Consider the following 115343-nt stretch of genomic DNA (forward strand, 5'->3'; position numbering starts at 1 on the left):
TCCGCCATGTGATTGCCGGGGTGCTGATCCTGGCGATCATTGAGAATGCGATGAACCTGAAGAACATCGATACCTTTTACCAGTACGTGATTCGCGGCTCGATCCTGCTGCTGGCGGTCATCATCGACCGCATGAAGCAACGCTGATGTTCGCCCTGTGAAGATCAAACTGTGGGAGCTGGCTTGCCTGCGATAGCGGTGTGTCAGCCAGCCCATCTTTAATTGGCCCACCGCCATCGCAGGCAAGCCAGCTCCCACCTTGGAACTCCTGTGTTCAGGAGGGCGGTATTTGCCATAATGCCCCCGCTTTCATACTTATAGGCCCGATATGCAGGAAAACGCCCACACCCCCGTCAAAGACGCCGCCCCCACCGGCACCCAGACCCTGTTGCGCGGCCTGGGGGTTGTGCAAGCGGTGGCGGCTGGTGCGCGGGATCTCAAGGAGATCGCCCGGCGCATCGGCACCACGCGCAGCACGACGCACCGCCTGGCCAGTTGCCTGGTAGACGAGCGTTACCTGCGTGTGGTGCCCCAGGTCGGTTATCTGCTGGGGCCCAAGCTGATCGAGTTGGGGTTCCAGGCCCGTGAAGAGTTGCCCTTGGTGAACCTGGCGGTGCCTTACCTGGATGAATTGTCGGCGCTCACCGGCGACACCATTCACCTGGCGATCCGTGAATACGACGACGTGCTTTACCTGCACAAGAACCCAGGCCGCAATGGCCCGGAAATGCGCTCGCGGGTCGGCCACCGTATGCCGCTGGCGCGCACCGGTATCGGCAAGGCGTTGTTGTTGGATGATTCACCGCAGGAGTGGCAGCGTCTGTACCACGCCAGCTTGCCGGCGACGGGCAAGAGCCTGCAATGGCCGCAACACCCGGAGCAATCCTGGGCGCAGTTCGAACAGCGCATGGGCGAATATGTAGCGGGCGGGTATGCGTTCGACCTGGAAGACAATGAACCGTCGATCCGCTGTGTGGCCGCACCGGTGCGTGATGCCGGCGGGCGAATTGTCGCCGGCATCAGCATCGCCAGCACCGTGCCCTACATGCCGCTGGAGAAAATGGCCGAGCTGATCCCTGTGATCAAACAGGTTGCAGCCCGGCTGTCAGCGGAGTTGGGCGCCAAAGCCTGATCAGGCTTTGAGGCTTGCCATGTCGATGACAAAGCGGTACTTCACGTCACCGGCGATCATGCGCGTGTAAGCCTCGTTGATCTGGCGGATGTCGAGCATTTCGATGTCGCAGGTGATGTTGTGCTCGGCGCAGAAATCCAGGACTTCCTGGGTTTCGGCAATGCCGCCGATCAGCGAGCCGGCCAGCACTTTACGGCCCAATACCAGCTTGGCGGCATTGACGGGCGGGTCCACCGGTTCGATCAGGCCGACCAGGATATGCACGCCGTCAAAGCGCAGTACATCGAGGTAGGGGTTCAGGTCGTGCTGCACCGGGATGGTGTCGAGCAGGAAATCGAAGTGCCCGGCAGCGGCTTTCATCTGCTCGGCATCGGTGGACACGATCACGTGGTCGGCGCCCTGGCGGCGGCCTTCCTCAGCCTTGCTCGCCGAGCGGGTGAACAGCGTCACTTCGGCACCCATGGCCTTGGCGAACTTGATGCCCATGTGGCCCAGACCGCCCATGCCGAGAATCCCGACTTTGTCGCCGGCCTTCACGCCGTAGTGCTTGAGCGGCGAGTAAGTGGTGATACCTGCACACAGGATCGGCGCGGCGCTGGCCAGGTCTAGCTTGGCCGGGATCTTCACCACGAAATGCTCGCTGACCACGATGCTGTCGGAGTAACCGCCCATGGTGTTGCTGCCATCCACGCGGTCCGCAGTGGCATAGGTCATGGTCGGGCCTTCGAGGCAGTATTGCTCAAGGTCCGATTGGCAGGCTTCGCAGTGGCGGCACGAGTCGACCATGCAGCCCACGCCAACCAGATCACCGACTTTGTGCGCGGTGACGTTGGCGCCGACGGCGGTGACCTTGCCGACAATTTCATGGCCCGGCATCAGCGGGTACACGGCAATGCCCCACTCGTTGCGAGCCTGGTGGATATCGGAGTGGCACACGCCACAGTAAAGGATCTCGATGGCGACGTCATCGACACGCGGGCTGCGGCGTTCAAACGACATAGGGGCGAGGGGAGTGGTGGCCGATTGGGCGGCATAACCGATGGCGGTGTACATGAAGAACCTCGCAAAAAAGCAATGACAAGTGAGGCGGGCCATTCTGCGTAACGAGCGTACAGGCGGCCATGGCGATTGCTCCGAGTCTCATGCCTATTCGTCCGGCACTGCCTCAAGTTTGGATGTATTGGCCGCCAGACCTGCGATCATGCTCTCATCCCTAATTCGCGAAGTTTTTTGCCATGCTGCTGACCCGCCATCTCGATGCCAACGCCACCCTGGTCGCCTTGATTGAGGGGCTTGCATCCCGCGACGGTTTTTCCCCGACTCACCTGCCCGGTGTAAAGGTATTGCGCGCCAGTTGCGACGTGGCGCGCGGGCCGCAGATCTACGAGCCGAGCCTGATGTTCGTGGCCCAAGGCAGCAAAGTCGCGTACCTGGGCCCGCGTACCCTGGAATATGGCGCCGGGCATTATCTGATCCAGGCCATGCCGGTGCCGTTCGAGTGCGAAACATTTGCCATGGCCCCGGGGGCGCCGTTGCTCGGCGTGACGGTCGGCATTGATCGAGTGGTGTTGGGCGAGTTGGTGATCGCCATGGGCATGCAGGCCGGACCGCCGCCGACGGCGCAGACATTGGAGTCAATGAGCTCGGTGGTGCTCGATGACGCCATGCGCGGGTGCGTTGAACGGCTTTTGCAGTGCCTGCACGATCCGCTGGAAAGCCGGATCATGGGCCCGGCGCGGGTGCGCGAATTGTTGTTCACCGCCTTACGCGGGCCACAGGCCGATGTGCTGCGTGCACTGGTGGAACAACAGGGGCAGTTTTCGCGCATCGCCACCTCATTGAATCACCTGCATGCCCATTACGCCGAACCGCTGAATATCGAGACGCTGGCGGGGTATGCGCACATGAGCGCGTCGACGTTTCATGAGCATTTCAAGCGCTGCACCTTGCTGTCGCCGGTGCAGTACCTAAAGCGCCTGCGGTTATTGAAGGCCCAGCAGTTGCTGCTGGTGGAAGGCATGAGTGTGGCGCAGGCGGCGCACAAGGTGGGGTACCAGAGTACGTCGCAGTTCAGCCGGGAGTACAAACGCTATTTCCTGCGCAACCCGGGCGAAGAGCGTGCCGCCTGACACCACAAGGTCATTGTGTGGCTTGCCTGCGATAACGGTGGGTCAGCCATACATTTGGCACCTGAAGACCGCCATCGCAGGCAAGCCAGCTCCCACATCGCCCACAAAAAAGGCTCCCATCTCGGGAGCCTTTTCTGGTTAAGCGAACGACTTACATATTCGGGTAAGTCGGCCCACCCGCACCTTCTGGCGTTACCCAGGTGATGTTCTGCGAAGGGTCCTTGATGTCACAGGTCTTGCAGTGCACGCAGTTCTGGGCGTTGATCTGGAAGCGCTTCTCGCCGTCCTCCTTGGTCACCACTTCATACACGCCGGCCGGGCAGTAGCGCTGCGCCGGTTCATCGTAGAGCGGCAAGTTGGTGCCGATCGGGATGCTTGGGTCTTTGAGCTTCAAGTGGCACGGCTGCTCTTCTTCATGGTTGGTGCCAGAGATGAACACCGAGCTCAGCTTGTCGAAGCTCAACTTGCCGTCCGGTTTGGGGTAGTCGATCTTCTGGCTGTCTTTGGCCAGCTTCAGGCAGGCGTAGTCCGGCTTGGTGTCGTGCAGGGTGAAGGGGATCTTGCCGCCGAAAATGTTCTGGTCGAGCCAGTTGAAACCGCCGCCGATGATCGCGCCAAACTTGTGCACGGCCGGGCCGAAATTACGGCTGGCGAACAGTTCTTCGTACAGCCAGCTGGCTTTGAAGCTGTCGACATAGGTGGTCAGCTCATCACCGCCTTCAGATTCGGCAAACAGGCGGTCGGCCACCGCGTCGGCGGCGAGCATGCCGGACTTCATCGCGGTGTGACTGCCCTTGATCTTGGCGAAGTTCAGGGTGCCCAGATCGCAACCGATCAGCGCGCCGCCCTTGAAGACCATCTTCGGCAGCGAATTCAGGCCACCTTTGCAGATCGCACGGGCGCCATAGCTGACCCGCTTGCCGCCTTCCAGGTACTGGGCCAGCACCGGGTGATGCTTGAGGCGCTGGAATTCATCGAACGGCGAGAGGAAGGTGTTGCTGTAAGACAGGTCGACGATCAGACCGACCACGACTTGATTGTTTTCCAGGTGATAGAGGAACGAGCCACCGGTGTTCTCGTTACCCATGATGTCCAGCGGCCAACCGGCGGTATGTACCACCAGGCCTGGCTGATGCTTGGCTGGATCGATTTCCCAGATTTCCTTCAAGCCGATGCCGTAGTGCTGGGCGTCGGCATCGCTGTCCAGGTTGAAGCGCTGGATCAGTTGCTTGCCGATATGCCCGCGGCAACCTTCGGCGAACAGCGTGTATTTGCCACGCAACTCCATGCCTGGGGTGTACAGGCCGTCCTTGGGCTTGCCTTCGCGGTCGACGCCGAGGTCGCCAGTGATGATCCCGCGCACCACGCCGTTTTCATCGAACAGCGCCTCCTGGGCGGCGAAGCCCGGGTAGATTTCCACGCCCAGGTTCTCGGCCTGCTGGGCCAGCCAGCGGCACAGGTTGCCCAGGGAAATGATGTAGTTGCCTTCGTTGTGCATGGTCTTGGGCACAAAGAAGTCGGGAACCTTGGTGGAGGTGTCGCTGCTGCGCAGTACATAGATGTCATCACGCACCACCGGGGTGTGGAGCGGGGCGCCGAGGGCTTTCCAGTCCGGGAACAATTCGTTCAGGGCGCGGGGTTCAAACACAGCACCGGAGAGGATGTGGGCGCCGACTTCGGAGCCTTTCTCGACCACGCAGACGCTGATTTCCTTACCGGCTTCGGCGGCCTTCTGCTTCAGTCGGCAGGCGGCAGACAGGCCCGCCGGGCCGGCGCCGACGATGACCACGTCGAATTCCATGTATTCGCGTTCCACAGGCTATCTCCTACTCAAGGCTCAACAGGCTTTTTTTTCTAATGGGTGGAGGTTCGGTATCGTCCTGCACAACGGCAAGACCCACCTGTCTCTCTAGGTGGCGCATTATATATAGACCACTGGCAGCGTCCAATACAAACGTTTGTTTGAATTGCCCGCAGCCTAGGTAAATCAAAGCGACGGGGCTTATGACTGACCATTTTGCCGTATTGACCAGAATAGGCGTTCCGGTCAAGATACGGTCGGTTTCGCGCTTCCCGTAGGCAGACTGCAGGTTTCAAGAGCACGTCCAAAGGTAAGCTGGTGTGCAGTTTACACGCCGCGATAAAGAATGACCTCTCAGTCACCGCTGACGAACGGTCATCATTTTCCCGTGTGCAAGGCCACTGCCGAGGTCTTTGGAGGTGCCCTTGTGTGCCGATGAGCATCAACCGCCAGGTTCGCCTAGGCGACTTTCTTTTCACCGGAGAGTAACGAGGAATCCATGAAGGTTCTTGTAGCTGTCAAACGCGTTGTCGATTACAACGTGAAAGTTCGCGTCAAGGCGGACAATTCCGGCGTCGACCTTGCTAACGTCAAGATGTCGATGAACCCTTTCTGCGAAATCGCTGTGGAAGAAGCCGTACGCCTGAAAGAGAAAGGCGTTGCGACTGAAATCGTCGTGGTGTCCATCGGTCCGACCACTGCCCAAGAGCAGCTGCGTACCGCTTTGGCCCTGGGCGCCGACCGCGCCATTCTGGTGGAGTCTGCTGAAGATCTGACCTCCCTGGCCGTTGCCAAACTGCTCAAGGCCGTTGTCGACAAGGAACAGCCTCAGCTGGTGATCCTGGGCAAACAAGCCATCGACAGCGACAACAACCAGACTGGCCAGATGCTGGCTGCACTGACCGGTTACGGCCAGGGCACCTTCGCTTCGAAAGTCGAAGTGAGCGGCGACAGCGTTGCGGTCACCCGTGAAATCGACGGCGGCGCCCAGACGGTTTCCCTGAAACTGCCGGCTATCGTCACCACCGACCTGCGTTTGAACGAGCCGCGTTATGCGTCCCTGCCAAACATCATGAAAGCCAAGAAGAAGCCGCTTGAGTCGGTGACTCCGGACGCTTTGGGCGTTTCCACCGCCTCCACCAACAAGACCATCAAAGTTGAAGCGCCGGCTGCACGCAGCGCGGGCATCAAGGTCAAGTCGGTGGCTGAACTGGTCGAGAAACTGAAAAACGAAGCGAAGGTAATCTAATCATGACTATCTTGGTAATCGCTGAACACGACAACAAGGTACTGGCCCCGGCCACCCTGAACACCGTGGCCGCTGCCGCTAAAATCGGTGGGGACATCCACGTGCTGGTTGCTGGTCAGGGCGCTGGCGCCGTGGCTGAAGCGGCTGCAAAAATCGCAGGCGTGAGCAAAGTCCTGAACGCTGACAATGCCGCTTATGCGCATCAGCTGCCGGAAAACGTTGCACCGCTGGTCGCCGAGCTTGGCGCTGGCTACAGCCACATCCTGGCCGCCGCTACCTCCAACGGCAAAAACATCCTGCCACGCGTTGCCGCGCAGCTGGACGTTGACCAGATCTCCGAGATCATCTCGGTAGAAAGCGCCGACACCTTCAAGCGCCCGATCTACGCCGGTAACGCCATCGCTACCGTGCAGTCCAACGCCTCGGTCAAGGTCATCACCGTACGCGCCACCGGTTTCGACCCGGTTGCTGCCGAAGGTGGCTCGGCTGCCGTTGAAGCCGTCTCCGCTGCCCACGACGCTGGCACTTCCAGCTTCGTCGGCGAAGAGCTGGCCAAGTCGGACCGTCCTGAACTGACCGCTGCCAAGATCGTCGTTTCCGGCGGGCGTGGCATGCAGAACGGTGACAACTTCAAACACCTGTACGCCCTGGCCGACAAGCTGGGTGCTGCGGTCGGCGCTTCCCGCGCAGCCGTCGACGCAGGCTTCGTACCCAACGACATGCAGGTCGGCCAGACCGGCAAGATCGTTGCGCCACAGCTGTACATTGCCGTCGGTATCTCCGGCGCTATCCAGCACTTGGCCGGTATGAAAGATTCCAAGGTGATCGTTGCGATCAACAAGGACGAAGAAGCGCCGATCTTCCAGGTCGCCGATTATGGCCTGGTGGCGGACTTGTTCGAAGCCGTACCTGAGTTGGAGAAGCTGGTCTAATCCAGCCACTTCACTTATAAAGAGCCCGGTCTTGTGACCGGGCTTTTTTATTCCCTGTAGGAGCGAGCTTGCTCGCGAAAAATTCCCAGGCGCCGCATTTATTCAGAAAGCACGCGTTATCGTTGACGTTTTCGCGAGCAAGAACTTTTACGGAGAAACATGCCATGGAACTGCGCCCCTGGACTGTACTGCTGGGCCTTGCGCTGCTGCCGAGCCTGACGCTCGCCGCCGGCAAGTGCGAGCGCCTGGTGATCACCGGCAGCCCGGACGCACCGCCCTTGCTGTGGCGCGACCCTCAAGACCCCACGCACCTGATTGGCGCCACCGCCGACGTGCTGCAACAAGTGGGCAAAGAGCTTGGGCTTAAAATCGACCTGCTCTATGGTGGCAAACGCTCCCTGGCCCTGGATGAAGCGCGCAGCGGGCGTATGGACATCCTCGCTGACGCGCCGTTGAATCTGGGTGAACTGGACAATTTCGACTACATCCATCCCGCGTTGGTGCAGACCGATTATTTGGTGTGGACGCGCAAGGATTCGCCGCTGGTCTACACCACGACCGCTGACCTGCACGGCCACAAGGGCGCGGTATCGGAGCGCGCCCGTTTAAGCGCTGAATTCGAAACTTTCGCCGGCCAGCAGCTCAGCCTGCAACGCTTGCCGAATCTCACGCCAGCGTTCCAGAAACTGCTGTTGGGTGAAGTGGACTACGTGCTGGCGGGGCGCTATTCCGGCATGGCCATGGCCCAGACCTTGGGCATGAGTAACGACTTGGTCGCCCACTCGGTGCCTGTCGACCAGCCCGGCCTGTACCTGGCGATTTCGCACAACTCCGCCTGCAATGATCCGTGGCTGCGCGGACAGTTGACTAAAAAGATGACAGAATTGCCCGCCTCCGGTGTCGCGCAAGCCGCGCTGCAGCGCAACCTGGAGCGCTGGAAGGCGCAATTGCAACAACCCGTCGGTACCCCAATAAAGTAGGGATTTACAGTGATTTTTCGACCTCTTCTCGCGGCCCTTGCCGTTGTCGCTCTGGCGGGATGTGCAACCGATCCTGCGCCGAATGAACAAATGCGCCTGACCCAGCAAGCCCTGGAGCAAGCCAACGCGGTCGGGGTCAACGCCGATGAATCGCCCGAGCTGAAACTGGCCGAAGAAAAATTCGCCAGGGCCAAGTCCAACATGGCCGACCAATCCTTCAAACGCGCGCGTATGCGGGCCGAGCAGGCCGAGCTGGATGCGCGCCTGGCCGAGGCAAAAGTGCTGACCGCCAAGAGCCAGGAACAATTGAACGTGCTTAATACCCGTATCACTCGCCTGCGCAAGCAACTGCAACTGGGAGACGCGCAATGAGCCCGATGATCCGTGGTTTGAGCTGTGCGTTGCTCTTGGGCAGCGCGGCCCTGGGCGGGTGCGCCAGCCAGCCCAGCAGCGAGCAGGCATTGCAACAGGCGGGCGATGACTTCCAGAAGGTCAAGGAAGACGCCAACGTGCTGCGCTTTGCGCCCAAGGATGTGATCCGCGCCGGCGAGTCCCTGGCCCGTGCCGATCGCCTGTCCAGCTACTGGGGCAGCGGCTCCGACGTGGTGCATTACGCCTACCTGAGCCAGCGCTACAGTGCCATCGCCCGTGAACACACCGAGCAGGGCCTCAATGCCGAGCGCGGCGCCCAGCTTGAGTTGGAGCGTCAGCGCCTGCAACTGGCCCTGCGCGAAAACAAGCTGGCCAGTGTGCAGCAGCAGGGCAAGTGGGTTGAAGCGCAGATCGCCAGCCTCACCACCCAGACCGACCGAGGCCTGGTGATGACCCTGGGGGATGTGCTGTTCGACACCGGCGAAGCCGAACTGCAAAACTCGGCCAGCCGCACCGTGCTCAAGATCGTGCAGTTTCTGCAACTGAACCCCAAGCGTCGGGTGCGTATCGAGGGCTACACCGACAACACCGGGGGCGAGCAGGAGAACCTCAAACTGTCTCGCGACCGTGCCCAATCGGTGGCAGACCTGTTGATGGACCTGGGGGTCGACGACAAGCGTATCGAAGTCCAGGGTTACGGTGACCAGTACCCGGTAGAAGCCAACGCCTCCGAGCGTGGCCGCGCGCAGAACCGCCGGGTGGAAATCGTGTTCTCTGACGAGAAGGGCCAACTGGGCGCCGCTCGCTAACAGCCATCGCCTTCTGTAGGAGCGAGCTTGCGCGCGAAAAACGTCAACGATAACGCGTACTTCCTGAAGAAACGCGGCGTCCATGAGTTTTTCGCGAGCAAGCTCGCTCCTAAAGTTTGTCGGGCGTACTCCCTTTACAGTTTTTGCTGTCACTCCCGCCCGCGCTCGACTATTGTGACAACTGTCCCCGTACACTTCTAAACTGTGCTGGTATGTTTCACACAAAAATAAAATAGCCGTGAAATCGAGTGCTGCGTCATGACCAATCTGTTGCTTTACCAACGCATTGCCCAGCAACTGGCTGAGGACATCCGGCGCGGTGTCTACCAACCGGGAGAGCGCGTGCCCTCTGTGCGCAAGATGAGCTCCCAGCTGAATGTGAGCCATGCCACGGTATTGCAGGCCTACGCTAACCTGGAAGACCAGGGGCTGATTCGGGCGCGGCCGCAATCGGGTTATTACGTGCACCAGACCCCGGCACTTACGGCGCCGACGCCAGACATCGCCCGGGTCGAGCGCCCGGGGTTGGTGACCCGCAGCAGCATCATCCAGCAGGTGTTGGTCGAGTCACGCCGTGAAGGGGTATTCCCCTTGGGCGCAGCTGTGCCGAGTGTGGACTACCTGCCGGTACGGGCGCTGCACCAGCAGTTGGCCAAGGTCACGCGGTTCCAGAGCCCACGGGCGTTCAGCTACATGTTCAGCCCCGGCTTTGAACCGTTGCGCCGCCAGGTGGCGATCCGTATGCGCGATGCCGGTGTGGTCGTCGACCCCAGCGAAGTAGTGATCACCCATGGCTGTGTTGATGCGTTGCAGATGTCTTTGCGCGTACTGACCCGGCCCGGCGACTTGATCGCCGCCGAATCCCCGACTTACTACGGCTTGCTGCAACTGGCCGATTTGCTCGGCCTCAAAGTCATCGAGATCCCCAGCGACCCCGCCACGGGCATGAGCCTGGAAGCCCTGCAATTGGCGGCCAACCAGTGGTCGATCAAAGCGTTGGTGCTGACCACGCGCCTGAGCAACCCCCTGGGCGGCACCATGCCCGAGGAGCGGCAGAAGCAATTGCTGCGCCTGGCTTCGGATTTCGATATCCAGATCGTCGAGGACGATATCTATGGCGAGCTGATGTTCGAACTGGGCCGCACCAAGGCCCTTAAAGCCTATGACCGCCTGGACCGGGTCATCTATTGTTCGAGCTTTTCCAAGACCTTATCCCCCGGCGTGCGCATTGGCTGGATGATCGCCGGTAAGTACCAGCAGGAGATTCAGCGCCTGCAAATGTTCAGCACTCATTCCGCGTGCAGCGTCACGCAGATGGGCGTGGCGGCCTACCTGGAAAACGGCGGCTACGACCGTCACCTGCGTTACATTCGCCAGGAGTACCGCAAGAACCTCAGCGCCTTCCAGCTGGCGGTGCAGCAATATTTCCCGGAAGGCACCCAGATGACCCGTCCGACCGGGGGCTTTATTTTGTGGGTCAGTTTGCCGGGGCGGGTCAATACCCAGGAGCTGCACGTGCGTGCCCTGCAACAGGGCATCAGCATTGCGCCGGGGTTGATCTTCAGTAATACCGAGCAATTCAACCACTGTATCCGTCTTAATTGCGGCACCCCGTGGAACCGCGAGGCAGAGCGGGCGTTGATGACCTTGGGTATGCTTGCCAGCCAGTTGTGCCAGGAGACGGCGGCGGGCTTTTGAGGGGTGCAAAGGGGACAGCGTTGATCTGTGCCCTTGTCATGCCGCGCACAACAAGCGAGCATATGGCCTTCTGCCGTTAATGCTGTTGGCGATATGACGTCTATTTTTCGCGTGACCTTGGTGATTGGCCTGTTAAGCCTGTGCAACGTTGCCCCTGTGCTGGCCGCAACGTCGGTGGCTGACGAAAAGCCCGCCGCGAGTGCCGAGCAAAAGTCGTCGGCCAAGCAGCCAACACCCGCCAAAAAAGCCCCGGCCACCGCAAAAAAAGCGGTGAAGACCAAAAAGCGCGCCCCTGTGGCGAGCAAGTCCAAGTCGGCCCGTGAAGTGGCCCAGACCAAACTGCCACCGGCACAGTTGGATCTGTCCCTGCCCTCCGACATGGTCAGGCTCTTGCAGCCGATCGGCACCATGCCCAAGCCCAAAAGCGTGCCCTTGCTACCGCCGATGTTCGGTGAAAAGCCCACCGACAACAGTGCATTTCAGATTAACGGCCGCTTGCTCAGCAATGAGATGAAGCTGCAACTGCGCAACGATGAGCGTCACGATGTAGAAGGCGCCGCGCTGGATTTCGAATTCAAGCAATAAAAAATCCTCAGTCACAGGTGACCCGGGTTGCCGACCATCTGTCGCAGACTGGTTGGTCACCTTTGTTTTGTGCGAAAAACCCCTGTTGGACCATTTTAAAACGGCTGTTTAAGGGCGTACTCTAGCCCGGCCATCCCTATTGAGTCGTCGAGGACCTGCTGGTCATGAAATGCCGTGAAGGCTGTGGCGCTTGCTGCATTGCCCCCTCTATCAGTTCACCGCTGCCGGGAATGCCCCAGGGTAAACCCGCAGGCGTGCGTTGCCTGCACCTGTCAGCGGAACAACTGTGCCAGTTGTTCGGTCAACCGGAACGTCCGGCTGTGTGCAGTGATTTCAAGGCCGATTTTGAGGTTTGTGGTAACGACCAGGCGGATGCGATTCGCTTGATCGGCTGGTGGGAGCAAATGACGGCGGCTTGATGGGCTTTACTATCGGAACTTCAACAACAAGGAATACAACGATGGGTTCGCTGAAACGAATGGCTGTGGTGTGCGGTTTTACGATGATGTTTGCGGCCACTGCCCAGGCTGAGGATTGGCAGGTTGCCAAGGACGAAGACGGCATCAAGATCTCGCTGAGCGAAATTGCCGGCTCCAAGTACAAAGCCTATCGCGGTGTGACAGTCATCAAGGCGCCGGTCGCCAAAATCCAGGCTTTGCAGGAAGACGTCGCAGGTGCCTGTGCGTGGATCCATGAATGCAAATCCCAGAAGCTCGTCGACAAGAAAGGCGATGAGGCATGGACCTACACCCAGTTCAAGGCGCCGTTCCCTGTGACGGATCGTGATTCGTATATCCACGTCACCACCACCAAAGCCGCTGACGGCAGCGTTACGCGCAAACTGGAGGGCGTGCCGACCTACAAGCCTGAAGAAAAAGGCTACGTGCGAGTGGCCCAGGTTGATGGCTTCTGGAAACTGGTACCCAAAGGCGCCAACGAAACTGAAGTGACCTATCAGGTACACACCGAGCCAGGCGGTAGTGTGCCGTCGTGGCTGGCCAACAAGTTCGTGGTGGACGCGCCGTTCAACACCTTGAAAGCCTTGAAGGAACACGCTGAAAAATAAGCGCTGTTGATCAGGTGCCTCCGGCCTTGAGTGGAACGTTTGGCGAGCCCTCAAGGTCAAGATACAAGTGAGCCCACCTATGGGTTTTATCGAGGAGGCACCGATGCCGAAGTGGAATGTTTCTTTCATCAATGACCGCGGCGAGCCGGTAGTCCAGCAATTCGACTGCGAGCATGAGCCGACCCTGGAAGAAGCCGCACAGATGGTGCGCGTGCGTGTGTCGCCGGTGTTAGAAAAGCTGGACCTTAACGACCTTGCCGATCGTGTTCCCGATCCCACGGTCAAGAGCCTGCATGATCAAAATGCTATCAAAGACCTCAGGGTCGAACCCGCAGCCTGAATATTTCCGTTAGCCCCCTCCAAGCACCTATGGTGGAGGTGCGAGCTTCGCGCTACTCTGCAATCGAGATCAGCGAATGAATCGCTAAGGTCTGGTCTTGTCAGCTACATGCTTGTTTTCCAGCGGTGTTGTTCCTGCCGTAGTACTCGCGCCAGTAGGGCGCGAGCTTCGGGAAGCACGGAAAGTCTATCCATCATTTGAGGAGCACTTTTCATGAGCACAGCCTATCAAGAAGACATCAGCACCAACGTGTTGCGCCGCATGAAAGAAGGCGGTTTTGATTTTTCGCGTTTTCACCCTATCGAGTTCTACGCCATTTTCCCGGATGAGGAACGGGCGCGCAGGGCTGCGGGTCGATTTCGTGGAGAGTCACTCAATGCCCAGGTCAGTGCGCGCGACGACGGCGCCTGGTACCTGGAGTTGAGCAAGGTCATGTTCGCCACCTACGATGGTATAGGAGACTTTGAGCAAGACTTTGAAGCGGTGGTCGAGCCGCTCGGCGGCATCATCGAAGGATGGGGCGTCAAGCAGGAGGTGCGTGGGTTACCCATGTAGCAAGTGTTATGAGCAGCGCAGCGTATCGGCTGACCTTTGGGTCGGCCGTTTTTGTTTTCAGAGCTGCACATCACAGTCTTGCGCGCAAAAAAAACCACCCGGATAGGGTGGCGGAAAGGGAACCTTGAGGAGTAAATCAGTACAACAGGTAACACATTACCGATTGCGCAAAAGCGTTAGCTGTAGGACATCTCCTGATCAGCTGATGGAAGGGATTATGTGGGGTGTCTGCCGAGCAGTGAAATCAACTCTGACTATGCGGGTGATAGTCAAAACGCGCGTTGCAATGAAGCGCCTCACCTCACAGCGGGCATTCTGCGCACCAGGACGGTGCGGCGGAACCGTTTTATTTATTCAACCCATTGATAAATAAGTGTTTATGTCGATGGCACGGGCCTTGCGAAGGTCCTTGCGTCCCAGTGACAAGGAGTACGGCATGATCCGCACTTATTACGATGAAATGTACGATGGGGCAGGGCAGGTGCGCCCCCATTACCGCGAGTTCGCCCGTTGGCTGGCCGATACCCCTGCCGAACTGTTGGCCCAGCGTCGCCGTGAAGCCGATTTACTGTTCCACCGTGCCGGTATCACCTTCACCCTCTACGGAGACGAGCAGGGCACCGAGCGCCTGATCCCCTTCGATACCATCCCGCGCAGCATTCCGGCCAGTGAATGGCGGATCGTCGAACGTGGCTGCATCCAGCGGGTCAAGGCGTTGAACATGTTCCTCGCCGACCTGTATCACGAACAGCGCATCATCAAGGCCGGTATCGTGCCCGCCGAACAGGTGCTGGCCAACGAGCAGTACCAGTTGGCGATGCAGGGCCTGGATCTGCACCGTGATCTGTACTCCCACATCTCTGGGGTAGATCTCGTACGTGATGGCGATGGCACCTACTAAGTGCTGGAAGACAACCTGCGCACGCCCAGCGGTGTCAGCTACATGCTTGAAGACCGCAAGATGATGATGCGCCTGTTCCCCGAGTTGTTCGCCGCCCAGCGCATCGCGCCCATCGACCATTACCCCAACCTGTTGCTCGATACCCTCAAAAGCGCCAGCCCTCTGGATAACCCCAGCGTGGTGGTGCTGACCCCGGGGCGCTTCAACAGTGCGTTCTTCGAACATGCCTTCCTGGCCCGGGAAATGGGGGTGGAACTGGTGGAGGGCGCGGATCTGTTTGTGCGTGATGACCGTGTGTTCATGCGCACCACCGACGGCCCCAAGGCGGTCGATGTGATCTACCGCCGGCTCGATGATGCCTTCCTCGATCCCTTGGCATTCAACCCCGACTCCATGCTCGGTGTGCCGGGCCTGCTCGCTGCCTATCGCTGCGGCAATGTGGTGCTGGCCAATGCCATCGGCACCGGGGTGGCGGACGATAAATCGGTGTATCCGTTCGTGACTGAAATGATCCGTTTCTATTTGGACGAAGAACCGATCCTGCAGAACGTGCCGACCTTTCAATGCCGCAAGCCTGACGAGTTGTCCCACGTGCTGGCCAATCTTCCCGACCTGGTGGTCAAGGAAACCCAGGGCTCCGGTGGCTACGGCATGTTGGTTGGTCCGGCGTCCACAACGGCCGAAATCGAAGCGTTCCGTGCGCGCATCAAGGCCAGGCCCCATGCCTATATCGCACAGCCGACCCTGTGTTTGTCTACTTGCCCGACCTTCGTTGATAACGGTATCGCGCCCCGACATATCGACCTGCGCCCGTTCGTGTTGTCCGGCAAGGAAACCCGGGTGGTACCGGGTGGCCTCACTCGCGTTGCGCTGCGCGAAGGCTCGCTGGTGGTCAACTCGTCCCAGGGCGGCGGCACCAAAGACACCTGGGTGGTCGAGGACTGATGCCATGTTGAGTCGAACTGCCTCGGATTTGTACTGGATGTCTCGCTACCTGGAACGCGCAGAAAACCTCGCGCGTATGCTGGATGTCAGCTATTCGCTGTCGTTGATGCCTCAGGATGGGCGCGGCGATGGCTTGCACGAACTGGCCATGCCGTTATTGATCACCGGCACGCTGGAGGATTACCACGCCCGTCATGGCGAACTTCATGCCGAGCGCCTGCTGCATTTTTTTGCGCTGGACGCGGCCAACCCGGCCAGCATCTACAGCTGCCTCGGTGCCGCGCGAGCCAGCGCCCATGCGGTGCGTGGGCGCATCACCGCCGACATGTGGGAAAACATCAACGCCACCTGGCTGGACATTCGCGACATCGCCCAACAGGGGCTGAGCCACTACGGCATGAGCCGGTTTTGTGAGTGGGTCAAGGAGCGCTCCCATCTGTTTCGGGGCGCCACTTACGGCACCATCATGCGCAACGATGCCTTCCGCTTTATCCGCCTGGGCACCTTTATCGAGCGCGCCGATAACACCCTGCGCCTGCTGGATGCCCGCTACGAAATGGCCGGCGACCAGGCGGCGCTCAGCGATGGTACGGCTCACGCGTATTACCAGTGGAGCGCGTTGCTGCGTGCGCTGTCGTCATTCGAGGCGTACACCGAGATTTATCGCGATGCCCCGGGGGCTCGGCAGGTCGCTGAGCTGCTGCTGTTACGGGCTGATGTTCCGCGCTCACTGCGAGCGTGCAGTGAAGAGATCGATCAGATCCTCGCCAGCCTGCCCGGCCTCAATGGTCGCCCTGCCCAGCGCCTGGCTGCCGAGATGGATGCGCGCCTGCGCTTTACCGCCATCGACGAAATCCTTGAGGAAGGCCTGCACGCCTGGCTGACCGACTTTATCCCCTTGGTCCGCCAGTTGGGCGACGCCATCTACAGTTCCTATCTGGAGGCGGCATGAGACTCTCCATCAGCCACGAAACCACCTACCACTACGAAGACCAGGTACGCGCCAGCATTCAATACCTGCGTCTTACACCCCACGACAGCGAGCGCCAGCACGTGCTCAGTTGGCAACTGGACCTGCCGCGCCCGGTGCGGGCGCAAGTGGACCCCTTCGGCAACATCCTGCATGTGCTGACTCTGGATGAACCCCACGACGCCATCATCATCGGCGCCCGTGGCCAGGTAGAAATTGATGAGCTGCGCGAAGCCGAGCACGAAAGCCAGTCTCCCTTTCCGTTCCTGCGCAGCACACGCCTGACCGAGCCCGACGAGGCCTTGCGCCGGTTTGCCGAACAACACTGTCATCAGCGTCGTGACCGCACGGCATTGATCGACCTGATGCAGGCTCTCAACCAGGCGATGATCTACACGCCTGGGGCTACCGCCGTCGATACCTGTGCCGCCCAGGCCTTCGCGGGCGCGGCAGGCGTGTGCCAGGACCATACCCATGCATTTCTGGCCTGCGCGCGCAGCCTGGGCATCGCGGCGCGGTATGTGTCGGGGTATTTGTACACCGAAGACAGCGCGCACCTGGCCAGCCATGCCTGGGCCGAAGCCTGGCTGGAGGGCGCCTGGTACAGCTTTGACGTGACCAACCAACTGGCCAGGCCGGAGCGGCACTTGAAGCTGGCCGTGGGCCTGGACTACCTCGACGCCTGCCCGGTCCGGGGCATGCGCCGTGGCGGTGGGCATGAGCAGATGCACGCCAAGGTATTCGTGGCGCCTCAGCAATAACCGATAACGGTAGGAGCGAGCTTGCTCGAGAAAAACGTTAACGATTACTCGGGGAGCCTGATAACCAACGATGCTCTCAGGTTTTTCGCGAGCAAGCTCGCTCCTACAACTTGCGGCCCGCCATGTGCCGCAGATAATCCACCAGCAAATCCAACTCATTGTCTGGCAATACACTTGCCGTGAACGCTGGCATTTTCGCTTGTGGCCAATGCCTCAGGCTTTGCGGGTCGCGGATGTAACGCTTGAGGAAATCTGCGCTGAAATACTCGGTGGGGTTGTAGGGCACATTCAGGTCCGGGCCCATCTGGGCATCACCGCCGCCGTTGAGGCGATGGCACGCCAGGCAGTTCTTCTGGAACAACGCAAAGCCTTGGTTGATTGGGTCGTTCGCCGCCAGCTTCGGGTCGGGCAATAACGCCGGAAAACGCTCGCCAACCGTCTGCAACTGCTTGAATTTTGATACCTGGAACGGCCACTGTTCCGGGCTGATATGCCCGGCTTGAGGGTTGGTCCAGACCAGATAGAACGGTCCGGCGCTGGGTTTGCCCTGTGCCAGCGCCGGCCACGGATGGGCCGGGTCTTCCACGGCCAGCCAGGCGCGGGCACCGTTTTTTTCCAGTAACGGCGCGGCGGCAAGTTCGGCGGCAAAACCATCAAGGGCAACGGCTTGCAGGTGGTTCGCAGGTTTAAGGCCCGGTAAGAGCAGCGCGAGGGGCACCGCGCGATAGGTCATAGTGCGCTTGTAGGACACATCATCGACGATCTGCACCGTCTGTGCGCCCGGGTGCTTGAGCAACTCGGCGGTTTGCCAGGTTTTTTGGCTGTGGTCCAACTCGATGGTCAACTGTGCCGCCGCCGCAGGCAGGCTCAGCAGCAGGGCAAAAAGGGCGAGGATCGGTTTCAAGGCACAGGCCCCGTTGCGAGAGAGTGAGGGCGCACACGATAACGGAAAACGGCAGGTAAAAAGAAAGCCCCTGCAACAGGAGCGCTAAGCGCAATATCCCGGCAGGTGCTGCCAAAGGCTGCAGGCCTGGTGCGGTGTGTGCACGGAAGCTGGAAGCGTCACCCAATAACCTTGGTTAAATTGGGCAAGATCAGAATCAGTGTGGTGGCGAACAGAATAAGTCCCGCCTGACGTACTTTCGAATGTTTGAACATGGCTGACTGCCTATTTGTTGTTATTCCTGAGCGTCAAATGCGTGCCGGTTTATTTCAGTATCGCGAGATGACGTTGCACTTTTCTTACAACTGCTCCAGCAAAACCCGGCAGCAGCGGCCTACAGGTTCAACCTTAGAGCCCCCGATCTTCTTCGCTTAGATCCATTTCATATCAGCTAATCAGCATTTGCGCTAAAAACGTCATGAGGCGTATTGCCATCTTGGCGCGAGCCCTAGGGCTAGACAGCTAAAACGATTAATCAGGGAATTCCCGTAGCTACCTACCGTTCGTCCGAGCGAGGGGGTCAAAAGCAATGAGCGCATCCGTCATTGAAACCGTGTCAATCGGGCCTAAGGTAGGGGCATACACCCACAGCGGTTCGAGGATGTCATGACTCAAGCTTTGATCTTTGATGCGATACGCACGCCCCGGGGCAAAGGCAAGGCCGACGGTGCCTTGCACAGCGTCAAGCCGGTAAATCTGGTGGCCGGTTTGCTCACGGCGCTGGCGCAACGCAGCGACCTCGACACCCGCCAGGTGGATGACATCGTCCTGGGCTGCGTCACTCCGGTGGGCGACCAGGGTGCCGACATCGCCAAGACCGCCGCCCTGGTGGCGGACTGGGATATCAGCGTCGCCGGCGTACAGGTCAACCGCTTCTGCGCCTCGGGCCTGGAAGCGGTCAACCTGGGGGCCATGAAAGTGCGTTCCGGCTTTGAAGATCTGGTGGTGGTGGGTGGCGTCGAATCCATGTCTCGCGTGCCCATGGGCAGCGATGGAGGTGCCTGGGTGCTCGACCCGCAAACCAATATGCACAGCCACTTCACCCCTCAAGGCATCGGCGCTGACCTGATTGCCACTCTGGAAGGGTTCACTCGCCAGGATGTGGACAGCTTTGCCCTACAGTCCCAGCAGAAGGCGGCCAGGGCCCGAGCGGACGGTTCGTTCAACAAGTCGTTGATCGCAGTGCAGGATCAGAACGGCATCGTGCTGCTGGATCATGACGAATTTATTCGGGGTGACTCCACCCTCGAAGGCTTGGGCAAGCTCAAGCCCAGCTTCGAAATGATGGGCCAGATGGGCTTTGACGCCACCGCGCTGCGGGTCTACAGCCATGTGGAACGCATTCATCATGTGCACACACCGGGCAACAGCTCCGGCATCGTTGATGGTGCGGCATTGATGTTGATCGGCTCCGAGGCCAAGGGGCGCGAACTGGGCCTGCAACCGCGGGCGCGCATTGTCGCCACGGCAGTCACCAGCACCGACCCGACCATCATGCTCACCGGCCCCGCACCGGCTACCCGCAAGGCGCTGGCCAAGGCCGGCCTGCGGGTTGAAGACATCGACCTGTTCGAAGTCAACGAAGCCTTTGCCTCGGTGGTGCTCAAGTTCATCAAGGACATGGGCATCGACGCCGCACGGGTCAATGTCAACGGCGGCTCCATCGCCATGGGCCACCCGTTGGGCGCCACCGGTTGCGCAATCCTCGGCACCTTGCTCGACGAGCTGGAGGTACGCCAGCAACGCTACGGCCTGGCCACCCTGTGTGTCGGCGGTGGCATGGGTATCGCCACCATTATTGAACGCCTCTGAGCCCAAGGAATTTGTCATGACCGATGCCATTCGTTACGAAAAAGGCCAGGACCAGATTGTGGTACTGACCCTGGACATGCCCGGCCAGAGCGCCAACACCATGAACGCCGCCTACCGCGAAGCGATGGCGGCCACCGTCACGCGCCTGGAAACTGAGAGGGACGAGATTGCCGGGGTGGTGATCACCTCGGCCAAGAAGACCTTTTTTGCCGGTGGCGACCTCAACGAGCTGATCAAGGTCGACAAGGCCCACGCCAAGGATTTCCATGACAGCGTGCTGGTGTTGAAGGCGCAATTACGCCGCCTTGAAACCCTCGGTAAACCGGTGGTGGCCGCGATCAATGGCGCGGCCTTGGGCGGCGGCTGGGAAATTTGCCTGGCCTGCCACCATCGGGTCGCGCTGGACGACAAGTCCGTGCAGTTGGGTCTGCCCGAAGTCACCCTTGGCCTGTTGCCGGGTGGTGGCGGGGTGGTGCGCATGGTGCGGATGCTGGGCCTGGAAAAAGCCCTGCCGTATTTGCTCGAAGGCAAAAAAATCCGGCCAGCCCAGGCCTTGCAAGCCGGCTTGATTGATGAACTGGCAGCCGATCGTGAGCAGCTGCTGGCCAAGTCCTGCGCCTGGATTCTCGCCAATCCAGAGGCCAGGCAACCCTGGGACAACAAGGCGTATCAAATCCCTGGTGGCACGCCGTCCAGCCCCAAGGTCGCGCAGATGCTCGCCATTGCCCCGTCGATCCTGCGCAGCAAAACCAATGGCTGCTTCCCGGCGCCGGAGAAAATCCTCTGCGCTGCCGTTGAAGGCGCCCAGGTGGATTTTGACACCGCACACCTGATCGAAACCCGCTACTTCACCGAACTGGTGACCGGGCAGGTGGCGAAAAACATGATCGGCACCTTCTGGTTCCAGCTCAATGAAATCAACGCCGGCAGCTCACGCCCGCAGGGTTTTGCCCCTCACGTCACCCATAAGGTTGGCGTGCTCGGCGCCGGGATGATGGGGGCGGGCATCGCCTATGTCAGCGCGTGTGCGGGTGTGGAAGTGGTGCTCAAAGACATCACGCTCGCCGCCGCCGAGAAAGGCAAAGCCCATAGCGCTGCCTTGCTGGACAAGAAAGTCAGCCGTGGGCAATTGACCGCCGAACAGCGCGAAACCACCCTGGCGCGTATTCATCCTACGCAGGAGGACGCCGACCTGGCCGGTTGCGACTTGATCATTGAGGCCGTGTTCGAAGACCGCGAACTCAAGGCCAGGGTCTCGGCTGCCGCGCAAAGCGTGGTGGGGGCCGATGCAGTGATTGCCTCCAACACTTCCACTTTACCCATCAGCGGCCTGGCCACGGCGGTGCCCGATCAAACCAGGTTTATCGGCCTGCATTTCTTCAGCCCCGTGGACAAGATGCCGCTGGTGGAAATCATCAAAGGCACCCGTACCAGCGCTGAAACCCTGGCCCGGGGTTTCGACTTCGTCTTGCAAATCAAGAAAACCCCGATTGTGGTCAATGACAGTCGTGGCTTCTTTACCTCGCGGGTATTCGGCACCTTCACCAACGAAGGCATCGCCATGCTCGGCGAAGGTGTAGCCGCGCCGATGATCGAGACCGAAGCGCGCAAGGCCGGGATGCCGGTGGGGCCGCTGGCGGTGTCCGATGAAGTGTCCCTGAGCCTGATGAGCCATATCCGCCAGCAAACGGCCAAGGACCTGCTGGCCGAAGGCAAGGCACTGCCGAACCATCCGGCGACGGCGGTGATTGATCTGTTGGTCAACGAATACAAGCGCACGGGCAAGGCGGCCGGCGCTGGTTTTTACGACTATCCCGCTGGCGGCCAGAAGCACCTGTGGCCTGAGCTGAAAACCCGCTTTGAACAGCCCGGTAAGCAAATCTCACCCCAGGACGTGCGTGACCGCTTGCTGTTTATCCAAGCCATCGAAACCGTACGCTGCGTGGAGGAGGGCGTGTTGATGTCCACGGCGGATGCCAACGTTGGTTCCATCTTCGGCATCGGCTTTGCCGCTTGGAGTGGCGGCGCGTTGCAGTTTATCAACCAGTACGGGCTGAACGATTTTGTCGCCCGCGCCCGTTACCTGGCCGAAGAGTACGGGGAGCGCTTCTCGCCACCGGCGTTGTTGCTGGAAAAAGCCGCAAAGGGTGCAACGTTTTAGACGTTTCACTGTAGGAGCGAGCTTGCTCGCGAAAAACGCACAGGCAACGCTTTTATCCAGGATACCTGCGTTATCGTTGACGTTCTTCGCGAGCAAGCTCGCTCCTACAGGGAGTGTGGGCGGCCATTGAGGGCTTGCTTTGGGGAGGTATTTCAGGGCAGGCTCTGGGGTGTGCAATATTCCCATCGCCGTGTCAGGTATTTTTTATGTCGCTACGCGTCTGCATCCTGGAAACCGATATTCTGCGTCCCGCTTTGATCGATGAGTACCAAGGCTATGGGCAGATGTTCAAGCGCCTGTTCGCCAAGCAACCGATTGCCGCCGAGTTTGTGGTCTACAACGTGGTGCAGGGCGAATACCCGCCGGATGACGAGGTGTTTGACGCGTACCTGATCACCGGCAGCAAGGCCGACTCGTTTGGCACTGACCCCTGGATCCAAACCCTCAAGGCGTACTTGCTCACGCGTTACGAGCGTGGCGACAAGCTGCTGGGTGTGTGCTTCGGCCATCAATTGCTCGCGCTGCTGCTGGGCGGCAAGGCCGAACGCGCCAGCCAGGGCTGGGGCATGGGCACCCACGCCTACAAGCTGGATGCGAAGACGCCATGGATGAGTCCTGAGGTGCCGGAACTGACGCTATTGATCAGCCACCAGGATCAAGTGACCACCTTGCCGGAAAACGCCACCGTGATCGCTTCCAGCGAATTCTGCCCGTTTGCCGCGTACCACATCGGCGACCAGGTGCTGTGCTTCCAGGGCCATCCGGAGTTTGTTCACGACTATTCCCGTGAGTTGCTGGAAATACTTCAGACAACCCTGGGTGAAAAGGTCTACAGCAACGGCGTGGCCAGCCTGGATCGCGACCACCATGGCGTCACCGTGGCGGAATGGATGATGCGCTTCGTTGCGCATCAGCCTGAAGCCAAGGCTTAAAGCCAGCCCGAACGCTTGAAACTTGCCCATAAACCGGTACAGCCCAAGGTAATAAACCCGAGCACCGCAAAATAGCCGTAGTGCCATTGCAGCTCGGGCATGTTCTGAAAGTTCATCCCGTAAATCCCTGCCACCGCCGTGGGGAACGCCAGGATCGCCGCCCACGCCGCGAACTTGCGCTGCACCACGCTCTGGCGTGACGCCTCCAGCAACACACCGATCTCGATGGTCTGGCTGGCAATGTCGCGCAGGGTGGTGAGGTCTTCCATTTGCCGCGTCACGTGGATTTGCACGTCACGGAAATACGGGCGCATGTTCTTGTCGATAAACGGGAAGCTCAGCTTCTGCAGCTCCTGGCTGATTTCCACCATCGGCGCCACATGCCGCTTGAGCCGCAACACGTCGCGGCGCAGGCCGTGGAGATGCTGGATATCACGCTCGTTGAGCGAACTGCACAGCACGTTGCGCTCCAGCTCATCGATCTCGGCATGGATCGCCTCGCTCACCGGCTGATAGTTTTCGGTGACAAAATCCAGCAGCGCATAGAGTACGAAATCTTCCCCATGCTCCAGCAACAACGGTCGCGCCTCACAACGCTGGCGCACAAAACCGTAGGACGCCGAGTGGCCGTTGCGGGCGGTGATGATGTAACCGTTGCCGGCGAAGATATGGGTTTCGATAAACTCCAGCTTGCCGTTCTCGCGCACCGGTGAGTAGGTGACGATAAACAGCGCGTCGCCGAAGGTTTCCAGCTTCGGGCGGCTGTGTTTTTCCATGGCGTCTTCGATCGCCAGTTCATGCAGGTTGAACTGGCGTTGCAGGTTGTTCAACTCCTGTGCGCTGGGTTCTTCCAGGCCGATCCACACAAAGTGCCCGGGCTTGGCCGCCCACGCCGCGCCTTCATCGAGGGTGATATCCGAGACTTTTTTACCGGCGCTGTAGACGGCAGCCGCAACAACTCTACCCATGGTGCTGATCACTTCTTATCAAGAGGACAGATGTTGGGCAGCTTAGCCTGAATGGCGTTCCGTTGTTGCTCACCGACATTGCCCACTCCCCTGTAGGAGCGAGCTTGCTCGCGAAAATCGTCACCGATAACGCAGCGCCATCAGGTGACCCGCGTCGCTTATACGTTTTTCGCGAGCAAGCTCGCTCCTACAAGCTCACGGTCCATCTGCGCGATGCACTCATCCATCTGCGTCTGACACGTCAGCAGCAACTGAGGGATGTCATCCACCGTCAAGCCACAGGTAGGAATCGGCGGCAACGAGCGTATCAGCACCTCACCGCTGTTCCAGCGATTGAGCTTCATCTGCGTCACGTAATTGCTGACACACACCTGCACGATAGGCACACCGGCCGCAATCGCCATATGGAATGCACCTTTCTTGAACGGCAACAACCCTTTGCCCAGGTTGCGCGTGCCCTCCGGGAACACCCAGATCGACGTGTCCTTATGCTGCAAGGTATGCGTAGTGGTCAGCATCGCCCGCCGCGCCTTGTGTGCATTGCCACGGTCGATCAGCACATTGCCCGCCAGCCAGAACAGCTGGCCGAACAGCGGTACCCATTTCAGGCTTTTCTTGGCGATGCAGACCGTGCGGTGCGGCACTACATTGCCGAGCACAAACAGATCGTAGTTGGACTGATGGTTGGCGATCACCACGCAGGTACCGGGCTTGTTGCGCAGCGAGTCGACGTCGGTCTTCACCTTCAAGCCCAGGATCCGCATGGCCGGCAACGCATAGAGGCGAGCGCAGAGACGGCTGTTGTCCGGATTGAACGGCCGGCACACACCGACCAGCACACCCAGCACGCCAGCGATCATAAAATGCAGGCCCATCAACAACATACGCAACAGAAAAAGCATCGACACGGCCCATCGGGACAAAAGGTGGCGCAGTGTACGGATGTGCACTGTATTCGGCAATTGCCCCTACAGACGTAGGAGATAGCCGATGTTTAAGCGCATGTTTCCACGTTGGTCGATAACGGCTAGCTAGAGCGGCTACGGACGTTTCACATTTATAGGTAAGAAAAAGCCCGACTCAAGGTCGGGCTCAGGCACGAAAGGTGTAGGACTTAGCTCAGGCTATGGCCCTGATCCTGGATGATTGCATCGTCCAGGGCTTCGAGCAGTGCGCGGCGCACTTTCAACTTGGTGTGCTTGTGCGCGTTCATATTGATCTTCTTCAACTGCCGTGCCGCTTCCAGTGCAGCCGCTTGCAGTTCTTCCGGTGCAACCACCTTGTCGAGGAAACCGGCGTGCAGGGCGCCTTGTGGATCAAACATCTCGGCATTGATCACCGAACGCTGAAACGCCGACTTGCGCAGACGATCCCGCGCCAACTCGATACCGGCATGGTGCATGGTCATGCCAATCGCCACCTCATTCAGGCCAATGCTGAACGGGCCGTCGACGCCGATACGGTAATCGGCCGACAACAACAGGAACGCGCCCTTGGCCACCGCATGGCCTGGGCAGGCCACAATCACCGGGAACGGATGCGCCAACAAGCGCCGCGCCAGGGTTGAGCCCGACGTCACCAGGCTAATCGCCTCTTTAGGGCCGGCGGTCATCACCTTCAAATCATAACCACCCGACAAAATCCCCGGCGTGCCCGTGATGATCACCACCGCCCGATCCTTCTCGGCCTGATCCAGCGCCGCATTAAACTCACTGACCACCGCCGGAGAAATGGCATTCACCTTGCCGTTGCTCAGGGTCAGGGTCGCGATACCGTCTTCGAAGTGGTAGGCAATCAACTCACTCATGACGCGGTTCCTTGTAGGGTTTGTTATAGAGGTAGATGCGCAGACGTTACTCACCACGCCCGCGCGGGTAAAGCGCCGTGACTGACTACCCAGTCAGGCTTTTCCCGCGTCCCCAAGGGTAGACGGCCCGCAGCAGGGCGCAGCAACCGTCCCAGACGCCTGCCGCCGATGCCCGAGAATGGCACAATCACCACCCCTCGCCGGGAGGGGAATGGCATAACCGTCTAAGCGCATGAAAATTCTGAAAAAAACCTTTGCCATCAGAAAGGCTTTCGACTACATTAGCGCGCCTCGACAGACTGAACTGGTTTGACGAGATACGGTGAAGTGTCCGAGTGGCTTAAGGAGCACGCCTGGAAAGTGTGTATACAAGAAATTGTATCGAGAGTTCGAATCTCTCCTTCACCGCCAAATTCTGAAAACGCAAACCCCTGATTTTCCTAGAGAAAGTCGGGGGTTTTTGTTTTTTTAACCAGAAAAAATGCACATATGGGACTGATATGGGACTGCGCAGTATTTTCTGATCTGAAATTGCGGCACGCATGGGGGGCTTGCCTCGGGCGGCAAACAGGTCATAAGGCCATCCCAGCGAAATCCTCATTTCTTGCTTGTGAGTTAGCCGTACCTTTGCTGCAGAAACCTTGACGTCTCATTCCTTGCCCCGCGCACTGCTATGCTTGGCACATTTTGAGCGGAGGCAAGTCGGGCTCAGAGGAATATTTTTATCGGATCTGCTGGACAGGATTTACCAAAATTAGCTTGGGCTGGATGCTGCAATCATGTAGCTGGCTCTTCAGGCGGATAAGCAAGCGCTCGCCGTAGTCGGGAATAGTGTTCTTGGTTGCTGGAGGATCGGAGAGAACTCCGACCTCACTAAGCAGAGCATTGCAAAGCTTCGAGCCCGACACCTTCCATGATTTTATTCTAGAATACACATTGAAGGCTTTGCCAAACTAAGTTGCTCAATTATTGTGCGTTTATGAATGTATTTAATTTCATGATTCGAGTTGTTGCGTGTCAGTATCCCTGTCTGGTGCTTTCCGTAATGTATCTTGAAGTACGTTTACTAGTCGCTCATAGAATTTCGAAAAGCTTGGCATTTCTATAGCAAGTTTTCTGCAGTCTATTCCATTGTCTTCAAGCCAAGTTAACAGGCGCTCGTTAGTGGCTTCTCCTTCGAGTATCGCGCTGAGCATCTTCTTGGCAGCATTTGGGGATTTGTCATTTCCGGAAAGCTCCTCTAATTCAGCGCAATGCTCATATGGGTTTTCTTTTGCTGCGCATATAAACCATGACTCTGATTTTGGTCTTGGCACCATCGGAACTCCCCTGGTGAACTCGGCACGTTTGAAACCCTCTTTGATCGAAGTTTTCTTTTGCGACCAGATGTCGCTGGGGGAGCTGTTTGTGCCATCAGAATCTCGGAAAAGTATGGCGATTGCAATATCCTCCTCTGCTGCTTCCAACTCTTTTGATATCTCACCAAGCATCCATGCATTAAAATAAAAAAGTCCAGTCTCGGCCCCGTGCTTGCGCCCTGCGAGGAAAAAGCCACGTCGCTCACTTTTCTTCGCTGCAAGGCGTTGTGTCAGATAGGCTTCGCTATAATATCTATACGTGCCAAGATGAGTTTGCAAGGGGCTATATTGCAATACTTCTTCGATAATATAATCAATGACAAAAGTGAGTGGCCCTAACCTATACATGTCATCCTGACAAAATCCCGCGTGATTTTTGCAGGCCCCTAAGTCACTTACACCCTCGCCACTACACACTACGATCACATAGCACCTTTAGTTATAGCTGGTTTTTCATCCGAATCGAGCTGCGCACATTCATTTGTAAGGTCAGAAAGACTGGTGTCTACAAATGCTTCGCCAGGCCCCATTATTGCTAGTTTTTTTGCCATTTTGGGTAGGCTGAATAGTGGTCGGCCTCGAGTCCCACCATCGAATGAACGATATATGAAACATACGGATTTCTGAGCGACTTCATCTGACAAATAATTTAGTATCATTGGGCTGTGAGTGGTAACGATAACCTGTTGTCCTGTGTTTTGTAATACATGAACAAGGCGCTCAACAATTTCAGGGTTTACACCATTCTCAACTTCGTCGAAAAGTAAAGTTGCATTGCCTGAGCTAGCTTGAGCGAGAATGGCCAATATTCTGAGTAGTCCGTCATTTACGTGCTTTGCATCAGTTTCAACAAGTTGTCCGTTGAATTCTTCGATAATGGAAAGTTTTTTCCAGCCAGCTCTTTCTTGCTTGACCTTAAAGTCTATTACGGTAGGGTAAAATTCGCGTAATAGGCTTGTGAGTTTTTCCCGTCCCTTGCCTTTTATACTATAAAGAAAAGGAGAAAGCTTTTCTCCGCCTGTACCGATATCAGTGGCGGCTTCACGTAGTGAGTATCGCATCAGGTGTGGGGATAGAAGCTCCAGTGATCTTATGTTAGAGATTGTATTTCGGACTTCTATGATTTCTGGGCTTAGCGCTTCGTCTTTTAAAGCTGAAAGAATAGATCCGGTGTAGTTGAATTCAACTTTAGAGGGGGTGGCATCAAGTACAGCATATCGACCTTTTGATAGGTTGAATAAAGTGTTTCTCGAAAGATTAAGTATTTTCTCTGATGTGCAAGAAAGAGTGCTTCTGTTAAAGCTCCCAGCCCACGTTAATATGTCGCCACTTGTAACTTTAACCGAAATTGCAATGGCGATGTTAGAGTGGCTGGTAAGTTTTGAGTGAAGATCGGAGGCGTTCCACCCTCGTTTTGCAAGCCAGCTATTGACGTCACCCCGCATTAAATGCGAAGAAAAATCAAGCAATTGAAGTACGCTACTTTTACCAGCTCCGTTTAAGCCTACCAGACAAGTAAAATTACCCGTGCCAGTCGCTACGTTTAGGTTAAATTCAGCTAATGATTTGAAGCCGCTAACACTGATACCTTCGATCATAAAATTCCCAATTCGGCATCCCCTCGATACCATCTCGATTTTTACAGCAATTCGTTAATTTCACGCAATTCTAATTTGAGAAGATTTTCCACCATTTCAGCTCTCCTTCAAGCCTCCAGCAAAGCTGGTCAGCCATCGAAACTCAGAACTCGAGTTCCTACGAGCCTAAGAAGTATTACGTACTCGATAGACTCAGCGGAAATGGAAAGATTCTTCCGTCTAGTCCTATTCAGCTAGCTTAGCCGCTCTTTGTATCGGCGGCGAGTTGGGGTTTCGGTTTTGGTCGATGGCTTCCGACGTCTCAATTCCCAGCGCGAGCTGTAACATCCCGATCACATCAGGTCCATCTTCGTTGATCCAGGTTCCATAATGCTGACGAATCATGTTGCCGTTGGTATGCCCCATCTGCTCAGCGATCCAATCGATCGACGCCACGCCGGTGGTCAGTAACTGACTAGCGTAGGTGTGTCGGCATTGACCTGGTCCGCGATAACGAACGCCGGCGGCGAACAAGTGAGCCTTAAAGAACCGATCGCGCACCACGAAGTCATTAGGGTGCGGCAGGCCACTTTTCGTGTTGAGGAATACGAAGTGGAGTTTGTGTGACCGTACAGTTTTGTTATCCCGTTCGACGACCTCCACGGTTTCCGCTTTTCGGTTCCGGCTCAGTGCATTGATCTTGCGCAGGGCGTCCCACGCCGGTGCCAGCAGGTGTACCCTTCGCTTGGAGCGGCGGGTTTTCGTCACCCGATAAGCCCCGCGTATCTTGGATCGTCGAAAGGTCACTACGCCTTGTGCAAGGTCGACATCCTCCCAAGCCAAGGCGATCGTCTCCGACACGCGGGGGCCTGCCCATAACATGAATTGCACCATCAGGAGGAAAAAGGTGACGGATTTATTTGATTTTCTCTTCACTACGAAATTCGAAGCAAACAATCCCTCTGGTTTGAGAGGAAACCAGAGGGATTATAGTTTTTAAGTTTGAGAACTTAGATTTCTTAGGTCACGCGCTCGGCACATCCATCCGTCGTCCAATCACATCGAGCAAATCGCACCCGTCCCGCAGCGGAATTGAGCAGAGCAGTGCAAAATCACTGAGCACCACCGCATCACTACTGATTTCACTACGTAGAGCAAGGTTCTCAAGGACTTGTGTAACGGCACGAAGTCGATAGGTCGCGGCGTCGAGGAGTATTTCCAATGGCACGGTGGTATCGACAAAAAGGGCAGGTGTGGCGCTGTCGTTGCTGGTAAGTGCTATGTATTGGTTCATGCGTAAAGTCCGTTCGCTTGGAGGGGGAGAAGCCACCTATTTGTCGCCAAACAAAAGGTGGCAACTGTACGCAGGTTGGCGAACCGGCATAAGAACGGACAAAGACCGGCAGACCCGAGGGTCTCCCACGCACAGCTACCATTGAGCAGCTTATTGCGTGCAGGGGCATCCCGCAAATCAGCCGGGAGGCTTTTGCCATCTTATAGTCGAGTCGCCAAACCCGGTCGCCATATGGGCGACCAGAAGACTATAGGCATTGAGGTTTTAAAACGGCAGCCTGTCGCTTCTGAGTAATGTGTAGGACGTTGCCCAAAGCCACCAACCCCTGTGCGATTGAAGGCGCACATGTAGCTCGAACCTACTCTGGCGACGGGTGGTGTGATCATGACCCGTTGCATTGACTCACAACCGTAGCCGTTTCCTCGAGGCTCCCCGTTGATCCAGGCTCAAGCAGCTGAACAAATCGGGTATCTTTAGCCGCCTCAGCCGCCAGCGTGCCTCAGGCGCAGCGCATGATCGTTTGTTTAGGGAAGAATGGAATGACACTCAGGGTGTTGGTAGTCGGTGGCTACGGCAATTTCGGCAGCATCGTTTGCCGGCATCTGGTGTTGGCGCCGGGCATTGAACTGGTGATCTCGGGTCGCGACCCACATAAGCTGCAGCGCAAGGTGGATGAGCTGAAAATCCAGTCGAACACCGCTTGCGAGGGCTGGTGCGGCGATGCCATGGGCGCCGGGTTCGCCTCCGTTTTGCGGTCGATGAACATCACATGGGTGATCCACACCGGCGGCCCGTTCCAGGGGCAGTCCTATGCTGTCGCCCAGAGTTGCATCGACGCTGGCGTGAACTACTGCGACTTGTCCGACTGCCGCACGTTCGTCAACGGCGTGAGCGTGCTGGATGCACAAGCACGGCAGGCAGGCGTGGCGATCCTTAGCGGGTGCAGCTCCGTGCCGACGCTGTCTTCCGCCATCATCGATCAATATCGCTATCGCTTCACCCGTATCGACTCGATCGAGCACGGTATTTCCTCCTCGGCCAAGATGCCGGGCCTGTCCACCGTCGAAGGTGTGCTGGCTTACGCGGGCAAACCCATCAAGCAGCTCAGGCATGGCCAGGTGCATGAAGTGCTGGGCTGGCAGGACCTGACGCTGCGCAAAATGCCTGGGCTTGGCACGCGGGTGTTGGCCAATGTGGACGTGCCCGACATGGACATCTTTGCTGGCCGCTATGGTGCCCACACCCTGAGCTTCAAGGCTGGTGCGGGGCTCAAGCTTGGCGGTGTCGCCAACTATCTGCTGGCCCAGGCGCTGCGGTGGGGCGTCGTGCGTGACCATCTTGCCTGGGCTGCGCGGCTGCATCGGCTGGGTACTTGGTTCGAGCGTTTTGGCGATGGCAAAAGCGCGATGTACATTGACGTGAACGGCCTCGGTGCAGAAGGGCAACCGCTGTCCCTGGCGGTGCAACTGACGGCGCTGAATGACAAAGGCCCGGAAATCCCCAGCTGTGCCGCCGTTGCTCTGGCCCTCAAAGTCGCCCAAGGCTATGTGCCTGAACCCGGTGCGCGGCCGTGCGTTGGCGAAATCACCGTCGACGAATACATGGCTGCTATCAACGACCCGGCGAACCTCAGCCTGGCCGTGCATTTCTCTGACGGGCAGGGCTGACCATGCTCTATCTGAGCCTGAAATACATCCACATCATCGCGGCGATTTTCCTGTTTGGCTTCGGCATGGGCTCGTATCTGTATCTGATCGCCGCGAGCCGTACGGCCAACCCGCAAGTGATTGCCCATGTGGCGCGGATGGTGGTGCAGTTCGATACCTGGATCACTACGCCGGCGGGCGTCATTCAGATCATTACCGGCTTTGTGTTGATCAAGCTTGCCGGACTTGGGTTGACCACCGAATGGGTGCTGACTTCGCTGATCATCTTCCTGTGTGTGGGGGCTCTTTGGCTGCCGGTGCTGGTGCTGCAGAAGCGTTTGCAGCAAATGGCGCTCAGCGCGGTTGAGACGAGCAGGGCGCTTGGTGATGGATACCGCGGCGTCTATAGGGAATGGTTCTGGATGGGTGTTTTGGGTTTCTCTGGGATGTTTGTGATCGTGCTGATCATGGTTACGAAGATGACGCCATGGCAGTTGATTGGGCTGTTGCTGTGTGGCTGACATCAGCGCCGGCCGTTGCACTTGAGGCACTCGGGCTGAAATAAATGCCGTTCAGGGCTTGGTATTCCAAGCCACCGCACACAACGCCAAACCCGCCACATTCAGCGACACAGGATTAAACGCTTCCCTGAGCATCGACGGGCTGAACACCGCCACATCCACCAGCAGCCCCGCCAGCGCAGTCGCAGCCACTACAAGCGGCCAGATACTGCGTGGCGAAAGCAGTATCCATATCGCCAGGGCAATTTCCCCAACCCCCGCCAGCGTGGCGAACAACTGCACCTGCTCGATCCCATGCACCTGGATCATTGCCCGCTCACCCGGGCTTAGCCACAGCAGCTTCGGCACCAGCCCATGGTAGGCAAACATGAAAGCCAGGCCGCCCCGGGCGATCCAGTTGATGCGCAACAGGGGACTCATGGCTGATCCTTTAAAAAGCGCTGTTCATGATCCGCGTTCGGCAACAGACAGGTATCGTATTTTCCGAACAGCCGATAGCGATTGCGCGCGATGCGGTCGTAAGCCCAATCCCGAAGAAAGCGCGGGATGCCACGCAGGAGCAGCAATGGGCGCCAGCGGGCAGGCAGTTGCGCAATGATTTCCAACACCGCCTCCGAACGCTGCCAACAGCGCCGATCGCGGATCACTGCGAGGGTGTCGAACTGCTCCAGCGGCAACCCCGCCCACGCCAACAGCGCCTGGCCCTCGGGTGACTGCACGGCGGCTAATCGCAAGCGCCGTTGGTGGTCGTGGCGGATCAGAAACCTTGCCCAACCGTTACACAGCTTGCACACCCCGTCGAACAACACCACGGTTTCACCGGGCTTGAGGAATGGCGCGGGGGTAGGGCGGGTGTCGGAAGCAGGCATGTGTGTAGGTCCAGTCGGGCCGGGTTAGCCTGGATCATACCTGCCTTTGCCTGCACTGTAGTGTTTGGGGTTAGCTACCCCAACGAGCTTCAGGATTGGGTGACTACGCTGAGAGCCAAAGGCGTCTGGCTGTTTTTGACCTGGTCTACAAACAGCGTTGCAGGATTGCTTGAACACGCAGTTATAAAAAAACAGAAGAGTGATACAAACACTATTCGCATGACTGCTTCCTTTAATCGGCTGCTCTCGACGGAGCACACCTGCTTATCACTTGCGCTAAAAAGCCGCTGTCTCATACCGAGATCAAGCGGCTTTTTCACACTTACTGCGCGGTTTTCAGCTTGATCACATCACCGGAAATCTTGGTGGTGTAGCCGTTCAATACCCAGGCCCAGAACCACTTTTCTTGCACTTGGGTGTTGATCAGCGCGTCGCCGCCCTTGGCCTTGATGGCCGCATCCTGGGCGCGTACGAAGCGGTTGTTCTGGCCGATCGGGATGACGCCCAGCAGCATGATGCCGGTGGCGCTGGCTTCGCTGTGGCCGAGGACGGTGTATTGGCTGGCGTCGTATTGCTGGGTTTTCATGGCGGTGCCGGTGCAACCTGCCAGGGTGAAACCGAGAACTGTTGCTGCAACTGCTTTACTGACGTATTTCACTTGAAACTCCATGGACTCAACCTCGAGATTCAATTCCCGAGGGGGCGACACTTTAAGCGCTCGGCGGGCAGATTGAAAACAATCTGCCCAGGTTTCATGTTCAGGCTTGTGTGTGCGCCCAGGCGAGCAAGTTCGGATCCGAAGGTCATGCGCTTCTGCGTGCCAGCAAACGCCGGATCAACCGCCCATACACCACGAGGTTGATCAATATCACCACCGCCCCCAGCACCAATTGAATATTCGCCGTCAGCCCGGCGGGGTAGATCAGCGTCAGGATGTAGTGCTCGATAAACCCGCCGCCATAACCGTCTTGGCCAGCCAAGTGGCGAAACAGGTTTTCCCAACGAGTAAGCGGGCAGGGCAGGTGCAGTACCTCTACCGCAATGCCCCAGGCCACGGCGGGCAAGTGCAGCCACATCACCCTGGGCCATTTCAGGGCGAGCAGGCCGCCGAACAGCACGAACAGGATGAAGGTCAGGTGAAACAGCACGAGGCCGTCGGCGGCGAGTCGGTAGAGCATTGGGAGTACGTCGAAAAGAGGGGCAAACAGTCTAAAGGGTTGCTCGCCGGTTAGCGTGGCCGTTATTGTGCTGAATCCATTTAGTCCTTGCCTCAGGGTTGTGTCGTGATGAATGCACCGCGTACCGCTGTCCCGATCAAAGCCGTGATTTTCGATATGGACGGGTTGTTGCTGGATACCGAAGGCATCTACACCGAAGTCACGCAGATCATCGCCGAGCGCTATGGCCGTACCTATGACTGGGGTATCAAGCAGCACATCATCGGGCGAGGCGCTCAGGATCTGGCCGATTACGTGGTCAAGGCGCTGGAGTTGCCGATCACGCCCGCCGAGTTTCTGCAAATTCGAGAACCGCTGATGAGTGAGCGCTTTCCCAAAGCCCTGGGTATGCCCGGCGCCGAGGCGTTGGTGCGGCACTTGAAGGCGCACAATATTCCGATTGCGGTGGGCACCAGTTCATCGCGTAACTCGTTTGGCCACAAGACCACCCTGCACCGTGAATGGTTTGGCCTGTTCGACACCATCGTCACTGCCGACGACCCGGAAGTCGGCGCCGCCAAGCCCGCGCCGGATATCTTCCTCACGGCTGCGCGCCGTTTGGGTGTAGCGCCTGAGGATTGCCTGGTGTTCGAAGATTCGCCGTTCGGCGTAACGGCGGCGAAGGCGGCCAACATGACCGCCATCGCCGTGCCCGATGAGGCGATGGCGGACAGCAAGTATCATCATGCCGACCAGATAATCCGCAAGCTCGCGGATTTTGATCTGGCCGCCTATGGCTTGCCTCCCATGGCATAGGTATCTACACAACTTTTTGGTGCGACGTCGGACCTGTGGGAGGGGGCTTGCCCCCGATGGCGGCCTCAGGGCCGACCAGGATGCTGGACTTTGATCGAGTGCATATCCGTTATTTAGGTAACGGCTGATATTGGTTCCGCTTTTACAGCGGGTCACTTTTGAAAAGAGCCCAAAAGTAACCAAAAGGCTCTTGCCCCACCACTCGGCACCTCGCTTAGGCTCGGTGTACCCGTAATCCGCCATGGATTTGGGGGGCCGCCGCCACGCGCCATCCATGGCGCGGGGCGGCTAAACCGGCATCCCTGCCGGTTTACCCCCCAAATCCCTGGCGAATTCCGGCCAGCGTGGTTTGACGGGGCGCCTAAGATCAAGATCAAAAGCAGATCAAGAGCGGCTCGCTTCGCATCGTGGTTACGGTTGGCAGTGGCTACAAAAGTTGTGTAGATACCCATGCTCCCATGGCCTGACCCAGCGCGGTCAAAAATGTGGGAGCGGGCTTGCTCGCGAATGCAGGGTGTCAGTCAGTAGATTTATCAACTGACTCACCGTATTCGCGAGCAAGCCCGCTTGCACATTTGGGTTGCGGTTCTGCAAAAATCAGGCGCTGAAACCGCCATCGATGGTCAGGCTGGCGCCGGTGATGTAGCCCGCTTCCGGCCCGGCCAGATACGCCACAAAACTGGCAATCTCCTCCACATGCCCATACCGACCTACCGCCATCAACCCGATCAGACTTTCGGCAAAATCACTGTTCGCCGGGTTCATGTCGGTGTCCACCGGCCCAGGCTGCACGTTGTTGATGGTGATACCCCGTGGCCCCAGGTCCCGCGCCAAACCCTTGGTCAAGCCGACCAGTGCCGCCTTGCTCATCGCATAAGGGCCGCCGCCACCGAACGGCATACGCTCGGCGTTGGTGCTGCCGATATTGATCACGCGGCCACCTTCGCCCATATGCTTGGCGGCTTCCTGGGTGGCGATAAACACGCTGCGTACGTTGATCGCCAAAGTCTGGTCGAAGTCTTCCAGCTTGAATGCTTCCAGCGGCGCGATGGCCAGCACACCGGCGTTATTCACCAGGATATCCAGGCGTCCAAACGCCTCGACCGTGGCGTTGACCGCAGCGCGAATCGCCGTGGCATCGGCGCTGTCGGCGTGAATCGCCAGAGCCTGACCTCCTGCGCTGATCACCTCGTTCTGCAGTGTCTCAGCCTTGGCGGCCGAGCTGACGTAGGTAAAGGCAACTGCTGCCCCCTGAGCGGCGAGGCGCTTGACGATGGCGGCGCCGATGCCGCGGGAACCGCCTTGAATCAAGGCGACTTTGCCGGTGAGGTTATGTGTGCTCATGTCGATCTCCGAGGTAGTTGATGGAGCGAGTATCGACCTCACCCGCGCAGCTCGGTAGCCCGTGGTTGCTATAGTCTGTGTAAACCAAAAGTTTAGAGTGTGGCGATATGGAAAGCTTTGGCAGTATCGAATGCTTTGTGCGCAGCGCCGAGGGTGGCAGCTTTGCCGAGGCTGCACGGCACCTGAGCCTGACGCCCGCAGCGGTGGGTAAAAGTGTCGCCAAACTGGAGGCGCGCCTGGGTGTGCGGCTGTTTCAGCGCAGCACTCGGCGCCTGGCGCTGACCGAAGCCGGCAAGATGTTCCTGGGGGAAGTCAGCGGCAGCCTCACCACCATCCAAAATGCGGTCGCCAACCTGGCCAGTGCCGAAGGGCGGCCGGTAGGCACGCTCAAGGTCAGCATGGGGCCAGTGTTCGGTAACCGGTACGTGGTGCCGTTGCTGGGCGAATTCATGCGGCGCTTTCCGGATATCAGCCCGGACTGGCATTTTGATAACCGCCAGGTCGACCTGATCGGGCAAGGCTTCGATGCGGCCATTGGCGGCGGGTTTGAGTTGCCCCAAGGCGTGGTAGCGCGCAAGTTGACCCCGGCGCACCGGGTGCTGGTGGCGTCGCCGGATTACCTGGCGCGACGCTTGCCGGTGCTGGCGCCCGACGACCTGTCGCACTGCCTCGGCATCTTGATTCGCTCGCCGCAGACTGGCCGGGTGCGTTCATGGCAACTGACCCATCGTGAGCGCGAGCACAGCCCTTTAGTGCTGAAACCGGCGATGACCATGAGCGACTCCGAAGCCGCTTGCTGCGCGAGTGCCCAGGGCCTTGGTATCGCGCTGGTGAGTATGCCGATGGCGGTGCCGTTCCTGGACAGCGGTGCGTTGGTTCGAGTGTTACCCGATTGGTATGTGGACGACGGCAATATTTCCATCTACTACGCCGAGCATAAATTGCTGCCGGGCAAGACGCGGGCGTTTGTGGATTTCATTATTGAGCAGTTTACCGAGCAGAAACTGGCTCAACGCTTCAGTGCTATCTGAGCAGGGCTTTACACCGAGTCGTGGCCATCGCGGGCAAGCCCGGCTCCCACATGGGGTCGCGATCACTGTGGGAGCCGGGCTTGCCCGCGATGCAGGCGCATCGGTCTACCGCCCGAACTTGCCCGGCCAGCCGATGACCTTCTTCGGCCTCGGTGTCGCATAAGTTCTGACCTTCGAGGTCGACAACCCCAACCGCACCAACGACTCGGCCACCATCACCGCTGCCGTCACCCCGTCCACCACTGGCACCCCGGTGCGCTGGCGAATCTGCTCGTCCAGCCCGGCCATACCGCCGCAGCCCAGGCAGATCACCTCGGCTTTATCGTCGCGGATGGCCAGTTCCGCCTGGTGCACGATGGCCTCCATGGCTGCCAACGGGTCTTCTTCCAGCTCCAGCACCGCCATGCCGCTGGCGCGCACCGAAGCACAACGCTGGTAGAGGCCGGCGAGTTTCAGCCGGTCTTCAATCAGCGGCACAGTGCGGTCCAGGGTGGTCACCACCGAGTAGGCGTGCCCCAGGAACATCGCGGTGCTGGCCGCCGCTTCGGTGATATCCACCACCGGTACATTGAGCAGTTCCTGCAGGCCTTCACGGCCATGTTCGCCATAGCCGGCCTGGATCACCGCATCAAAGGGCTGGTCGTAGGCCATTACCCGATCCATCACGGCGATGGCTGCCAGATAGCTTTCAAAGTTGCCTTCCACCGATTCTGCGCCGAAGTACGGGGTGAGCCCGACAATCTCGGTGCCCGGTGAAGCCACGGCCCGTGCTTGCTGAGCGATGGTGTCCGTGATGGATTCGGTGGTGTTGACGTTGACCACGAGGATACGCATGGAAAGTCCTTGTTTAATGACTGACGTTATCGACGGCGATGCTTTCGCCGCTGACATCGGCGTAGTGCGGTTGACGCTTGGCAATCAGCAGGTACAGCAACCCGGCAATGCCTGCGCCAAACAACCAGGAAAACGGCGAGACGCTGGCAAACCCCGGCAACAGCGCCAGCAGGATGGCGATCACCGCCGCAGGAATAAACGCCGCCACGGCGCGCATATTCACGCCTCGGCTGTAGTAATAAATGCCTTGGGGGTCTTCGCTATACAGTTGCGGCACGTCCACCTGGCTTTTACGGATCAGCCAGTAATCGACCATGATCACCCCGTACAGCGGCCCCAGCAGCGCGCCCAGGCCAGAGAGGAAGTACACAATGACCAGCGGGCTGTTGTAGAGATTCCACGGCAGGATCAGCACCGCGACGAAGGCGCTGATCAACCCGGCGCGGCGAAAATTCAGGTACTTGGGCGCCAGGTTGCTCAGCACAAAGGCCGGGGCGACGAAGTTGGCCATGATGTTCACCGCCACGGTGACGATCAGGAAGGCCAGGCAACCGAGCACCAGGAAGAAGGTGTTGGGGATCGCTGCGATGATTTCGGTCGGGCTTTCGATCACCCGGCCATTGAGCTGGAACTGCCCGCCGCACAGCAGCACGGTGATGGCGGCGAACACCAGGATATTCACCGGCAGGCCCCAGAAGTTGCCGACCTGGATAGTCCTGCGGCAGGGTGAGGAACGGGCGAAGTCGCAGAAGTTGAGGATCAAGGTGCCGTAGATGGCCAGCCACAGCGCGCCGCCGGCAAAGATATTGCGCCACATCTCGCCGCCACTCAGGGGCTCGCGGATCGACCAGGCAATTTGCCCGTTCGCCTGGAAGTACATCCAGCCGGCCAGTGCGGCCACGGTCAGCAGAATCACCGGCCCGGCGAAGCCTTCATAGCGACGTACCATTTCCATGCCATAGGCGAGAATCACCAACTGCACCAGCCAGATCGCCACAAAGCACGCCCAACCCAGGGTCGACAGCCCCAGAATCGAGTCGTGGTCATAATCGGCAAAGCCTGGATGAATCGCCGTCAGCAATACGCGGAAAACCACCGAGGCCAGGTAGGTTTGAATCCCAAACCAGGCAATCGCAATCACCGCCCGAATCAGCGCAGGAATTTGCGCCCCATGAATGCCGAAGCTGATGCGGCTGATAACCGGAAACGGCACACCGGTCTTCTGCCCCATGTAGCCCGACAAGTTCATGAAGAAGTACACCAGCGCCGCGCCGATCCCCAGAGACAGCAATATTTGCCAGCCGCCCAGGCCCAACGCATAGAGGCCGATGGCGAATGAATAGTTGGCGATGTTGTGCACGTCGTTGGTCCACAACGCAAAGATGCTATAGCGCCCCCAGCGTCGGCCTTCGACCTTGGTGGGCGCCAGGTCCTTGTTGTGCAGGCGCGGGCTGAGTACCAGCGGGCCGGGGCCTGCGGCCGCAGGGTTTAATGGGGAGGAGGGCAGATCCAGTGCGAGGGTGTTCGAGAGACTTGTACGCATTCCGGCAGGCTCCAGCGCATCTGCAGCAAAGCGGCGGATGGCAAAGTGTATGTAGGTTTTGTATTGATTGTATACAAAGCGTACTTCTGCCTAAGCCATATGCGTGCCAATTCTCGATATATGAAAATCTTGGCTAATTTCGTTTTTATATGGGTTGAGAATAACTTATTGAATTACGGGCACTATAAATTAACCGTTTGAACAGGTATTTATTTTTTTGTTAATTGCAGGGCTATTTATAGACAGCGCCATTGGCGCAGGGAGATGTTACGTTTTGGTGCGTTGTACATTAAGTTGCACACAAAAATGGCACTTATGGTTACAAGGTTGTGTACAAGATTTATCCCGCCAAAAAGCAAATATCGCTTTCTGTAGGAGCGAGCTTGCTCGCGAAAAACGTCAACGATAACGCGGGCTTCCTGAATAAACGCGGCGTCCGTGAGTTTTTCGCGAGCAAGCTCGCTCCTACAGAGGTGGTGGCATCAGCGGCTCAAGCCTTGCTGATGATATTCCCCGCATGCAGTCCGCATTCCTTCTGCGTGGCTTCTTCCCACCACCAGCGGCCTTCGCGCTCATGCTGGTTCGGCAATACCGGGCGGGTGCAGGGCTCGCAGCCGATGCTGATAAACCCACGCTCATGCAAGCTGTTGTAAGGCAACTCCAACATGCGGATATAACCCCACACCTCTTCGCTGGTCATCTGCGCCAGCGGGTTGAACTTGTACAGGGTACGTTCCGGGGTGGAGAACGCCGTGTCGATTTCCAGCGCCGCCACCTGGCTGCGGGTGCCGGGGCTCTGGTCGCGGCGCTGGCCGGTGGCCCAGGCGCTGACACCTGCGAGCTTGCGGCGCAGCGGTTCGATCTTGCGGATGCCGCAGCATTCGCCATGGCCGTCCTTATAGAAGCTGAACAAGCCTTTCTCTTTGACGAAGGGTTCCAGCTTGTTCTGGTCCGGCGAGATCAGCTCAATGTCGATCTTGTAGAACTCACGCACCTGTTCGATAAACCGGTAGGTCTCCGGATGCAGACGGCCGGTGTCGAGGCTGAACACCTTGACGTTCTTGTTCAGCTTCCAGGCCATGTCCACCAGCACCACATCCTCGGCACCGCTGAAGGAAATCCACAGGTCATCGCCGAACTGGCTGAACGCCAGCTTGAGAATGTCCTGGGCAGACTTGTTGGCATAAGTCGCGGCGAGTTCAACGACGTCGAAGGCTTGGTTCATCAGGACGGTTCCTACAGGTCAGTGGCGCTGAGCGCTCTATAGGCGGCGATGGTATCAAAATCTGCCGTGCGTTGCGGCGGCGTGCTTGAGTCGCTAGAGTTCGGCAGTCCTTTTGCCCGCTCAACCAATAAATTCAATGGGAGTGTCTTGTGGAAATTGCCTGTCTTGACCTGGAAGGGGTGCTGGTTCCGGAAATCTGGATCGCCTTCGCCGAAAAAACCGGTATTGAATCCCTGCGCGCCACCACCCGCGACATTCCCGACTATGACGTGCTGATGCAGCAACGCCTGCGCATCCTCGACGAGCACGGGCTCAAGCTGGCCGATATCCAGGCGGTGATCGCCACGCTCAAGCCGTTGGACGGTGCTGTCGAGTTCGTCAACTGGCTGCGCGAGCGCTTCCAGGTGGTGATCCTGTCCGACACCTTCTACGAGTTCTCCCAACCATTGATGCGCCAGTTAGGTTTCCCGACGTTGCTGTGCCACCGATTGATCACTGATGAAAACGACCGGGTGGTGAGCTACCAGTTGCGTCAGAAAGATCCCAAGCGCCAGTCGGTTTTGGCGTTCAAAAGCCTGTATTACCGCGTGATCGCTGCCGGTGACTCCTACAACGACACCACCATGCTGGGTGAAGCTGATCGTGGGATCCTGTTCCATGCGCCGCAGAATGTGATGGATGAGTTTCCCCATTTCCCGGCGGTGCACACGTTTGAGGATTTGAAGCGGGAGTTCATCAAGGCGTCGAATCGGCAGTTGAGCCTGTAAGTTATCCAGCGAGGTGCATGACGCCTGCGCAGTCGCCGGCTACAGCCCTGCCAGCAACCGCTCATAAGGAATACTCAAGCCTTCATGCAGGCGCTTGATCATCGAAAGGCTCAGCTTGCGCTTGTGGTCAACACCTCGGATACCCGTCCGCTGGTGCCGATAAACGGCTCCAGGTCGCGGGCGGTCATGCCCAACTGCTCCATGCGAAACTTGATAGCTTCCACCGGATCCGAAGGGGGCATTGGATAATGCTCGGCTTCATACTTCTCGATAAGAATTGCCAGGATTTCCAGCTCGTCACCTTCAGGCGAGCCGGGTGGTGCTCCCCATATCTGCTCGACCCGTGCAAGTGCAGCTGTCAGATCGTCCTGGGAGTGAATAGGTTTGATGTTCATCACGCAATCTCCGCGTTGATCTGGTCGCACTGAGCGTGGGTTCCCACAAAACGTATGAACCCTAGCTGTCGCTGATAGTCGATCGCCATGATCACTCGGTATTTGTTGCCACCGACGTTGAACACGACCCTGCCGCCTTTGAGAATGCTCGCTGTTCTGAGCTCTGCCTTGAGTGCTTGCGGCGTTGGATAGGTGGCTTTCTCCATGTGGCGATACAACTCGACCAGCGGTGTTCTGGCGTCGCTATAAGCTGAATGGCTTTCCCAGAATATTCGTAGGGTAGATAGAGCGATTATCCGCATCACTTCAACCTCCCAATTTGGGAGATGATAGGTGCGATTGCTTGGATAGGCAATCTCGGAAATATTTTCAGACGAGGGGGCAGTCGCTTCATGTGGTCCTTCACAGATGGCGGGTGGACGGTGGATCCTGACGCTATCTGCAAGCGCCTATCCCGTCCACAGCGGTTCTGATTCAGGCTTTTTCTACTGGCCGCTCCTGCAAGCGAACCCCGGAAAGGGCTGTGCTCTACAAACTTTCCAACGTTTGTAACAACACCCGCACCTTGGTCAACGACTCCTGATACTCCGCCTGCCACTCTGAATCAGCCACAATGCCGCCGCCGCCCCAGCAGCACACTTGCCCATCCTTGACCAGCAAGCTGCGGATGGCAATGGAGCTGTCCATCTCGCCGCGCACGTCCAGGTAGACCAGCGAGCCGCAGTAAAGCCCGCGGCGGGTGGGCTCTAGCTCGTCGATGATCTGCATCGCGCGTATCTTCGGCGCGCCGGTGATGGAGCCGCCGGGGAAGCTGCCGGCGATCAGGTCGAGGGCGTCTTTGTCGTCGGCCAATACGCCGGTGACGCTGCTCACCAAGTGGTGCACGTTGGGGTAGCTTTCCAGGCTGAACAGCTCCGGCACTTTCACTGAGCCGATGCGGCAACTGCGGCCGAGGTCGTTGCGCAGCAGGTCGACGATCATCAGGTTTTCTGCGCGGTCCTTGGGGCTGGCGAGCAACTCAGCGGCGTTGGCGGCATCCTCTTCGGGGGTTAAACCGCGAGGGCGGGTGCCCTTGATCGGGCGGGTTTCCACCTGGCGCTCGCTGATGCGCACAAAGCGTTCCGGCGACAGGCTCAGCACCGCGCCGTCATCGGGCAGACTCTGGAACCCGGAAAACGGCGTCGGGCAGGCTTCGCGCAGCGCGCAGTAGGCTGCCCATGGATCGCCGATGCACGGCGCGCGAAAGCGTTGGGCAAAGTTGACCTGGTAGCAGTCGCCGGCCTGGATGTAATCCTGGATGCGAATGATGGCCTGGTGATAAGCCTCGGCGCTGAGGTCGGGGGCCATGGGGCCGTGAAGCTTGAAGGTCGTTGGCACGCCGCCATCAGCCTGACTGAACACGCTGATCAAGCGTTGCCGCTCGCTGTCGGCCAGCCCAGGGTGAAAGACCAACTGGCTGGTTTGCACCTGGTGATCGCTGACCAGCGCCCAGGCATAGAGCCCGAAACGCGCATCGGGCAGATGCAAATCGTCCACGGCCAAGTGTGAAACCTGCTCCAGGTGCCGACCAAAGTCATAGCTCAGGTAACCGATCAAACCACCGGCAAACGGCAAGTCATAGCCGTCAGGCAATGTTGCTTGGCCCAACTGCGTCAGGTTCTTGCGCAAGCGTTGCAGGAAATCACCGCCACTTTCGTCCGGACCTACCGTCAGGGTCGCTTCGGGCCAGGCACTGAGCAGGTCATACCGGCCGCGAACAGCCATCGGGCGGCCGCTGTCGAGCAGTACCGCACCAGGGGCGTGGCGAATGACCGCAAAGAACTCAGCGGGATTGGCCCGGTAGGGCAACGGGTATACGGAACAGGTCGACATGCGGGGGTGGATCAGCCAGTGGCGCGGGGGAGAGGGATTGTAGTCCCCTGTAGGATTTGCTCCTAGAGGGGATGTCGGGGATAGACAGTTCGAAGACCGGATCAGCCTTCCACGGGCGGTATATGGCCGAACATTTCCTGCACGAACTTCACACGCTCTTCCGGTGTTTCTGTCACGCCGGCCGTCTTGAGTTCTTCCAGTCGGGCCTCCACCGCATGGGTGCGCAGAGTCAGGCCGCAATCGTTGGCAATCTGGATGTTCAGCCCAGGCCGAGCGTTCAGCTCAAGGATCAATGGGCCTTTTTCCTGGTCCAGCACCATGTCCACGCCGATATAGCCCAGCCCGCACAGCTCATAGCAGCCGGCGGCGAGTTTCATGAAACCGTCCCAGTTGGGCAGTTGCACACCATCGACCGCATTGGTGGTGTCGGGGTGCTTGGTGATGATGTTGTTCAGCCAGGTGCCGCGCAGGGTCAGGCCGGTGGCCAGGTCTACACCCACGCCGATCGCGCCTTGGTGCAGGTTGGCCTTGCCGCCGGACTGGCGGGTAGGCAAGCGCAGCATGGCCATTACCGGGTAGCCCATCAGCACGATGATGCGGATATCGGGCACGCCTTCGTAGCTGATGCTCTTGAAGATCTGGTCGGGCACCACACGGTACTCGATCAGGGCGCGGTCGCGGTGGCCGCCCAGGGAATACAGGCCGGTGAGGATGCTGGAAATCTGGTGCTCGATTTCTTCGTGACTGATGATCTTGCCGGACACCGTGCGATAGCGCCCTTCAAAGCGGTCTGCCACCACCAGGATGCCGTCGCCGCCGGCACCCTGGGCGGGCTTGATCACGAAGTCGCTGCGCCCGCCGATGATCTCGTCAAGCTTGTCGATTTCCTTCTCGGTAGAGATCACCCCGTACATTTCCGGTACATGGATGCCGGCGGCCAGTGCCCGTTCCTTGGTGATGATCTTGTCATCCACAATCGGGTACAGGCTGCGCTTGTTGTACTTGAGCACGTAGTCGGCGTTACGCCGATTGATGCCCATGATCCCGCGCGCTTCCAGGGCCTTCCAGGTTTTCCAGAAGCCGAACATCAGGAGTCAGCCTTCAGGAATGCCTTGAAACGCACCAGCTCGGTGAGGCGATAGCCGCGATAACGACCCATGGCCAGCATGAAGCCCACCAGGATCAGCAGGATCGCCGGGAAGGTGAACACGAAGTAAACCAGCTCCGGCACGCTCATGATCAGGTGCGCCAGGGAGGCAGCGAACAGCGTGCCAATCGCCACTTTCAGCGCATGGTTGGCGCCGCGTTCTTCCCAGGTAATCGACAGGCGTTCGATGGTCATGGTCAGGATCACCATCGGGAAGAGCGCCACCGACAAGCCGCGCTCCAGCCCCAATTTGTGGCTGAACAGGCTGATGGCGGCAATCAGCACCACCACGAAGGTCAGCACCACCGACAGCCTCGGCAGCATTTGCAGTTTCAAGTGTTCCAGATACGACCTGAGTGACAGCCCCAGTGCCGTGATAATCGTGAACAACACAATCCCGAAGCCCAGTTGTGTCTCGCGGAACGCCAGGGCGATCAGCACCGGTGTGAAGGTACCCAGGGTCTGCAGGCCGATCAGGTTGCGCAGGATCAAAATCACCAGCACACCAATCGGGATCATCACCATGATCATGAAGGTCTGCTGGGTTTGCAGCGGCAAGCCGTACAGCGAATATTCGAGGAAGTTGGCGTCGGTGTTTTCGTCGGTCAGCTTGGCCAGACGAATCGCGTTCATTTCACTGTTGTTGAGGCTGAAGGTCACCATGGCTTTCTTGCCGCCATCGACGGTGATCAGGTTTTCATCGCCGGTCCACCACAGCAGGCGGTCGGCGGGCAGGCCCTGTTCACCGGTCTCCGGGTTGAAGTACAGCCAGTCGTTGCCGTTGAAACTGCGCAGCCACAGCTCCGGAGTTTGCGGCTGGTCGGCCACCAGGCGGATGGTGTGGACTTTTTCCACCGGCACATGGGCGATGGAGAGCAGCAGCTCGACAATCCTGGCCTTGTGCGGCGTCGAGGGGTCGCCGGCCAGCAGCAGCTTCACATTGTCGTCGTTGAGGTTGTTGGTGCGCTTGATGGCTTCGCTGATAAAGGTCTCGACGTCGGCCGAATGCTGGCGGATCGGCGCCAGCAAGGCTTCGGCCGCGATCTTTTCGGGGCCTTCCACAGCGATGCTGTCGCGGAAGGTCGGGCCCTTGATCTTGACCTTTTCGCCGCTGTAACGCTTGGTCAGCACCAGGCGGTAATACAGGGTCTGGTTGCCCTTGGCCCGGCGTGCCGACCAGGTGACCTTGCGGTTGCCATCGATGCGATTGACGCTCACCCCATAGTTGTTGGAGATAAAGCTTTCATTAAGGCTGACGAAGTCGCGGCTCAACGGCGGCACGAACATCTGGATCTTGACGGGGTCTTTGGGGTTGGCGACGAACTCGACCTTGGCGTCGATGTTCCACAAGTCGTCGGTGGCATCCTCGGTCACGGGGATCCCCAGCACGAAAATCTGATAGGCGGTGACCGAAATACCGAGCACCACCAGGAAGGTGATCAGGATTTTCAGGTGCAGGGTCAGAGAGCGCATTCGGTTTACTCGGCGGTATGAGCGTCGGCGACGCAGGCGGGTTTGCCTGCAGCATATTTAAGACTGGGGTCGACCAGCGCATCAAAGCGTTTCAGCGCTTCGGAGCCGATCAGCAGCGGGTATTGGAAACTGCTGCGGTCAGTCAAGTTCACTTCGATGCTGCGTAAAGCAGTGCCCATGCAGATATCCAGGGCAACCACCGGACGGGCGGTGTAGTTCTTGTCCTCATCGGGGTCGTAGTCGCCGGCGCGACGCTTGATCTTGCTGACGCGAGCCAGGGGCAATTCGATGGGATGGGAGTGGGCCGTGTCGATGGCCAGGTAGAAGCGTACCCAGGTTTCGCCGTTGCGCTTGAAGCGCTTGATATCACGGGCACTCAACGAGGCGGTCTTGGCGCCCGTGTCGAGCTTGGCGGCGACTTCCAGGTCGATACCGTCCAGCTTGGCGTATTCATTGAGGCCATACACCGTTTTCTCGGCGGCAACGCCAAGGCTGGGCAGCAACAATAGGCAAATAAACAGGGGGAAGGGCTTGAGTCTCATAAATCCTGAGGCGGTGCCATGCGATGTTCAATTCAAGGCGACTGGCATTGCTGCGCAAACTCCCTCGTGCGCCGTTTCATCCAGAGATGTCAGGCAAATACGCCGGGCATTCTAACATGATGCTTTTTTGGCGCCAGCGCTGGCAGGCGGCCATGCCTGAGCGTAATTGTTCAGGCGTATTAGACGATTGTCGACAATGTCTATTTATTCTTTGACTGCGGCAGGGATATTGGCTAGTTTTTGCGGCATTGCTTTTAAAGGTGTCGACAATATGCTGGGTCAGGCGGAAATTCCGATAGCGGCGTCAGACGATTCCCAAACCATGTCCGAGAACGTCTTTCGGCGTATCCAGGCCGCCATCGTCAAGGGTGAGATCGCCCCCGGCAGCAAGATTTCCGAGCCGGAACTGGCGCGTACCTACGGCATCAGCCGCGGCCCGTTGCGCGAGGCGATCCACCGCCTGGAAGGTCAGCGCCTGCTGGTGCGCGTGCCTCACGTGGGCGCACGGGTCGTGTCGCTGAGCCACGCCGAGCTGATCGAACTCTATGAAATCCGCGAGTCCCTGGAAGGCATGGCCTGCCGCCTCGCCGCCGAGCGCATGACTGACGCAGAAATCGAAGAGCTGCGCCAGGTATTGCACACCCATGAACGGGACGCCGCGTTCCAGGCCGGTGTCGGCTATTACCAGCAGGAAGGCGACTTCGACTTTCATTACCGGATCATTCAGGGCGCCGGCAACCGCACCCTGACCCAAATGCTCTGCGGCGAGTTGTACCAACTGGTGCGCATGTACCGCATCCAGTTTTCCGCCACCCCCAATCGTCCACGCCAGGCCTTTGCCGAGCACCACCGCATTCTCGACGCGATTGCCGATCGCGATGGTGAACTGGCCGAACTGTTGATGCGCCGGCACATCGGCGCCTCCAAACGCAACATCGCCCGTCACTTCCCGGACGGTGCTCCTTCATCACGAGGTGAGTCATGAGTTCCAAAAACAACAGCACTCCCGGCCAGCGTTTCCGTGACGCAGTCGCCAGCGAACAGCCTTTGCAAGTAGTTGGCGCCATCAATGCCAACCACGCGCTGCTGGCCAAGCGCGCCGGTTTCAAGGCGATTTACCTGTCGGGTGGCGGTGTCGCCGCCGGCTCTCTCGGCGTGCCGGACCTGGGTATTACCGGGCTGGATGATGTGCTCACCGACGTGCGCCGTATCACCGACGTCTGCGACCTGCCGCTGCTGGTGGACGTGGACACCGGTTTTGGTTCCTCGGCGTTCAATGTGGCACGCACCGTCAAGTCGATGATCAAGTTCGGCGCCGCGGCCATCCATATCGAAGACCAGGTTGGCGCCAAGCGCTGCGGGCATCGCCCCAACAAAGAGATCGTGTCCCAGCAGGAAATGGTCGACCGCATCAAGGCTGCCGTGGACGCGCGCACCGATGACAGCTTCGTGATCATGGCGCGCACCGATGCCCTGGCAGTCGAGGGCCTGGAGTCTGCCCTTGAACGTGCCGCCGCGTGTATCGAAGCCGGTGCCGACATGGTCTTCCCGGAAGCCATCACAGAACTGGAGATGTACAAGCTGTTCGCCTCCCGCGTTAAGGCGCCGATCCTGGCGAACATTACCGAGTTCGGCGCAACGCCGCTGTACACCACCGAACAGTTGAAATCTGCGGATGTTTCCATTGTGCTGTACCCGCTCTCGGCCTTCCGTGCCATGAACAAGGCCGCCGAGAACGTCTACACCGCGATCCGTCGCGACGGCACGCAGCAGAACGTGATCGACACCATGCAAACGCGCATGGAGCTCTACGATCGTATCGACTACCACACCTTCGAGCAGAAGCTCGACGCGCTGTTTGCCGCGAAAAAATAATGCGGTGCGCCTCCCTAATAAATTCAAGATTGGAGAACGAACATGGCTGAAGCAAAAGTATTGAGTGGCGCTGGCCTGCGTGGCCAGGTCGCCGGGCAGACCGCACTGTCGACCGTGGGCCAGGCCGGTGCCGGCTTGACCTATCGTGGTTACGACGTGCGTGAACTGGCCGCCGATGCGCAATTTGAAGAAGTCGCCTACCTGCTGCTGTACGGCGAGCTGCCGACCCAGGCCGAGCTGGCCGCCTACAGCAACAAGCTGAGCAAACTGCGTGACCTGCCCCAGGCCCTGAAAGAAGTGCTCGAACGCATCCCCGCCGACGCCCACCCGATGGACGTGATGCGCACCGGGTGCTCGTTCCTGGGCAATATCGAGCCGGAGAAAGATTTCAGCGTGCAGCGCGATGTCACCGACCGCCTGCTTGCCGCGTTCCCGGCGATCATGTGCTACTGGTACCGCTTCAGCCACGATGGCAAGCGCATCGACTGCGTGACCGACGAGCCAAGCATCGGCGGCCACTTCCTGCACCTGCTGCATGGGAAGAAACCGAGCGAACTGCACGTCAAGGTCATGAATGTGTCGCTGATTCTCTACGCCGAGCACGAATTCAACGCTTCGACCTTCACCGCACGGGTGTGTGCATCGACATTGTCCGACCTGTATTCCTGCGTCACCGCCGCCATCGGTTCCCTGCGCGGCCCGCTGCACGGCGGTGCCAACGAAGCGGCGATGGAGATGATCGAGCGCTTCTCTTCGGCCCAGGAAGCGGTCGAAGGCACCCTTGGCATGTTGGCGCGCAAAGACAAGATCATGGGCTTCGGCCACGCGATCTATAAAGACAGCGACCCGCGTAATGAAGTGATCAAGGGCTGGTCGAAAAAACTTGCTGATGAAGTGGGCGACACGGTGCTGTTCCCGGTGTCTGAAGCCATCGACAAAACCATGTGGGAACAGAAGAAGTTGTTCCCCAACGCCGACTTCTACCATGCCTCGGCGTACCACTTCATGGGCATCCCGACCAAATTGTTCACGCCGATCTTCGTGTGCTCGCGCCTGACCGGCTGGGCCGCGCACGTATTCGAGCAGCGTGCCAACAACCGCATCATCCGTCCAAGCGCCGAGTACATCGGCGTTGAGCAGCGCAAGTTCGTGCCAATCGAACGTCGCTGAATTGGATGGGCTGTGTTCGCTGGCTAATGTGCTTTTTTGTGGGAGCTGGCTTGCCTGCGATGGCATCACCTTGGTGTACCTGTCACACCGCAGTGATGCCATCGCAGGCAAGCCAGCTCCCACAGGAAACAAAGCCAGTGTCGACAGTTCACCTTTCGAACTTACCGTGACCGAGTCCTGACGATGAACACTGAATTTCGCAAACCGCTCCCCGGCAGTCGCCTGGATTTCTTCGACGCCCGTGCGGCTGTCGAAGCAATCACCCCCGGCGCCTACGCCACCTTGCCTTACACCTCTCGCGTTCTCGCCGAAAACCTGGTGCGCCGTTGTGACCCGGCCACCCTCAACGCATCCCTGAGCCAACTGATCGAGCGCAAACGCGATCTTGATTTCCCCTGGTTTCCGGCCCGAGTGGTGTGCCATGACATCCTCGGCCAGACCGCTCTGGTGGACCTTGCCGGTCTGCGCGATGCCATCGCCCTGCAAGGCGGCGACCCGGCGCAGGTCAACCCGGTGGTGCCGACCCAACTGATCGTCGACCACTCCCTGGCCGTCGAAGCGGGCGGTTTTGATCCGCAGGCATTCGAAAAGAACCGCGCCATCGAAGACCGTCGCAATGAAGACCGCTTCCACTTTATCGAGTGGACCAAAAAAGCCTTCAAGAACGTCGATGTCATCCCGCCGGGCAACGGCATCATGCACCAGATCAACCTGGAGAAAATGTCGCCGGTGATTCAGGTCCGTGACGGCGTCGCCTTCCCGGACACCTGCGTCGGTACCGACAGCCACACCCCCCATGTGGATGCCCTGGGCGTGATCGCCATCGGCGTCGGCGGTCTGGAGGCCGAGAGCGTGATGCTCGGCCGTGCGTCGTGGATGCGCCTGCCCGAAAGCGTCGGCGTGGAACTGACCGGCAAGCTGCAACCGGGCATCACCGCCACCGATATGGTGCTGGCACTCACCGAGTTCCTGCGCCAGCAGAAAGTGGTCGGCGCCTGGCTGGAGTTCTTCGGCGAAGGGGCTAGTGCACTGACCCTGGGTGACCGTGCGACCATCTCCAACATGGCTCCTGAATACGGCGCCACCGCAGCGATGTTCTATATCGATCAGCAGACCATCGCCTACCTGAAGCTCACCGGCCGGGAAGACGAACAAGTTGCCCTGGTCGAACAGTACGCACGCCACACCGGCCTGTGGGCCGATGACCTCAAGGGCGCGCAGTACGAACGTGGCCTGAGCTTCGATCTGTCCAGCGTCGTGCGCAACATGGCCGGCCCCAGCAACCCTCACGCCCGTGTGGCTACCCGCGACCTGGCATCCAAAGGCATCAGCGGCCAGTGGGACGAAGTGCCAGGGCAAATGCCCGACGGCGCGGTGATCATTGCGGCCATCACCAGTTGCACCAACACCAGCAACCCGCGCAACGTCATCGCGGCGGGCCTCCTGGCACGTAACGCCAACAAACTTGGCCTGACCCGCAAGCCGTGGGTCAAGTCCTCCCTGGCGCCGGGCTCGAAAACCGTGGCCATGTACCTGGAAGAAGCCGGCCTGGGCCATGAGCTGGAAAAACTCGGTTTCGGCGTGGTGGCCTTTGCCTGCACCACCTGCAACGGCATGTCCGGCGCACTCGACCCGGTGATCCAGCAAGAAATCATCGACCGCGACCTGTACGCCACCGCCGTGTTGTCGGGCAACCGCAACTTCGACGGGCGCATTCACCCTTACGCCAAGCAAGCCTTCCTGGCTTCGCCGCCGCTGGTGGTGGCCTATGCGATTGCCGGCACCATCCGTTTCGATATCGAGAAGGACGTGCTCGGCCTGGATGCCGACGGCAAGGAAATTCGCCTGCAGGATATCTGGCCGAGCGACGAAGAAATCGACGCAGTGGTCAAGGCTTCGGTCAAGCCCGAGCAGTTCCGTGCGGTGTACATCCCGATGTTCGCCATTCATGAAGATACCGGGCCCAAAGTCACCCCGCTGTATGACTGGCGCCCGCAGAGCACCTACATCCGTCGTCCGCCTTATTGGGAAGGCGCGCTGGCCGGTGCGCGGCCGCTCAAGGGCATGCGCCCGCTGGCGGTGCTGCCGGACAACATCACCACCGACCACCTGTCGCCGTCCAACGCGATCATGCTCGACAGTGCCGCCGGGGAATACCTGGCGAAGATGGGCTTGCCGGAAGTCGACTTCAACTCCTACGCCACCCACCGCGGTGATCACCTGACCGCGCAACGCGCCACCTTCGCCAACCCGAAACTGTTCAACGAAATGGTGCAGGAAAACGGCAAGGTCAAGCAGGGCTCGCTGGCGCGTATCGAGCCCGAAGGCAAGGTCACGCGGATGTGGGAAGCGATTGAAACCTACATGGAACGCAAGCAGCCGCTGATCATCATCGCCGGCGCCGACTATGGCCAGGGCTCGTCCCGGGACTGGGCGGCCAAGGGCGTACGCCTGGCCGGTGTGGAAGCGATTGCAGCCGAAGGCTTCGAGCGCATCCACCGCACCAACCTGGTGGGCATGGGCGTGTTGCCCCTGGAATTTCTGCCGGGCACCGACCGCCACACCCTGAAAATCGACGGCAGTGAAACCTATGACGTGGTTGGCGAGCGCACCCCGCGTGCGCAACTGACCCTGGTGATCAACCGCAAAAATGGCGAACGTGTCGAGGTGCCGGTGACGTGCCGCCTGGATACTGCCGAAGAAGTGTCGATCTACGAGGCGGGCGGCGTGTTGCAACGTTTTGCCCAGGATTTCCTGGAATCGGCGGCCACCGCCTGAAGAGGACCACCATGGCACACGTAGCGCAAATCAAGATCCCCGCCACCTATATGCGTGGCGGTACCAGCAAGGGCGTGTTTTTCAGCCTCAAGGACCTGCCCGACGTCGCCCAGGTGCCGGGGGCAGCCCGCGATGCCTTGTTGCTGCGGGTCATCGGCAGCCCCGACCCTTACGACAAGCAGATTGACGGCATGGGCGGTGCTACTTCAAGCACCAGCAAAACCGTAATCCTGGCCAAAAGCAGTCGCCAGGATCACGACGTGGATTATCTGTTCGGCCAGGTTTCCATCGACAAGCCGTTTGTCGATTGGAGTGGCAACTGCGGCAACCTGTCGGCAGCCGTGGGCTCGTTCGCCATCAGCGCGGGCCTGGTGGACCCGGCTCGCATACCCCGAACCGGGGTAGCGGTGGTGCGGATATGGCAGGCCAATATCGGCAAGACCATCATCGCCCATGTGCCGATCACCGACGGTGCGGTGCAGGAAACCGGCGACTTTGAACTGGACGGCGTGACCTTTCCGGCGGCCGAAGTCCAGCTGGAATTCATGGATCCGGCGGCTGAAGAGGAGGGCGGCGGTGGTTCGATGTTCCCCACCGGCAACCTCATCGATGACCTGGAGGTACCCGGCGTCGGCACTTTCAAGGCTACGTTGATCAACGCCGGTATTCCGACCATTTTCATCAACGCCCAGGATCTGGGCTACACCGGCACCGAGCTGCAAGGCGCGATCAACAGCGACCCCAAGGCCCTGGCCATGTTCGAGACGGTGCGGGCTTATGGCGCGTTGCGCATGGGCCTGATCAAGCACCTGGACGAAGCCGCCCAGCGCCAGCACACGCCCAAGGTCGCGTTCGTGGCCAGGCCTGCGGACTACGTGGCCTCCAGCGGCAAGGCAATCAAGGCCGGCGATGTGGATTTGCTGGTGCGTGCGTTGTCCATGGGCAAACTGCACCACGCGATGATGGGCACCGCGGCGGTAGCGATCGGCACGGCGGCGGCGATTTCCGGCACCCTGGTCAACCTGGCGGCGGGCGGCGTGGAGCGCAATGCCGTGCGCTTCGGGCATCCTTCCGGGACGCTGCGCGTGGGCGCCGAGGCCAGCCAGGTGGACGGTGAATGGGTGGTGAAGAAAGCCATCATGAGCCGCAGCGCACGGGTGTTAATGGAAGGCTATGTGCGCATCCCCGGCGACGCCTTCTAAAGGTCTACGCAGAGCCCCTGTGGGAGCGGGCTTGCCCGCGAAGGCGGTGTGTCAGGCACTGAAATGCTACTGAACCACCGCATTCGCGGGCAAGCCCCACAGGGGGCGCTATTTCAAGGCTGGCAATCAGACCGGCCATCACACCATTAATCGTAAGCCCGAGGATTATCACCCACCTATTTTGGAGAACTGCCATGAGCGCCAACGTCGACCAGAACAACCGCCCCGACTACGACCAGGTGTTGCAGGACATCGCCGACTACGTCCTGAACTACCGCATCGATTCCCAGGATGCACTGGACACCGCCCGCAACTGCCTGATGGACACCCTCGGCTGTGGCCTTCTGGCGCTGCGGTTCCCCGAGTGCACCAAGCACCTGGGGCCGATAGTGGAGGGCACCGTGGTGCCGTTCGGCGCGCGGGTGCCGGGTACTTCGTTTCGCCTGGACCCGGTCAAGGCCGCCTGGGACATTGGCTGCATCGTGCGCTGGCTTGACTATAACGACACCTGGCTCGCCGCTGAGTGGGGTCACCCTTCGGACAATCTCGGCGGCATTCTTGCCGTGGCCGATCACCTTTCGCAAAAACGCGTGGCCAATGGCGACGCACCGCTGACCGTGCGTGCGGTGCTGGAGGCGATGATCATGGCCCATGAAATCCAGGGGGTGATCGCCCTGGAAAACTCATTCAACCGCGTCGGCCTTGACCACGTGCTGCTGGTCAAAGTCGCTTCCACCGCTGTCACCGCCAGGCTGATGGGCGCCAGCCGTGAACAGCTGCTGTCGGCCTTGTCCCACGCGTTTGTCGATGGGCAGGCGTTGCGCACCTACCGTCATGCGCCGAATGCCGGTTCACGCAAATCCTGGGCCGCGGGCGATGCATCGAGCCGCGGCGTGCGCCTGGCGGATATCGCACTGCGGGGTGAAATGGGCATCCCCGGGGTGTTGAGTGCGCCGCAATGGGGCTTCTACGACGTGCTGTTCAGCCACACCAACAAGGACCTGGCACTCAAGCCCGAGGACAAGCGCGCTTTCAGCCTGCCCCAGGCCTACGGCACCTATGTGATGGAAAACGTGCTGTTCAAGATCAGCTTCCCTGCCGAGTTTCACGCGCAGACCGCCTGCGAGGCGGCGGTGACCCTGCACCCGCGGGTCAAGCAGCGTCTGCATGAAATCGACCGTATCGTGATCACCACCCATGAGTCGGCGATTCGCATTATTTCCAAGGTTGGCCCACTGGCCAACGCTGCCGATCGTGACCACTGTCTGCAATACATGACCGCCGTGCCCCTGGCGTTTGGCAATCTGGTGGCCGAGCACTACGAAGATGATTTTCACGCAGCTCACCCCATCATTGATGAGTTGCGCGACAAGATGGTCATCGTCGAAGACCCGCGCTACAGCCGCGAATACCTGGAGGCGGACAAGCGCTCCATCGCTAATGCAGTGCAGGTGTTTTTCAAGGACGGCTCCCGCACCGAGCAGGTGGCGGTGGAGTACCCAATTGGCCATCGCCGTCGTCGGGTGGACGGTATCCCATTGCTGGAAGACAAGTTCCAAGCCAACCTGGCGACGCGCTTCACTGCACAACGCAGCGCCGAAATTTTTGCGTTGTGCAAGGATCAGGCGCGGCTTGAGGCGACACCTGTGAACCGTTTCATGGACCTGTTCACGATCTGAAAAACAGCACGGTCACTGTAGGAGCGAGCTTGCTCGCGAAGAACGTCAACGATAACCCGTGCTTCCTGAGTAAGCGCGGCGCCTAGGGGTTTTTCGCGAGCAAGCTCGCTCCTACAGAGGCAATGACGCAGGCTCAAGCGTGTTCAAAGCGCAGAATCACCCGGCGGTTGTGCTTGCTCTTCTTCTCGATTTTCTCGCAGAAAACACGGCCGATTTCCTCGGTGTTGAGCACATGGGTGCCGCCGCAGGGCTGGATATCGATCCCGGGAATTTCAATCACCCGTACCGAGCCCGACACCACGGGTGGCGCAACCGCCTGGGTGCGGGTGATCTGTAGCAAGGTTGCGTACTCGGTGGCGGGCATCGACAAGGTTTTCACCGCGTGGGCCTGCTCGATCAGGGCGTTGAGGTCACGGGTGAGCCCGTCTTTGTCCAGGGTCATCTCCGGCAGGTCGAAATCCAGTCGGCCTTTATCCGCACTGATGCTGCAACCGGTGACGGGCGCGTCGATGAGCGAGCACAGCAGGTGCAGGCAGGTGTGCATTTTCATGTGCTGATAGCGCCGTGCCCAATCCAGACCGGCGTCTATCTGAACGCCTGCCGTCAACTGCTCGGGGCAATGGTCTACCTGATGCCAGATGATCGAGCGCAACACCGGATCGCGCACGGTACCTGTCACCTCAACCCGCGTGCCATCGGCCAGGGTGAAGTGGCCGGTATCTCCCGGCTGCCCGCCGCCGGTGGGGTAAAACAGCGTGTGCTCCAGGGCGATGCCGTGTTCACTGACGGCAATCACCCGGGCACTGAAGGCGTTCTGGTAGGGCGCGCTGTCAAACAGCGCCAGGGTTTCCATGGTGTGCACGGACATGTTCAACCTCCAACGATCAGTGGGCTGGCTTGCAAGAGATGGCGCACCATTGCGCTCAAGCCAGGGGGAGAGAGCAGGGTGATTTCAAATTCCGGTCCGCAGACTTTCAGGTTCAGCGGCAAGCGCGGCAGTTGTTCGCTGGTATCGACACGGTGCAGGCGAAATTGCAGGTGGTGGCGCTCTTTCACTGTAGGTTCGAGCATTAACCCGTGCAGCGGATGAAAGTCGGCATCCAGCACCGTGACCTTATGCCCGGCACTCACCTCGCCGACGACGTGCAGGCGCTCATCCAGGGCAAAGGCGCCGAGGTAATTGCTGCGGTCCGATTCGTCGTTTTTTTGCAGCTGGATCTGGTTGACCACCTTGACCTTGGTGCCTGCCGGTACGTCCTGGGTGATCACGCAGGAGGGGCTGATAAATACGTTGTCGCCGATCGACACGTAGCCCAGCACCCGGGCACCGGCGCCCACTTCGACGTTGTTGCCCAGGCGCGGGTGGCGCTTGCCGTCCGGGTTGTTGGCGATGCCGCGGGCGCCCAGGGTCACGCCGCACAGGATGTAGCAGTCGTTGCCGATCACGCAGGTTTCGCCGATGACCGTGCCGTAGCCATGGTCGAGCACAAAGCGCCGGCCGATGCGCGCTGCCGGATGAATCTCGGCACCAGAGAGAATCTTGCCCTGGTTGCTGAGCTTGAGCGCCATGCGCGAAAACATCCCGTGGCCCGGGTCGGGAAAATTCCACACCTGGTGCGCCAGGCGATAGAACAGCACGGCCTTGAACGAGGCATAGGATTCCAGGATCAACTCACCACGCCCACGCGATGCCGGATCGCGATAAGCGTAGGCGATCAGGTCCTCGGCCACTGCCTGGGCGGCGTTCTGGATCAGCGGCGCCAGGTGTGGTTCCAACTGCTTCATCTGCCCGGGCGTCAGGGTCGTGATGAGATGGGTCAGCAACTCATCGTGCAGCAGTTGCATGTCGATAAAGCCCCCCATGGAGGCACCCCCGCATTCTGGATGATTGAAGGCCCCGTTACTCGAAACTGGGCAGGTAGCTGTCGGCATTGTCGTAGACCATGGTCAGCACCACCGCTTCAGGCGGCAGTTCGGGAGCGAGTTGGGCGATGGCAACCATGTTGGCGGCCGAGGACAGCCCCAGGCTGATGGCGTCGGTGCGCATGATGCGTTTGATCATGTCCAGGCACGCCGAATGCGACACCTTGAGCATGCCGTCGATTACGTCCAGGTTGAGGATGCTCGGGATCAGGCCGATCGACAGGCCCTGAATCGCGTGTGCCGCGTGTTGGTCTTTGAGCAGGTCGCATTCCTGCGGCTCCACGCCCATTACGCGGATCGCTGGCCAGGCGGCCTTGAGGGTTTCGCCAATGCCGGTGATATGGCCACCGGTGCCGATGCCGCTGACGAAGTAGTCCACGCGCTGATCACCGAAGGCGCGGATGATCTCCGGCGCGGTGGTGTCGCGGTGGGTCTGCGGGTTGGCGCCGTTGCGCTGCTGATTGAGCATCACGAAGTTGGGGTTTTCCAACTGCAGTTCCATGCACTTTTCGCCGTGGGAGTTGTTGCCCAGGCGGCTGTCGGACAGCACCACTTTGGCGCCGTAAAGACGCAGCAGTTTCTGCTTTTCGGGGCTGTAGTTGTCAGGGATCACCAGCACCACTTTATAGCCCAGGACATTGCCGGCCATCACCAGCCCGATGCCGGTGTTGCCGCCGCTGGGTTCGATGATGGTTTGCCCGGAGTCACGGATCAGTACGCCACGGCGCTCGGCATCGAGGATCATGCCCAGGGCGATGCGTGCCTTGTGGCTGCCGCCGGGGTTGAGGGATTCCAGCTTGGCGTAAACCTCGATGCCGAGGTCTTCGGAAAACTGGGCCAGACGCACGATCGGCGTTTGGCCGATGACGTCGAGAATGGAGTTATGCAGCATCAGCAAGCCCCCACGATCAGTACAGCGGCATGTCGGGTTCGACGTCGCGAACCCAGTGCTTCATGCCGCCCTGCAGGACTTTGGTATTGGCGAACCCGGCTGCCAGCAGGGTGCTGGCGGCTTGTTCGGCACGGGTTCCTGCGTAGCAGATCAGGTAATGGGTGTTGTCGCGGCTGAGGCTGTCGAGTTGCCCATCCAGTTCGGCCAGAGGGATGTGCAACACGCCTGGCAACTTGCACACTTCCAATTCGCTGGCGTCGCGCACATCCAGCAATACATCGGCGCTGCTGGGGTGCTCAAGCACCTGCTTGAGGCTCTGGGGCTTGATGTAGCGTTCTGCCGCCAGCGACGGTTGGCTCGGTACGGCATCGGCGCACGCCGTCGGGGCGGCGCTTTCGCTGCTGCGCTGCTCCGAGCAGCAGGGGCAGTCGGCGCGGCGCTTGAAGCGGATTTCGCTGAACTTCATCGCCAGGGCGTCAAAACGCATCAAACGGCCGGATAAAGGTTCGCCAATGCCGATCAGCAATTTGATCGCCTCGGTAGCCTGGATCATGCCCACCACGCCTGGCAGCACGCCGATCACGCCGCCGGCGCTGCAATTGGGCGCCAGTTCAGCTGGCGGGGCCTTGGGAAACAGGCAGCGATAGCACGGCCCGCCCTTGTAGTTGAGCACGCTGATTTGCCCGTCGAAGCGGTAGATGGCGCCATAGACCAAAGGTTTGCCCAGCTGTACGCAAGCATCGTTGACCCGGTAGCGGGTATCGAAATTATCGGTGCCGTCGATCACCAGGTCGTAGGCGCCCACGAGTTCCAGGGCGTTGTCGGCGTCAAGCGCGGTGTTGTGCGCATTGATCCGGATATGAGGGTTGAGGTCTTGCAGGCGTTGCTTGGCGGACTCGACCTTGGGCATTCCCAGGGTGCTGTTGCCATGCACAATCTGGCGTTGCAGGTTGCTGCTTTCCACCACGTCAAAATCCACCAGCCCCAGGGTGCCGATGCCTGCCGCTGCCAGGTACAGGCTGATGGGGGAACCCAGGCCGCCGGTGCCGATGACCAGCACTTTGGCGTTCTTCAGGTTCAACTGGCCCTCGCGACCGACGCCGGGCAAGGTGATGTGGCGCACGTAGCGTTGCACTTCTTCATTGCTCAGGGTGTCGATGTCCATGCCGCCGGAGGTGGCGAGCAACACTTCGATCCTGGCTTTTTCCGGCAGGGTTTCATCGGCGTCAATCAACGCTTGCCCGGTGGTAAACAGGAAGTGTTCCTTGAGCTGGTTGTTCTTCTCGTGAAAGAGGTGCTGGCGCAACTGCGGGTGACGCTCGCAGAGGTTTTCAATGACTTCGCGCAATGTCGATCCAGTGCCCTCAAGGGTTGATTCCCGCAGATTGGCCACGCGGACCAGGATGTCGGGGAAAGAGACAGCGTTCATGGACAACTCCGTGTGCAGGTCGTTGAAGGGTTGAGGTGCGAAATGCTTGCCATCCCAGGCAAACAGTTTTGAGCCCAGGACCTGGCGCTGGCGAACATCCACCACCAGATAGCTGACGGGGAAGATCGGCTCCCCCATAAACAGCGCCTTGTCCTGGTCTTCATCACTGAAGTAGGCGCCAACATCCGGGTGGGAGTGGTAAATCACCACCACCGGGTTGTCGCTGCGAAACGCCTTGTTCATCAGCAGAGTATCGGCCACCGAGAAGGTGTAGCCGTTGGCCGCGCTGCGGGGGTACATCTGGGGGTTCTTGCGGTGCAGCTCGTTCTGAATATTGCTGCCCAGGTACACGCTGCCGTCGGCGAAGACGAAGCCGCAACATTCTTCGGGGTAGCTGCGGCTGGCGTGGGCGTAGATCTGTTCCAGGGTGGTGGGGCGGAGGACTTCCATGTTTCTCTCGCGTTGGTTGAGGGTCATTTTTTCTTGGCCAGGAGTTTTTCAACCGGCAACTTGGTGATCGCAAAGCCGGCCAGCAGGATCGCCGAATACAGCATCAGGTCGCGGGAAATTTCCACGCCTTCGTACCAGGCACCGATGATCACCGCGAACACCGGGAAGATGATGAACACAAACGACAGGATGATCGGGCTCAAGCGCTTGAGCAGCATGAAATACACGATGAACCCGCCTACCGAGGCCACCAACCCGAGGTAGAAGAGTGCGGTCCAGGAGCGCAGGGTGATGTCATTGAACGCTGGCGTTTCAAACCACAGGCCGGCGACGAACAACATCAGCCCGGCGATGCCGATGGGCAGGGTGTTGTAGGTAATCACGCTGATGGCGCTGCCTTTTTGCTTGGTAATCACGTAGCACAAGGCATGCATGATCGCGGCGCTCAATATTGCCAATACCCCGAAGAACTCGGCGTGGTCCAGGTGCAGGCCCTGGCTCTTGATGATCATGTAGAGGCTGCCAAACCCGATACCGATGCCAACCACCTGGGAGAAGTAGATGCGCTCACGCAGAAACAGCGCGGAAAAGATCAGGATGAATACCGGCATACAGCTGAACAACAGGGCGGTCAGGCCGGATGAAACGTGCATCTCGCCATAGTTGAGCAGGTAATAGGGAATGCTGAAGTAGGACAGGGTCACGAAGACGAAGAACCAGCGGCTTTCCCGTGGGAACAGGATCGGCTCGCGGCGCACCATGGCAAAACACAGGAACAGCGGAAATGCGATCAGAAAGCGCAGCCCGGCGGATGTCAGCGGCGGCACGCTCTCTACCGCAATCTTGATACCCAACCAGGTGGTGCCCCAACTAAGGCATACGATCAGAAACATCACGCTGGTCACCAGCCCGGCGAGCCACTGTTTTTGAGTTTTTGTTTTTGCAGTGTTTTCGAGAACGGCGGACATTGGCATCTTTTATTGCTTCCCTGAGCCGGAATTGAACTCTATATTGAACTTGTAAAGAGTTATGTTTATCGGCGATTGAACCCGTAAAAGCACACTATTAGGGCGAAAGATGGCTGTCAAAACAAATATTGACATGGTGTCAATTATGCGTGAGGGCCTGTCCAACGGGCAGGGCGTGAAGTACAAGCGCCTGTCTGATGTGATGGAACGGGGCATTCTTGAAGGCTTGATTGAACCGGGACGAAAACTGCCGCCCCATCGGGTGCTGTCCGATAACCTGGGCGTGACCATCGGCACCATCAGCCGGGCCTATGGTGAGCTGGAACGCCTGGGTTTGGTGGTTGCGCGGGTCGGTGACGGAACCTTCGTGCGCAAGCGTGGGATGGAGCGTCAGCGTGATGAAGGCTTTCGCAATTTCAGCGAAGAGCCGCGCCAGTACTTCGACATGAGCCGCAACATGCACATTCCGGGGCAGGAAACGGTGTTTCTTGCCCAGAGCTTCCAGACGTTGTCGACCAACGCCAAGTTCCTTCAGGACATCAGCGCCTATACCCCCGACGCCGGTTTGCCGCGTTACCGGGAAGCCGGGGCGCAATGGCTGGTGCAGCGCGATTTTCATCCGATTCCCGAGCAGGTCATCTGCGTCAACGGCGGCCAGCACGGCTTGCTGTGCGCGATGATGGCATTGCTGCGTGCTGGCGATACGGTGGTCACCGAGCAACTGACTTATCCTGGGCTGATCACAGCTGCGCGCATGTTGGGGGTGCGGCTGATTGGCCTGGAGATGGATGAGGAGGGCGTGTTGCCCACGGCGCTGGATGAGGTCTGCCGTAATCACCGGATTTCGGCGCTGTATTGCACGCCGACTATCCAGAATCCGACCACCGCCGTGTTGTCGGTGGCGCGCCGCGAAGCCTTGGCCAGGGTGTGTCGCGAACATAACCTGCTGATTCTGGAGGACGAAGCTCATGGCGTGCTGGTGGAGGACCGTCCGCCGCCTCTGAGCTATTTCGCGCCTGAGCGTACGATCTTGATCAGCAGCCTGAGCAAGGCGGTGTCGGCTGGTTTGCGGGTGGGCTACGTGCATGCGCCGCCGGCGTTGGTCAGCCGCATTTCGGCGGCGTTGCGTTCGACCTGCTGGATGGCGACACCTGTGACTCTGGAGTTGGCCACCCAGTGGATTGAAAACGGCACGGCGGAATATTTGTTGCGTCAGCAGATCAACGAGATCAGCCGCCGCAAGACCCTGGTCGAAGATTTATTGACCGGCTTGGCCTATCGCACCCACCTCAACAGCCCGCATTTCTGGATCGAAGTACCGGAGCCATGGCGTGCGTCGGAAATCGAGGCAGAGCTCAAGCAGAACAATTACCTGATCGCCACCGCTGAAGCATTTGCCGTGGGGCAGACGGCGGTGCCGCAGTTTATTCGGGCGAGTATCTGCAACACGTCGGGCGATGATCAATTATTGCGCGAGGGGTTTGATGCGCTGGCGACAGCGCTGGGGCAGGGGGGCGGGCGGTTTCATCTGTAAGTCCGCGTTATCGTTCATCGCAGGCAAGCCAGCTCCCACAGGGGAACGCAGTCCAACTGTGGGAGCTGGCTTGCCTGCGATAGCGTCAGATCAGGCGCCAGAGATCACTTGAAGCGCCGCTCCACACCCTTCTCCACCAGAATCTTTGCCGAAATCTCTTCCACCGAAAAATGCGTGGAATTGATGTGCGCAATATTCTCGCGGCGGAACAGATTTTCCACCTCACGCACTTCAAATTCGCACTGCGCATAGCTGGAATAGCGGCTGTTGGGCTTGCGTTCGTTGCGGATGGCGGTCAGCCGGTCCGGGTCGATGGTCAGGCCGAACAGTTTGTGCGAATGCGCGCGCAGGGCGGCGGGCAGCGTCAGGTGCTCCATGTCGTCTTCGGTCAGCGGGTAGTTGGCCGCACGGATACCGAATTGCATGGCCATGTACAGACAGGTCGGGGTCTTGCCGCAACGTGACACGCCCACCAGGATCAGGTCGGCCTTGTCGTAGTAGTGGGTGCGGGCGCCATCATCGTTGTCGAGGGCGAAGTTCACCGCCTCGATACGCTCCATATAGTTGGAGTTATGCCCGATGGAGTGGGACTTTCCGACCGAGTATGAAGAATGTTCACTCAACTCCTGCTCCAGCGGCGCCAGGAAGGTCGAGAAAATGTCGATCATGAAACCATTCGACGTTGCGAGAATCTCACGAATGTCTTGATTGACGATGGTGTCGAAAATGATCGGGCGAAAACCGTCTTTTTCAGCCGCCAGATTGATTTGTTGTACCATGGCCCGCGCTTTATCCACGCTGTCTATATAAGGCCGGGTGAATTTGGCGAAGGTAATGTTTTCGAACTGCGCGAGCAGGCTCTGGCCCAATGTTTCGGCTGTGATGCCGGTGCCGTCGGAAATAAAGAAAGCAGATCGTTTCATTTGAGCCCTGGGCCTTAAGCTGATGGCGAATCTTGGATATGATAGGCGCGATTTTGCCGTCCCGCAGTGGGCCGCATTCTCACTTATTTTCCAGGTCCAGGCCACAAGCGCTGGCGTTAGCTCCTACTGAGCAACCCGCATCCTGAGCTTTTCCAACACAGAAAGTGGAGAGATCACCTTGGTAGAGTACGTAGTTTCCCTCGATAAGCTCGGCGTCCATGATGTAGAGCATGTGGGGGGCAAGAACGCATCCCTCGGCGAGATGATCAGTAATCTTGCAGGCGCGGGTGTCTCGGTGCCGGGTGGTTTCGCCACCACGGCCCAGGCTTACCGCGACTTCCTTGAACTGAGCGGCCTCAACGCCCAGATCCACGCCGCGCTGGACGCCCTGGACGTCGATGACGTCAACGCGCTGGCCAAGACCGGCGCCCAGATCCGTCAGTGGATCATGGAAGCCGAGTTCCCCGAGAAGCTCAACGAAGAAATTCGTACTGCCTTCGCCACTCTGTCGGCCGGTAACCCGGACATGGCTGTTGCCGTACGCTCCTCTGCCACCGCCGAAGACTTGCCGGACGCCTCCTTTGCCGGCCAGCAGGAAACCTTCCTCAACATTCGCGGCGTCGAAAACGTCATCCGCGCGGCCAAGGAAGTATTTGCCTCCCTCTTTAACGACCGTGCGATTTCCTACCGCGTACACCAGGGTTTCGACCACAAGCTGGTGGCCCTGTCTGCCGGCGTGCAGCGCATGGTGCGTTCGGAAACCGGCACTGCCGGCGTGATGTTCACCCTGGACACCGAGTCGGGCTTCCGTGATGTGGTATTCATTACCGGTGCCTACGGCCTGGGCGAAACCGTCGTACAAGGCGCGGTCAACCCCGACGAATTCTACGTACACAAGGGCACCCTCGAAGCGGGCCGCCCGGCCATCCTGCGCCGTAACCTGGGCAGCAAGGCCATCAAGATGATCTACGGCGACGAGGCCAAGGCCGGTCGCTCGGTCAAAACCGTTGAAGTCGACAAGGCCGAGCGCGCGCGTTTCTGCCTGACCGACGCTGAAGTCAGCGAGTTGGCCAAACAAGCGATGATCATCGAAAAGCACTACAAGTGCCCGATGGACATCGAGTGGGCCAAGGACGGTGACGACGGCAAGCTGTACATCGTGCAGGCTCGCCCGGAAACCGTGAAGAGCCGCACTTCGGCCAACGTCATGGAGCGCTACCTGCTCAAGGAAACGGGCACCGTGCTGGTGGAAGGCCGTGCCATTGGCCAGCGCATTGGCGCGGGCAAGGTGCGGATCATCAAGGACGTGTCCGAGATGGACAAGGTCCAGCCGGGTGACGTACTGGTTTCCGACATGACCGACCCAGACTGGGAACCGGTGATGAAGCGCGCCAGCGCCATCGTCACCAACCGTGGCGGGCGTACCTGCCACGCGGCGATTATTGCACGTGAACTGGGGATTCCAGCGGTAGTGGGTTGCGGCAACGCCACTCAATTGCTCAAGGATGGCCAGGGCGTGACCGTGTCCTGCGCCGAAGGCGATACCGGTTTCATCTTCGAAGGTGAGCTGGGCTTCGATATCAAGCAAAACTCCATCGATGCCATGCCCGACCTGCCGTTCAAGATCATGATGAACGTCGGCAACCCGGACCGCGCCTTTGATTTCGCGCAGTTGCCGAACGCCGGTGTGGGCCTGGCCCGCCTGGAATTCATCATCAACCGCATGATCGGCGTGCACCCCAAGGCACTGCTGAACTATGACGGGCTGCCGCTGGACATCAAGGAAAGCGTCGACAAGCGCATCGCCGGCTACAACGACCCGGTAGGTTTCTACGTCGAGAAACTGGTGGAAGGCATCAGTACGCTGGCCGCGGCGTTCTACCCGAAAAAGGTTATCGTGCGCCTGTCGGACTTCAAGTCCAACGAATACGCGAACCTGATCGGCGGCAAGCTCTATGAGCCGGAAGAAGAAAACCCGATGCTGGGTTTCCGCGGCGCCTCGCGTTACATCAGCGAAGCGTTCCGTGACTGCTTCGAGCTCGAATGCCGTGCGCTCAAGCGTGTGCGCAACGAGATGGGGCTGACCAACGTCGAGATCATGGTGCCGTTCGTGCGCACCCTGGGCGAAGCGAGCCAGGTCGTGGACCTGCTGGCAGAAAACGGCCTGACCCGTGGCGAGAACGGCCTGCGCGTGATCATGATGTGCGAATTGCCGTCCAACGCCATTCTGGCCGAAGAATTCCTGGAGTTCTTCGACGGTTTCTCCATCGGTTCCAACGACCTGACCCAGCTGACCCTGGGCCTGGACCGCGATTCCGGGATCATCGCTCACCTGTTCGACGAGCGTAACCCGGCGGTCAAAAAGCTGCTGGCCAATGCCATCCAGGCGTGTAACAAGGCCGGCAAGTACATCGGTATCTGCGGCCAGGGCCCTTCCGACCACCCTGACCTGGCCAAATGGCTGATGGAGCAGGGTATCGAAAGCGTCTCGCTGAACCCCGACTCGGTGCTGGAAACCTGGTTCTTCCTGGCGGAAGGCCAAGCGTCCGCTTAACATCGCGGCGTCAAAAGTGCCGGTCATTCGTGAGGGTGACCGGCATTCTTATCTGTACTGGGCGGGAACTCCTTGCGGACGCCGCCCTTTTTTGTGCAAGAGCATTATGCAAAGCAGCAGCAACCTGTTTCCCGTCGCCTTGATCAGCGCTGAACGTCGTGGCGACCTGAGTGAAGACGTCTACCGGCTCAAGCCCGGTAACAGCCCTGACGGCACCGTCGAACTGGCGGTGACCCGTTTGGGTCTGGCCGATGCCCCTGAAAACCGGGGCAAGCCGATTATTTTGTTGCATGGCAGCTTTTCCAATCGACGTTTCTGGTACTCGCCCAAGGGGGTCGGTCTGGGCGCTTACCTGGCGCGTCGAGGGTTTGATGTGTGGGTCCCGGAAATGCGCGGCCATGGGCTGTCCAAACGCAACCATGAGTACGCCAGAAACCGCGTCGCCGATTACGGCCGCTACGATTTGCCGGCCATTGGGGCATTTGTGCGTGAGCAAAGCGGGCAAATTCCGCACTGGATCGGGCACTCCCTCGGTGCCACGACCTTGGCTGCGGCCCTGGGCGGGCAACACCTGGGGGCGCCTGAGGTGGCTTCGGTGGCATTGTTCGGCTGCCAGGTCAGCCGCACCCATTGGCCGTTGAAAATTCCACCGGTGGAGTGGGGGACTCGATTGATCCTCAAGCGCCTTGCCCACGTGTCTGGCCCACGCTTCAAGCGCGGGCCCGAGGATGAGCCGGCGGGCGTGATGATCGAAGCGATGCGCTGGAATGGCCTGTTCGGCCGCTTCGGCGATGCCGAGTGTGACTGGTGGAAGGGCTTGGCGCAGATCGATGTGCCGTTGCTGGCGGTCAGTGCGGCCGGCGATCGGCAAGACCCGGACTGGGCGTGTCGCAAGCTCTTCGAACAGGTCGGCAGCGAGCATCGCCAGTACCTGTGCCTGGGGCGCGAGCAGGGTTTCAGCGAGGATTTCGGGCATGTGCAGATGCTGGTCAGCAAAGCCGCGCAGGCCGAAGTATGGCCATTGGTGGAGCGATGGTTGAACGATCCACTGACACCATTATTCGGGGCTCGGCCCCAGGTAGCCGCAGCGGTCTAAGCAAACGCTCTACCAAGGGCGTTTCACTCTTGAGTGGTTGCGGCTAAGATATGACGCGCTGGGCGCTTCTGGTCATATTCAGTCGCGCAACGTGTATTGCGTTGCGCCGATGCGGATCCGATCATGGCCGCCCCGCACTGGCAGGCAGTTAAAGAATGCCTGTTACGGCGCGTTTTTCTGATGTACACCGTGGATGTTCGATCTCTTCTTTGACGACAGGAGCTTCTCGATGAACCATTACGTGACCCCCGACCTGTGTGACGCCTACCCGGAACTGGTGCAGGTAGTGGAGCCAATGTTCAGTAACTTCGGTGGTCGAGACTCTTTTGGGGGTGAGATCGTCACCATCAAATGCTTCGAAGATAATTCTCTGGTGAAGGAACAGGCCGACCAGCCGGGCGCCGGTAAAGTGTTGGTCGTCGACGGCGGAGGCTCACTGCGCCGCGCATTGCTGGGCGATCTGATCGCCGATAAAGCCGCGAAAAATGGCTGGGAAGGGCTGGTGATCTATGGTTGCGTCCGGGACGTCGACGTTCTCGCCCAGACCGACCTGGGTGTACAGGCGCTGGCCTCCCATCCGATGAAAACCGACAAACGTGGCCTCGGTGATTTGAACGTTGTCGTGACATTCGCGGGTGTGACGTTTCGTCCCGGTGAGTACATCTACGCCGACAACAACGGTGTGATCGTGTCGCCCAGCCCGCTGAAAATGCCTGAATAAACCCAAGGAGTCTGGATGTTCGAGGAAGAGAACGCGCAATGGGGGCTGGTGCATGCCCTGGTGCTGGACGGTAAAGGCGGTGCGCGTTCGATTGCCCGGACTGAGCTCGACGATCTGCAGTTGCAACCCCAGGAAAGCCTGTGGCTGCATTGGGATCGCAGCCATCCCCAGACCCAGACCTGGCTGCGCAAATCCAGCGGCCTGAGCGAATTTGCCTGCGACCTGCTGCTGGAAGAGAACACCCGCCCACGGTTGTTGCCATTGCCCGACGCCGAATTGCTGTTGTTTTTGCGCGGGATCAATCTCAACCCTGGGGCAGAACCGGAGGACATGGTGTCGGTGCGTATTTTCGCCGCCGCCAATCGTGTGATCTCCCTGCGTTTGCGTCCGTTGCGCGCCACCGATGAGCTATTGGTGCAACTGGCGGACGGTAAAGGCCCCAAAACGGCGTCTGAACTCATCCTTTATATGGCCCAGTACCTGACCAATAAAGTGCAGGATCTGGTCACAGGCTTGTCTGAAATCGTCGATTCCGAGGAAGAAAAACTCGATGCCGACGAACGGTATACCCCGGAGCACGGCAGCGTTTTGCAGATCCGTCGGCGTGCGGCCGGGCTCAAGCGTTTTTTGGCACCGCAGCGGGATATTTTTGCCCAGCTCACGCGCATAAAATTGGCATGGTTCTGCGATGACGATGCTGACTATTGGAACGAGTTGCACAACAGTCTGACCCGTTACCTGGAGGAGCTGGAACTGGCCCGAGAGCGCGTGGGGCTTGTACTTGAGGCCGAAGACCGGCGCTTGAGCCTGCGCATGAACCGCACCATGTACCGCTTCGGGATCATCACCGGGATCTTCTTGCCGATGAGTTTTCTCACCGGTTTGCTCGGTATAAATGTGGGGGGCATTCCGTTCTCCGAAAGCCCCTACGGATTCATGATTGCGTGCCTGTTAATGATTTCGGTAGCCCTGGGACAATGGTGGCTATTTCGACGATTACGATGGGTTTGAGCTGAATGTGACCTGAACGTAAGAAAGGGTCGATGTGACCCGATGAATTTTACCCTCGTCTTTTAATTCACTTGCGAGAGGTCTCTATGCACGATCCGTTCGAACAGTCTTTGCGTGACATGCTCAATGCTTCGCCATCCAACCGTGATGACGATGCTTGCCTGGGTCGCGTGTTGAAAACCGCCAACCGTCAGGTGGGTGCGGGTGATCTGTTCGGTCTGCTCGGGCGTTGGTTGCCGGCATTGATGATGGCCCTGAACAACGGTTCGGCCCATGTGTCACCGGTTTCCCGCCGTAAACCTCTTGCTCGCACTGCTGATAAGGCTGATTGAATATGGAACTTGATCTCTGGACCCAGAGCCTGGTCACCGCGATGACCGCATTGTGGACCAAGGTTGCGAATTTCATTCCCAACTTGTTTGGTGCCCTGGTCCTGGTATTGCTGGGCTTTGTCGTGGCCAAGTTGCTCGACACCCTGCTGTCCAAGCTGCTTGCCAAACTTGGGCTGGATCGCCTGATGGCCGGCACTGGCTTGACCAAATTGCTCGGTCGCGCCGGGCTGCAGGTGCCGATTTCTACCTTGATCGGCAAGATCGTCTACTGGTTTGTTCTACTTATTTTTCTGGTTTCTGCAGCACAGTCCCTTGGACTTGAGCGAGTTTCAGCTACGCTCGACATGCTGGCACTGTATTTGCCGAAGGTATTCGGCGGCGCGCTGGTACTGCTGGTAGGTGTTTTGCTCGCACAATTGGCCAATGGGCTGGTGCGCGGGGCCGCTGAAGGCGTGGGTCTGGACTACGCGGCAGGCCTGGGGCGAATCGCACAGGGGCTGGTGATCATCATCAGTATTTCCGTCGCGATCAGCCAGTTGGAGGTCAAAACTGACCTGCTCAACCACGTTATTGTGATTGTTTTGATTACCGTTGGTCTGGCCGTTGCACTGGCCATGGGCTTGGGAAGCCGGGAAATTGCCGGTCAGATTCTTGCGGGAATCTATGTGCGTGAGCTATATCAGGTTGGGCAACAAGTGCGTGTGGGCGAGGTTGAAGGGCAAATCGAGGAGATCGGCACAGTCAAGACGACAGTGCTGACCGATGACGGGGAACTGGTTTCGCTGTCCAACCGGATTCTCCTGGAGCAGCAGGTCAGTAGCCGCTAATCCGGCAAACCCTGCTAATGTACGCCGCCGCAAACCCGGGTGACCGGGTTGCAACGGACATTGACCTGACTGCCGGCACGACTTGTTTTGAATAAAGCCCAAACGCTGTCCACGCGCTATGACCCCCGTGAGCTCTCTGATGAGGAGTTGGTCGCGCGCTCGCACACGGAGCTGTTTCACGTAACACGCGCGTACGAAGAATTGATGCGCAGGTATCAACGCACTCTGTTCAACGTTTGTTCAAGGTATTTGGGGAACGATAGAGACGCGGATGATGTCTGTCAGGAAGTGATGCTCAAGGTGCTATATGGCCTGAAGAACTTCGAGGGCAAATCGAAGTTCAAGACGTGGCTGTACAGCATCACGTACAACGAGTGCATCACGCAGTATCGGAAGGAACGGCGAAAGCGTCGCTTGATGGACGCTTTGAGTCTGGACCCCCTTGAGGAGGCGTCTGAAGAAAAGGCGCCGGCACCCGAGGAGAAGGGCGGACTTGATCGCTGGCTGGTGCATGTGAACCCGATTGATCGGGAAATTCTGGTGCTTCGTTTTGTCGCAGAGCTGGAATTCCAGGAAATCGCTGACATCATGCATATGGGCTTGAGTGCTACAAAAATGCGGTACAAACGTGCTCTTGATAAATTACGTGAGAAATTTGCGGGCGAGACTGAAACTTAGTGCGTAGCAAATATCTCTTACGTGTAGGCAAGTTCTGTTAGACTTGTCGCCGAGTTGTCCCCCGGTTTGTGGGACTGCTTTACAATCACCAGATGGGGATTTAACGGATGAAACTGAAAAACACCTTGGGCTTGGCCATTGGTTCTCTTATTGCCGCTACTTCTTTCGGCGTTCTGGCACAAGGCCAAGGCGCAGTTGAAGGCGAGCTGTTCTACAAGAAGCAGTACAACGATAGCGTTAAGCACATCGAAGACGGCTTCAACCCAGGCGCTCGCATTGGTTACTTCCTGACCGACGATCTGTCGTTGAATCTGTCGTACGACAAGACCAACCACACCCGTTCGAACGACGGCACTGGCAACCAGAAGATCAAAGGTGACACTGGCAGCCTCGTTGCTCAGTACCACTTCGGTCAGGCTGGCGTTGATAGCCTGCGTCCATACGTTGAAGGCGGTTTCGGCCACCAGAGCCGTGGCAACGTGCGCGCTGACGGCCACACCGGTCGCGATCAGACCACTTTCGCTACCATCGGTACCGGCGTGAAGTACTACTTCACCAACAACCTGTACGCTCGTGCTGGTGTTGAAGCTGACTACGGTCTGGACAACGGCAAGTGGGACTACTCCGCACTGGTTGGCCTGGGCGTGAACTTCGGCGGTAACGCTGGCGCAGCTGCTCCAGCTCCTACCCCAGCACCAGCTCCAGAGCCAGTTCCAGAGCCAGAAGCTCCGGTTGCTCAGGTTGTTCGTGTTGAGCTGGACGTTAAGTTCGACTTCGACAAGTCGGTTGTTAAGCCTAACAGCTACGGCGACGTGAAAAACCTGGCCGACTTCATGGCTCAGTACCCAGCTACCAACGTAGAAGTTGCTGGTCACACTGACTCCGTAGGTCCAGACGCTTACAACCAGAAGCTGTCCCAGCGTCGTGCTGACGCTGTTAAGCAAGTCCTGGTTAAAGACGGCGTTGCTCCTAGCCGTGTAACTGCTGTTGGTTACGGCGAATCCCGCCCAGTTGCTGACAACGCAACTGAAGCTGGTCGCGCTGTTAACCGTCGCGTAGAAGCGTCGGTTGAAGCTACCGCTCAGTAATTATTGAGTAGTAAAGAAAAGCCCGGCTCAGGCCGGGCTTTTTTTCGCCTGCGATTTGCCTCAGGCGCTTGCCGCAGCGGCGATGCTAGCCATCTGTGCGGCGCCGGCAACCTGGCCAATCACCAGGATGGCCGGGCTCTTCAGCGCAAAGGTTTTTGCCGCTTCATGCATGGCCGCAAGCGAGCTGCGGCATTCCCGTTGCTGGGGCAATGAAGCGTTTTCGATCATTGCCACCGGCATATCCGCAGCCATGCCGCCGTTGAGCAGCTGTTCGCGGATTTCTTCCAGCTTCGCCACACCCATATACACCACCAGCGTGGTCCCACCCTCCGCAAGCGCACGCCAGTTCAGGCTGCTGTCATCCTGGGTATGCGCGGTGACCAAGGTCACTCCACGGCTCACGCCACGCAAGGTCAACGGGATATCGCACTGGGTTGCTCCGGCCAGCCCTGAGGTGATGCCATTGACCAATTCCACCTCGACTCCACGCGCGCGCAGCCAGGTTGCCTCCTCGCCACCGCGGCCAAAAATACACGGGTCACCGCCTTTAAGGCGTACCACGCACTTGCCCTGGCGTGCATAACGCAACATCAGGCGGTGAATAAAATCCTGTGGGGTAGAGCGGCAGCCGCCGCGCTTGCCGACGGTAATCACCCGGGCACTGGCGCAGTGTTCCAGTACTGCCGGGTTGACCAGGTCATCAATCAACACGACGTCCGCTGCCTGCAGAGCCCGGACCGCTTTCAGGGTCAGCAACTCCGGATCACCGGGCCCAGCGCCTACCAGCCACACTTTTGCGCTCATGTTGTTCCCCTTACACACTGATGGCGATTGGCTGCGGGTTGCTGGCCAAAAGACGTTTGATTTCCGGCACGCAGGAGCCGCATTGAGTGCCGCAGCCCAGTTGCTGTTTGAGTCCATCCAGATCCAGGCCACGTTCAACGCCCGCACACACCGCGCTTTCGCTGACGTTCTTGCAGTTGCACACAATCTTGTTGCTGGCGGTTGCGCCACCGGGTGGTGCGCTTAAAGGCGCCAACAGCCAGCGCCGCAGTTGCTCGTCGGCCCGACCTTCCAGCCACAGGCTTTGCAACCAGTGGCGGGCCAGGGTTTCGCCGGCCAGGCGCAGGGCGGTGATGCGGCCTTTCTCGATTTTCACGCGCTTGCCGATTGAGCGGCGCGGATCGTCGTAGGCCATGACCGGGCCGTCGTTCAGGCCCAGCAATTGGTCAATCCGAGTCAACAGTTGCAGGTCCGGCGCTACGGTATGGGCTGCCCGTACCAGCAGCGCAGGGCGTTCACGCCCGGCCAGGCTCAAGCTGACGTAGGCAAACTCCTCACACAGCGGGCGCAGTGCTTGGAAGTGTTGCTGTACATCGCCCTCAATCAGCGCGAACAGGTGCCACGGCAGTTGCACGGCCTCCAGGCGCACGCCGCTGTGCTTGAGTTCAGGCTGTTTGGACAGCGGATCAAACGCCGGCTGGGTGATCACATTGACGCCGCCCTTGAGAAAGCGGTCGCCCCAGTGCATCGGCAGAAATGCCTGGCCGGGACGTACGCTGTCATCGCTGCTGACGGCGACGATCACACTGCCGCGACGGCTTTTCAGGCTGACCAGGTCACCCTCCTGAAAGCGATGACGGCGAAGCTCATCCGGGTGCAGGCTCAACAGCGCTTCACTGACATGCCCGAACAACTGCGCGGCGGTGCCGGTGCGGCTCATACCGTGCCATTGGTCACGCAGGCGCCCGGTGATCAAGGTCAGGGGGAAGCGTGCGTCACGTTGTTCCTTGGCCGCACGGTATGGGTCGGCCACAAATCGCGCGCGGCCATTGTCGGTGGGGAAGATGCCGTCGGTATACAAGCGCGCTGTGCCCGCCTGTGCGCCTGCAGGAAACGGCCATTGCTGCGGGCCGAGTTGGTCAAGCAGGCCATGGCTGATACCGGACAAGTCGAGGTCCCGCCCTTGAGTGAGCCCCTTGAACTCGTCAAACAGCTGCGCCGGCTGCGAAAACGCGAACAGGCTGGGCAACCCTGGCCGCAGGCGACGCTCCAGGCGTTGTGCGAAATCTACTGTAATTGCCCAGTCCGCTCGCGCCTCTCCCGGTGGGTTGATGGCGCGGCGTACGTGGGAAATGCGACGCTCGGAGTTGGTGACCGTGCCGTCTTTCTCGCCCCAACTGGCGGCGGGCAGCAGCAGGTCGGCATAAGCGGCGGTTTCGGTGGTGCGAAAAGCCTCCTGCAACACCACGAACGGGCACATCGCCAAGGCCGCACGCACGGCGTTCTGGTCGGGCAAGGATTGCGCAGGGTTGGTGCAGGCGATCCACAGCGCCTTGATCTTTCCGGCCTGCACCTGTTCAAACAGTTCGATCGCGGTAAGCCCGGTGGGCGCAGGCAGTTGTTCCACCCCCCAATAGGCGGCCACTTCAGCACGGTGTTCCGGGTTGGACGCCTCGCGGTGGCCCGGCAGCAAGTTGGACAGGCTGCCGGTTTCGCGGCCGCCCATGGCGTTCGGTTGCCCGGTCAGGGAAAACGGCCCGCACCCCGGCCTGCCAATGGTGCCCGTGGCCAGGTGCAGGTTGATCAGCGCGCTGTTTTTTGCACTGCCGGCAGTGGATTGGTTGAGGCCCATGCACCACAGCGACAAAAAGCTGCTGGAGGTGCCGACCCACTGCGCGCACAGGCGCAATTGTTCGACGCTGATGCCGCACAACTGAGTGACCATCTGCGGCGTGTAGTCATGCACCAGGCGCTTGAGCTCGGCCAGGCCATCGGTGTGGGCCTGGATGAAGGCACGATCAATCCAGTCTTCCCACAGCAGCACATGCAAAATTCCATGAAACAACGCCACATCCGTCCCCGGCAAGATTGCCAGATGCAGGTCAGCCAGATCGCAGGTGTCTGTACGCCGGGGATCAATCACCAGTACTTTCATCTGCGGGCGCTGGGCCTTGGCCTGCTCCAGACGTCGGAACAATACCGGGTGGGCGTAGGCCATATTGCTGCCGACGATCATCACGCAGTCGCTGTTTTCCAGGTCTTCATAACTGCACGGCGGCGCGTCGGCGCCCAGGCTGCGTTTGTAGCCGACCACCGCCGATGACATGCACAGCCGAGAATTGCTGTCGATATTGTTGGTGCCCACCAGCGCCCGGGCGAGCTTGTTGAAGCTGTAGTAATCCTCGGTCAACAGTTGCCCCGAGATATAGAACGCCACGCTGTCCGGGCCGTGCTCGGCGATGGTCTCGGCAAACACATTGGCGGCGTGACCCAGGGCGGTATCCCAGTCGGTGCGGGCACGGGCCAAACCCTTGCCCAGGCGCAATTGCGGATACAGGGCGCGGGCGCTCACGTCACCGGTGAGGTGCAGGCTGGCGCCTTTGCTGCACAATTTTCCGAAGTTGGCCGGGTGGCTTGGGTCGCCTTGCACCCCCAGGATCTGCTCGCCGTCATGCTCGATCAGCACGCCGCAGCCCACACCGCAATAACAGCAGGTGGACGCGGTGGTCTGGCGGTTCATCAACCCGCATCCCGCAGGGCCAGCATCACCCGGCCGTTTTCAACCCGGGCCTGATGATGATGGGCGCAGCCGATATCCGGGGCCTGGGCTTCGCCGGACGCCAGGTCGATCTGCCAGTTGTGCAGCGGGCAGGCGACGCGCTTGCCGTAGATCAAGCCTTGGGACAGCGGGCCGCCCTTGTGCGGGCAACGGTCATCAAGGGCGAAGACTTCGTCGTCACTGGTACGAAAGATCGCGATGTCACCTTTGGGCCCGCTGATGATGCGCGAGCCCAGGGTATTGATTTCATCGAGGGCGCAGATATCCAGCCAGTTCATAGCGACACCTCCAGTTGTTTGACCGGGATCACGTCGAATTCCTTTTTCAGCAGCGGCTGTTCCAGACGTTCCTTCCACGGGTCCTGTTCGAATGACAGGGAGAACTGCAAACGCTCATTGAGCGCCTGGCGGCGGGCCGGGTCTTCCAGCACGGCCTTCTTGATGTGCTCCATACCGACCCGTTGCAGGTAGTGCACCGTGCGTTCTAGATAAAAAGCTTCTTCGCGATAGAGCTGCAGAAACGCGCCGTTGTATTCGCGTACTTCCTCGGCGGTCTTGAGCTTGACGAAGAACTCCGCGACTTCGGTCTTGATACCGCCGTTACCGCCGATATACATCTCCCAACCGGAGTCGACGCCGATGATTCCCACGTCCTTGATGCCGGCTTCGGAGCAGTTGCGTGGGCAGCCGGACACCGCCAGCTTGACCTTGTGCGGCGACCACATATTGAACAGGTCGTGCTCCAGCTCGATACCCAGTTGCGTCGAGTTCTGCGTACCAAACCGGCAGAACTCGCTGCCCACGCAGGTTTTCACGGTGCGAATGGATTTGCCGTAGGCATGGCCGGACGGCATATCCAGGTCCTTCCATACCCCTGGCAAGTCCTGCTTCTTGATACCGAGCAAGTCAATGCGCTGGCCGCCGGTGACCTTGACCATCGGCACGTTGTACTTGTCGGCCACATCGGCGATGCGGCGCAGCTCCGAAGGGTTGGTCACACCGCCCCACATCCGTGGGACTACAGAGTAGGTGCCGTCTTTCTGAATATTGGCGTGGGCCCGTTCGTTGATCAGTCGCGATTGCGGGTCGTCCTTGGCCTCGCCCGGCCAGGTTGAAATCAGGTAATAGTTGAGCGCGGGGCGGCAGGTGGCGCAGCCGTTGGGGGTGCGCCAGTTCAGGTAGCGCATGGTGCTGTCGATAGTCAGCAGGTGCTGCTCGCGGATAGCCTGGCGAATCTGCCCGTGATTGAGGTCGCTGCACCCGCAGATGGCTTTTTCGCTTTTGGGTTTGACATCCGCCGCGCCGCCCACGGTGTTGATCAGGATCTGCTCAACCAGCCCGGCACAGGAACCGCAGGAACTGGCGGCCTTGGTGTGTTTTTTCACCTCGTCGACACTGAACAACCCCTGTTCCTGGATTGCCTTGACGATCGTGCCTTTGCACACGCCATTGCAGCCGCAGACTTCGGCGCTGTCGGCCATGCTCATGGCTTTGTCCTGGCCTTGGTGGCCCACATCGCCCAAGGCGTTTTCACCGAACATCAGGTGATCGCGGATTTCACCGATGGCGTGGTTCTCGCGGATCTGGCGGAAGTACCAGCCGCCATCGGCGGTATCGCCGTACAGGCAGGCGCCGACCAGGATGTCGTCCTTGATCACCAGCTTTTTGTATACGCCGCCGATCGGGTCGGACAAGGTGATGGTTTCGGTGCCTTCACCGCCCATAAAATCGCCGGCAGAAAAGAGGTCGATGCCGGTGACCTTCAGCTTGGTCGAGGTCACGGAGCCTTTATAGGTGGCAAACCCCAGTTGAGCCAGGTGGTTGGCGCAGACCTTGGCCTGCTCGAACAACGGCGCCACCAGGCCATAGGCGATCCCGCGATGGCTGGCGCATTCGCCGATCGCGTAGATGCGCGGGTCGTAGGTTTGCATCGTGTCATTGACCAGAATCCCACGGTTGCAGGGGATGCCGGACTTTTCCGCCAGTTCGGTGTTGGGGCGGATACCGGCAGCCATCACCACCAGGTCGGCGGGGATGATGTCGCCATTCTTGAACTGCACCGAGCCGACGCGACCATTGCCGGCATCGTGCAGGGCCTGGGTCTGCTCGCACAGGCGAAACACCAGGCCACGGCTTTCCAGTTCGGTTTGCAGCAATTGGCCGCTGGTCTTGTCCAGTTGGCGCTCCAGCAGCCATTCACCGATGTGCACCACCGTCACGTGCATGCCACGCAGCATCAGGCCGTTGGCCGCCTCCAGGCCGAGCAGGCCGCCACCGATCACCACCGCGTGCTTGTGGGTCTTGGCGGTGTCGATCATCGCCTGGGTGTCGGCAATGTCGCGGTAACCAATCACGCCCTGCAAGGTGTTGCCGGGAATCGGCAGGATAAACGGCGTGGAGCCGGTGGCGATCAGCAGGCGGTCGTACTCGGCCTCAGTGCCGTCTTCGGCGATGACTTTGCGCTTGACCCGGTCGATCTGCACCACCTTGCGGTTGAGCAGCAGCTTGACGTTGTTGTTCAGGTACCAATCCAGGTCGTTGAGCACGATCTCTTCGAAGGTTTGCTCACCGGCCAATACCGGCGACAGCAGGATGCGGTTGTAGTTGGTGTGAGGCTCGGCGCCGAACACGGTGATGTCGTACAGCTCGTTGCTCAGCTTGAGCAGTTCTTCAAGGGTGCGAACCCCGGCCATGCCGTTGCCGATCATCACCAGTTTGAGTTTTTTCATGTCGTTCTCCGCAATGGCTCGACAAATCATGCGCAAACAAAAAAAGGCGTCCCCGCTAGTCAGCTAGCGAGGACGCCTTTGTCCTGGTCCCGTTCTCTCGGGAAGCTCGACCCTTCGACGTTGAAGGGGCGGCTATATGTGGGTTGTTGGGAAGACCTGATGCAGCAGCTGTGCCAAGTTGCTTATCCCCAGGTTTATTGGGCGTTTAAAGGGGGACGCGGAACACTTTTGCCCGTTAGTGGTGCAGCAGCCAGTACAGCAGCACCAGATTGATCAACAGTGAGGCCGCTGCCAGGGTTTGCCAGACCTTCAACGGCTCGCGCTCCAGCAGTGGCCGTGGCCGCACGCTCAATTCGCGGCGGTCGGCCTGTTCCAGTACCAGCAGCCATTCTTCGGCAGTTTCATAGCGGTGTGCGGGCAGGGCGGCTACGGCGCGCTCCAGGCTGTGGGGCAACCAATCCGGCAGGTCAGGGCGATAGCGGCTGGCGCTGACAGGCTGGTTAAAACGCGGGCGTTGGAAGGCTTCAATCTCGCCGTAGGGGTAATGCCCGGTCAGCAGGTAATACAGGGTCACACCGACGCTATACAAATCCTGTTGCGCAGTAGGATCCTCGCCACCGAAAGCTTCGGGCGCGATGAAACTCGGGGTGCCGGGCAGTAAGTGAGCACGGTCTTCAGAGAGGCCAGGGCAATAGGCCAGGCCAAAGTCCAACACGCGCAGTTCACCGTCATCGCCCAGCAGCAGGTTTTCCGGCTTGATGTCGCGGTGCAGAATCTGCCGACGATGCAGCAGGCCCACGGCGCGCAGCAAGCGTTCGGCGATCGACTGCCATTGCGCCAACGGCAGCGGGCCTTGCTGTTGAAACAGCTGGGCCAGGGTCTGCCCGGGGTATTCGCGCATCACGTAGTACAGATGCTGACGAGCACTGCCGGCATGTACTTCCGGGAAGGCGCGGCCGGCGACGCGGCGTAAAAACCATTCTTCTGATAACAGGGCTTGGCCCGCATCGGTATCGTCGTGACGCAAGGGCAAGGTCTTGAGCAGCCAGGGTTGCCGCTGCGCATCGCGCACGCGGTACAGCAACGACTGCCGACTCTGCGCCAGCACGCTTTGCACCTCCCAGCCCTCAAAAACTTGCCCAACCTTCAGCGGCGGCGGCAGGGGCCATTGCTGCAACTGCACCAGAGCGTCGCCGAGTGTGGCGGCGCCGAGTTGGTCGATGCGCACCAGCAAGGCGCTGGCGTTGTCCTGGCTACCTGCCAGGTGGGCGGCGCTGACTAGCGTGTTGACGGCCACGTCGAGGTCGTCTTGCTCACGCAGGATGGCGCCGATGCTCTGGTCGCCCAACGTGGCCCACACCCCGTCGCTGAGCAAAAGGAAACATTCGCCCTCGCGCATTTGGCCGTCGAGAAAATCCAGCACCAGGTGCTGATCCAGGCCGAGGGCGCGCTTGAGTACGTGCTGCATACCCGGCTGTTCCCACACATGGTCTTCGCTGAGGCGTTGCAACTCGCCGTCGAACCAGCGATACGCGCGGCAATCACCGACATGGGCCAGCGTGAAACGTTGACCACGAAACACCAGGGCACTGAGTGTGGTGAGTAACGGTTGCCCACCGCCGTTGGCTTGCAACCAGCGATTCTGCGCCAGTAACAGACGCTCCAGCGCCTGGGCTACGCCCCAGGTTTGCGGCGTGGCGTAGTAGTCCAGCGCCAGCGCCTGCAAGGTCGAGCGCGCGGCCAGGCCACCGTCGGCGCATTGGCTGACGCCATCGGCCAGCGCGCACAGGTAGCCTTTGCTCGCCGCCAGTTCCGCCACGGGCGTGACCACCCGCAGCGCATCCTGGTTTTCGCTGCGCGGGCCAATGGCGCTGGCCTGGGCGACGCTCAGTCGAAGGCTCATCACACGCGGGCAGCGGTGACCGCAGCCGAGCCCCAGGTAGTTCTCCAACGGCGCTTGACGCCATGCAGGCCAAACCAGGCCAGCACACCGAGGCTGGCGAACAACCACAGGGCCAACTGATAACTGCCGGTACTCTGTTTGATCGCGCCCATGCCGGCGGCGAGGGCGAAGCCGCCGATACCACCGGCCATGCCGATCAAGCCGGTCATCACGCCGATTTCACTGCGAAAACGCTGCGGCACCAATTGGAATACCGCGCCATTTCCGGCACCCAGGCCGAGCATGGTGCAGACAAAAAGCGCCAGCGCCGCGTAGGAACTGGGCAGGTTGAACCCCACTGCCGCGATACAGATCACCGCCACGCTGTACATGCCCAGCAAGGTTTTGATCCCACCGAAACGGTCGGCGAGGGCGCCGCCCAATGGGCGCATCAGGCTGCCGCCGAACACGCAGGCCGCGGTGTAATAGCCGGCGGTCACCGGGCTCAGGCCGTACTGGTCGTTGAAGTAGCCGGGCAGGGCGCTGGCCAGGCCGATGAAGCCACCGAAGGTCACGCTGTAGAAAAACATGAACCACCAACTGTCGCGATCGCCCAGGGCCTTGAAGTAGTCGGCCATGGATTTGGCTTTCGGACGCTGCGGCGCGTTGCGTGCGAGCCAAGCGAATACGATCAGGGTAAGGATCAGCGGGATCAGCGCAAAGCCGAACACATTGCTCCAGCCGAACGCCGCCGCCAGCACCGGTGCCAGCAACGCGGCAAACACAGTGCCGGAGTTGCCGGCCCCGGCGATGCCCATGGCCTTGCCCTGATGCTCCGCGGGATACCACTGCGATGCCAGGGGCAGGGCCACGGCAAAGGACGCACCGGCCATGCCCAGGAACACACCCAGCAGCAAGGCTTGCTCGTAACTGTGGATCCCCAGCTTCCAGGCGCAGAACAGTGCCACGATCACAATCACTTGGCCTATCAGCCCGGCGGTTTTGGGTGACAGCTTGTCGGCCAACATGCCCATTAGAAAACGCAGCACTGCACCCGCCAGGATCGGCGTGGCCACCACAAGGCCGCGCTGTTGAGTGGTCAGGTGCAGGTCGGCAGCAATCTGCACCGCCAGCGGGCCCAACAGGTACCAGACCATGAAACTCAGGTCGAAATACAGGAACGCGGCAAACAGGGTCGGGGTGTGCCCGGATTTCCAGAAGCTTGATTTCATCACGCACCTCAACGGTTGGGGGTCTAAAACGAAAAAACGCCGCCACCGGGTTCGCGAGGGCAAACCGGGTGGGCGACGTCTTTGTCGTGGAGGGGGCAACCGCCGTTGGCTACCTGTGAGGATTCTTTAGCAAGAGCTGAGCCAGATCAGCCGAGCAATTCGCTCATGGCAATAATCTGCTCTGCCACCTGGATCAGTTTCTGCTGGCGACTCATGGCCTGGCGGCGCATCAGGGTGTAAGCCTCTTCCTCATTACAGCTCTTCATTTTCATCAGCAGGCCCTTGGCCAACTCGATGCGTTTGCGTTCGGCCAGTTGCTGGTCGCGGGCGTGCAACTGCGCGCGCAGGGCCTGGTCACTCTCGAAGCGGGCCATGGCCACATCGAGGATTGGTTGCAGGCGTTGGGCCTGAATGCCTTCAACGATGTAGGCACTGACGCCGGATTTGATCGCCTGACGCATCACATTCGGGTCATGTTCATCGGTAAACATCACGATAGGCCGGGGCTGGTCGCGGCTGACCAGCACCACTTGCTCCATCACATCGCGGCCGGGTGACTCGGTATCGATCAGGATTACGTCCGGGCGCACTGTTTCGACGCGTGCGGGCAGGTCGATGGTCAGGCCCGATTCATCGATCACCTCGAAACCGGCTTCGGTCAGCGCGGCTTTGAGGCGCCCGACCTTGCGCGGGGTGTCATTGATCAACAGGATTCGTAGCATCATTGAGCTCCTGTCAGCGCAGCGCTTGACGGTGGTTGTCATCGGCCAGGGCATTGAGGCGGAAGCTGCGGGCGTAACCGGCGGGGTCGGAGCCGTCCCATATTTTGCCGTCGATCAATTGGCTGCTGCGCATCGGCGAGTCGCCAACGCTGAGGCCCAGCGCATCGGCGGCCTGGCGATACAGCGCCAATTGCTGAACCTGGCAGGCGACGCCGAGGTAGTCAGGGTCTTCACGCAACAAGCCCCAACGCCGGAACTGGGTCATGAACCACATGCCGTCGCTGAGGTAGGGCACATTCACCTCACCACCAGCGAAAAAGCGCAGTGCATGGGGATCCTGCCACTGGTTACCCAAGCCGTCGTCGTAGTAACCCATCAGGCGCGGCTCGATGCAGTCCAACGGGGCGTCGAGGTAGTCGCGGGCGCTGAGCAACTGCGCGGTGGAGCGGCGGTTTTCAGTGCTCTGTTCGATAAACCGGCTGGCCTCAAGGATCGCCATGACCAATATACGCGCGGTATTGGGGTACGCGTCGACGAACGCTTGGGTGCAGCCCAGGACCTTTTCCGGGTGATTGGGCCAGATCGCCTGGGTGGTCGCCAGGGTAAAACCTTGATGCTGTTGCACCGCGCTGGCGCTCCAGGGCTCGCCGACACAAAAACCGTCGATGCGTCCGGCCTGCAGGTGGGCCACCATTTGCGGCGGCGGCACCACCACGCTGTTCACATCCTGCAATGGATGAATGCCTTGGCTCGCCAGCCAGTAATACAGCCACATGGCGTGGGTACCCGTGGGGAACGTTTGGGCGAAGGTCAGTTTTGTCCGGCTTTGGTGCACGTGGCGTTCCAGCGCCTCAGGAGTGACCACGCCCTGCTGTTGCAGACCGTGGGACAGGTTAAGGCTCTGGCCGTTCTGGTTGAGGCCCATCAGGACGGCCATGTCGGTAGGTGCAACGCCGCCGATGCCAAGGTGCACGGCATAGATCAGCCCGTACAGGCCGTGTGCGGCGTCCAGCTCGCCGCTGACCAGCTTGTCGCGCAGGTTGGCCCAGGATGATTGGCGCTTGAGATTCAATGTGAGGCCGTAGGGCTGGGCAAAGCCCTGGGTGGCAGCGACCACCAGCGAAGCGCAATCGGTCAGGGCCATGAACCCCAGGTCAAGGCTGCTCTTTTCCGGGGCATCGCTGCCGTTTACCCAAGCCAGCGGATCGTTCATCGGTACCTGCCTTTTCTGAAAAAAAGGCGTCGTTTCCCTGTTTGGCATGACGGGCCATTGCAGGGTAACGACGCCTTTGTCCGTAGGCCCGCGCCGCCTTTGGTGCGAGCCTGATACGAAGTGCGAAGCAAGGCACATGCCACGGGTGGCGTGGTGCAGTCTGCCGTCAACTTTCGATCATGATTGAAGCTCCAGTGCCTCGCAGTATGGCCGCTTCTTCAAGCCACACCGCCCAGGTATGCCCACGGTGCACACTGACTCCCCGAAACCCATGAACTGCCGCTGGCTGCACTGCGGGCTACTGTGTGCCGCCCTGTTGCTGGGCAGCCGCGTAGCCTGGGGCCAGGCGTACCTGGCACAGGATGAAGGCCTGCATACTTTCTTTACCGCGCTGTCGGGGCCATTGGGCCTGCCTGTGGTCACCAGCGGTGCGGTGGCGCGCAGGCGCATCAGCGGAACCTTCGACTTCGCCGCGCCGCAGCGGGTTTTGGAAATCCTCGCTGAGCAGGAAGATTTGATCTGGCACCGCAGCGGGCAAGTGGTGCATCTCTATACCGCCGATGAGGGGCGTAGCTCTGCGGTCGTGCTGCGGCATATCTCGGTCAATCGGCTGCGCGGCATCATGCGGCGTGCCGGGCTGGATGAGCCGCGCTACCCATTGCGGGAGAGTGGGGCGCGTACCTTCTACGTCGACGGGCCACCGAGCTATGTCGATCATGTCTTGCGGCTGGCCAAACTGATGGACCAGCCACGCCGCAAGCGGGCCGAAGACGCGACGGCATTCGGGGTTGTTCAGGTGATGAATGCCGCCGTGGAGGATCGCCAGCAAGGAGCGGGTGCCCATAAGGTCCGCGTCCCGGGTATGGCTTCGATGATCCAGGCCCGGCTATCCCGTGAGCAGAAAGGCCAATTGGCCGACGGCAGCCTGGTGCTGGTGGCTTATTCGGATACCAACAGCGTGTTGATCAAGGGCCAACCAGCCCAGGTGAGCCTTATCGAAAAACTGGTGGCAGAGCTGGATATGGCCGCGGCGCAGAATGCCGTTTTGTCAGGCCCTGACCCTTTACCGCCACCGGCCGAACCGGCGCAGTTGACCGCAGCACAACATGAGCGTGTGCAACGTGCCTTCCTGCGCACGGATCGTGAGTTTTCCCCATGAAAAAGGCGTTTGTCCATGCACCTGGAAATATTGCTGCAGGAGCAACTGATCAGCCGCAAGCGGTTGGCTGCGTTCGCACCGGGGAAGGTGCTGCCCCTGGATCCAGGGGCGACTCGCTGTGTGGAGGTACGGGTCAATGGGCAACTGATGGCGTTGGGTGAGCTGGTGCAACTGGAGGATCGGCTGGGCGTTGAGTTGCAGGAGACGTATCAGGAATGGCTACCCAAATAGGTACGTCAGGAGAATTATCTGACCGAAAGCGGCCCAAAAAAGGCGATCGAATGGGCTTTGTCCTAGCGCGAGCCGTCGGCCGGTTTTTTATAGTCGTGAGATTGGCAGGTGAGCCGGTACGGAAAGTAAGGATTTGAATGTCGGTAGTCCAAAGCAGAGGTGCGTATGGCCGTCGCGATTGATGAATCGACGACCTCCCTGGTCTTCGCTCGCTGGACCTTGCATGGCGATGGCCGGTTGACGGGGGGCGATGCGGATATTCAGTTGCCGCCCAAGGAGTGGCATGTGCTGCGATTGCTGCTGGCCTCCGGTGGCGCGCTGATGACCAAGGATCGCCTGCTGGAGCTGGCCTGGCCCCGGGGAGAGGTGGCCGATGAGTCACTGACGCGCTGTATCTATTCCCTGCGCAAACATTTGAAGGCCGACAAAGGGTTTATCAAGACGATTTACGGCAAGGGCTATCGCTTTACGTGCCCGGTGCGGGTGGGGCAACCACCGCAAGGCGTCATGCATGTGTGCTCTGTGTGTGGTCAGGCCAGCAATGTTTAAGGTGTGGAGCAGGGTACTGCTGCTCAGTGGACTGATGGTCAGTCACCAGGCCTTGGCTTATTGCTGGGAAGAGGTGGCCGGTCGGTACGGTCTCGAACCGGAGTTGTTGCAGGCTATCGCGGCTGTCGAGTCAGGTTACCGCACGCAGGCGATCAACCACACCAACCGCAATGGCACGCGTGATATAGGTTTGATGCAGATCAACAGCATCCACCTGCCGCGTTTGCTCAAGCAGGGCATTACCGAGGAGCGGTTGTTGAGCGAACCTTGTCTGTCGGTGGAAGTCGGGGCTTCGATTCTGGCCGAATTTATTCAGCGTTTTGGCTACAACTGGACGGCGGTGGGCTCCTACAATGTCGGGCCTGGGCCCGGCCCGCAGCGTGAGGCGTTGCGCCAGCGCTACGCCGAAAGGATCTGGGTGCGTTATGAGGCGTTGATTGCGCAGCGCCGATGAGCTCAGCACGCCTCGCATGAGGCCCGCCACCCCGGCTATAATCGCGCCACCTTTTGCCGCCATCCGAGTCTAGCCCGCCCATGTATACCTTGGCCCGCCAGCTGTTGTTCAAACTTTCCCCGGAAACGTCCCACGATCTGTCCCTGGACTTGATCGGTGCCGGTGGCCGCCTGGGGCTCAATGGCCTGGTATGCAAGGCTGCGGCTAAAGTGCCGGTGTCGGTGATGGGCCTGGATTTCCCCAACCCGGTTGGCCTGGCAGCCGGCCTGGACAAAAACGGCGCGGCCATCGACGGGTTTGCACAGTTGGGTTTCGGCTTCGTTGAAATCGGCACCGTGACGCCACGGCCGCAGCCGGGCAACCCAAAGCCGCGCATTTTCCGCCTGCCGGAAGCAGAGGCGATCATCAACCGCATGGGCTTTAACAACCTCGGCGTCGATCACCTGTTATCGCGGGTTCAAGCGGCAAAATACACGGGCATCCTCGGTATCAATATCGGCAAGAACTTCGATACGCCGGTCGAGCGTGCGGTGGACGATTACCTGATTTGCCTGGACAAGGTTTACGCCCACGCCAGCTACGTCACCGTCAACGTCAGCTCGCCCAACACCCCGGGCCTGCGTAGCCTGCAATTCGGTGACTCTCTCAAGCAACTGCTTGAAGCCTTGCGCCAGCGTCAGGAAGACTTGGCCGTGCGTCATGGCAAGCGCGTGCCCCTGGCAATCAAGATCGCCCCGGACATGAGCGATGAAGAAACCGTACTGGTGGCCCAGGCCCTGGTGGATTCGGGGATGGACGCAGTGATTGCGACCAACACCACCCTTAGCCGCGTCGGCGTCGAAGGCCTGGCCCACGGTGATGAGGCGGGTGGCCTGTCGGGCGCGCCGGTGCGGGACAAGAGCACCCATATCGTCAAGGTGCTGGCGGCCGAGTTGGCTGGGCGTTTACCGATCATCGCGGTGGGCGGCATTACCGAAGGCAAGCACGCGGCCGAGAAGATCGCGGCTGGCGCCAGCCTGGTGCAGTTGTACTCCGGCTTTATCTATAAGGGGCCGGCGTTGATTCGCCAATCGGTGGATGCCATCGCTGCCTTGCGCTGACAATCTGACAGGCAATAAAAAGGGCTCCATAAAGGAGCCCCTGGGCCGAAGCCCGCCGCCCGGATGGGGCGCGCGTGGTTAAGTCGTTACTCATTCAAAGATGTATGTCGGAATAAAATGCCCCTGATTAGCCGACGGCGTGAAGTTCGTTGAGTCTGTGGATGCCCGCAGTGCCAGTCATACCGTCCCAGTTGTCGCCGCGTCCTTCTCGCCAGCCGTTGATCCAGGCTTGGCGTACCGACGGTAGAGTAAATGGGCAAAGCTCACGGGATTTTCCATGAACGCCATATTGATATCCGCGTAAAAATGCTCTTTCCAACGGATCACGCTTAAGTCTTCTCATAGGGTGTTTCCCTCACTTGTTGACTGTCTAGATATCCTTCGGCCTTGTCCAAGGCCGGGCAGAGTTTTTCTGCCGTTGGTGGGCTCGCTGCCGGCGTGGCGAGCCGATGTGTCGGCGTCGTTACGGCGCCAACCTGTGTTGAGTTCTAACCAATAGGTCACATGTATTCAATGATCGTTTTGTCATAAGCACGTAACGATAACGATGCTATAGCCATAAGCTGGGATGGTTTTTCGCCCCTTTTATGGGTCAAAGCCAGCTATGATGTGCCCTGCACAGCGAAGCGAGTTAATCCTTTAGTGAGAATACCCGCCTGTTGCAGTCGGTTATTATTCGACGAAGGGTCGGAATATTTCCTTTTGTTGCTTCACATTCTTTTTCTGCCCCGTCAAACAAGGCTCAACGGCCCGCAAAGCGGGGTGGAACGGCACATTCGTGCCACGCGAGCACTCTTCAAGAAAAGTGCTTGATTGAAAACCGAACCGGCGATGCGTTGCCCGTTCATTTATTGCTGAAAAGCCTGGATTGCCCCATGTCGGACCGTTTTGAACTCTTCCTCACTTGCCCCAAGGGCCTCGAAGGCCTACTGATCGAGGAAGCCGTCGGGCTTGGCCTTGAGGAGGCCCGCGAGCACACCTCGGCCGTTCGCGGCATGGCCGACATGGAAACCGCCTACCGTCTGTGCCTGTGGTCACGCTTGGCCAACCGTGTGTTGCTGGTGCTCAAGCGCTTCCCGATGAAGGACGCCGAGGACCTCTACCACGGCGTGCTGGATATCGAATGGGCCGACCACATGGTCCCCGACGGTACCCTGGCGGTTGAGTTCAGCGGTCACGGTTCGGGCATCGACAACACCCACTTCGGCGCGCTGAAGGTTAAGGATGCGATCGTCGACAAGCTGCGCACCCCGACCGGCGAGCGTCCGTCTATCGACAAGATCAATCCGGACCTGCGCATTCACCTGCGCCTGGACCGCGGCGAAGCCATCCTGTCTCTGGACCTTTCCGGCCACAGCCTGCACCAGCGTGGCTACCGCCTGCAGCAGGGCGCGGCACCGCTGAAGGAAAACCTGGCAGCGGCGATCCTGATTCGCGCCGGCTGGCCACGTATTGCCGCCGAAGGCGGCGCGCTGACCGACCCGATGTGCGGTGTCGGCACCTTCCTGGTTGAAGGCGCAATGATCGCCGCCGACATGGCCCCCAACCTCAACCGCGAGCTGTGGGGTTTCACCACGTGGCTGGGTCACGTCCCGGCGTTGTGGAAAAAGCTGCACACCGAGGCCTCTGAGCGGGCGGCCATCGGCATGAACAAGCCGCCATTGTGGGTACGTGGCTACGAAGCCGACCCGCGGCTGATCCAACCTGCACGCAATAACATCGAGCGCGCCGGCCTGAGCCACTGGATCAAGGTGTACCAGGGCGAAGTGGGCACGTTCGAGCCGCGCCCGGACCAGAATCAGAAAGGTTTGGTGATCTGCAACCCACCCTACGGTGAGCGCCTGGGTGACGAAGCCAGCCTGTTGTATCTCTACCAGAACCTTGGCGAACGCTTGCGCCAGGCCTGCATGGGCTGGGAAGCCGCAGTGTTCACCGGCGCGCCGGACCTGGGCAAGCGCATGGGCATCCGCAGCCACAAGCAGTATTCGTTCTGGAACGGCGCGTTGCCGTGCAAGTTGCTGCTGATCAAGGTCAACCCGGATCAGTTCGTCACCGGCGAACGCCGCACTGCGGAGCAGCGTCAGGCCGAGCGTGAGCAAGCGGCTTACGACCAGGCTCCGACCGAGCCGGTTGAGCGCCAGTACAACAAGAACGGCAACCCGATCAAGCCAGCCCCGGCCCCGGTGGTCGAGCAGGCGCGCTTGAGCGAAGGCGGGCAGATGTTTGCCAACCGCCTGCAAAAGAACCTCAAACTACTGGGTAAATGGGCCAAGCGTGAGGGCGTGGATTGCTACCGTGTGTATGACGCCGACATGCCCGAGTACTCCATGGCTATCGACCTGTACCACGATTGGGTTCACGTACAGGAATACGCCGCCCCCAAATCCATCGACCCGGAAAAAGCCTCGGCGCGCATGTTCGATGCCCTGGCAGCGATTCCCCAGGCCCTGAACGTCGACAAGAGCCGCGTGGTGGTCAAGCGTCGTGAGCGCCAGAGCGGCACCAAGCAGTACGAGCGTCAGAGCGCCCAGGGCAAGTTCACCGAGGTCAGCGAAGGTGGCGTGAAGCTGCTGGTCAACCTCACCGACTACCTGGATACCGGCCTGTTCCTGGACCATCGCCCGATGCGTATGCGTATTCAGAAAGAAGCGGCCGGCAAGCGCTTCCTCAACCTTTACTGCTACACCGCGACCGCCAGCGTCCATGCTGCCAAGGGCGGTGCGCGCAGCACTACCAGCGTTGACCTGTCCAAGACCTACCTGGACTGGGCGCGTCGCAACTTCTCCCTCAACGGCTTCTCCGACAAGAACCGCCTGGAGCAGGGTGATGTAATGGCGTGGCTGGAGGCCAGTCGCGATGAGTTCGATATGATTTTCATCGACCCGCCGACCTTCTCCAACTCCAAGCGCATGGAAGGTATCTTCGACGTGCAGCGTGACCACGTGCAGTTGCTCGACCTGGCCATGGCGCGCCTGGCGCCGGGTGGCGTGCTGTACTTCTCCAACAACTTCCGCAAGTTCCAGTTGGAAGCCAACCTCAGCGAACGCTATGCGGTCGAGGAGATCAGCGACAAGACCATCGACCCGGATTTCGCGCGCAATGCGAAAATCCACCGTGCCTGGAAAATCACTGCCCGCTGATTAATATCAGCAGTTCTGAATGCGCCGAGTATCCGGTGTGGGAGGGGGCTTGCTCCCGATAGTAGAGTATCAGTCACCAATGTATTGGCTGATCCACCGCTATCGGGAGCAAGCCCCCTCCCACATTAAGCCCCTGCAGTTTTTAGGCTGGTCAAATACCCGACCAATGGCTATAACTTAAGCCCCAGCCAAAGTGACACCCCCGCACACTGGCGTTGTGAGTGTTGCCTATGCCGATGCAAGCCGTCCGCCCGAAAATCTTTGGTTTTATCAGTGAGCAGGCATCGGCTTGGCTGGTGGCATTGGTGGTCTTTTTGGCTGGCAGCGCGTTGACGTTGGTTGTCGCGTGGGCGACTGCCGACCTGTATCAGCAACAGGTGCGCCAGCGTTTCCAGTTGCTGGTCAATGAACGCTACACCCGTATTCAGGAACGCTTTGAAGACCAGGAGCTACGCCTGGGTAGCCTGCAGCGTTTCTTCATCAACTCCGGCGATGTGTCCCGTGCCGAGTTCGACGGCTTCGCCCAGCCACTGCTGCTCAATGCCCGAGCCTACGCCTGGGCACCGCGGATATTTCGCGAGCAGCGCAGGGCGTTCGAGCAAGAGATTTCCCGCCAGCGCGGCATCCCTTTCAGCATCCGTGAACTCAATAGCGCGGGTGAGTTGGCACCCGCTGCCGAGCGCGATGAATACGTACCGGTGTTGTACAGCCAGACGCAGAGCTTGCTGGGTTCGCCCTTGGGCTTTGACCTGCTGGCCCAGCCCTTGCGCCGTTCAGCCCTGGAGCGTGCGCAAAAAAATGCCAGGCCGGCAGTGTCACAACCCATGCAATTGGTGGGCGTTGAGCCTGCCTACGCGGCCGGTGTGCTGCTGGTGGCGCCAGTGAGCAAAGCCGTCGGCACCGAGCCCTACGGTTTTGTCATGGCCGTGCTCAGCATGCGGCAACTGGTGGCTGATGGGTTGCCCAAACCGAATCGCGACAACCTGGTCATGCAGATCGTCGACACCTCGGATACCCAGCAACGGGTGTTGTATGCCTCCAGCAATACGGTGGGCAACAGCGACCTGACGGCTACACGCCGTCTCACGCTTGGCGATCACGTCTATGCCCTGAGCCTGCGTGCCAGTGAGGTCTTCGACAAGGCCAATCATTCCTCGATAAACACCATCCTGGGCATGGGGGTGCTGCTCAGCGCCTTGCTCAGTGCCTTGCTCTACGTGCTGGTCAGCCAGCGCCAGCGCGCGTTGAAACTGGTGGAACAGCGCACCGTGCAGTTGCGCTTGCGTGAGCAAGAGTTGCGTGGGGCTCACGGCCAATTGCGCAGTGTGCTGAATGCGGCGACTCAGGTAGCGATCATCGCCACAGACTTGCGCGGTGTGATCAACACCTTCAATGCCGGCGCCGAACAGATGCTGGGTTTCAAGGCCGAAGAGGTGCTGGGGCGCCTGACCCTGGAGAGCCTGCACCTGGCCGCGGAGCTCGAAGCGCGCGCTGCACCGTTGAGCCAGGCGTTAGGCAAGCGTATTGCGCCGAGCCAGGCGATGCTGGTGGAGAGCCCTGACAGCCAACATGAAGCTCGCGAATGGACGCTGGTGCGCAAGGACGGTACCCAACTGACGGTAAACATGCTGGCCACCGTGCTCCTGGATGACTTTGGTCTGTGGGTTGGGCATTTGGCAATTTACCTGGATGTCACCGAGCAAAAGCGTGCCTATGAAGCCCTGGCCGCCCGGGACCGCCTGCTGAAAAAACTCAGTGCTCATGTGCCTGGCGGGATCTTCCAGTTCACCCAGGACCTGCAGGGCAATGGGCATTTCATTTACGCCAGCGAAGGTATGCGCGATATCTATGAAATCGAACCTGGCGTATTGCAGCAGGACGCAGGCAAGGTGCTGGAACGCATTCACCCCTTGGACATCGAGCGAGTGCGTACTTCGATACGTTTGTCGGCGCTGCAACTGAGCCATTGGCGCGAAGAGTATCGCGTGCAGTTGCCTCAGCGAGGTCTGCGCTGGATTCGCGGCGAAGCGACACCTGAGGAGCTACCCGGAGGCGGTACGCTTTGGCACGGTTATGTGTCGGATATTTCCGATCTCAAACGGGTGGAGGAAGAACTGCGCGCGCTTTCCGTCACTGACTCGCTGACCGGCATCTATAACCGTCGTTATTTTCAGGATCGTCTCAAGGGCGAGATGCTACGGATCAACCGCAGCTCGGGTGCACTGTCGTTGATCATGCTCGATATTGACCACTTCAAGCGTATCAACGACCAGTACGGTCATGCCGTGGGTGACGGGGTATTGCAGGAGTTGTGCAAGCGCATAGGCCAGCGCTTGCGCCGTACCGATGTATTTTGCCGACTGGGTGGGGAAGAGTTCGTGGTGCTGTGCCCGAGTACCAATGGTGCTCAGGCCTATAGCCTGGCCACGCAGTTGTGGCAGTCGCTGCGTGATACATCGATGGAACCGGTGGGGGTTGTCACTGCCAGCTTTGGCGTGGCCAGTTGGCGGACCGATGAAGATATCGATGGGTTGCTGCTGCGTGCTGATTCGGCAGTGTATGTGGCCAAGCAGGCGGGCAGGGACCGAGTCGAGGAAGCCCTGATGCCCGTAGGAGCGAGCTTGCTCGCGAAAAAACCATAGACGCCGCGTTTATTCAGGGGGCGCGCGTTATCGTTGACGTTTTTCGCGAGCAAGCTCGCTCCTACAGGTAATGTGATGCTTTACAGGACCGGCGCGGCTGCAACGGCCTTCGGCTGGCGATACAGGTCCAGCAGCACCTGGTCCAGTACCGACGACGCGCCCCAGGGTTTGGAGTCGTTGAGAATCGCCACCACCGCCCAAGTATTGCCATTGTTGTCCCGGCTGAACCCGGCGATAGCGCGTACGGTGTTGAGGGTCCCGGTTTTCACGTGAGCTTCGCCGCGCATCGCTGTGGTTTTCAGGCGTTTACGCATGGTGCCGTCAGTGCCGGCGATTGGCATCGAGCTGATGTACTCCGCCGCATAAGGACTTTTCCACGCCGCTTGCAGCATGGCTGCCATTTCTCGGGCGCTGACCCGTTCGGCGCGGGACAGGCCGGAGCCGTTCTCCATCACCAGGTGCGGTGCGGTGATGCCTTTTTTGGCCAGCCACTGGCGCACGACGCGTTGCGCGGCCTTGGCATCGTCGCCATCGGCATCGTTGCGAAACTGTGCGCCCAGGCTCAGGAACAGTTGCTGGGCCATGGTGTTGTTGCTGTATTTGTTGATGTCGCGAATGATTTCAGCCAGGTCCGGCGAGAACGCACGAGCCAGCACCTTGGCATCCTTGGGCACCGGAGCCTGGATATCACGGCCCTGGATGGTGCCGCCCAACTCCTTCCAGATCGCACGCACGGCGCCGGCGGTGTAAGTGGCGTGGTCCAGCAGCGACAGATAAGTCTGCGAGCTGCAGCCATCAGCCAGTTGGCCGCTCACGGTCACGGTCACACTGCCGTCGGCAGCGGTCACCGGGCTGTAGCGCACGTCGCCGGTGCACTGCTTGGCGTTGGTGACTTTCACCTGGTTATCGATGCGGATGCTGGCAATCGGCGGTTCGACCGACACGATCACGCGCCCCGAATCATTGCGCGTCACGAAGCGCAGGGCCTTGAGGTTGACCAGCAAGGCATCGGGCTTGACCAGGAACGGCTTGTTCTCGTCGTTGCCGTCGTCATTGAAGTCAGGCAACAGCGGCTGGTTGAAAAAGTTGCGGTCCAGCACCAGGTCGCCGGTGACCTGCTGTACGCCATTGGCACGCAGGTCGCGCATCAGCAGCCAGAGTTTCTCCATGTTCAGCTTGGGATCGCCGCCGCCCTTGAGGTACAGGTTGCCGCGTAGCACGCCACCGCTGAGGGTACCGTCGGTGTAAAACTCGGTTTTCCACTGATGGTTGGGGCCGAGCATCTCCAGGGCCGCGTAGGTGGTCACCAGCTTCATGGTAGAGGCCGGGTTCACCGACACGTCGGCGTTGAACACCGTCGGCGTACCGGGGCCGTTCAGCGGCAGCATCACCAGGGATAATGCGGTATTGGGCAGTTTGGCTTTCTGCAAGGCCTGCGCGACGCTGGGCGGCAGGCTGGTATTGATGGGAGCAGCGGTGGCCGAAAGGGCCAAAGGCAAAAGAACACTGGCAACTAATACAGAACGCAACGATTTGATCATAAGAAATAAAACCCTACTGCTGAGAAGGGTGAAAAAGGCGAGGGGTATAGAAGAAAATCCCTCAATGGTCACGAAAGTGTCGGCATTATGCCCCAAGGTGGCGCCACTTGTAGCTCAACGATAGCTGCTAATCAGGTTTTTTTAACTGCCGATGTGCCGCCCGTCCCAGAGAGTCGGGCAATTGCCGCCTTAAACTGCTAAAGTGCCGCCCGTTATTACTTATGAGGATTGTTCCAATGGCGACTAACCGTTCCCAGCGTCTGCGCAAAAAACTGTGCGTTGATGAATTTCAAGAGCTGGGTTTCGAACTGAACCTGGACTTCAACGAAGGCCTGAGTGAAGAAGCTATCGACGCTTTCCTCGAAGCATTCATCAAAGAAGCCATGGAAGCCAATGGTCTGGGCTATGTCGGCGGCGATGACTACGGTCTGGTTTGCCTGCAGAAGCGTGGCTCGGTGTCCGAAGAGCAGCGCGCTGCTGTCGAAGCCTGGCTGAAAACCCGTTCCGAGCTGACCAAGGCTGAAGTCAGCCCGTTGCTGGACGTGTGGTATCCGGAAAAGCCGATCAACGCGGCCAAGTGATACTAAACAAAACGGCGACCTGAGGGTCGCCGTTTTGTTATGCCTTGCGCCAATTCAGAATCAGCAGCGTCAACACCCCCGCCACAATCCCCCAGAACGCCGACCCGATGGAAAACAACGTCAAGCCTGACGCGGTGACCATAAAGGTGATCAGCGCCGCTTCCCGTTCCTTCGGCTCATTCATGGCGATGCTCAAGCCATTGATGATCGAGCCAAACAGCGCCAACGCCGCAATCGACAGCACCAGCTCCTTGGGCAGGGCTGCGAACAATGCCGCCAGCGTGGCGCCGAACACCCCGGCAATTCCATAGAACACCCCGCACCACACCGCTGCGGTGTAGCGCTTGTTGCGGTCTTCATGGGCGTGTGGCCCGGTGCAGATCGCCGCGCTGATCGCTGCCAGGTTGATGCCGTGGGAGCCAAATGGTGCCAGCACCAGCGAGGCCAGGCCGGTGGTGGTGATCAACGGCGAGGCCGGCACGGTGTAGCCATCGGCCCGCAGCACGGCGACCCCTGGCATGTTCTGCGAGGTCATGGCCACCACGAACAGCGGGATGCCGATGCTGATGGTCGCCGCCAGCGAGAAGTGCGGCGTGGTCCACACGGGCGTCGCCACCTCCAGATGAAAGCCGCTGAAATCCAGAAGCCCCATCAGCCCTGACAAGGCGGTGCCGATGAGCAAGGCCGCCAGCACGGCATAGCGCGGCGACAGGCGCTTGATGATCAGGTAGGTGAAAAACATCCCCAGCACCAGGCCGGTGCGATGTTGCGCAGCGACGAAGATTTCGCTGCCGATCTTGAACAGGATCCCTGCCAGCAACGCCGCCGCCAGCGATGCCGGGATGCGCTTGACCAGTTTTTCAAAGCTGCCGGTCAACCCACACAGCGTCACCAGCACCGCGCAGGTGATGTAGGCGCCGATGGCTTCGCCATAACTCACGCCGCCCAGGCTTGTGATCAGCAGCGCCGCGCCGGGTGTGGACCAGGCGATGGTGATGGGCGTGCGATAGCGCAGCGACAGGCCGATGCTGCACACCGCCATGCCGATGGAAATCGCCCAGATCCACGAAGAAATCTGCGCGGTGGTCAAACCGGCGGCTTGGCCGGCCTGGAACATCAGCACCAGGGAGCTGGTGTAGCCGGTCATCATGGCGATAAAACCGGCGACGATGGCCGAAGGTGAAGTGTCGGCCAGCGGGCGCAAGGGCGCTTGGGTGGCGTCGGTCATGGAGCGATGATCCTTGTTGTAGGAGCGAGCTTGCTCGCGAAAAACGTCAACGATAACGCGGGCTTCCTGGATAACCGTAGCGCTCTCAGGTTTTTCGCGAGCAAGCTCGCTCCTACGAAAGAGGGCGTGGGAAATCGTGGAATCAAGCCTAAACTCAAACGTAACGAGTCATTGCAATACAGCCGGGGGCGCAAACAGCCGTACAGTGTGTTGGCGCATTGGGTTGTGTACAATGTGCGCTGTTTTTAGGCGATACTTGCCAGCGACCCGTTGTTGCCGTATTACCTTATTTCGCCGCCGTTCTCCAAACCCGAGTGCCCATGAACGAACAGTTGCAACCTCTCAAGAAACAACCGCGAGCCGGCAAGACCGGTCGCAGCGGAACCCAGGACGATATCGTCTACGCGCATATCTTCGAGGCGATCCTCGAACAACGCCTGGCACCCGGAACCAAATTGAGTGAAGAGGCACTGGGCGAAATTTTCGGCGTAAGCCGTACCATCATTCGTCGCGCACTGTCGCGTCTGGCCCATGAAGGCGTGGTACTGCTGCGGCCCAATCGCGGCGCGGTGGTTGCCAGCCCCAGTGTGGAAGAAGCGCGCCAGGTATTCATGGCCCGGCGCCTGGTGGAGCGGGCGATTACGGAGTTGGCGGTGCAGCACGCTACCGCCGATCAATTGGCCGAGCTGCGCCAGATGGTCAACGACGAGCGCGACAGCTTTTCCCGGGGCGATCGCGGTGCGGGTATCCGTCTTTCCGGTGAGTTCCACCTGAAACTGGCCGAGGCGGCCAGGAACGCGCCGTTGATCAGCTTCCAGCGCAGCCTGGTGTCCCAGACCTCATTGATCATCGCCCAGTACGAAAGCGGCAACCGCTCGCACTGTTCCTACGATGAGCACACCCAGTTGATCGACGCGATCGAAGCGCGAGATGCGGTGCTGGCAGTGAACTTGATGATGCATCACATGGATCACATCGACAGCAAGCTCAACCTCGATGAGGAGAGCGCGTCGGATGATCTGCATGCGGTGTTTTCGCACCTTCTACAGACTAAAAAACCTGGGCGCACGTCTGTAAAGTTGTAAACCCAATCAAATGTGGGAGCTGGTTTGTGTGGGAGCTGGCTTGCCTGCGATAGCATCACCGCGGTGTAACTGGCATACCGCGGTGCCTGCATCGCGGGCAAGCCCGGCTCCCACACAAGCCCCTCCCACATTGGTTTTGTGGTGTCTCTGAGATCAGCGCTGGTGCACCAGCTGGCCGGCTGCATAGGTCTGCAACACCGTCCGATCATCCCCCAGCGTCATCAGCACAAACAACGTCTCGGCAATGTTATTGGCCTGTTTCAGGCGATAGCTCAGCAGAGGCGTGGCGTTGTAATCCAATACCAAAAAGTCTGCATCGGTGCCCGGCTGAAGGGTGCCGATCTTGTCCTCCAGGCGCAGCGCCCGCGCACCGCCCAGGGTCGCCAGGTACAGCGACTTGAACGGGCTCAGCCGCGCACCTTGCAGTTGCATGACCTTGTAGGCTTCGTTCAGGGTTTGCAGCAGCGAGAAGCTGGTGCCGCCACCCACGTCGGTACCCAGGCCTACGTTTAATTCGTGCTTCTCGGCCATCGGCAGGTTGAACAAGCCACTGCCGAGGAAGAGGTTCGAGGTCGGGCAGAACGCGACTGCCGAGCCGGTCTCTGCCAGCCGTGCGCATTCGTCGTCGCACAGGTGCACGCCGTGGGCAAACACCGAACGCTCACCGAGCAGTTTGTAATGGTCGTACACGTCCAGATAACCGTTGCGCTCGGGGAACAGCTCATTGACCCACTCGATTTCCTGCTTGTTCTCGCTGATGTGGGTCTGCATGTACAAATCCGGGTATTCGCCCAGCAGTTGCCCGGCCAGCGTCAGTTGCTCCGGCGTGCTGGTAGGCGCGAAGCGTGGTGTCACCGCGTAATGCAGGCGGCCCTTACCGTGCCAGCGTTCGATCAGCGCCTTGCTTTCCTGGTAGCTGGATTCGGCGGTGTCGGTCAGGTAATCCGGCGCGTTGCGGTCCATCATCACCTTGCCGGCGATCATGCGCAGGTCGAGTTTTTCCGCGGCTTCAAAGAATGAGTTCACCGATTGCGGGTGCACGCTGCCGAACACCAGTGCGGTGGTGGTGCCGTTGCGCAGCAGTTCCTTGATGAAGATATCCGCGACTTCATCGGCGTGAGCCTTGTCGGCGAACTGGCTTTCACAGGGGAAGGTGTAGGTGTTGAGCCAATCCAGCAATTGCTCGCCGTAGGCGCCCATCATGCCGGTTTGCGGCAGGTGAATATGGGTGTCGATCAGGCCAGGGGTGATCAACGCATCCTGATAGTGCGTGATGTCGATGTCTGCTGGCAGCGTCGGCAGCAGGTCGCTGGCGTGGCCGAGCGCACTGATCTGGCCGTTATCGATCACCAGCAGGCCGTCTTCGAAATACTCGTAGGAAGCGTCGATGCCAACGATGGCAGGATCGTCGATGCTGTGCAGGATGGCGGCGCGGTAGGCTTTGCGAGTCAAAGGCATGGTTATCTCAATTGATAGCTTGGCTGCGGCGCGAAGCCGGCAGCAGTTTGGCAATGGGTTCGGCGCCGGCGGTGTGCTGGCCGAAATTGGCGTTATAGGTGGCGATGATTTCGCCGGCGATGGAGATGGCGATCTCGACCGGCAACTTGCCCTTCACCTCAGTGAGGCCCATGGGGCAGCGCATGCGTTGCAGCCGTGCGGTATCGAAGCCGCGGTCACGCAGGCGGTGTTCGAATTTGACGCGCTTGGTCTTCGAGCCGATCAGGCCGAAGTAGGCGAAGTCATTGCGTTTGAGCAGGGCGGCGGTGAGTTCCAGGTCCAGCGCGTGGTTATGGGTCATGACAATGCAGTAACTGCCCGCCGGCAGGTCGGCAATTTCATCGACCGGCTCTTCGCTGACGATTTTACGCACGCCTTGCGGGATGTTCTGCGGAAATTCCTGCACGCGGGAATCGATCCAGCGCACCCTGCAAGGCAGGCTTGCCAATAACGGCACGAGCGCACGCCCGACATGGCCGGCGCCAAACACCGCGATCTGCGCCTGCACCTGGCCCATGGGTTCGAACAACAATACGGCGACTCCACCGCAGCACTGGCCCAGGCTCGCACCGAGGCTGAAGCGCTCCAGATGGGTGCTTTGCTGGCCGCGCACGAGCATGTCACGGGCGAGCTGCATCGCCTTGTATTCCAGGTGCCCGCCGCCGATGGTGTCGAAGGTGTGCGCGGCGCTGATGACCATCTTGGAACCGGCGTTGCGCGGGGTTGAGCCGAGTTCTTCGATGATGGTGACGAGCACGCAGGGTTCGCCCTGGTTTTGCAGGGTGGCGAGGGCGCTGATCCAGTTGTCCATGTCTACCTCAACATTGCTGCTGTTAGTTCGGCCGCTACCGCAGGCAAGCCAGCTCCCACATTTGATCGGGTTAGCACTTCAAAATGTGGGAGCTGGGCTTGCCCGCGATGGCAGCGCCTGGGTCTAGAGCGAAGCCAATTCAGTGTCAGCCTCGACAGCCTTCGCTGGCCGCAACTGCCGCATCTGTTCACACCCCCACAACACCCGCTCGGGCGTGGCCGGCGCATCAATTTTGGGTTGCTGGCGATAGTCAGCCAGACTCGCCACCGCATCCTTGATCGCGCACCACGAAGCGATCCCGAGCATGAACGGTGGTTCACCCACGGCCTTGGAATGGAACACGGTGTCCTCCGGGTTCTTGCGGTTCTCTACCAGCTTCACCCGCAAGTCCAGCGGCATGTCGGCCACTGCCGGGATCTTGTAGCTCGCCGGGCCGTTGGTCATCAGCTTGCCCTTGTTGTTCCACACCAGCTCTTCCATGGTCAGCCAGCCCATGCCCTGGATGAAGCCGCCTTCGACCTGGCCGATGTCGATGGCCGGGTTCAACGACGCGCCAACATCGTGGAGGATGTCGGTGCGCAGCATCTTGTATTCGCCGGTCAGGGTGTCGACGATCACTTCGCAGCAGGCAGCGCCGAAGGCGTAGTAGTAGAACGGCCGCCCGCGTGACTGGCTGCGGTCGTAAAAGATTTTCGGGGTTTTGTAGAAACCGGTGCTGGAGAGCGACACCTGGGCGAAATACGCCTGCTGGATCAACGCCTCGAAGCTCAGAATCTGCTCGCGCACGCGCACATGGCCGTTGCGAAACTCAACGTCCGCCTCGCTTACGTCGTACTTGCGCGCCGCAAACTCCACCAGGCGCTGCTTGATGGTTTCGGCGGCGTTCTGCGCGGCTTTGCCGTTCAGGTCAGCACCGCTGGACGCCGCAGTGGGCGAGGTGTTGGGCACCTTGTCGGTGTTGGTGGCGGTGATCTGTACGCGGTCGATGTCCACCTGGAACACTTCGGCTACCACTTGCGCGACCTTGGTATTCAAGCCCTGGCCCATCTCGGTGCCGCCGTGGTTCAGGTGGATGCTGCCGTCGGTGTAGATATGGATCAGCGCGCCGGCCTGATTCAGGAAGCTTGCGGTGAAAGAAATGCCGAATTTCACCGGGGTCAGCGCCAGGCCTTTTTTCAGGATCGGACTGTGGGCGTTGTACAGGCGGATCGCTTCGCGGCGCTCTGCGTATTGGCTGCTGGCCTCAAGCTCGGCGGTCATTTCTTCGAGCATGTTGTGCTCGACGGTCTGGTAGTAGTGGGTGACGTTGCGCTCGGTCTTGCCGTAGTAGTTGGCCTTGCGCACGGCCAGCGGATCAAGGCCCAGGTGGCGGGCGATGGCGTCCATCACTTCTTCAATGGCGACCATGCCTTGGGGCCCGCCGAAGCCACGGTAGGCGGTGTTGGAAGCCGTGTTGGTCTTGCAGCGATGGCCGTTGACCGTCGCATCGCCCAGGTAATACGAGTTGTCGGCGTGGAACATGGCGCGGTCGACAATCGAGTTGGACAGGTCGGGCGAACAGCCGCAGTTGCCCGCCAGTTCCAGGTTGATCCCGTGCAGGCGACCATTGTCGTCGAAGCCCACGTCGTACTCGATATAGAACGGGTGACGCTTGCCGGTCATCAGCATGTCTTCAACCCGTGGCAAGCGCATCTTGGTTGGCTGGCCGGTCAGGCGTGCCACCACGGCGCACAGGCACGCGGGGCCGGCGGCCTGGGTTTCCTTGCCGCCGAACCCGCCGCCCATACGACGCATGTCCACGACGATTTTGTTCATCGACACGTCGAGCACTTCGGCCACCAGCTTCTGCACTTCGGTGGGGTTTTGCGTGGAGCAATAGACGATCATGCCGCCGTCTTCGGTGGGCATGACCGAAGAGATCTGGGTTTCCAGGTAGAAGTGTTCCTGGCCACCGATATGCAAAGTACCCTGGATACGGTGCCTGGCACTCGCCAGTGCAGACGCCGAATCGCCGCGCTGGTGCGTGTGGCTGTCGAGCACAAAATGCTTGTTGCGAAAGGCCTCGACCACATCCAGCACCGGCTCCAGGTCTTCGTATTCGATCACTGCCGCCATCGCCGCCTTGCGCGCGGTTTCCAGGTCACGGGCCGCTACCGCCAGGACCACCTGGCCGACGAACTGCACGGTGTCGATGGCCAGCAACGGATCGCCGGGCATCAACGGCCCGATGTCTTTCAGGCCCGGTACGTCCTCGTGGGTAATCGCAATGCGCACGCCATCGAAGGCGTAGCAGGGCGCGGTGTCGATGCTGAGGATGCGGGCGTGGGCACGGTCGGACATGCGCGCATACAGGTGCAACTGGTTGGGAAATTCCAGGCGGTCATCGATGTACTGCGCTTCGCCGCTGACGTGCTTGGCGGCGCTGTCATGCTTGACGCTGCGCCCGACCCCGGAGGTGAGGTCCTGAGCAAACAGTTCGGCGAGTTCGGCCTGGGTCTTTACGACGGCGTGATGGTTAGACATAAGCGGTCACCCGAGTCTCGATGTGCGGCGTTTGCAGTTCGATGAAGTATTTGCGCAGCAGGTTCTGCGCGCTGAGCAGGCGGTATTCCTTGCTGGCGCGAAAGTCCGACAGCGGGGTGAAATCATCTGCCAGGGCGGCGCAGGCTTTTTCGACCGTGGCCGAGTTCCAGATGGCCCCCACCAACGCGGCCTCGCAACTTGTTGCGCGTTTTGGTGTGGCGGCCATGCCGCCGAAGGCAACACGTGCTGCGCTGATCACACCGTTGTCGATCTTCAGGTTGAATGCTGCGCACACGGCGGAAATATCATCGTCCAGGCGCTTGGACACTTTGTAGGCCCGGAACAGCGCGTGGCCCTTGGGCACGATGATCTTTTCGATGAACTCGCTGTCCTGGCGAGCGGTGACGCGGTAGTCGATGAAATAGTCTTCCAGCGCCAGGGTGCGGCGGGTGTTGCCTTTGCACAGCACGATCCGGGCACCGAGCGCGATCAACAGTGGCGGCGAATCCCCAATCGGCGAGGCGTTGCCGATGTTGCCGCCCAGGGTGCCCTGGTTGCGGATTTGCAGGGAGGCGAAGCGCTGCAGCAGTTCGCCGAAGTCCGGGTATTCAGGGTTCAGCGCGGTGTAGCAATCGGAGAGGGCGGTGGCGGCGCCGATCTCCAGGCGGTCGTCGAAATGCTCGATGCGCTTCATGGCTTCAATGTTGCCGACGTAGATCATCACCGGCAGGGTGCGGTGGAACTGGGTGACTTCCAGCGCCAGGTCGGTGCCGCCGGCCAGCAGGCGGGCTTGCGGATAGGCGTCATAGAGGTCGGCCAGGTCGGCGACGGTCAAGGGCACCAGGCAGCGTTTGTCACCGCTGTTGAGTTCGCCGGTCTGGGTGGGCGCGATGCTTTTAAGGCGGGCAATGGTCTCGGCCTGGCGGCTGTCGAACTGATCCTGGGGCTTGTTGCAGCAGGCCTGTTCGGCGGCGGCGAGGATCGGGCGATAACCGGTGCAGCGGCACAGGTTGCCGGCCAGGGCTTCATGGGCTTTGTGGCTGTCGGGGGCGTCGCTGTTCTTTTGCAGGGCAAACAGCGACATCACGAAGCCCGGGGTGCAAAAGCCGCACTGTGAGCCATGGCACTCGACCATGGCCTGTTGCACGCTGTGCAGTTGGCCCTGGTGCTTGAGGTCTTCAACGCTGATCAGTTGTTTGCCGTGCAGCGACGACACGAACGTCAGGCAGGAATTGAGGCTGCGGTAACGAATCTGCTCGGCGCCTTGCTCATCGGTATGCAGTTCGCCGACCACCACCGTGCACGCACCGCAGTCGCCGCTGGCGCAGCCTTCCTTGGTACCGGATTTGCCCACATGCTCACGCAGATAATTGAGCACGGTCAGGTTGGGGTCCAGGGCGTGCTCGCTACGGAGTTCCTGGTTAAGTAAAAACTGGATCACGGAAGGCCTCGCAGACTCATTATTGTTGTTAACCGCTTTGCGCCGAATCTAGTCATGTCTGACTTTTCGGTCAATGGTTTTCTGACCTAAGGGTCAAGAAAATCCGGTCGCAACACTTTCAATTATGGTTCAGTCTTCTGGAACCGGTGTTTTTGGCGGCGTGTGGGCTGTTAACGTTGCTTATTTCATGCCAAATTCGCCACGGTGGGCGTAGCGCCATCAGCGGGCCAATGCGCTACACTGCCGCGCTTGTACCGATAGAAGATTTTGAAGGGAAAACATGACGTTCAAGGCGCCGGACAGTCTCGCCGAGCAAATAGCTCACCACCTCGCCGAACGTATCATTCGCGGCGAACTCAAGCCTGGGGAGCGGATCCAGGAACAGAAGGTCACGCTGGCGCTCAACGTCAGTCGCGGTTCCGTGCGCGAAGCCTTGCTGATCCTCGAACGCCGCCATCTGATCGCAATCCTGCCGCGCCGTGGCGCCCACGTCACCGAGCTCACCGCACACAAGGTGCAGAGCCTGTGTACGTTGATGGGCGAGATGTACATCCTGCTCGGCAATGCAGTGGCCGAAGGCTGGCAGACCCAGGCGGACATGGCGCCGTTCCTGCAGATTCAGCAACGCCTGCAGTTGAGCCTGGAGCGCGAGGACATCCGCGCCTTTGTCGAAGAAAGCTTCAACGTGATGCGTGCCGCGTACCCATTCGCCAACAATCCATATTTGCAGGAAACCGTCGAAAACCTTCAACCGGCGATGAACCGTGCTTACTACCTGGCCTTGGATCAGCGTAAAGCGTCCATGGGGGAGTTCGTGGCACTGTTCGAGCAATTGCTCGCAGCGGTGCTTGCCCGTGACCTGGTGCAGATTCGCCTGGTGCTGACGGCCTATTGTCAGCGCAGTAGCTCGCTGGTCATTGCTGCGTTGGCGGACGCCTAAACGTGCGGCTCAAGTGCATCAAGTTGGCGGGGTTCAAGTCCTTCGTCGACCCGACTACCGTGAACTTCCCCAGCAACATGGCGGCGGTAGTGGGACCCAATGGCTGCGGCAAGTCGAACATCATCGACGCCGTACGCTGGGTGATGGGCGAGAGCTCGGCGAAAAACCTGCGTGGCGAGTCGATGACCGACGTCATCTTCAACGGCTCCACCAGCCGCAAGCCGGTCAGCCAGGCCAGCATCGAACTGGTGTTCGACAATTCCGACGGTACCCTGATCGGCGAATACGCTGCCTACGCGGAAATCTCGATTCGCCGCAAAGTCACGCGCGACAGCCAGAACAGTTACTTCCTCAACGGCACCAAGTGTCGCCGTCGGGACATCACCGATATCTTCCTCGGCACCGGCTTGGGCCCGCGCAGTTATTCGATCATCGAACAGGGCATGATCTCCAAGCTGATCGAAGCCAAGCCTGAAGACCTGCGTAACTTTATCGAAGAAGCAGCCGGCATCTCCAAGTACAAGGAGCGCCGCCGCGAGACTGAAAACCGCATCCGCCGCACCCATGAAAACCTCGCCCGCCTGACCGACCTGCGCGAAGAGCTGGAGCGCCAATTGGAGCGCCTGCACCGCCAGGCTCAGGCCGCCGAGAAGTATCAGGAGTACAAGGGCGAAGAGCGCCAGCTCAAGGCGCAACTCTCGGCCCTGCGTTGGCAGGCGCTGAATGATCAGGTCGGCCAGCGCGAAGCGATCATCGGCACCCAGGAAGTCAGCTTCGAAGCGTTGGTGGCCGAGCAGCGCAACGCCGACGCCAGCATCGAACGCCTGCGTGACGGGCACCATGAACTGTCCGAACGCTTCAATCTGGTGCAGGGCCGTTTCTATTCGGTGGGGGGCGATATCGCCCGGGTCGAGCAGAGCATCCAGCACGGTCAGCAGCGTTTGCGCCAGTTGCAGGATGACTTGAAAGAAGCCGAGCGCGCCCGCCTGGAAACCGAGTCGCACCTGGGCCATGACCGCACCTTGCTGCTGACCCTCGGCGAAGAGCTGGACATGCTCACCCCCGAACAGGAAGTCACCCACGCCGCCGCCGAAGAGGCCGCCGCAGCGCTGGAAGAATCCGAAACCACCATGCACGCCTGGCAGGAGCAGTGGGACACGTTCAACCTGCAATCGGCCGAGCCGCGTCGCCAGGCCGAGGTGCAGCAGTCGCGCATCCAGCAACTGGAAACCAGCATGGAACGCCTGGCCGAACGCCAGCGGCGCCTGCAGGAAGAGCGCGTATTGCTCGCCGCCGACCCCGAAGACGCGGCGATCATGGAGCTGAGCGAGCAACTGGCCGAAAGCGAAATGACGCTGGAAGAGTTGGAAGCCAGCGAAGAACAACAAGTGGAACGCCTGGAGCAATTGCGTCAGCAACTGCAAACGGCGACCCAGGCGCAGCAGCAGGCCCAGGGTGATTTGCAGCGGCTCAATGGGCGCCTGGCGTCACTTGAAGCCTTGCAGCAAGCCGCGCTGGACCCTGGCACCGGCACCGCCGAGTGGCTGCGCGACCAGCATCTGGCCGAGCGCCCGCGCCTGGCCGAAGGCTTGAAGGTAGAAGCGGGTTGGGAGCTGGCGGTGGAAACCGTGCTTGGCGCTGACCTGCAAGCAGTGCTGGTGGACGATTTTGGCGGCTTCGACCTGGCCGGTTTCGCCCAGGGCGATTTGCGCCTGCTCAGCCCGGCGCCCGACGGAGTGCGGGTAGCGGGCAGCTTGCTGGACAAGGTCGAGGCGGCGATGGATCTGTCGCCCTGGCTGGGCCAGGTCAGGCCCGTGGACACCCTTGAGCAAGCCTTGGCCCAGCGCGGCCAATTGGCGGCCGGCGAAAGCCTGATCAGCCGCGATGGTTATTGGGTCGGCCGTCACTTCCTGCGCGTGCGCCGTGCCAGTGAGGCGGAAAGTGGCGTATTGGCCCGTGGCCAGGAAATCGTCAACCTGAGTGCCGAGCGTGAAGAACGCGAAGCCACCCTGGAAAGCCTGGAAACCGAACTGCAAACCCTGCGCGCCACTCAGCGTCAGCAGGAGACCGGCCGCGAACACCTGCGCCGCTTGTTGCAAGACGAAGCGCGCCAGCAAGGCGAGTTGAAAGCCCAGCTGTCGGCGAGCAAAGCCAAGGTCGAACAACTGACCCTGCGCCGTACCCGCCTTGACGAAGAAGTGGCCGAGATGGGCGAACAGCGCGCCCTCGAACATGAACAGGTTGGCGAAGCGCGTCTGCAATTGCAGGAAGCCCTCGACAGCATGGCCCAGGACACCGAGCAGCGCGAGTTGCTGCTGGCCCAGCGCGACAGCCTGCGCGAACGCCTCGACCGCGTGCGCCAGGAAGCCCGCCAGCACAAGGATCACGCTCACCAGTTGGCGGTGCGCCTGGGCTCATTGCGGGCTCAGCATGATTCCACGCGCCAGGCCCTTGAACGCCTGGAGATGCAGTCCGAACGCCTGACCGAAAAGCGCGAGCAACTGAGCCTCAACCTGGAGGAGGGCGAGGCGCCGCTGGAAGAGCTGCGCCTCAAGCTTGAGGAGCTGCTCGACAAGCGCATGACCGTCGACGTAGAACTCAAGACCGCGCAGATCGCCCTGGAAGATGCCGACCGTGAACTGCGCGACGCTGAAAAGCGCCGCACCATGGCTGAGCAACAATCCCAGTTGATCCGCGGCCAACTCGAACAACAGCGCATGGAGTGGCAAGCCCTCACCGTGCGCCGCAAGACCTTGCAAGACCAATTGCTGGAAGACGGCTATGACCTGCACGGCGTGCTCAACACCCTGACCGCCCAGGCCAACGAGAAAGACGCCGAAGAAGAACTTGAACGGATTGCTGCGCGCATTCAGCGCCTGGGCGCGATCAACCTCGCCGCTATCGATGAGTACCAGCAGCAGTCAGAGCGCAAACGTTATCTGGATGCCCAGGACGCCGATCTGGTTGAAGCCCTGGACACCCTGGAAAACGTGATCCGCAAAATCGACAAGGAAACCCGCAACCGCTTCAAAGATACCTTTGATCAGATTAATGGCGGTTTACAGGCGTTATTCCCAAAAGTTTTCGGTGGTGGCAGTGCCTACTTGGAACTGACGGGCGAAGATCTACTCGATACAGGGGTAACGATCATGGCGCGGCCTCCGGGCAAGAAGAACAGCACCATCCATTTGTTGTCCGGCGGCGAAAAAGCCCTGACCGCATTGGCCCTGGTATTTGCCATCTTCAAGTTGAACCCGGCGCCGTTCTGTATGCTCGACGAAGTTGACGCGCCGCTGGATGACGCTAACGTTGGACGCTACGCTCGGTTGGTCAAAGAGATGTCTCAGACCGTGCAGTTCATCTATATCACCCACAACAAGATCGCCATGGAAATGGCCGATCAGTTGATGGGGGTCACGATGCACGAGCCGGGCTGTTCGCGTTTGGTCGCAGTGGATGTGGAAGAGGCGATGGCAATGGTGGAATCCTAAGCCATGCCAAGAGAGAGAATTTACAGCACGCTGTAGGTCGATTTACCGGTCTGGCGAAAGTGGCAAATGGACATATTTGTTCAAGGCATTTTGACAGACGGTGTAAAGTTATCTTTGGTCGTGCTAGTTTAATGTCAATTTTTCGTGTGCGTGGGCAAAACGTCAGTCAGAACATAGAGTTGGCGCCACGTTTTAAAGCGGTTTGCACGGTGCTAAACCCCTTATTTTTCAGCATTTTTTATTAGAGGCACGGGATTACATGGAAATCGGTCTGCGCGAGTGGCTGATCGTCATCGGCATCATTGTCATTGCCGGTATTCTTTTCGATGGCTGGCGCCGTATGCGCGGTGGCAAGGGCAAGCTCAAGTTCCGCTTGGACCGAAACCTGTCCAACTTGCCTGACGACGACGGCGCCGCCGAGCTGCTGGGGCCGCCCCGTGTGCTGGATACTCACAAAGAGCCGCAACTGGACGAGCATGATTTGCCGTCCATGAGCGCACCGCTGCGTGAAGCCCGCGAGCCGTCCTCCAAGCGCGGCAAGCGTGGTGGCGCGGCAGTTGCCGAGCCGCATCAGGGCGACCTGAACCTCGACGTCGATGACGGCCCGAGCTTCAGCAGCCGTGATGACGACTTCCCTGACGAGACCGCGACCAAAAGCGCGCCACGCCAATCGGTCAACGATCAGCCGGCTGCCGAGGAAGTGCTGGTCATCAGCGTGATCTGCCGCGACGCCGGTGGCTTCAAGGGCCCTGCGCTGTTGCAGAACATTCTGGAAAGCGGCCTGCGTTTTGGCGAGATGGATATTTTCCATCGTCACGAGAGCATGGCCGGCAACGGTGAAGTGCTGTTCTCCATGGCCAATGCGGTCAAGCCAGGTACGTTCGATCTGGACGATATCGACCTGTTCAGCACCCCGGCGGTGAGCTTCTTCCTCGGTCTGCCAGGCCCGCGTCATCCCAAGCAAGCGTTCGACGTGATGGTGGCCGCAGCCCGCAAGCTCTCCCAGGAATTGAACGGCGAGCTCAAGGACGACCAACGCAGCGTTCTGACCGCCCAGACTATTGAGCACTACCGTCAGCGCATCGTCGAGTTCGAGCGTCGCGCCCTGACACAGAAACGCTGAGGATTACGCTTCGGCGTTGTCAGTAGAATAAGCGCACTAACATATTGAGCAGCTTCGGCTGCTCTTTTGCTTTATGAGAGAACACCCATGACCGCCGCCCATACCCGCATCCTCGAACTGCGCGCTGAACTGGATCAGCATAACTACCGCTACCACGTCCTTGATGAGCCGAGCATTCCGGACGCCGAGTACGATCGCTTGTTCCACGAGCTCAAGGCTTTGGAAGCCGAGCACCCGGAGCTGGTAACACGCGATTCACCGACGCAGCGGGTCGGCAGTGCGGCGCTGTCGGCATTCACCCAGGTCAAGCATGAGATCCCGATGCTCAGCCTGGGCAATGCCTTTGATGAAACCACCATGCTCGAATTTGATCGCCGGGTGACCGAGGGTCTCGACCTGCCGGTGGGCGATCTGTTTGGTGCGGGCGCAGCGGTGGAATACAGCTGCGAGCCTAAGCTCGACGGCCTGGCGGTCAGCCTGCTGTATCAGGACGGCGAACTGGTACGCGGTGCCACCCGGGGTGATGGCACCACCGGCGAAGACATCAGCGTCAACGTGCGCACTGTGCGCAATATCCCCTTGAAGCTTCACGGCACAGGCTGGCCGGCCACCCTGGAAGTGCGTGGCGAAGTGTTCATGTCCAAGGCCGGGTTCGAACGCCTGAACGCCTCGCAGCTGGAAGTCGGCGGCAAGACCTTCGCCAACCCGCGTAACGCGGCGGCGGGCAGCCTGCGCCAGCTGGATTCGAAGATCACTGCCAGCCGCCCGCTGGAATTCTGCTGTTACGGCATCGGTCAGGTGACCGCCGATATCAGCGACACCCATATCGGCAACCTGCAGCAGTTGCAGAAGTGGGGGATGCCGATCAGTCACGAATTGAAGCTGGCCAAGGGCATACAGGAATGCCTGGACTACTACCGCGACATTGGCGAGCGCCGTAATGCGCTGGGCTATGAAATCGACGGCGTGGTGTTCAAGGTCAACAGCATTGCTTACCAGCGTGAACTGGGCTTTCGCGCCCGCGAGCCGCGTTGGGCCATTGCGCATAAATTTCCGGCGATGGAAGAGCTGACTGAATTGCTTGATGTGGAATTCCAGGTCGGCCGTACCGGCGCTGTCACTCCGGTGGCGCGCTTGAAACCGGTCAAGGTGGCCGGCGTGACCGTATCCAACGCGACCCTGCACAACATGGACGAAGTGGCGCGCCTGGGCCTGATGATCGGCGACACCGTGATCATCCGCCGCGCCGGTGATGTGATTCCGCAAGTGGTCTCGGTGGTCACCGAGCGTCGTCCGGAACACGCCCGTGCCGTGCAAATCCCGCAGAGCTGCCCGGTGTGCGGCTCCCATGTGGAACGCACGCAACTGGTCAAGCGCAGCAAGGGCAAGGAAACCGTCAGCGAAGGCGCCGTGTACCGTTGTGTCGGGCGCCTGGCCTGTGGCGCGCAGCTCAAGCAGGCGATCATTCATTTTGTCTCGCGCCGTGCCATGGACATCGACGGCCTGGGCGACAAGACCATCGAGCAATTGGTGGATGAAAAACTCATCGGTTCGCCGGCGGACCTCTACAAGCTCAAGTACGAACAGATCATCGACCTGGAAGGCTTCGCCGATATCTCCAGCAAAAAACTGATCAGCGCCATCGAAAACAGCAAGACCCCGACGCTGGCGCGCTTTATCTACGCCTTGGGTATTCCTGATGTGGGCGAAGAGACTGCCAAGGTGCTGGCACGCTCCCTGGCCTCCCTTGAGCGTGTGCAGAAGGCCTTGCCGGAGGTGCTGACCTACTTGCCCGACGTCGGCTTGGAAGTGGCGCACGAGATTCATAGCTTCTTTGAAGACAGCCATAACCAGGACGTGATCGGTGCACTGTTGTCGCCGGATGAATGCGGCCTGCAATTGCAGGAGCAGGGCGATCTGAGTGCCGAATTTGCCGCCAGCACCACCTTGGGCGGCTTGCTCGACAAGCTGCATGTGCCTTCCGTCGGGCCGGGCGCGGCGCAGAAACTGGCAGACAAATTCGGCTCTCTGGAAGGCGTGATCAAGGCCGATTGGCTGGATATGCGCCAGGCCCTGCCGGAGAAGCAAGCCAAGGCTGTGCGCGAGTTCTTCGACAACCCTGACAATGCCAATCGTGCCCTGGCCATCGAGCAGCAGCTCAAGGACTTCGGTATGCACTGGCAGAGCGAGAAAAAGGTTGTTGAAGGCTTGCCTGAGGCCGGGCACACCTGGGTACTCACCGGCTCTCTGGAGCTGATGAGCCGCGACGTCGCCAAGGACAAGCTCGAAAGCCTGGGGGCCAAGGTGGCCGGTTCCGTCTCGGCGAAAACCCACTGCGTGGTGGCCGGGCCGGGCGCCGGTTCGAAACTGGCCAAGGCCAGCGAGCTGGGCCTCAAAGTGCTGGATGAAGAAGCCTTCGTCGCCTTCCTGGCCAAGCACAACATCACCGTTTGACAGGCTTTTGAATACTGTAGGAGCGAGCTTGCTCGCGAAGAACCGGAGGACGCCGCTGTGAACCAGGCGCCCCGCGTTATCGTTAACGATCTTCGCGAGCAAGCTCGCTCCTACAGGGAGCAGACGTATCTCCTGCGTGTGTTGAACGATCTCTCCAGAGAAATGATCTAGTCTCTGTCACCCTGGGAGAGATCGCCATGTTCCGCTACTTCGAGCAACTCAGCACGCGCATCGCCGCTCCGTTCATGGCCCAAACCTCGCGCAATAGCAAGGTGTGGCAATGCCGGTGTGGCCAGCCGCTGTTTTTTCGCAACAGCCAATGCCTGGCCTGCCAGGCGGCGTTGGGTTACCAGCCGCAGCAGAGCTGCCTATCGTCCTTGCAACCTGGGCCGGTGGTCGGTACGTGGCTGGCCGACGACAATCTCGATGCCGGCGCTTTCCGGCGCTGTGCAAACCTCGATTCACCCGCCGCGTGCAACTGGCTGATCCCCGCCCACAGCACTGCGTCGCTGTGCGTGGCCTGTAGCCTGAATCGCACCATTCCTGATCTATCCGTCCCGGAAAACCCTGAACGCTGGCGCAAGGTCGAAACCGCCAAGCGGCGGCTGGTGGCACAACTGATCAGCCTGGGCCTGCAAGTGGTGCCCAAGAGTGTCGACGAAGACACTGGCCAGGCCTTCGACTTCATCGGGACTGACCTGGCAGGCAATGCGCCAACCACCGGCCATGCCAATGGCCTGATCACCCTCGATATCAAGGAAGCCGACGATGCTCATCGCGAAAAAGTCCGCATACAGATGCGTGAGCCTTACCGCACCTTGCTCGGTCATTTTCGCCATGAAGTTGGCCACTATTACTGGGATCGGCTGATTGCCAACAGCCACTGGCTTGAAGCCTTTCGCACCGTGTTCGGTGATGAGCGCGCCAGTTACGCCGACGCCCTCGATCAGCACTATCAGAACGGCCCGCGCCCGGACTGGCAGCAAACCTGCGTCAGCGCCTACGCCACCATGCACCCCTGGGAAGACTGGGCCGAAACCTGGGCCCATTACCTGCATATGATGGACGCGGTGGACACTGCGCTGGGCTTTGGCATGAGCGCCCGCGAGCTGGACCTGGACTACCAGCCGTTCCCGCTGACAACCCTGTATGACCCCGTACACCCCGGCGGCCCGGCGTTCCTCTCGTTCGTCAATGCCTGGATCGAGCTGGCCGGTATGCTCAACGAACTGTCCCGCGCCATGGGCCAGCCGGATTTCTACCCCTTCGTGCTGCCGCCGGCGGTGATAGCCAAGTTGCACTTTATCCACCTGGTCATCCAGGAAGAGGGCGGCAGGGCGGACGAGGTTCTGCAGGCACAATGATGAAAAATGTCGCAGGGGGCCGCGCCCGATTGCTCAGCGCCATGGCAAGTACTTGAAGCTTCTCATTTTTTACGGTTGTAACTTCCGATCAGATCGGTACAATGGCGCGGCTTGCCGAGAGGCCAGCGTCGTTATGGTGACCCCATCGGTCCCCCCGCAACGATTACCCGTGAACCTGGTCAGAGCCGGAAGGCAGCAGCCACAGCGGGAACATTGTGTGCCGGGGTGTGGCTGGTGGGGTTGCCTCCATAACGCTCCCTTCTGTTTTACCCGTTTCCAATTCCTTTAGTCAGCCAGTCATCTGTGACGCTTATCGCACAGTGCATGACGGCCACTTCACGACTAGTGGCATACTCTCAAACGTCTCTTTCCCCTGGCTACGAGGCTGTATGCACTCGGAACATTTTGATTTATCCAGCCCTGTGTTCTTGCCGATTACCGAACAAGCCTGTGTGGGGTTGTTGGAAACCGGCGGTGCGCAAGCGCTTGTAGCCCTGAGTGAGCCGGAGTTGGCGGCGGTGCTGGTGATTCAGAACCTGGCCCAGGTGCCCGAAAGCGACCTGAGCGCCAATGGCGCTGAAAAAGTATTGGCCAAGTTGATTGACTGGGCGGTAGAGGCCAGCCATTCGGCAAGCGTTTCTCTACTCTCTGAGGCGCAGCGGCTGTTCGATCAAAGGAAACTCTACTTCGGCCTCAATGTGGTCAAGAGCCTGCAGTTGCGTTTCCTGTTAGCGGAGGAAGTGCAGGCGCGCGACTATCTGTTGCCCAGCGGCAAGTGGGACGTGGAGTACAAGGTTCGCCATCTCAAGGCCAATGATCCCTTCAGTAAACAGATGGTCACGCCCAGGCATCGCGAGCGCTGGTTGAGTGCCGAGCAAGACAAGTTGGTCAGAACCTTCCGCGCCAACTTGAACGAAGACCTGCATGTTCAGGGTTATGCCGGTATCGGCAAGAGCCATCTTTTGGTGGCCTTGATGGAGCACTTGCGCCCGGAAAAGACCTTGTTGCTGGCACGTACCCCGGCAAAACTGGAAACCCTGCGGGCCCGTATGGTGGGCGTGCGCGAGCGCAAGGCCGGGCATACCTTCCATGCATTTGCCCACGCCTTGTTGCATGGCCCCAGGCCCAAGCCGCTGACTGCGCAGGTAAGGGCGCAGAGCAAGCAGGCACTGGCTCAGGAGCTGAATATCTTCGGCTTTCGTGGCCTGCAAGGGCAAGCCGTGGTCGACGTTTGCCTCAACGTGCTGCAAGCCTACTGCCGCTCCTGGGAGTACAGCCTGTCAGCCAAGCATCTGCCGCATTTCAAACAGCCGCTATCCAGCGTTGATGCCAGGGCACTGCTCGAATATGCCAGCCGGTTATGGAGCTATCTCGAAGCGAATCCGGCCTGGTGCGGCCAGACCGGGTTTGAAGCCTTGTTGATGATCAAACGCGCCAGCCTTGCCGGCTGTGTGGTGCCCGAGCGTTATACCCACGTCCTTATCGACGAAAGCCAGGACATTCCCGCGCCGCTGCTGCAAATCATCGAGCGGGGCCGGCAAGTACTGATCACCCTGGGGGATGAGTATCAGCAGGCCAGTGGGGTCATGGTCAGGCGCGCCCGTGAGGTGCGCCACACGGACGTGTGTTATTCCGTGCGCTCCGGGCGCAATGTCGAGCGCCTGGTCAATCCCTTGATCAGCCAGCATTCGGATAAGAGCAAAGTGCTTTTCGAGGGGGCACGGGATGCCGATGTCGGTATCGAGTTTTATCCGTTGGGCTTCGTACCGCCGCAAGGCTGCGTGGTGTTGACCGCGTCCCTTTGGGACACGATGAAATGGGCCATACAGCTGAGCGAGGTTCGTTGTGCCTTCGGCCTGGCCAGTAAAGAGGCGCAGCAATCGCTCAAGTACTTTATGGAAACGGTCATCGCGTTGTTCAAGCCTGAGTTCTACAGCAGCGAGTTCAATGACAGCGGCCCCCATCCGTTTTTCAGCGATATGGCCGATTGGCAACAAGTACGCGAGGCCTGTCAGTTCGATGAGGCATTTCTCTGGGTCGAAGCCGAGCTGCAAAAAGGTTTTAATCTGGCGGATGTCACGCGTTTGAACAGGCAAAGCGGCCATCCGGATGAGCGCTGCCTATTGATGTTGGCGCAAGACGCCGGTGGCATGGAGTTCAACCGGGTGTTGCTCACGCCGGCGTTGTTGACCAACGTGAAGTTCCAGGACGCCTACGCGTTCGACCAGCGGCTGTGTGCGGTGTATATCGCAATCTCCCGAG

At 59.6% G+C, this 115343-nt stretch carries 97 protein-coding genes, 1 tRNA gene, 1 other RNA gene and 3 pseudogenes (2 of these 102 running past the window's edge); 57 read left to right on the plus strand and 45 right to left on the minus strand.

All coding sequences use genetic code 11. The features are described from left to right. A protein-coding gene (araH, locus tag JFT63_RS16765; RefSeq protein WP_057701119.1) for an L-arabinose ABC transporter permease AraH crosses the window boundary here: on the plus strand, positions 1–146 show its final stretch. Its footprint begins 820 nt before the window's first position; 146 of the gene's 966 nt are visible here — the last part of the coding sequence; the start codon falls outside the window, past its left edge; the stop codon is at positions 144–146. 181 nt (positions 147–327) lie between these two features. Further along, entirely contained in the window at positions 328–1131 is an 804-nt protein-coding gene (locus tag JFT63_RS16770) for an IclR family transcriptional regulator (RefSeq protein WP_198706917.1), read from the plus strand. Here the strand turns inward: JFT63_RS16770 and JFT63_RS16775 are convergent, their stop codons facing one another. Further along, positions 1132–2184 (minus strand): NAD(P)-dependent alcohol dehydrogenase, encoded by a 1053-nt coding sequence (locus tag JFT63_RS16775; RefSeq protein ID WP_198844328.1) that lies wholly within the window; start codon positions 2182–2184, stop codon positions 1132–1134. A gap of 182 nt (positions 2185–2366) precedes the next feature. Here JFT63_RS16775 and JFT63_RS16780 point away from each other — a divergent pair, with 182 nt between their 5' ends. Beyond that, positions 2367–3260 (plus strand): AraC family transcriptional regulator, encoded by an 894-nt coding sequence (locus JFT63_RS16780; protein ID WP_057701116.1) that lies wholly within the window; start codon positions 2367–2369, stop codon positions 3258–3260. A 151-nt stretch (positions 3261–3411) separates the two neighbouring features. Here JFT63_RS16780 and JFT63_RS16785 read toward each other — a convergent pair whose 3' ends face one another. Then, positions 3412–5076: an electron transfer flavoprotein-ubiquinone oxidoreductase gene (locus JFT63_RS16785; protein WP_198706915.1), complete on the minus strand. Its 1665-nt coding sequence runs from the start codon at positions 5074–5076 to the stop codon at positions 3412–3414. A gap of 484 nt (positions 5077–5560) precedes the next feature. On the opposite strand from JFT63_RS16785, the gene JFT63_RS16790 reads away from it, so the two are divergent. From JFT63_RS16790 to JFT63_RS16855, 14 genes and pseudogenes are all read left to right on the plus strand, one after another. Continuing rightward, positions 5561–6310 carry an electron transfer flavoprotein subunit beta/FixA family protein gene (locus tag JFT63_RS16790; RefSeq protein ID WP_198706914.1) on the plus strand — a complete coding sequence of 250 codons (750 nt, stop codon included), beginning with the start codon at positions 5561–5563 and terminating at the stop codon, positions 6308–6310. Positions 6311–6312: 2 nt separating this feature from the next. Further along, positions 6313–7242, plus strand: a complete 930-nt coding sequence (locus JFT63_RS16795; protein WP_034120769.1) for an electron transfer flavoprotein subunit alpha/FixB family protein — start codon at positions 6313–6315, stop codon at positions 7240–7242. Between the two features lie 164 nt (positions 7243–7406). Continuing rightward, positions 7407–8222, plus strand: a complete 816-nt coding sequence (locus JFT63_RS16800; protein WP_198844329.1) for a substrate-binding periplasmic protein — start codon at positions 7407–7409, stop codon at positions 8220–8222. A gap of 9 nt (positions 8223–8231) precedes the next feature. After that, positions 8232–8594: a DUF4398 domain-containing protein gene (locus JFT63_RS16805; protein WP_057701113.1), complete on the plus strand. Its 363-nt coding sequence runs from the start codon at positions 8232–8234 to the stop codon at positions 8592–8594. After that, entirely contained in the window at positions 8591–9403 is an 813-nt protein-coding gene (locus JFT63_RS16810; protein WP_057701112.1) for an OmpA family protein, read from the plus strand. Before JFT63_RS16805 ends, JFT63_RS16810 begins: the two co-directional genes overlap by 4 nt. Positions 9404–9661: 258 nt before the next feature. Next, positions 9662–11101, plus strand: a complete 1440-nt coding sequence (locus tag JFT63_RS16815) for an aminotransferase-like domain-containing protein (protein WP_005790467.1) — start codon at positions 9662–9664, stop codon at positions 11099–11101. Positions 11102–11194: 93 nt separating this feature from the next. Next, positions 11195–11686 (plus strand): hypothetical protein, encoded by a 492-nt coding sequence (locus JFT63_RS16820; RefSeq protein ID WP_057701111.1) that lies wholly within the window; start codon positions 11195–11197, stop codon positions 11684–11686. Positions 11687–11850: 164 nt separating this feature from the next. Further along, the gene (locus JFT63_RS16825) at positions 11851–12105 is read left to right on the plus strand and encodes a YkgJ family cysteine cluster protein (protein ID WP_186558271.1); all 255 of its coding nucleotides are present in this window, start codon (positions 11851–11853) and stop codon (positions 12103–12105) included. 41 nt (positions 12106–12146) lie between these two features. Beyond that, positions 12147–12752: an START domain-containing protein gene (locus tag JFT63_RS16830; RefSeq protein WP_186558272.1), complete on the plus strand. Its 606-nt coding sequence runs from the start codon at positions 12147–12149 to the stop codon at positions 12750–12752. 79 nt (positions 12753–12831) lie between these two features. Further along, a complete protein-coding gene (locus tag JFT63_RS16835) occupies positions 12832–13092 on the plus strand; it encodes a hypothetical protein (RefSeq protein ID WP_198844330.1) in 261 nt (86 codons plus the stop codon). A gap of 213 nt (positions 13093–13305) precedes the next feature. Continuing rightward, positions 13306–13647, plus strand: coding sequence for a ribonuclease E inhibitor RraB (locus tag JFT63_RS16840; protein ID WP_005790456.1), 342 nt, complete (start codon positions 13306–13308; stop codon positions 13645–13647). 436 nt (positions 13648–14083) lie between these two features. Beyond that, positions 14084–15493, plus strand: a pseudogene (locus JFT63_RS16845) (circularly permuted type 2 ATP-grasp protein). Between the two features lie 4 nt (positions 15494–15497). Beyond that, a complete protein-coding gene (locus JFT63_RS16850) occupies positions 15498–16445 on the plus strand; it encodes an alpha-E domain-containing protein (RefSeq protein ID WP_057701106.1) in 948 nt (315 codons plus the stop codon). Further along, a complete protein-coding gene (locus JFT63_RS16855; RefSeq protein WP_186558275.1) occupies positions 16442–17224 on the plus strand; it encodes a transglutaminase family protein in 783 nt (260 codons plus the stop codon). The genes JFT63_RS16850 and JFT63_RS16855 overlap by 4 nt, the downstream gene beginning before the upstream one ends. Positions 17225–17327: 103 nt before the next feature. On the opposite strand, the gene JFT63_RS16860 is transcribed toward JFT63_RS16855, so the two are convergent. After that, positions 17328–18128 (minus strand): c-type cytochrome, encoded by an 801-nt coding sequence (locus JFT63_RS16860; RefSeq protein WP_198844331.1) that lies wholly within the window; start codon positions 18126–18128, stop codon positions 17328–17330. A 645-nt stretch (positions 18129–18773) separates the two neighbouring features. Between JFT63_RS16860 and JFT63_RS16865 the strand changes: the two genes are divergently transcribed. The 3 genes from JFT63_RS16865 to JFT63_RS16875 all read left to right on the plus strand — a co-directional run bounded on the left by JFT63_RS16865 (position 18774) and on the right by JFT63_RS16875 (position 23072). Beyond that, complete coding sequence (locus JFT63_RS16865; RefSeq protein WP_057701103.1) at positions 18774–19979, plus strand: acetyl-CoA C-acetyltransferase; 1206 nt, start codon at positions 18774–18776, stop codon at positions 19977–19979. A 16-nt stretch (positions 19980–19995) separates the two neighbouring features. Continuing rightward, positions 19996–22140, plus strand: a complete 2145-nt coding sequence (locus JFT63_RS16870; protein WP_198844332.1) for a 3-hydroxyacyl-CoA dehydrogenase NAD-binding domain-containing protein — start codon at positions 19996–19998, stop codon at positions 22138–22140. A 206-nt stretch (positions 22141–22346) separates the two neighbouring features. Further along, positions 22347–23072: an amidotransferase gene (locus JFT63_RS16875; RefSeq protein WP_198844333.1), complete on the plus strand. Its 726-nt coding sequence runs from the start codon at positions 22347–22349 to the stop codon at positions 23070–23072. Here the strand turns inward: JFT63_RS16875 and JFT63_RS16880 are convergent. The 3 genes from JFT63_RS16880 to JFT63_RS16890 all read right to left on the minus strand — a co-directional run bounded on the left by JFT63_RS16880 (position 23069) and on the right by JFT63_RS16890 (position 25847). After that, complete coding sequence (locus tag JFT63_RS16880; RefSeq protein ID WP_003193449.1) at positions 23069–24040, minus strand: magnesium and cobalt transport protein CorA; 972 nt, start codon at positions 24038–24040, stop codon at positions 23069–23071. The genes JFT63_RS16875 and JFT63_RS16880 overlap by 4 nt on opposite strands. A gap of 158 nt (positions 24041–24198) precedes the next feature. Then, entirely contained in the window at positions 24199–24942 is a 744-nt protein-coding gene (locus JFT63_RS16885; protein WP_198844334.1) for a 1-acylglycerol-3-phosphate O-acyltransferase, read from the minus strand. A gap of 212 nt (positions 24943–25154) precedes the next feature. Continuing rightward, positions 25155–25847 (minus strand): crotonase/enoyl-CoA hydratase family protein, encoded by a 693-nt coding sequence (locus JFT63_RS16890; protein ID WP_198844335.1) that lies wholly within the window; start codon positions 25845–25847, stop codon positions 25155–25157. Positions 25848–26168: 321 nt separating this feature from the next. Between JFT63_RS16890 and JFT63_RS16895 the strand changes: the two genes are divergently transcribed. Next, positions 26169–26258 (plus strand) — tRNA-Ser (locus JFT63_RS16895). Positions 26259–26842: 584 nt separating this feature from the next. On the opposite strand, the gene JFT63_RS16900 is transcribed toward JFT63_RS16895, so the two are convergent. The 4 genes and pseudogenes from JFT63_RS16900 to JFT63_RS16915 all read right to left on the minus strand — a co-directional run bounded on the left by JFT63_RS16900 (position 26843) and on the right by JFT63_RS16915 (position 30076). After that, complete coding sequence (locus JFT63_RS16900) at positions 26843–27553, minus strand: hypothetical protein (RefSeq protein ID WP_198706906.1); 711 nt, start codon at positions 27551–27553, stop codon at positions 26843–26845. 74 nt (positions 27554–27627) lie between these two features. Further along, on the minus strand, positions 27628–28803 hold the full coding sequence (locus JFT63_RS16905; protein ID WP_198706905.1) for an AAA family ATPase: 1176 nt from the start codon (positions 28801–28803) through the stop codon (positions 27628–27630). 225 nt (positions 28804–29028) lie between these two features. Further along, positions 29029–29691: pseudogene (locus JFT63_RS16910) on the minus strand (tyrosine-type recombinase/integrase); the annotation flags it as partial. Positions 29692–29806: 115 nt separating this feature from the next. Beyond that, positions 29807–30076 (minus strand): short-chain dehydrogenase, encoded by a 270-nt coding sequence (locus tag JFT63_RS16915; protein WP_069868706.1) that lies wholly within the window; start codon positions 30074–30076, stop codon positions 29807–29809. A 539-nt stretch (positions 30077–30615) separates the two neighbouring features. On the opposite strand from JFT63_RS16915, the gene JFT63_RS16920 reads away from it, so the two are divergent. Then, positions 30616–31743: a saccharopine dehydrogenase NADP-binding domain-containing protein gene (locus tag JFT63_RS16920; RefSeq protein WP_198844336.1), complete on the plus strand. Its 1128-nt coding sequence runs from the start codon at positions 30616–30618 to the stop codon at positions 31741–31743. A gap of 2 nt (positions 31744–31745) precedes the next feature. Continuing rightward, positions 31746–32243: a DUF2269 family protein gene (locus JFT63_RS16925; RefSeq protein WP_198844337.1), complete on the plus strand. Its 498-nt coding sequence runs from the start codon at positions 31746–31748 to the stop codon at positions 32241–32243. A gap of 51 nt (positions 32244–32294) precedes the next feature. Here JFT63_RS16925 and JFT63_RS16930 read toward each other — a convergent pair whose 3' ends face one another. The 4 genes from JFT63_RS16930 to JFT63_RS16945 form a co-directional block, all read right to left on the minus strand. After that, on the minus strand, positions 32295–32663 hold the full coding sequence (locus JFT63_RS16930) for a DoxX-like family protein (protein WP_186558284.1): 369 nt from the start codon (positions 32661–32663) through the stop codon (positions 32295–32297). Then, positions 32660–33112 (minus strand): thiol-disulfide oxidoreductase DCC family protein, encoded by a 453-nt coding sequence (locus JFT63_RS16935; protein ID WP_186558285.1) that lies wholly within the window; start codon positions 33110–33112, stop codon positions 32660–32662. Before JFT63_RS16935 ends, JFT63_RS16930 begins: the two co-directional genes overlap by 4 nt. A 322-nt stretch (positions 33113–33434) precedes the next feature. Beyond that, positions 33435–33770 (minus strand): hypothetical protein, encoded by a 336-nt coding sequence (locus JFT63_RS16940; protein ID WP_198844338.1) that lies wholly within the window; start codon positions 33768–33770, stop codon positions 33435–33437. A gap of 145 nt (positions 33771–33915) precedes the next feature. Beyond that, positions 33916–34290, minus strand: coding sequence for a DUF2784 domain-containing protein (locus JFT63_RS16945; protein WP_057701057.1), 375 nt, complete (start codon positions 34288–34290; stop codon positions 33916–33918). A 108-nt stretch (positions 34291–34398) separates the two neighbouring features. On the opposite strand from JFT63_RS16945, the gene JFT63_RS16950 reads away from it, so the two are divergent. Continuing rightward, on the plus strand, positions 34399–35085 hold the full coding sequence (locus JFT63_RS16950) for an HAD-IA family hydrolase (RefSeq protein ID WP_198844339.1): 687 nt from the start codon (positions 34399–34401) through the stop codon (positions 35083–35085). A gap of 597 nt (positions 35086–35682) precedes the next feature. Here the strand turns inward: JFT63_RS16950 and JFT63_RS16955 are convergent. Further along, positions 35683–36429 (minus strand): 3-oxoacyl-ACP reductase family protein, encoded by a 747-nt coding sequence (locus tag JFT63_RS16955; protein ID WP_116667098.1) that lies wholly within the window; start codon positions 36427–36429, stop codon positions 35683–35685. 107 nt (positions 36430–36536) lie between these two features. Here JFT63_RS16955 and JFT63_RS16960 point away from each other — a divergent pair, with 107 nt between their 5' ends. Further along, complete coding sequence (locus tag JFT63_RS16960; RefSeq protein ID WP_198844340.1) at positions 36537–37460, plus strand: LysR family transcriptional regulator; 924 nt, start codon at positions 36537–36539, stop codon at positions 37458–37460. A gap of 105 nt (positions 37461–37565) precedes the next feature. Here the strand turns inward: JFT63_RS16960 and JFT63_RS16965 are convergent, their stop codons facing one another. The 3 genes from JFT63_RS16965 to JFT63_RS16975 all read right to left on the minus strand — a co-directional run bounded on the left by JFT63_RS16965 (position 37566) and on the right by JFT63_RS16975 (position 41062). Continuing rightward, on the minus strand, positions 37566–38294 hold the full coding sequence (locus JFT63_RS16965; protein WP_057701053.1) for an aspartate/glutamate racemase family protein: 729 nt from the start codon (positions 38292–38294) through the stop codon (positions 37566–37568). A gap of 13 nt (positions 38295–38307) precedes the next feature. After that, entirely contained in the window at positions 38308–39837 is a 1530-nt protein-coding gene (locus tag JFT63_RS16970; protein ID WP_019820568.1) for an NCS1 family nucleobase:cation symporter-1, read from the minus strand. A gap of 490 nt (positions 39838–40327) precedes the next feature. Further along, positions 40328–41062 carry a phosphoadenylyl-sulfate reductase gene (locus JFT63_RS16975; RefSeq protein ID WP_186558292.1) on the minus strand — a complete coding sequence of 245 codons (735 nt, stop codon included), beginning with the start codon at positions 41060–41062 and terminating at the stop codon, positions 40328–40330. Between the two features lie 149 nt (positions 41063–41211). On the opposite strand from JFT63_RS16975, the gene thrH reads away from it, so the two are divergent. Further along, a complete protein-coding gene (thrH, locus tag JFT63_RS16980) occupies positions 41212–41829 on the plus strand; it encodes a bifunctional phosphoserine phosphatase/homoserine phosphotransferase ThrH (protein ID WP_198707044.1) in 618 nt (205 codons plus the stop codon). Between the two features lie 39 nt (positions 41830–41868). Here thrH and JFT63_RS16985 read toward each other — a convergent pair. The 6 genes and pseudogenes from JFT63_RS16985 to rloA all read right to left on the minus strand — a co-directional run bounded on the left by JFT63_RS16985 (position 41869) and on the right by rloA (position 47258). Further along, positions 41869–42224, minus strand: a pseudogene (locus tag JFT63_RS16985) (helix-turn-helix domain-containing protein). Next, positions 42224–42526, minus strand: a complete 303-nt coding sequence (locus tag JFT63_RS16990) for a type II toxin-antitoxin system HigB family toxin (protein ID WP_198844401.1) — start codon at positions 42524–42526, stop codon at positions 42224–42226. Before JFT63_RS16990 ends, JFT63_RS16985 begins: the two are co-directional and overlap by 1 nt. Before the next feature lie 226 nt (positions 42527–42752). After that, positions 42753–44096: an aminodeoxychorismate synthase component I gene (pabB, locus tag JFT63_RS16995; protein WP_198844341.1), complete on the minus strand. Its 1344-nt coding sequence runs from the start codon at positions 44094–44096 to the stop codon at positions 42753–42755. Between the two features lie 101 nt (positions 44097–44197). After that, positions 44198–45184: an alpha-L-glutamate ligase-like protein gene (locus tag JFT63_RS17000; protein ID WP_057701050.1), complete on the minus strand. Its 987-nt coding sequence runs from the start codon at positions 45182–45184 to the stop codon at positions 44198–44200. Further along, complete coding sequence (gene rloB, locus JFT63_RS17005; RefSeq protein WP_032879907.1) at positions 45184–46716, minus strand: osmotic stress tolerance membrane protein RloB; 1533 nt, start codon at positions 46714–46716, stop codon at positions 45184–45186. The genes JFT63_RS17000 and rloB overlap by 1 nt, the downstream gene beginning before the upstream one ends. Positions 46717–46721: 5 nt before the next feature. Continuing rightward, positions 46722–47258, minus strand: coding sequence for a retropepsin-like aspartic peptidase RloA (gene rloA / locus JFT63_RS17010; RefSeq protein ID WP_057701049.1), 537 nt, complete (start codon positions 47256–47258; stop codon positions 46722–46724). Positions 47259–47529: 271 nt separating this feature from the next. Between rloA and JFT63_RS17015 the strand changes: the two genes are divergently transcribed. The 6 genes from JFT63_RS17015 to prpD all read left to right on the plus strand — a co-directional run bounded on the left by JFT63_RS17015 (position 47530) and on the right by prpD (position 55962). Next, positions 47530–48243, plus strand: coding sequence for a GntR family transcriptional regulator (locus tag JFT63_RS17015; RefSeq protein ID WP_032879909.1), 714 nt, complete (start codon positions 47530–47532; stop codon positions 48241–48243). After that, positions 48240–49133 (plus strand): methylisocitrate lyase, encoded by an 894-nt coding sequence (gene prpB / locus JFT63_RS17020; RefSeq protein WP_034128348.1) that lies wholly within the window; start codon positions 48240–48242, stop codon positions 49131–49133. Before JFT63_RS17015 ends, prpB begins: the two co-directional genes overlap by 4 nt. A gap of 42 nt (positions 49134–49175) precedes the next feature. Continuing rightward, positions 49176–50303 (plus strand): bifunctional 2-methylcitrate synthase/citrate synthase, encoded by a 1128-nt coding sequence (gene prpC / locus JFT63_RS17025; RefSeq protein ID WP_057701048.1) that lies wholly within the window; start codon positions 49176–49178, stop codon positions 50301–50303. Positions 50304–50486: 183 nt separating this feature from the next. Continuing rightward, complete coding sequence (acnD, locus tag JFT63_RS17030) at positions 50487–53081, plus strand: Fe/S-dependent 2-methylisocitrate dehydratase AcnD (RefSeq protein WP_057701047.1); 2595 nt, start codon at positions 50487–50489, stop codon at positions 53079–53081. Positions 53082–53092: 11 nt separating this feature from the next. After that, positions 53093–54283, plus strand: coding sequence for a 2-methylaconitate cis-trans isomerase PrpF (prpF, locus tag JFT63_RS17035; RefSeq protein ID WP_198844342.1), 1191 nt, complete (start codon positions 53093–53095; stop codon positions 54281–54283). A 194-nt stretch (positions 54284–54477) separates the two neighbouring features. Next, positions 54478–55962: a 2-methylcitrate dehydratase gene (gene prpD / locus JFT63_RS17040; RefSeq protein WP_198844343.1), complete on the plus strand. Its 1485-nt coding sequence runs from the start codon at positions 54478–54480 to the stop codon at positions 55960–55962. Positions 55963–56095: 133 nt separating this feature from the next. On the opposite strand, the gene JFT63_RS17045 is transcribed toward prpD, so the two are convergent. Genes JFT63_RS17045 through JFT63_RS17065 form a run of 5 tightly spaced genes read right to left on the minus strand, consistent with a single transcriptional unit; the run spans position 56096 to position 61624 of the window. Next, positions 56096–56830, minus strand: coding sequence for an alanyl-tRNA editing protein (locus JFT63_RS17045; protein WP_057701044.1), 735 nt, complete (start codon positions 56828–56830; stop codon positions 56096–56098). A gap of 2 nt (positions 56831–56832) precedes the next feature. Then, complete coding sequence (locus tag JFT63_RS17050; RefSeq protein ID WP_198844344.1) at positions 56833–57825, minus strand: serine O-acetyltransferase; 993 nt, start codon at positions 57823–57825, stop codon at positions 56833–56835. A gap of 37 nt (positions 57826–57862) precedes the next feature. Further along, a complete protein-coding gene (locus JFT63_RS17055) occupies positions 57863–58777 on the minus strand; it encodes a PLP-dependent cysteine synthase family protein (RefSeq protein WP_198844345.1) in 915 nt (304 codons plus the stop codon). Positions 58778–58793: 16 nt separating this feature from the next. Beyond that, positions 58794–60656 (minus strand): molybdopterin-synthase adenylyltransferase MoeB, encoded by a 1863-nt coding sequence (moeB, locus tag JFT63_RS17060; RefSeq protein WP_198844346.1) that lies wholly within the window; start codon positions 60654–60656, stop codon positions 58794–58796. A gap of 23 nt (positions 60657–60679) precedes the next feature. Continuing rightward, positions 60680–61624: a DMT family transporter gene (locus JFT63_RS17065; RefSeq protein ID WP_057701042.1), complete on the minus strand. Its 945-nt coding sequence runs from the start codon at positions 61622–61624 to the stop codon at positions 60680–60682. 109 nt (positions 61625–61733) lie between these two features. On the opposite strand from JFT63_RS17065, the gene JFT63_RS17070 reads away from it, so the two are divergent. Then, positions 61734–63158 (plus strand): aminotransferase-like domain-containing protein, encoded by a 1425-nt coding sequence (locus JFT63_RS17070; RefSeq protein ID WP_198844347.1) that lies wholly within the window; start codon positions 61734–61736, stop codon positions 63156–63158. Positions 63159–63262: 104 nt separating this feature from the next. On the opposite strand, the gene ppsR is transcribed toward JFT63_RS17070, so the two are convergent. Further along, positions 63263–64081, minus strand: a complete 819-nt coding sequence (ppsR, locus tag JFT63_RS17075) for a posphoenolpyruvate synthetase regulatory kinase/phosphorylase PpsR (protein WP_003193298.1) — start codon at positions 64079–64081, stop codon at positions 63263–63265. 178 nt (positions 64082–64259) lie between these two features. Between ppsR and ppsA the strand changes: the two genes are divergently transcribed. The 8 genes from ppsA (at position 64260) to JFT63_RS17115 (ending at position 72388) form a co-directional block, all read left to right on the plus strand. Continuing rightward, positions 64260–66635, plus strand: a complete 2376-nt coding sequence (gene ppsA / locus JFT63_RS17080; protein WP_003193296.1) for a phosphoenolpyruvate synthase — start codon at positions 64260–64262, stop codon at positions 66633–66635. A 106-nt stretch (positions 66636–66741) separates the two neighbouring features. Further along, positions 66742–67731: an alpha/beta fold hydrolase gene (locus JFT63_RS17085; RefSeq protein WP_198844348.1), complete on the plus strand. Its 990-nt coding sequence runs from the start codon at positions 66742–66744 to the stop codon at positions 67729–67731. Between the two features lie 229 nt (positions 67732–67960). Continuing rightward, positions 67961–68452: a ribonuclease E activity regulator RraA gene (gene rraA, locus JFT63_RS17090; RefSeq protein ID WP_057701039.1), complete on the plus strand. Its 492-nt coding sequence runs from the start codon at positions 67961–67963 to the stop codon at positions 68450–68452. Between the two features lie 15 nt (positions 68453–68467). Further along, positions 68468–69463: a zinc transporter ZntB gene (locus JFT63_RS17095; protein WP_057701038.1), complete on the plus strand. Its 996-nt coding sequence runs from the start codon at positions 68468–68470 to the stop codon at positions 69461–69463. Between the two features lie 86 nt (positions 69464–69549). Further along, on the plus strand, positions 69550–69795 hold the full coding sequence (locus JFT63_RS17100) for a hypothetical protein (RefSeq protein ID WP_005790375.1): 246 nt from the start codon (positions 69550–69552) through the stop codon (positions 69793–69795). Positions 69796–69797: 2 nt separating this feature from the next. Continuing rightward, a complete protein-coding gene (locus JFT63_RS17105; RefSeq protein WP_003193288.1) occupies positions 69798–70622 on the plus strand; it encodes a mechanosensitive ion channel family protein in 825 nt (274 codons plus the stop codon). Between the two features lie 87 nt (positions 70623–70709). Continuing rightward, positions 70710–71300: an RNA polymerase sigma factor SigX gene (gene sigX / locus JFT63_RS17110; protein ID WP_003193286.1), complete on the plus strand. Its 591-nt coding sequence runs from the start codon at positions 70710–70712 to the stop codon at positions 71298–71300. A 107-nt stretch (positions 71301–71407) separates the two neighbouring features. Further along, positions 71408–72388, plus strand: coding sequence for an OmpA family protein (locus tag JFT63_RS17115; RefSeq protein WP_057701037.1), 981 nt, complete (start codon positions 71408–71410; stop codon positions 72386–72388). A 60-nt stretch (positions 72389–72448) separates the two neighbouring features. On the opposite strand, the gene cobA is transcribed toward JFT63_RS17115, so the two are convergent. The 8 genes from cobA to JFT63_RS17155 form a co-directional block, all read right to left on the minus strand. Beyond that, a complete protein-coding gene (cobA, locus tag JFT63_RS17120; protein ID WP_057701036.1) occupies positions 72449–73192 on the minus strand; it encodes a uroporphyrinogen-III C-methyltransferase in 744 nt (247 codons plus the stop codon). Positions 73193–73202: 10 nt separating this feature from the next. Next, positions 73203–75911, minus strand: coding sequence for a nitrate reductase (locus tag JFT63_RS17125; RefSeq protein WP_198844349.1), 2709 nt, complete (start codon positions 75909–75911; stop codon positions 73203–73205). Continuing rightward, positions 75911–76228, minus strand: coding sequence for a nitrite reductase small subunit NirD (gene nirD, locus JFT63_RS17130; protein ID WP_005790365.1), 318 nt, complete (start codon positions 76226–76228; stop codon positions 75911–75913). Before nirD ends, JFT63_RS17125 begins: the two co-directional genes overlap by 1 nt. Then, positions 76225–78678: a nitrite reductase large subunit NirB gene (gene nirB / locus JFT63_RS17135; RefSeq protein WP_057701034.1), complete on the minus strand. Its 2454-nt coding sequence runs from the start codon at positions 78676–78678 to the stop codon at positions 76225–76227. The genes nirD and nirB overlap by 4 nt, the downstream gene beginning before the upstream one ends. Before the next feature lie 235 nt (positions 78679–78913). Next, on the minus strand, positions 78914–80581 hold the full coding sequence (locus JFT63_RS17140) for a bifunctional protein-serine/threonine kinase/phosphatase (RefSeq protein ID WP_198844350.1): 1668 nt from the start codon (positions 80579–80581) through the stop codon (positions 78914–78916). Continuing rightward, a complete protein-coding gene (locus JFT63_RS17145) occupies positions 80581–81792 on the minus strand; it encodes a nitrate/nitrite transporter (RefSeq protein WP_057701033.1) in 1212 nt (403 codons plus the stop codon). Before JFT63_RS17145 ends, JFT63_RS17140 begins: the two co-directional genes overlap by 1 nt. Positions 81793–81938: 146 nt before the next feature. After that, complete coding sequence (locus JFT63_RS17150; protein ID WP_003193274.1) at positions 81939–82514, minus strand: ANTAR domain-containing response regulator; 576 nt, start codon at positions 82512–82514, stop codon at positions 81939–81941. 13 nt (positions 82515–82527) lie between these two features. Next, positions 82528–83727, minus strand: a complete 1200-nt coding sequence (locus JFT63_RS17155; RefSeq protein ID WP_198844351.1) for a CmpA/NrtA family ABC transporter substrate-binding protein — start codon at positions 83725–83727, stop codon at positions 82528–82530. 247 nt (positions 83728–83974) lie between these two features. On the opposite strand from JFT63_RS17155, the gene JFT63_RS17160 reads away from it, so the two are divergent. The 5 genes from JFT63_RS17160 to JFT63_RS17180 all read left to right on the plus strand — a co-directional run bounded on the left by JFT63_RS17160 (position 83975) and on the right by JFT63_RS17180 (position 87220). Beyond that, the gene (locus JFT63_RS17160) at positions 83975–84886 is read left to right on the plus strand and encodes a secretin N-terminal domain-containing protein (protein WP_332875257.1); all 912 of its coding nucleotides are present in this window, start codon (positions 83975–83977) and stop codon (positions 84884–84886) included. A gap of 15 nt (positions 84887–84901) precedes the next feature. Then, positions 84902–85117, plus strand: coding sequence for a FliM/FliN family flagellar motor switch protein (locus JFT63_RS17165; protein WP_057701030.1), 216 nt, complete (start codon positions 84902–84904; stop codon positions 85115–85117). A 165-nt stretch (positions 85118–85282) separates the two neighbouring features. Further along, the gene (locus JFT63_RS17170; RefSeq protein WP_198844352.1) at positions 85283–85666 is read left to right on the plus strand and encodes a winged helix-turn-helix domain-containing protein; all 384 of its coding nucleotides are present in this window, start codon (positions 85283–85285) and stop codon (positions 85664–85666) included. Next, positions 85659–86120, plus strand: coding sequence for a transglycosylase SLT domain-containing protein (locus JFT63_RS17175; protein WP_057701028.1), 462 nt, complete (start codon positions 85659–85661; stop codon positions 86118–86120). The genes JFT63_RS17170 and JFT63_RS17175 overlap by 8 nt, the downstream gene beginning before the upstream one ends. An 80-nt stretch (positions 86121–86200) precedes the next feature. Next, the gene (locus JFT63_RS17180; RefSeq protein WP_057701027.1) at positions 86201–87220 is read left to right on the plus strand and encodes a quinone-dependent dihydroorotate dehydrogenase; all 1020 of its coding nucleotides are present in this window, start codon (positions 86201–86203) and stop codon (positions 87218–87220) included. A gap of 127 nt (positions 87221–87347) precedes the next feature. On the opposite strand, the gene rmf is transcribed toward JFT63_RS17180, so the two are convergent. After that, on the minus strand, positions 87348–87563 hold the full coding sequence (gene rmf, locus JFT63_RS17185) for a ribosome modulation factor (protein WP_002553055.1): 216 nt from the start codon (positions 87561–87563) through the stop codon (positions 87348–87350). Between the two features lie 532 nt (positions 87564–88095). On the opposite strand from rmf, the gene rlmKL reads away from it, so the two are divergent. Then, the gene (rlmKL, locus tag JFT63_RS17190) at positions 88096–90360 is read left to right on the plus strand and encodes a bifunctional 23S rRNA (guanine(2069)-N(7))-methyltransferase RlmK/23S rRNA (guanine(2445)-N(2))-methyltransferase RlmL (protein WP_198844353.1); all 2265 of its coding nucleotides are present in this window, start codon (positions 88096–88098) and stop codon (positions 90358–90360) included. Positions 90361–90590: 230 nt separating this feature from the next. Then, on the plus strand, positions 90591–93002 hold the full coding sequence (locus JFT63_RS17195; RefSeq protein WP_198844354.1) for a sensor domain-containing diguanylate cyclase: 2412 nt from the start codon (positions 90591–90593) through the stop codon (positions 93000–93002). Positions 93003–93082: 80 nt separating this feature from the next. Here JFT63_RS17195 and dacB read toward each other — a convergent pair whose 3' ends face one another. Beyond that, positions 93083–94543 (minus strand): D-alanyl-D-alanine carboxypeptidase/D-alanyl-D-alanine endopeptidase, encoded by a 1461-nt coding sequence (gene dacB, locus JFT63_RS17200; protein ID WP_057701024.1) that lies wholly within the window; start codon positions 94541–94543, stop codon positions 93083–93085. Between the two features lie 236 nt (positions 94544–94779). Between dacB and JFT63_RS17205 the strand changes: the two genes are divergently transcribed. After that, positions 94780–95124 carry a YggL family protein gene (locus JFT63_RS17205; protein ID WP_003193255.1) on the plus strand — a complete coding sequence of 115 codons (345 nt, stop codon included), beginning with the start codon at positions 94780–94782 and terminating at the stop codon, positions 95122–95124. Positions 95125–95161: 37 nt separating this feature from the next. Here JFT63_RS17205 and JFT63_RS17210 read toward each other — a convergent pair whose 3' ends face one another. Then, complete coding sequence (locus JFT63_RS17210; RefSeq protein ID WP_005790336.1) at positions 95162–96352, minus strand: benzoate/H(+) symporter BenE family transporter; 1191 nt, start codon at positions 96350–96352, stop codon at positions 95162–95164. A gap of 320 nt (positions 96353–96672) precedes the next feature. Here JFT63_RS17210 and JFT63_RS17215 point away from each other — a divergent pair, with 320 nt between their 5' ends. Next, positions 96673–97437 carry a GntR family transcriptional regulator gene (locus JFT63_RS17215; RefSeq protein WP_198844355.1) on the plus strand — a complete coding sequence of 255 codons (765 nt, stop codon included), beginning with the start codon at positions 96673–96675 and terminating at the stop codon, positions 97435–97437. 153 nt (positions 97438–97590) lie between these two features. Here the strand turns inward: JFT63_RS17215 and guaD are convergent, their stop codons facing one another. The 4 genes from guaD to xdhA form a co-directional block, all read right to left on the minus strand. Further along, the gene (guaD, locus tag JFT63_RS17220) at positions 97591–98895 is read right to left on the minus strand and encodes a guanine deaminase (RefSeq protein ID WP_198844356.1); all 1305 of its coding nucleotides are present in this window, start codon (positions 98893–98895) and stop codon (positions 97591–97593) included. Positions 98896–98902: 7 nt separating this feature from the next. After that, positions 98903–99745 carry a xanthine dehydrogenase accessory protein XdhC gene (xdhC, locus tag JFT63_RS17225; RefSeq protein ID WP_198844357.1) on the minus strand — a complete coding sequence of 281 codons (843 nt, stop codon included), beginning with the start codon at positions 99743–99745 and terminating at the stop codon, positions 98903–98905. Positions 99746–99868: 123 nt separating this feature from the next. Continuing rightward, a complete protein-coding gene (gene xdhB, locus JFT63_RS17230; RefSeq protein ID WP_198706472.1) occupies positions 99869–102268 on the minus strand; it encodes a xanthine dehydrogenase molybdopterin binding subunit in 2400 nt (799 codons plus the stop codon). Next, positions 102261–103709, minus strand: a complete 1449-nt coding sequence (xdhA, locus tag JFT63_RS17235) for a xanthine dehydrogenase small subunit (protein ID WP_198844358.1) — start codon at positions 103707–103709, stop codon at positions 102261–102263. The genes xdhB and xdhA overlap by 8 nt, the downstream gene beginning before the upstream one ends. A gap of 280 nt (positions 103710–103989) precedes the next feature. Between xdhA and JFT63_RS17240 the strand changes: the two genes are divergently transcribed. From JFT63_RS17240 to JFT63_RS17270, 7 genes are all read left to right on the plus strand, one after another. Then, positions 103990–104649: a GntR family transcriptional regulator gene (locus tag JFT63_RS17240; RefSeq protein ID WP_057701017.1), complete on the plus strand. Its 660-nt coding sequence runs from the start codon at positions 103990–103992 to the stop codon at positions 104647–104649. A 2-nt stretch (positions 104650–104651) separates the two neighbouring features. Further along, on the plus strand, positions 104652–108140 hold the full coding sequence (gene smc, locus JFT63_RS17245; RefSeq protein WP_198844359.1) for a chromosome segregation protein SMC: 3489 nt from the start codon (positions 104652–104654) through the stop codon (positions 108138–108140). A 259-nt stretch (positions 108141–108399) separates the two neighbouring features. Continuing rightward, on the plus strand, positions 108400–109263 hold the full coding sequence (gene zipA, locus JFT63_RS17250) for a cell division protein ZipA (protein WP_186558334.1): 864 nt from the start codon (positions 108400–108402) through the stop codon (positions 109261–109263). A gap of 87 nt (positions 109264–109350) precedes the next feature. After that, positions 109351–111717 (plus strand): NAD-dependent DNA ligase LigA, encoded by a 2367-nt coding sequence (gene ligA / locus JFT63_RS17255; protein WP_186558335.1) that lies wholly within the window; start codon positions 109351–109353, stop codon positions 111715–111717. 197 nt (positions 111718–111914) lie between these two features. Further along, positions 111915–113081: a zinc-binding metallopeptidase family protein gene (locus tag JFT63_RS17260; RefSeq protein ID WP_198844360.1), complete on the plus strand. Its 1167-nt coding sequence runs from the start codon at positions 111915–111917 to the stop codon at positions 113079–113081. Positions 113082–113224: 143 nt separating this feature from the next. Next, positions 113225–113321, plus strand: an RNA gene (gene ffs, locus JFT63_RS17265) — signal recognition particle sRNA small type. Positions 113322–113470: 149 nt separating this feature from the next. Next, positions 113471–115343, plus strand: partial view of an AAA family ATPase gene (locus tag JFT63_RS17270; RefSeq protein WP_198844361.1) — the 5' portion only. It continues 89 nt past the right edge of the window; 1873 of the gene's 1962 nt are visible here — the first part of the coding sequence; the start codon lies at positions 113471–113473; its stop codon lies off the right edge, out of view.

This window comes from Pseudomonas sp. MF7453, assembly GCF_016405455.1.
Taxonomy (GTDB): Bacteria; Pseudomonadota; Gammaproteobacteria; order Pseudomonadales; family Pseudomonadaceae; genus Aquipseudomonas; species Aquipseudomonas paralactis.

Bases quoted from the DNA above. Each gene is read 5' to 3' on its own strand.
- JFT63_RS16810 (WP_057701112.1), top strand. From the start codon at position 8,591: ATGAGCCCGATGATCCGTGGTTTGAGCTGTGCGTTGCTCTTGGGCAGC.
- JFT63_RS16930 (WP_186558284.1), bottom strand. From the start codon at position 32,663: ATGAGTCCCCTGTTGCGCATCAACTGGATCGCCCGGGGCGGCCTGGCT.
- JFT63_RS16780 (WP_057701116.1), top strand. From the start codon at position 2,367: ATGCTGCTGACCCGCCATCTCGATGCCAACGCCACCCTGGTCGCCTTG.
- pabB (WP_198844341.1), bottom strand. From the start codon at position 44,096: ATGTCGACCTGTTCCGTATACCCGTTGCCCTACCGGGCCAATCCCGCT.
- prpF (WP_198844342.1), top strand. From the start codon at position 53,093: ATGGCACACGTAGCGCAAATCAAGATCCCCGCCACCTATATGCGTGGC.
- JFT63_RS16865 (WP_057701103.1), top strand. From the start codon at position 18,774: ATGACTCAAGCTTTGATCTTTGATGCGATACGCACGCCCCGGGGCAAA.
- JFT63_RS17170 (WP_198844352.1), top strand. From the start codon at position 85,283: ATGGCCGTCGCGATTGATGAATCGACGACCTCCCTGGTCTTCGCTCGC.
- JFT63_RS16775 (WP_198844328.1), bottom strand. From the start codon at position 2,184: ATGTACACCGCCATCGGTTATGCCGCCCAATCGGCCACCACTCCCCTC.
- JFT63_RS17175 (WP_057701028.1), top strand. From the start codon at position 85,659: ATGTTTAAGGTGTGGAGCAGGGTACTGCTGCTCAGTGGACTGATGGTC.
- JFT63_RS16925 (WP_198844337.1), top strand. From the start codon at position 31,746: ATGCTCTATCTGAGCCTGAAATACATCCACATCATCGCGGCGATTTTC.
- JFT63_RS17095 (WP_057701038.1), top strand. From the start codon at position 68,468: ATGTTCGAGGAAGAGAACGCGCAATGGGGGCTGGTGCATGCCCTGGTG.
- dacB (WP_057701024.1), bottom strand. From the start codon at position 94,543: ATGATCAAATCGTTGCGTTCTGTATTAGTTGCCAGTGTTCTTTTGCCT.
- JFT63_RS16920 (WP_198844336.1), top strand. From the start codon at position 30,616: ATGACACTCAGGGTGTTGGTAGTCGGTGGCTACGGCAATTTCGGCAGC.
- JFT63_RS16770 (WP_198706917.1), top strand. From the start codon at position 328: ATGCAGGAAAACGCCCACACCCCCGTCAAAGACGCCGCCCCCACCGGC.
- rloA (WP_057701049.1), bottom strand. From the start codon at position 47,258: ATGAGACTCAAGCCCTTCCCCCTGTTTATTTGCCTATTGTTGCTGCCC.
- JFT63_RS17055 (WP_198844345.1), bottom strand. From the start codon at position 58,777: ATGCTGCATAACTCCATTCTCGACGTCATCGGCCAAACGCCGATCGTG.
- rmf (WP_002553055.1), bottom strand. From the start codon at position 87,563: ATGAGAAGACTTAAGCGTGATCCGTTGGAAAGAGCATTTTTACGCGGA.
- rloB (WP_032879907.1), bottom strand. From the start codon at position 46,716: ATGCGCTCTCTGACCCTGCACCTGAAAATCCTGATCACCTTCCTGGTG.
- JFT63_RS17125 (WP_198844349.1), bottom strand. From the start codon at position 75,911: ATGAACCGCCAGACCACCGCGTCCACCTGCTGTTATTGCGGTGTGGGC.
- JFT63_RS16935 (WP_186558285.1), bottom strand. From the start codon at position 33,112: ATGCCTGCTTCCGACACCCGCCCTACCCCCGCGCCATTCCTCAAGCCC.
- JFT63_RS16870 (WP_198844332.1), top strand. From the start codon at position 19,996: ATGACCGATGCCATTCGTTACGAAAAAGGCCAGGACCAGATTGTGGTA.
- JFT63_RS16960 (WP_198844340.1), top strand. From the start codon at position 36,537: ATGGAAAGCTTTGGCAGTATCGAATGCTTTGTGCGCAGCGCCGAGGGT.
- JFT63_RS16890 (WP_198844335.1), bottom strand. From the start codon at position 25,847: ATGAGTGAGTTGATTGCCTACCACTTCGAAGACGGTATCGCGACCCTG.
- JFT63_RS16790 (WP_198706914.1), top strand. From the start codon at position 5,561: ATGAAGGTTCTTGTAGCTGTCAAACGCGTTGTCGATTACAACGTGAAA.
- zipA (WP_186558334.1), top strand. From the start codon at position 108,400: ATGGAAATCGGTCTGCGCGAGTGGCTGATCGTCATCGGCATCATTGTC.
- JFT63_RS16855 (WP_186558275.1), top strand. From the start codon at position 16,442: ATGAGACTCTCCATCAGCCACGAAACCACCTACCACTACGAAGACCAG.
- JFT63_RS16945 (WP_057701057.1), bottom strand. From the start codon at position 34,290: ATGCTCTACCGACTCGCCGCCGACGGCCTCGTGCTGTTTCACCTGACC.
- JFT63_RS16970 (WP_019820568.1), bottom strand. From the start codon at position 39,837: ATGCGTACAAGTCTCTCGAACACCCTCGCACTGGATCTGCCCTCCTCC.
- JFT63_RS16825 (WP_186558271.1), top strand. From the start codon at position 11,851: ATGAAATGCCGTGAAGGCTGTGGCGCTTGCTGCATTGCCCCCTCTATC.
- JFT63_RS16950 (WP_198844339.1), top strand. From the start codon at position 34,399: ATGAATGCACCGCGTACCGCTGTCCCGATCAAAGCCGTGATTTTCGAT.
- moeB (WP_198844346.1), bottom strand. From the start codon at position 60,656: ATGGAAGTCCTCCGCCCCACCACCCTGGAACAGATCTACGCCCACGCC.
- rlmKL (WP_198844353.1), top strand. From the start codon at position 88,096: ATGTCGGACCGTTTTGAACTCTTCCTCACTTGCCCCAAGGGCCTCGAA.
- JFT63_RS16815 (WP_005790467.1), top strand. From the start codon at position 9,662: ATGACCAATCTGTTGCTTTACCAACGCATTGCCCAGCAACTGGCTGAG.
- JFT63_RS17210 (WP_005790336.1), bottom strand. From the start codon at position 96,352: ATGACCGACGCCACCCAAGCGCCCTTGCGCCCGCTGGCCGACACTTCA.
- JFT63_RS17215 (WP_198844355.1), top strand. From the start codon at position 96,673: ATGAACGAACAGTTGCAACCTCTCAAGAAACAACCGCGAGCCGGCAAG.
- JFT63_RS16830 (WP_186558272.1), top strand. From the start codon at position 12,147: ATGGGTTCGCTGAAACGAATGGCTGTGGTGTGCGGTTTTACGATGATG.
- cobA (WP_057701036.1), bottom strand. From the start codon at position 73,192: ATGAGCGCAAAAGTGTGGCTGGTAGGCGCTGGGCCCGGTGATCCGGAG.
- JFT63_RS17145 (WP_057701033.1), bottom strand. From the start codon at position 81,792: ATGAAATCAAGCTTCTGGAAATCCGGGCACACCCCGACCCTGTTTGCC.
- JFT63_RS17140 (WP_198844350.1), bottom strand. From the start codon at position 80,581: ATGAGCCTTCGACTGAGCGTCGCCCAGGCCAGCGCCATTGGCCCGCGC.
- JFT63_RS17065 (WP_057701042.1), bottom strand. From the start codon at position 61,624: ATGTCCGCCGTTCTCGAAAACACTGCAAAAACAAAAACTCAAAAACAG.
- JFT63_RS17150 (WP_003193274.1), bottom strand. From the start codon at position 82,514: ATGCTACGAATCCTGTTGATCAATGACACCCCGCGCAAGGTCGGGCGC.
- JFT63_RS17195 (WP_198844354.1), top strand. From the start codon at position 90,591: ATGCCGATGCAAGCCGTCCGCCCGAAAATCTTTGGTTTTATCAGTGAG.
- JFT63_RS16885 (WP_198844334.1), bottom strand. From the start codon at position 24,942: ATGCTTTTTCTGTTGCGTATGTTGTTGATGGGCCTGCATTTTATGATC.
- JFT63_RS16965 (WP_057701053.1), bottom strand. From the start codon at position 38,294: ATGCGTATCCTCGTGGTCAACGTCAACACCACCGAATCCATCACGGAC.
- JFT63_RS17155 (WP_198844351.1), bottom strand. From the start codon at position 83,727: ATGAACGATCCGCTGGCTTGGGTAAACGGCAGCGATGCCCCGGAAAAG.
- JFT63_RS17205 (WP_003193255.1), top strand. From the start codon at position 94,780: ATGGCGACTAACCGTTCCCAGCGTCTGCGCAAAAAACTGTGCGTTGAT.
- prpD (WP_198844343.1), top strand. From the start codon at position 54,478: ATGAGCGCCAACGTCGACCAGAACAACCGCCCCGACTACGACCAGGTG.
- JFT63_RS16880 (WP_003193449.1), bottom strand. From the start codon at position 24,040: ATGGGTAGAGTTGTTGCGGCTGCCGTCTACAGCGCCGGTAAAAAAGTC.
- JFT63_RS16795 (WP_034120769.1), top strand. From the start codon at position 6,313: ATGACTATCTTGGTAATCGCTGAACACGACAACAAGGTACTGGCCCCG.
- JFT63_RS16990 (WP_198844401.1), bottom strand. From the start codon at position 42,526: ATGCGGATAATCGCTCTATCTACCCTACGAATATTCTGGGAAAGCCAT.
- xdhB (WP_198706472.1), bottom strand. From the start codon at position 102,268: ATGTCTAACCATCACGCCGTCGTAAAGACCCAGGCCGAACTCGCCGAA.
- JFT63_RS16905 (WP_198706905.1), bottom strand. From the start codon at position 28,803: ATGATCGAAGGTATCAGTGTTAGCGGCTTCAAATCATTAGCTGAATTT.
- JFT63_RS17070 (WP_198844347.1), top strand. From the start codon at position 61,734: ATGGCTGTCAAAACAAATATTGACATGGTGTCAATTATGCGTGAGGGC.
- ppsR (WP_003193298.1), bottom strand. From the start codon at position 64,081: ATGAAACGATCTGCTTTCTTTATTTCCGACGGCACCGGCATCACAGCC.
- JFT63_RS17105 (WP_003193288.1), top strand. From the start codon at position 69,798: ATGGAACTTGATCTCTGGACCCAGAGCCTGGTCACCGCGATGACCGCA.
- guaD (WP_198844356.1), bottom strand. From the start codon at position 98,895: ATGCCTTTGACTCGCAAAGCCTACCGCGCCGCCATCCTGCACAGCATC.
- JFT63_RS17165 (WP_057701030.1), top strand. From the start codon at position 84,902: ATGCACCTGGAAATATTGCTGCAGGAGCAACTGATCAGCCGCAAGCGG.
- JFT63_RS16900 (WP_198706906.1), bottom strand. From the start codon at position 27,553: ATGTATAGGTTAGGGCCACTCACTTTTGTCATTGATTATATTATCGAA.
- acnD (WP_057701047.1), top strand. From the start codon at position 50,487: ATGAACACTGAATTTCGCAAACCGCTCCCCGGCAGTCGCCTGGATTTC.
- xdhC (WP_198844357.1), bottom strand. From the start codon at position 99,745: ATGGACAACTGGATCAGCGCCCTCGCCACCCTGCAAAACCAGGGCGAA.
- JFT63_RS17240 (WP_057701017.1), top strand. From the start codon at position 103,990: ATGACGTTCAAGGCGCCGGACAGTCTCGCCGAGCAAATAGCTCACCAC.
- ligA (WP_186558335.1), top strand. From the start codon at position 109,351: ATGACCGCCGCCCATACCCGCATCCTCGAACTGCGCGCTGAACTGGAT.
- JFT63_RS16975 (WP_186558292.1), bottom strand. From the start codon at position 41,062: ATGAACCAAGCCTTCGACGTCGTTGAACTCGCCGCGACTTATGCCAAC.
- JFT63_RS17180 (WP_057701027.1), top strand. From the start codon at position 86,201: ATGTATACCTTGGCCCGCCAGCTGTTGTTCAAACTTTCCCCGGAAACG.
- JFT63_RS16850 (WP_057701106.1), top strand. From the start codon at position 15,498: ATGTTGAGTCGAACTGCCTCGGATTTGTACTGGATGTCTCGCTACCTG.
- JFT63_RS16915 (WP_069868706.1), bottom strand. From the start codon at position 30,076: ATGAACCAATACATAGCACTTACCAGCAACGACAGCGCCACACCTGCC.
- JFT63_RS16820 (WP_057701111.1), top strand. From the start codon at position 11,195: ATGACGTCTATTTTTCGCGTGACCTTGGTGATTGGCCTGTTAAGCCTG.
- rraA (WP_057701039.1), top strand. From the start codon at position 67,961: ATGAACCATTACGTGACCCCCGACCTGTGTGACGCCTACCCGGAACTG.
- prpC (WP_057701048.1), top strand. From the start codon at position 49,176: ATGGCTGAAGCAAAAGTATTGAGTGGCGCTGGCCTGCGTGGCCAGGTC.
- JFT63_RS17050 (WP_198844344.1), bottom strand. From the start codon at position 57,825: ATGGGGGGCTTTATCGACATGCAACTGCTGCACGATGAGTTGCTGACC.
- JFT63_RS17045 (WP_057701044.1), bottom strand. From the start codon at position 56,830: ATGTCCGTGCACACCATGGAAACCCTGGCGCTGTTTGACAGCGCGCCC.
- nirD (WP_005790365.1), bottom strand. From the start codon at position 76,228: ATGAACTGGCTGGATATCTGCGCCCTCGATGAAATCAATACCCTGGGC.
- JFT63_RS17085 (WP_198844348.1), top strand. From the start codon at position 66,742: ATGCAAAGCAGCAGCAACCTGTTTCCCGTCGCCTTGATCAGCGCTGAA.
- JFT63_RS17260 (WP_198844360.1), top strand. From the start codon at position 111,915: ATGTTCCGCTACTTCGAGCAACTCAGCACGCGCATCGCCGCTCCGTTC.
- JFT63_RS16800 (WP_198844329.1), top strand. From the start codon at position 7,407: ATGGAACTGCGCCCCTGGACTGTACTGCTGGGCCTTGCGCTGCTGCCG.
- nirB (WP_057701034.1), bottom strand. From the start codon at position 78,678: ATGAAAAAACTCAAACTGGTGATGATCGGCAACGGCATGGCCGGGGTT.
- JFT63_RS16835 (WP_198844330.1), top strand. From the start codon at position 12,832: ATGGGTTTTATCGAGGAGGCACCGATGCCGAAGTGGAATGTTTCTTTC.
- JFT63_RS17000 (WP_057701050.1), bottom strand. From the start codon at position 45,184: ATGTTCGGCTTCTGGAAAACCTGGAAGGCCCTGGAAGCGCGCGGGATC.
- JFT63_RS17100 (WP_005790375.1), top strand. From the start codon at position 69,550: ATGCACGATCCGTTCGAACAGTCTTTGCGTGACATGCTCAATGCTTCG.
- JFT63_RS17115 (WP_057701037.1), top strand. From the start codon at position 71,408: ATGAAACTGAAAAACACCTTGGGCTTGGCCATTGGTTCTCTTATTGCC.
- JFT63_RS16955 (WP_116667098.1), bottom strand. From the start codon at position 36,429: ATGAGCACACATAACCTCACCGGCAAAGTCGCCTTGATTCAAGGCGGT.
- prpB (WP_034128348.1), top strand. From the start codon at position 48,240: ATGAGTTCCAAAAACAACAGCACTCCCGGCCAGCGTTTCCGTGACGCA.
- JFT63_RS16840 (WP_005790456.1), top strand. From the start codon at position 13,306: ATGAGCACAGCCTATCAAGAAGACATCAGCACCAACGTGTTGCGCCGC.
- JFT63_RS17015 (WP_032879909.1), top strand. From the start codon at position 47,530: ATGCTGGGTCAGGCGGAAATTCCGATAGCGGCGTCAGACGATTCCCAA.
- JFT63_RS16875 (WP_198844333.1), top strand. From the start codon at position 22,347: ATGTCGCTACGCGTCTGCATCCTGGAAACCGATATTCTGCGTCCCGCT.